Below are 84958 nucleotides of genomic sequence, written 5' to 3' on the forward strand. Positions count from 1 at the left end.
CGACGACACCCCCGCCACCACGCCCAGCGGCCCGAGCACCTCGCGCCGCCACGGCCCGGCGAACGCCATCCCCGCGATGAGCAGGGCGAAGCCGAGGATCGTGCCGACCAGCGCGGGCATCGGATGGGCGACGCTCCACCACGGCACGAGCTGCGCCAGGAACGTCGAGACGGGCACCGCGCCGCTGACGACGCCGACGATCATCATGGCCCGCCCGGCGGCGACGACCTGGCGTCGCATGATCACCGCCGCGACGGCGTAGAAGAGCACCTGGATCATGACCAGCGCGAAGAAGAACGGCTCGCGCACGTCCCTGAGAACCTGACTGGCAAGATCGTCGTCAGCGAGGGCCTGCGGGGTGGCGGGCTCGGTCGTCGAGGTCCAGGCGCGGCCCACGACGCCGTCGGGCACGGGCAGGCCGAGGGCGGTCAGCGCGGTCGCGGTCAGGTCGGTGATGGTGACCAGCCCGACCTGCCGGGTTGACGACGCGGTCAGCAGCCCCTTCCCGAACCCGGGCCCCGTGGCCATGGCGACGTGCAGATGGGCGGTGGTACGCGCGTCGGAGACCCCCCCGACCAGCACCGTGGCCCCCTGAGGAACCTTGGCGAGGATGGCCCCGACGGTGACGTCGGCGGCGGCGACGGCCTGGTCCCTGCCCCGGTCGCTCAGGCCGGCGGCGAGCCAGGCGTCGGAGATCTCCGGGGCCTCGGTGACGATGAGCTGGTGACCGGTGGGGTCGAGGTCGGCGATGGTGGTGGCGTAGGTGGTGACATTTCCGGAAATGTCGGCTGCGGCCAGCAGGGCCCCCGGGCCCACGGCGGCGACCCGGCCCCCGGCGTCCTTGACCGCCTGCCCGAGGGTTCCGATCCGCGCCTGGAACGACGAGTGCTCCTGGAGCGCGACGAGCGAGCGCCAATCGGGCACGGCGGTGCCCGAGGGCCGGGCGGGCGGCTCGCAGTTCAGGTCGGCCGCCCGCTGTCCCGCCGAGACGGTCAGCCAACCGGCGACCGGGCACGTGATGCCCCGGCCTACGAGCGGCACCGCCCGGGTCGACAACGAGGCCGCACCGGCGGTCTCGGCGAGTTTCCACAGGTTGGGGGTGCGCGTGGGGCTGAGGTCGGCCCACTCCAGCCCCGGGACGCCGATGATCACCACCTGGCCCCGGGGGGCCGCGAGCGCGGTACCCGGCAGGCAGAAGGCCCCGGCCAGGGCGGCGGTGAGCAGAACCCAGACGATCCGGTGGAACCTGTTCGGGCGGCGAACCGGGTTCGAGGCCGGATGGCTGCCGGCGACGCCGCCCGAAGAGACCGCCGTGTCCAGAGCGGGTCCCCGTGCGGCCTCGGTCGTGGAGGGGTCGTGCACGAGGTCTCCTTCCCTGCGGGCGGTCGGCGGGCTAAACGGTAGCCTGCCTCGTCGTGGGAAGCGTTGCGCGGAGTCGGACGAGCTGGTGGCCGCTGGCGGGCCTGCTGCTGGTGGTGGCCGCGGCCGCGCCGCTGGTGCACTACTGGCTGACCAACCCCGATGACCAGCGGCTCGTCGATCTCGACGTCTACCGGCTCGGCGGGCAGGCGCTGCTCGACGGGTTGCCCGTCTACGGCGTGGTCACGCCGGCGCCGCAGTTGCTGCCGTTCACCTATCCGCCCATCGCGGCCATGCTCGCGGTGCCGCTCGCTCTGTTGCCGTGGCCGGTGCTCCAGTGGGTGTGGACGGCGGCCATCATCGGAACGCTGGTCGCCGTCGTCTGGGTGGCCTTTCCCGAGCAGCGGAAATGGTTGCCGCTGGTCACGATCGCGTGCCTTTACCTGATGCCGATCCGCGACCAGATCAGGTTCGGTCAGGTCGATCTGTTCCTCGTCGCGTTGTGCCTGTTCGACGTCGTGGTCAAACGGCCGTGGTGGCCGCGCGGCATTCTCATCGGCATCGCGACGGCGGTGAAGCTCACGCCCGGCGTGTTTCTCATCCTCTTGTTGCTGGTGGCGTGGCGGAAGCCGTACCGGAATGAGGAGATGAAAACGTTCCTCACGGCGTCGGGAACGGCGGCGCTGCTCACGGTCATTCCGTTTCTGGTGATTCCGCGGGACGCCGTCGACTTCTGGTTCGGGGCGCTGCTCGATTCGGAAAGGCTCGGGGCCAATACGGCGACCACGAATCAGTCGATGCGCGGGATGTTGCTGCGGCTCTACTGGCCCGATGCGCTGACCACCGTGCTCTGGCTCGCCGCCGTCGCCTTCATCGGCTGGTACGGCTTCCGCGCCGCCCGCCGCCATTACCTCGATGGCCACCTCGTCACCGCGACGGCGTTGACCGGATTGATGGCCGTGTTGTTGTCTCCGGTGGCGTGGATTCACCATCTCGCCTGGATCGTGGTCGTGCTGGCGGCGCTGCCGGAGATCCGGCAGAAGGCGGTCACGTGGGTCTATTACGTGCTGCCCATTCCGTGGTGGGGGGCCTACGTCAAGATGTGGGAGATCCCCGTGTTGTCGCCGACGCTGGGGAAGATCGTGCAGAACGCGTTCGGGCTGGGGGCGATCGCGCTCGTGTTCATCCTTGCCCGAACCCGGGCGAAACCGTGACCGCGCCATTACGCTCGGTCGCGTGCTGGTTACCGCTTTCGTGATCGTCGGGTTGCTCGCCGGGTTCACCGGGGTCGTCATCGGGCTCTATTCGCTGCGCAACGCGCGGGCCGCCGTCCAAGACTGCCTCGACGTATTGGCCCGGCGGGCGGCGGTCGAGGGGGTCGTCGACACCAAGGCGATCCGCGACGTCGCCGTCTTCCGCTACGACGCGCTGGAGGAGATGACCGGGCGGTTGTCGTTCTCGGTGGCGCTGATCAACGGGCTGGGCGACGGGATCGTGCTGACGTCCATCAACGGACGGACCGAAACCCGCACCTACGTCAGGGCCCTAAGGGGCGGCAAGGGGCTCCAGCCGCTCTCTCCGGAGGAGGAGCAGGCGGTGCGGGCCGCGCGGCTCGGGCTGGGGCCCGAGGTCGAGGCGGCCGACGGTGACCTGCTGCGACCCGCCGGAGGGCTCTGGAGCAACTCGGCCCGCTGAACTCGTAAAGTTCCGCATACTCCACAGCCGACTGTGGCTAACCTGGTGTTATGTCAAAGCTCGCCTATCTGGGCCCCGAGGGCACCTTCTGTGAGGCCGCCCTTCGCCAACTGGCGCCCGAGGCCGAGCGCCTGCCGTGCGCCAACGTCAGGGCCGCGCTCGACGCGGTCCGCAACGGCGAGGCCGAGGGGGCCGTCGTGCCCCTCGAGAACTCGCTCGAAGGCGGCATCGCCCAGACGCTCGACGAGCTCGCCTGGGGGCAGCCGCTGCTGATCGTGGCGGAACTGATGCTGCCGGTCGAGTTCTCCCTTCTGGTCCGTCCGGGCACCGAGATGCGGCAGATCAAGCGCATCTTCACCCACCCCGCCGCGCACACCCAGTGCCGTGACTTCATCGACCGGGAGATCCCGGGCGCCGTGGTCGTCCACGCCTCCTCGACCGCCGGCGCGGCCCAGGAGATCGCCAACCCCGAGTCCCCCTACGACGCCGCCATCGGGCCGGCCATCGCGGGCGAGATCTACGAACTGACCGAGCTGGCCTCCGACATCGGCGACCGCAACGACACGGTGACCCGGTTCGTCCGGGTCGCGCCCCCCGGCACGCTGCCCGAGCCGACCGGCGCCGACCGTTCGTCGATGGTGGCTTTCCTGCGCGACGACCACGCGGGCGCGCTGCTGGAAATGCTCTCGGAGTTCTCGGTACGCGGCGTCAACCTGACCCGCATCGAGTCGCGTCCGACCGGTGACGGGATCGGCAGCTACTTCTTCCACTTCGACTGCGAGGGGCACATCGCCGAGGCGCGGGTCGGAGAGGCCATCTCGGGGCTCCACCGCATTTCCGGCGATCTGCGCTTCCTCGGCAGCTATCCGCGGGCCGACAAGGTGCCGACGCAGGTCAAGCGCGGCACCGGCGACCCCGATTTCGCCGAGGCCGCCGGGTGGCTAAGCCGAATGCGGGCAGGCTCCGTGCAACGGTAGCGTTTGCCTTGTGATTGACCTGCGAACCCTACGCGAAGATCCCGACCGGCTGCGCGACTCGCAGCGCGCCCGCGGGGAGGACGACACCGTCGTCGACACGCTGCTCTCCCTCGACGGGCGCCGTCGCAGTGCGCTGGGCTCCTTCGAGTCCCTGCGCGCCGAGCAGAAGAACGTGGGCAAGTCGGTCTCCAAGGCGTCCGGCGACGAGCGGCAGGCGCTGCTCGACCGGGCGAAGGATCTCGCGGCGCAGGTGAAGGCGGCCGAGGCGGAGGCCGAGCAGCTCGGCGCCGAGCTCGAGGCCATGTCGATGTCGGTGCCCAACATCGTCGACCCGGCCGCGCCCCACGGCGGTGAGGACGACTACGTCGTCCTCGACCACGTAGGGGCCCCCAGGGAGTTCGACTTCACCCCGCGCGACCACCTTGAGCTGGGCGAACTGCTCGGCGCGATCGACATGGAGCGGGGCGCGAAGGTCTCGGGCTCGCGCTTCTTCTTCCTGCGCGGCGCCGGGGCCCGGCTCCAGCTCGGGCTGCTCAACATGGCCATGCAGCAGGCCGTCGAGGCCGGCTTCGTGCCGATGATCACGCCGGTGCTGGTCAAGCCCGAGTCGATGCAGGGCACCGGCTTCACGATCGCCCACGACAGCGAGATCTACCGGCTGCCCGAAGACGACCTCTACCTGGTCGGCACCTCCGAGGTGCCGCTGGCGGCCTACCACGCCGACGAGATCCTCGACGGCTCGCAGCTGCCCTACCGCTACGCGGGCTGGTCGTCGTGCTTCCGCCGGGAGGCCGGGTCGTACGGGAAGGACACCCGCGGCATCATCCGGGTGCACCAGTTCGACAAGGTCGAGATGTTCTCCTACTGCAAGCCGGAGGATTCGGCCGAGGAGCACCAGCGGCTGCTCGCGTGGGAGAAGCAGATGCTCGACAAGTGCGAGCTGCCCTACCGCGTCATCGACACCGCCGCCGGCGACCTCGGCATGTCGGCCGCCCGCAAGTTCGACTGCGAAGGCTGGATCCCCAGCCAGGGGCGTTACCGCGAACTCACCTCGACGTCGAACTGCACCGAGTTCCAGGCCCGCCGCCTCAAGGTGCGTTTCCGCGACGAAGACGGCAAGCCCCGCGTGGTGGCCACGCTGAACGGCACACTCGCGACCACCAGATGGATTGTGGCGATTCTCGAGAACCACCAGCAGGCCGACGGTTCGGTCGTGGTTCCCAAGGCGCTGCGGCCCTTTGTGGGGCTCGACGTTCTCGAACCCGTCAAATAACACGACGAAGGCCGGGGTTCTTCTTTCGAAGAGCCCCGGCCTTCGCCGTTGTCAGTGGTCTAGAGGGCGCGGACCTGCGAGGCCTGCGGACCCTTCGGGCCCTCGGTGACCTCGAACTCCACCCGCTGGCCGTCTTCCAGGTTCCGGTAACCGGAGCCGGTGATGGCCGAGAAGTGCACGAACACGTCCGGCGCGCCGCCGTCCGGGGCGATGAAGCCGAAGCCCTTTTCAGCGTTGAACCACTTGACGGTTCCCTGAGCCATTAACGCTCTCCCTAAGGAAGTGAATCTTGGGGCACACACCTCGTGAGCCCCGGTGTGTCGCACAGCTCCCCGGGTGGCTCATAACAGTCAAGCTGGTTTTCGCTACGGGAACAGCTAATACAACGCGTTCACATCTAACACTATGTCGGCCCCCCGGTGTTCCAAGTCCGGGGGAGAATTCTTGTCCTGAGATCCCCCTGACCGGGGCGTCTCGCTGACAGGGCAAACTGGGAGCTGTTATGGCCCCACCGCGCCTCGTCGCCACCGACCTCGACGGCACCGCTCTGCGTTCCGACGGCACCATCTCGGCCCGCACCGCCGCCGCATTCGCCTCCGTCGAGGACTCCGGGGCGACCCTGGTCTTCGTCACCGCCCGCCCGCCCCGCTGGATGACGAGCGTCTCCCACGTCGTCAACCACCGGGGGCTGGCCATCTGCGCCAACGGCGCACTCCTCTACGACCTCCACACCGAGTCGATCGCCGACGCCCACCTGATGCCGTCAGAGGTGGTGACCGAAACCGTCGCCCTGCTGCGCGCCGCCGTGCCTTCGCTGGCCTTTTCTGTCGAGTACGAAGACGGCTACGCCTACGAGAGCGACTTTCCCCTGGGCGGCTGGGATCTGCGCTTCGGCGACGGCCGGCCGCCCGTTTCCTCGGTGCTCGGGCGTTCGTGCGCGAAGCTGCTCGCCTATCACCACACGATGGACGCCGACGATCTCTACGAGCAGGTCGTGGCGTTGGTGGGGGGCCTGGTCACGCCCACACATTCGAGCGGGCGCGCGTTGATCGAGATGAGCGCGCTGGGGGTGACCAAGGCGACCGCGCTGGCCCGGTTCGCCGAACGCAACGGGATCGCGCCCGCCGAGGCGGTCGCGTTCGGCGACATGCCGAACGACCTGCCGATGCTGGGGTGGGCGGGGACGTCGTTCGGGGTGGCCAACGCCCATCCCGACGTGCTGGCGGCGGTCGACCAGGTGACGGCGGCCAACGACGACGACGGGGTGGCACTGGTTCTGGAGCGGCTGTACGGGTGAACGGATCGTGTTCGGGCCGGGTGCCTTGAGGGTCGCCCAGCCCGTACACGAAGAGGCCTAAAGGTAAGGACCCGAGGCGCCGCGGTGGCCGGGGTCGTCCTGGCCGCCCTGGGAGAAGCCGCCCGGGAGGGCGCGGCGCATCTGCTCCAGCTGGGCGCGGGCCGCCATCTGCTGGGCGAACAGGGTGGTCTGGATGCCGTGGAAGAGGCCTTCGAGCCAGCCGACCAGCTGGGCGTGGGCCACACGGAGCTCGGCCTCGCTGGGCGGGGAGCCGTTGGTGTCGGTGAACGGGAGCGAGAGGCGCTCGAGTTCGTCGACGAGCTCGGGGGCCAGGCCGTCTTCGAGCTCCTTGATCGAGCTCTGGTGGATCTCCATGAGACGCTTGCGGCTCGCCTCGTCGAGGGGGGCCGCGCGGACCTCTTCGAGAAGCTGGCGGATCATGCTGCCGATCCGCATCACCTTCGCGGGCTGTTCCACCAGGTCGGCGACCGACCGCTCCTCGCCGTCCGGGGCCTCTTCGCCTGCCGGAAGAACCACGATGTGTGGAGTGCTCTCGTCAGCGTTCATGTCTCTCAACCTACTAGCAGGATCTTGCCGATGTGGTCGCCGGCTTCGAGCATGCGGTGGGCCTCCGCAGCGTGTTCCATCGGTATCTGAGCGTGGACGACCGGCGTGATCGCACCCGCGCTGACCAGCGGCCACACGCTGTCGGCCACGCCCCGGCAGATCGCGCCCTTCTCGTCGGGGGTGCGGCTGCGCAGGGCCGTGGCCATCACGGTCGCGCGCTTCTGCAGCAGGGCGGCGATGTCGAGCTCGCCCCTCGTGCCGCCCTGCATCCCGATGATGGCCAGCCGCCCGCCTTTGGCCAGGACCGCGACGTTGGGCTTCAGGTACTTGGCGCCCATGATGTCGAGGATGACGTCGGGGCGGTCGTCCTTGAGTACTTGGGAGAAATCTTCTTCTCGGTAGTTGATTCCTCTATCCGCGCCGAGCGCCAGGCATCGTTCGAGTTTCGCGTCCGAACCCGCCGTGACGATCACCCGCGACCCGAACGCCTTGCCGAGCTGGATGGCCATCGTCCCGATGCCGCTGGCGCCGCCGTGGACGAGCAGGGTCTCGCCCTTGCGCAGGCGCGCGGCCATGAAGACATTGGACCAGACCGTGCACGCCACCTCGGGCAGTGCGGCCGACTCGGCCAGGGAGGTGGGGGCGGGCATCACCTGCTGCCACGGAACTGCCACCTTTTCGGCATATCCGCCGCCGGCCAGCAGGGCCGTGACTTCGTCACCGACAGTGAGAGTGTCGACACCCTCGCCGACTTCAGTGATCACCCCAGAACATTCCAACCCGGGAATTTCAGACGCGCCGGGCGGAGGCGAGTAGAGTCCTTGCCGCTGCAGGAGGTCGGCCCGATTCACGGCCGACGCCGTGATCTCAATCACCACCTCACCTCGGGCGGGGACGGGATCCGGCACCTCGCGCCACTCCAGGACCTCCGGTCCGCCGGGGCTTGAAATCACGATCGCACGCATGTGACCTAAAGTAACCGAGCAGCCAACTCGACGGTTGGCCGCGTTCGCCTGTATACGGGGCGCTAATCTGCAATGTGTTTGCTGCCCCTTTAGCCCATCCCGAGGGGGAAACACGGTGGCACGACACGATCGTGAGGATCCCCACTCGCTCGAAGACCAGCTGGCCTGGCTCGACGCGATCAAGGAGATGCCCGACGAGGTCGACATCGCGGTGTCCGCGGTGACGGCGTCGTCGCTGGCTGCGTCCCAGCAGCCGGCGCCGCCGACCGACGAGGTGCCTTCGCCATACCCGAAGGACCCATGGCGTTCGGTGCCGGCCGAGCCGGCCCCGTTCCGCGCGGTCGCCGCGGTCGACGAGCCGCCCGCGCCCGACAACGGGGTCGAGACGCTCGACCCGCTGCCGTTCGGGACCGGACGAGGGGCGTTCGGGGACTCTCCGATCGACACCGACTCCTACAACGTCGGAGCATTCGGCGAACGGCCACCGGCCGAGCCCGACCTCTCCGACGAGCCGGTACGCGGCTGGCTGGAGCCGGCCGTGCCGGTGTCCGACGAGCCCCGCCCCGACGCGGAGACGGGCCGGTTCTCGCCCGAGACCGTGTCCGATCTGGCGAGCTACGCGCGCAACGACACCGACCCGGGGACCTTCGGGCTGCGTACCGAGAGCGATTCGGACTCCGGCGGCTTCCGGTTCACCCGCGACACCGATCGGGTCTCGCGCCCCGAGAGTGATCTGGGGGCTTTCGGGCGGACCGATTCCGACTCCGGGCCGTTCCAGCTGCCCTCCGACTCGCGTGCCGACAACGACTCCGGCCGGTTCTCCTGGCCCGGCACCGAGCCCGAGGAGACCCCGGCCCCGGACGACACCGACCCGGGCGACCGCTTCCGCCCCATCCGCGACGCCGAGGAGCCGTTAAGGGGATCCCTGCGGGAGAACCTCAGCAAACCGGCTGAGCCGGCCCCTGGCCCCGGAGAGGCCTTCCGGTCGTCGGCGCGCGAGGCGCTGGACGCGTACACGAGAGAAGTGCAACCACCGATCGCGGAGCCGCGCTCGGAGCCGCGCTCGGAGTCGCGCTCGGAGTCGCGCGAGATCGCGGAGCGCGAGCCCTACCAGGCGCGCCGCCGCCAGCCCGACAACCTGCCCGCACCGGCCTTCTCCACCCCGTCGCGGGCCCTCGTGCCCCGCTCGTCGAAGCCCTCGGCCGACAGCCTCGACCCCGCGACCCTGCTGAAGGGCCGCAAGGACGGCCCGGCCACCGGCTGGCGCCGCGTCGTCTTCAAGGCCACGGCCGGCTTGATAAAGCCCGGCGAGGCGCCCGAAGTGCGCCGTCGGCAGGAGTTGGTCGCCCGAGCGCGCACTCCCGTCTCGGCCGGCCACCACCGCGTCGCGGTGCTCAGCCTCAAGGGCGGCGTCGGCAAGACGACCACGACCGTGGGCCTCGGCGCGACGCTGGCACAGGTCCGCGGCGACCGCGTGATCGCCGTCGACGCCAACCCCGACCGTGGAACGCTCTCCGACAAGGTCGAGCTGGAGACCTCGGCGACCATCCGTGACCTGCTGAACGAGCGCGGGGACATCCGGCGGTACGTCGACATCCGGGCCTTCACCTCGCAGACGCCGTCGCGGCTGGAGATCCTGGGGTCTGACCGGGACCCTTCGGTGTCTGAGGCTTTTTCCGCTTCGGACTATCAGGCGGTTTCGGCGGTTCTGGAGAACTTCTACTCGATCTGCATCACCGACTGCGGGACCGGCTTGCTGCACTCGGCCATGTCCGGCGTGCTTGGCCTGGCTGACCAGCTGGTACTCGTGAGCAGTCCTTCCGTGGACGGGGCCCGGGCGGCTTCGGCGACGTTGGACTGGCTGGAGGCGCACGACTACGGGGATCTCGTTCGGTCGGCGACAGTGGTGTTGTGCAGCGTGCGGCCTCGGTCGAAGTCGACTGTGGACCTCAAGCGGCTGGAGGCGCACTTCGCGGCACGGTGCCGGGCCGTGGTTCGGGTGCCTTACGACCCTCACCTCGAAGAAGGGGCGGAGATCGACCTGGAGAGGTTGCAGGAGCCTACTCGGGCGGCGTTCCTGCGGTTGGCCGCTTCTGTTGGGGACGGGTTCGCTGGGGGGCCGGGGGTCGGGGAGCGGCGGTACTCCGAGATTCCGGATCACATCTAGTGGCGTGGCTCTCCCGTCTTCTGGTGGGGGCGGGAGAGAGTAGGGTTGCGTTCTGTGGTGCCCTCTTCGGTGGGTGCTTTGGAGAGCTCGCCTAGTGGACGATGGCGGCGGTCTTGAAAACCGCTAGGGGCGGTGACGTTCCTCGTGGGTTCGAATCCCACGCTCTCCGCCTAGCTTGGGAAACGTGGTCTGACCTGCCCTGATGATGGCGGGTGGCCTGGGTGATCATTTCTTGGGTGTGCAGCCGTAAGCCGTCGTGGGCGGCTGCATGTCGTTGATCACGGGATATTCACGGGATGATCTTGGTGATGTTTCCCCAGGTGATTAGGTCCGTAGACGCATCTCCCTACGATCGCCTTGCGGTGGACGATGTCCGGCTCAGGGTGGGGGCGATCGGAGGCCCAGGGCTTCGCCCAGGTCCATCGGATGGCGGGCTGAGGGGCAAGGAATGAGGAAGGTCGCGTAACCGGGGGCGGTGGCGGCGCGCCAAGCGAGGCACGCGGCGGCCAGGGGTGCCACAGCTCCAGCAGAGGGATGAGCCGACAGTTGCTGCCGATTCACGATGCGGATAGCTAAGCTGGGATGGTTCGCTTAATATCCTGTGAGTGTCAGACGATCAGCCCGGGATTTCGGCCACCGCTGTTGAGTTGGTCGTGTCGACTGTGCAGCCAGACGACTCGGGCGCAGAAACGGCTGATCGATACGACTGGCAGGCCGCAATGGCAGCTGCCCATGGGCTGCGTCTGCTCTTCGACGCACTAGGCAATGGGCCTCTCAGCGAGGGACCGTTCTGCCGAATCATATGTGAGTTGCACGAAGACTGGGTCGCCTGTGTCGGCGACGACGCAGAGCTAATCTCGGCTAAGCATCGAGAACGTTCCTTTGGTGCTTACACCACTGTGAACATGCTTGTGACCAAGGGAGGTTTTGGGCACCTATTCGGGCGTTGGTGCGCGCTGCTCGAGAAGCCGACCTGTCGTCTGGTGACTACGGCCGGCCTGAAGAACAAAGCTAAAGACCTCATTAGCGCCGCAGTGACCCTCCGAAGCCAGCGCCTGGGCAAGGTGCCAATGAGTCTGGACGGCGATCAAAAGGCCGCTTTGGACGATTTCGTCAAGTGCCTCCTCGAGTATAAGGCGGGCGAGCAGGAGTCGGGGCTACCTGAAACGTGGACAGGCACGAAAGAGCAGCCTGTGACGACGCCAACGCAGTTGCACATTGAGCAAGCTATGCGGTTTCTGGCGATCCTCGAGGTCGATATCGACCCACCCCTGCGCAAAGAAGTCGCCCATGCAGCACCGACCATGTACGTTGTGCCCGTCCTGAGGTTGCTGGGTCATGACGAGGCGAAAGCCGCGCACGTTTGGAATGCAGTTTTAGGTCTGTTCCGCGAGCGCATGAGGGCAGCGGGCCCTATGCCACATGGTGGGCTTCCGCTACTCATGAAATGGCGCCCTGCGGCAAATGGTCAGGCCAATGGTGGCGAACGCGATCTCGTGTCCCGGATCGTAGCCATCCCAGACATTGTCATAGCTATTAAGCTCGCAGCCACGGCGATTACCGCATCCTTCTCGCCACCGCCGGTGCTGCCGCCCACTCGGCTTGGGTTGAAGATGACCGCTGGGGGCTGCTCTGACAACGCAATTGAGCGGGGTGAGCAACTCCGTTTGGACTATCGCGACTTCTGGCGTGCCAAAGAGGAAGTCGATCACTCGGCCAGACTCGAGCACAATGCGACCCGTAGAATCCTACTGCGCATCAGCGATGAGGCGACCGAAGCGGTAAGGCAGTCAGACCAGCAGTGGGGAGGCCGGCTGTGGACAGAGATTCAGTCCCGCATCGGCGATACCCCGGTTACCAAATGGCCCGAGCAGATGGACGAGGAATTGGCGCTCGGCGGCATTTGCGATCTGTCGAGCCGCTGCCAGGTGTGGTTCAGCGACCGGTTCGATGTCGAAGCCGCTATGACCAATGCCCAGCAAGGGCAGGTCGCATGAACGAGACCGCTCCAGAGCCGGACAAATATGCTCTGCTCCAGGAAGACCTTGCCTATCACCAGGCTCGAGTGCTTCTTCTGATCACGGCGGTTTGCACCTCAGATGGGCACAGCAGGAAGCTTGACGGACTTACGAAGCTGGCCAAGCTCGACTTCCTGTTGCGCTATCCAGCACTTGCCCATGCCGTGCTAGATGAGCTTGACCCACGCGATGCTCGACTCGAGCTCACCAGACATGATCTCGCCGAGCCGACAGCGGTAGAAGCGCCCATGATCAGATATAAGTTTGGGCCTTGGGACGACCGATATTACCCGGTGATCGGGGCGTTGGTCGGACGAGGCCTCGTTCGCTACGCCGCAGGTCGGAGAGGGAGCGTCGCACTCGTAGCCACCCCGGCCGGGAAGCGACTGGCGGCGCAGATGTCGTCGAGCAATGAGTGGCGAGCGATAGGCGGTCGCAGTCAGGCGATTGCAGAGGCGAGCGCAGGGCTCACGGGGTCTGCCTTAAAGGATTTGATCTATCAGCGACTGGCGGATCTTATGGACCGCCCGCACCGACAGGTTATCCAGTGACAACGACGTTTAGACTCGACGCGGTCACCCTCGCAACCACCGAGGGTGATGTGAGGTATGCCTTTCCATCAGACCTCTCCGTACTCGCTGGACCCACAGGTGTCGGTAAGACAACGCTGCTGGAATTGGTCAAGTTCGGTTTCGGAGGTGAAGCTGACATCGCGGAAGTTGCCCGCGATTACGTTGTTGAGGTTCGGATAGACGCCACCCTGGGTGATAGCAGGTATAGGTTGGCGCGGACGATTGATCCGGGTAAACGCAAGATAGTGCGGGTCACCGACCTAATCACGCAGGAACGGCTGCCGGATCACCACACGACCAAGACCGAACCCCGTCTTAATAGCCTGCTGATGTCTGCGCTCGGGCTCCCCGACGACATGCGGGCAGCATCACGTACCACCGTGAGCAGCAACTCAGGCACACGCATCTCGTTTATGGACATTTTTGGGTTCCTCTATGTTCCGCAACGGGAGATCAATCGGGAAATTGCCCATAGTGACCAATCGGTTAGAGAGCCGAAACGCAAGGCTGTCTTTGAGCTGCTTTTTGGCCTTACTGATGCCGAGGCGCTAAATCAGCGCTCGCTAATCAATGAGCTTAAAGGCAAGATCGATATAGCTGAGGTGGAGGCCAAGAATGTGGCCTCTTTTCTAGCTGTCAGTAACACCACAACGCGGGAGCATGCACAGGCCGCCGTGGAACAAGCGGTGGTCGCGGAAGGGGAGACGACTGTACGACTCGAAGAACTACGCGACACCCTCGACCCGATCAGTGACCGAGAGACACAGGTAATCCGCGACCTACTTGCTGATGCCGAGCGCTCCGTTGCTGACAGCCGATCGCTGATAATCAGCCTTCAGCGACGGGAAGGCGAATATCACCTGGAGCGTCGTCGTATTCAGGGCGATCTCGACCGTCTGGGCCGGATAGTCGATGCAGGTCACCGTCTTGCCAGCATCGAGTTTGAAGTATGTCCCCGCTGCGTCCAAGCGCTGGGGGCCCGCGACGTGCCGGCTGGTGCGTGCCGGGTCTGCCTTCAGCCCGACCCGACACCCGGGGGCGTCACGGAGTTCGATCAATACGAGGCTAAACAGCTCAGAGACCAGCTTAATGAGATCGGCGACCAACTGCATTCGGTGTCCCGGCAACTGGAACAGGCGACAAGCGCGGAAGCAGCCGGAAGGCTGCGGGTCGACGAGTTGGCAGCTTTACTTGAGCGTCGGACCCGAGAACGCATCACGCCGCGACTGCAGGCGTTTGCAGACTTGAGCCAGCAACTTGCTGAAGCTCGCGCTCTTCAGCAGCAGATGAAAGGTACCTTGCGGCAATGGGATCGGCTGCAAGACATCGAACGGGTGGCCCGTAAACTCCGATCGGAACGCGAGGAGGCTAAAGCAGTACTACGTCGGATGGAAGAGGCGCTTAACGAACGGCGCGAGCAGATCTTTGCCGACCTCAACGAAGAGTACGAGAGTACAGTGTCACTGCTGGGCGTCCCCGGTATCACTGCTGCGTCGATCAGTACGACAACTTATCTGCCGATTATAAATGGTATTCCGTGGTCTGATTTTGGCCCCCGAGGTGGAGGAATCACGACTGCGGCCCAGATGGCATACTGGGCGACGCTGTTGGCCGTTGCGCAGAGACACGACGGGACCAGCTATCCTGCATTCATGTTGATCGATAGTCCTCGGCAGGCAGTCAACGATTCTGAGGCGCTTTCGAAGGCGCTATACCGGCGGCTAGTTGCTCTGGTCGACGCGAACAAGCAAGTCGCCATCGCTGGCATCCGTCGGGCTAAAGTTCAGCTAATTATTGCTGACAACAGCCTGCCAGCCGAGTTCCGAGGAAATTACGCACAAACGGACTTCACTATTTCAAATCCCACGGTTTCCACGATCCCGCACCCTGGTCCCTCCAAGGTCAAGACGCTGGGGTCTTGACGATATGGGCGGGATGCCAGTGGGAGTGCGTCGAGATTCCGTGAAGCTCTAACTGTGACGGGCTGTGACTACTTTGGTAAAGTCCGTAATGAGCATCGACGACATGTTGGCAACTCGCATCGAAGCCTTCGACGTTCGGTCCGGACACATGTGCCAACATCGAACTGTGGTGCTTTGCTATGCGCGAACCGCTGCCCGGCATTCACAGTGTTGGCGAGCGACGGACTGGACGATTCTCCGCTCCCGAAGGAAGTCGACAAGACGGCTCCGTGACCAAATGCTTGGTGAGGCCTACTCGCTGTTGCTAGATCAGTCAGTCGTTCAGGGCCTGCTCGATGCGACGATTGGCGATCTCTGCCCCGCCGTCGATGCACTTCGCATAAACCTTCAGCAGAACGTCGACGCTGTGGCCGGCGCGTTCGGCGACATCAGGCGGGGCTACACCCGAGTTGAGCCACAAACTGACAGCGGCGTGGCGGAGGTCGTAAGGCCGGGCCGCCATTGGGGAGGTCACTTGGTCGGGTGTCAGCGCGAGGTTACGTGCCGCTTTCCACGCCTCGCAGTAGGTCCCAATCGAGATGATCCCGCCCCGCTGGGTCCGGAAGAGGCGGCCGTCGTCGTTGACGCCGAACTCTTCGATGTGTTCACGCAGGATGGCCACGAGTCGTGGGGGGATGGGGACCGGTCGGCCTTCATCTTCCGCGCGGTGTTTCAAGCCTCGGTCGTCGTGACCGTCGCCGGAGTCGGTCCAGCGCTTGTTGGACTGGGGCTTGGACTTTGCGAGGAGTAGGAGGCCCCATCCCGACTCGGGGAGTTGGCAGTCATTTTCGCGGAGGGCGAGGGCCTCGGCCGGGCGCAGGCCGGCGTAGTAGAGGCAGGCGAAGAACGCTTTGAGGTGACGTCCGCGCTTGACGAGGCCAACATAGGTGACCGCGTTCAGCAGTTCACCAGCCTGCCGGGGGTTCACGACGACCCGGCGGTCGACGACCTCACGGACCTTCGGAGGCTTCCACGCCTTGACCTTGTCGATCGGGTTGGACGGCAACTCTTCCAGATCGACGGCGTATTGCAGGGTGTTGTAGAAGACCGAGCGCTTGCGGGCGATTGTGGTCGCTGCGGCGGCGGTGCCGTCGAGACGAAGCGTCAAGGCGTCCAGGCCGAGCCGGACCAAGCGCGGCTTGGCCAACTGCTCGATCGGTAGCGAGCGCTTGTCGAGCCAGGCAAGTGCCTCCTTGATCTCGGGAGGTTGGGGCAAGTCGCGGGTTGCTGGCGACAGGGCGTACTGACGCAGAGCGGAGCGCATCACCCCCGCGTCAGGCCGTTCGGTCGCATCCTGGTCGACGAGCGCGGGGATGACCGTGGACAGAGCGTCAGTCATGCTGTCGCGGGTCTTCGCCGCCGCATGGGGCCACTTCATATCCACGTACGCGAGGGCAAGCGTGTAGAAGTTCGTGGACTTCTTGGCCTGCACCATGGACAGGGGGAGGCCGGTGTCGATGTCGAAGGCTTCGCCCCGCTTGGCGGCCTGGCGGAGGTCGGACAGGAAGCTTTCGGCCAGGGCCTTCGTGCGGAAGGTTCGTGACCTCTCCTTGCGGCCCACCGCCCAGCGCACCACGTAGGACGGCGCCTTGCTCGACTGGTTGCGCTTGATCTCCCACAGCTTGACGTCGTATGAGGGGTTCACGACGCCTCCCGCAGGGTGTCCAGCCAGGCGGCGAGTTCGCTGCGGTACACCCGGATCTCTCCGTTGGGCAGCTTCAGACCGCGCGGCGCGTGGCCGAGTTCGCGCCAGCGGTAGAACGTCCGGCGGGAGACGCCGCCGAGTTCGTCGAGGATCTGCCGGACGGTAAGGAGTTCGTCGTTTCGCCTCATACGGCGGCCTCCGTGCAGGCGAGGCCGAGAACGTAGAGGTGAAGAGAGCCGATGGGGATGAGGAGGCACCCGTCAATGCGGATGGAGACGAGGGCGCCCGAGTCGAGAAGCTGGTCGAGCTTGTCGGACGAGATCGCCAACGCCTCGGCGGCATCTTCGACGGTCAGCAGGAGACTGGTCATCGGGCACCGCTCAGGCTGTCGGCGATGAGGGCGTCACCGAGGGAGAGGCCTCGCCCGACGTACTCCCAGGTGCCGACGATCTCGGGGTCGTCGTCGAGGAGCGGCAGGCGAGCGTGTGCGGTTCGTTCAGTGCGGATGTCGCCAATGCCCACCGAGTAGTGCCGGGAGCGGGTCGAGAAGTGGCCCCGGAAGCCGAGCATGTGCGCCCAGTGGGCGAGGTTGAGATCTGCGGTCGCTTCCTGGTTGTTGAGGCGGAAGCATTCGGCGATGAGGCGTCGGGCGTGGTCGCGGACGGGAAGGGCGGCCAGGTCGTCGGTCAGCCGGATAGGCCGGTCGAGGGTGCCGACGCATTCGGCGGCTTTGGTGGCGTACTTGGCGATGTAGGCGGCTACCGCGGATTCGGTGAGGTCGCCTGACAGGGTGATTGGGCGGATGTCGAGTTGGGCGCCCCAGCGCAGGACGCGGGCCGATTCGTCGTCGAGGGCGGGGACGTCCGCCCGGACGACGCGGGCCGCGTGCGTGACGGCCGCCGTGAGCAGGTCGCAGGTCGCCCAGGTCGGAGGTCGGGAGCTGGGTCCGTCCGGGCCGTCGAGGCGGATGACGGCGTGCAGGTGGACGACGCCGCGTCGCTGGTATTCGGCGACTTTAGCGAAGGAGACGGCCAGGTGTTCGCGCATCTCCTTGAGGGTCAGGCCGCCGGACTTGGCCAGGTGCCGGCGCAGGGCGTCGGTGAACCGCTTCCAGAGCAGCGGGGCCAGCGCGTTGAACAGGACCGACCCGGCGTGGTCGTAACAGCCGGGGCAGAGCGGTTCGCCGAGCACGGGCTCATGGATGCGGTGCCGGGCTTTGCAGGACAGAACGCGGCCATGCCCGCAGGTGGGGGCGGCTCGTCGAGCGTGGCAGGGGTGGGTCTTGCCGTGGTGTTCCCTGCGGGTGTGGACAGGCCCGAAGGACGGTGCGGTGAGCGTGACGAACAGGCAGGGGTGGGAGGCCACTGAGGCGGGGACGCCCTTGCCGCCGATGAGGCCGGCGCGGATGAGGTGGTAGGTGTCGGCGCGGTAGGTCTCGGCGCAGGCCGGGCAGCGGGAGGCGCGGCGGGTCTTGCACGGCAGCCGCAGGACGCCATCGGGTTCGGTGCGGGTGGTGTAGCGGTGGAGCAGGGCGCCGGTCTGTCGGTCCCGGTATTCGGCCCGGCCGCGAAGGTGGATGGGCTGGGCGCAGCCGCCGGCTCGCCGGATCTGGGCGGCCCATCGGTCGTAGTCAGGAGCGTTGAGGCGGGAGATCATGCCGTCGATCGCGTGCGCGTTACGGGTTGTGGGGGGCAAGATGGGGTCCTCCTTTCACTCGTTGGGGTGGAGGGATGGCCCCCGACCCGGCGTGTGTCTTGGCGGATGTGCGGCCAGGCCGGGGGCGCTCACAGGGTCAGCAGAAGCCGAGCCCGTGGCAGTGGTTGCAGGTGTCGCCGTAGGAGTCGACGCCGGTTCCGCCGCAGTGGCAGCACCGCCAGCGCTTGGGCGTGATCTCCTCCGGTTCGAGCTGCTCGTCTTCGGTCATGTCTCAGGCGACCTGCGACGGCGAGACCTGGACGTTGTCCTCATAGGAGCTCTGGGCCGCGTACCTCTCGCGGGCCTCGCGCATGGTGGCGACGGCTCCGTATTGCACCGGCCCGAAGCTGCGGCAGGTGGAGTAGTGGCCGTGGGACAGGTCGTTCGGCTTGATCTCGGTGCCGAGGCCGGCCGCCATGGTGTCGACGACGGCGCGCATCTCCTTGTCATCGGCCCGGGGCGGGTAAACGGTGATCGCGATTTCGGTGCTGGGGACGGGGACGCCGGGATTGGCGTCGAGGAAGTCGGCCAGATCGCGGAGTCCGGCGATGAGGGCCGAGTGGCGGTCGTGCGTCATGGTGGGGCTCCTTTCGTCAGGCGGTTTTCGGCGCGGTGCGGAGGTCGCGCAGGAGGGCTGAGGCGAGTTGGCTGGAGACGCCCAGGCGGGCGCGGAGCGCGTCGCGGGTGATGGGTTTTCCGTGCTGGGTTCGGTGTTCGTCGGCGATGCGGCGGGCGTAGTCGAGGAGGGCGGGGGACGGTCCGTGCGGGTCGGCGGGGACGAGTGCGGATGGTTCCGGTTCCGTTCTGATGACCGGGGACGGTTCGGGACGGGGTTCGCCGACGCGGCGTTCGAGCATGGAGACCGCGATGAGGAAGGCTCCGGCCGGTGTGGCGGCGGTGAGCCATCCCCAGGCGGTGGGTTCGGCTTGGTTGAGGTTGGCGGCCAGGGACAGGGCGATTCCGCCGATGAGGACGAGGGTGGGCCAGGATGTCCAGCCGCGACGGGGACGGCCGGTCTTCTTGTCGCGTTGGCGTTCGCGGGCGGCCATGACGCAGGTCAGGTCGATGCAGATGGCGACTGCCCAGGCCATCCAGCCGTGTTGGCCGTGTTCGGTGGCGGTGTCGCGGATGTGGGTGAAGGAGCCGATTCCGGCGATGAGGGCCAGGACGAGGACGGGTCCGGTGTCCAGGAGTCGTTCTCTCACGGCGTCCTCCCTTCGGTACGGGTCAGACGTAGTCCGGGACCTTGTGGCCTGCGGTGAGGTCGGCCCAGTCGGGGGTGAGGTAGGCGTAGGTGGTGGCCGCGTGTTCGGCGGTCTGTTCGCTGACGTAGAAGGAGCGGGCGCGGTACCACTGGCCGTCCTGTCCGGCGATGATGGCGACACCGGGAGTGTCGGCGGGGATGGCGCGTGCGGAGTCGAGGGCGGCAGGGTCGAGGTCGCCGAGGGTCATGGTCGCGGTTTCGGGGTCGTTGACGCGGTGGCAGACGCGGCCGGAGCACTGGGCGCGGAGTGCGGTGACGCCGGAGCCGAGGTCGGAGCCGATGCGCTGGCCGGAGCAGAACAGGTAGATGCCGAACGCGCGGCCGAGCTGGGCGATGCGCAGGAGCGCGGTCGAGGTGCGGGCGATCTCGTCTTTCTCGCTCTTGTCGGCCATCAGGTACAGCTCTGCCAGCTCGTCGACCAGGACCACGACGGGCACCGGGCGGACGGCGGGTGGGAGCTGCCAGATGTTGCGGGCGCCGGCCGAGCGGCACAGTCCCATTCGGCTGATCATCATGCCGACCAGGTCGGCGAGCAGGGCGCTGCATTCGGTTCGGCTGGTGGCCAGGGCCGACAGGCGGGGGCCGTACGGGGCGAGTTCGACGCCGCCTTTGAGGTCGAAGCCGACCAGCGCGACCGGTTGGCGCGCGAGACCGACGATGAGCGCGTTGGCGAGGTTGGACTTCCCGGACTGGGTCGCGCCGGCGTTCAGGTAGTGCGGGACGGTCTTGAAGTCGATGACCCACGGGCTACCGGTCTCCAGTCGGCCCACGGTGACCTTGAGGAGTTCCATTGAGGGCGGGACCTCGTCGACGTTGACGAGGGGATCGCGCAGGGTGACGTGTATTCGGAGACGGCCGGGTTTGTCGCTGGAGACGCGGACGGCGTGGACGCCCCAGGAGTGCGCGAGCCGTTCGGCCGCTTCGGAGTAGTCGGCGGGAATCTGTCCTTCCAGGAGCCGGAGGGTGACGCGCCAGCCGGTGCGGGTCGGGACGGGGAACCACATCCACGGCTTGGTGTCGACGGCCACCCGGCGGAAGCGCCGCCGGACGCTCACGTTGCCCGTGGAGACGATCGCCGAGGGAGTGATCGTCCACCAGAAGCGCTGGCGTTTCTTGGTCAGGCCACAGCCGAGAGCGACCTTCCGCCAGGTGAAGCGGACGTTCAGCGCGGCGGGGACGTACCCGACCACGTACCAGAACGACCGGTAGTGGAAGTGCCGCCAGGCGCCGAACGTGGCCACCAGGGAGAGGACTAAGCCGAGCAGGATCTCACGCATAGTCGCCGGCCTTCCTGGCTGGCTGGAAGGAGGTGGCGCGGTAGGAGATGCCCCACCGGCCGCCGACCTCCCAGACGTAGCCGACCAGGCCGACCGGGATCACTGCGTCGCCGACCTTGACGGGCGGCTCTCCCGAGACGCCGATCTTGGCGAGTTCGATGCGGTCGAAGTCGTCTTCGACCGACACCGTGACTTCGAAGACGGCCTGTCCGGTCTTGTCGAGCTTGATCTCTCCAGTCTCCTTGTTGAGGATGCGCGGCCGAGGGGCCTTGACGCAGGTGAAGACGAGCTTGGCGGTGTCGACGGGGATGGGGATCGTGCGCATGTTCGGACCTCCTTATGGCTCGTTGCCAACATAGTTAACCTAGTTGGCTTGGCTGTCAATGACACGGTTGGCTTGGTCGGCTATGCGTGGTGAGATAGGGGCGATGGTCAAGAAGACCGGCCGGCCCGGCTACCTCCAGATCGCCGACGAGCTGCGCGAGCAGATCCGCAGCGGCTCCATCGCGCCCGGGGAACCCTTGCCGTCCACGGCCCAACTGGCCGAGACGTTCGGCGCTTCGCTGTCGGTCGTGAAGATGTCCGTGGGGCTCTTGCGGAATGAGGGACTGGTGGTCGGCCAGCAGGGCAAGGGCGTCTTCGTCCGAGAGGACGCCCCGCCCGCCGACGACATCCGCGCCGAGCTCACCGCGTTGCGTGCAGCGGTGGCCGACCTGACCAGGCGACTGGAACAGCTCGAAGAGAGCGCGTCTCAGCGCATCGCGACGAGTTAGGCCGCCTCTCGCGGACGTGGCAGCCGACCACGCGCCGGGCGAACCCCGCCGAAGCGGTGGGCGCCGACTCGGGCAGGTGCCGGCGACGGTCCTCCTGACGCATGCCGATCAGGACGACCACGAAGCAGATCAGGATGACCACGGCCAGGACACCGGCCAGGATCAGCGGCAGCCAGCTCATCGGGGTACCCCCGGCGTGTGGGCCTTGCGGGAGTCCTTCGGCGGTCGGCGGTTGCTGTTGCGCCGGGCCTTGCGCCGTCGTCGTGACCTCTCGTGCTTGGTGAACCGGTCGCGAGCCATGCACTTACGGCATCGAACCTGACCGTGGACCAAGAGTGCGCCGCACTCACAGCCGGGCGTCTCCGGCGTTAACGCAGTCGTGTTTGCCATGCTCATTGCTCCTCTCGTCGCGGTTTCCGTGGCTTGTGACACACAGATTGCGGCGAGAGGCGCGGACGAGATCACTACACGACGGGACGTGTTAAAGACGTCCGGCCTACTATGGCCACGTCCCCGGAAGTCCCTAACGCGGCTGGTGAGATGGCGAACGAGAGACTGCGCGCGGCTCTCCTGGAACGCGGGAAGAGCGTCGCGGACTTGGCTCAGGCCATCGAGGTCGACCCCAAGACGGTCGAGCGGTGGATCACCAAAGGGCGCGCGCCGTACCGAAAGCACAGGTACGCGGTCTCTGCCTATCTCTCCATGGACGAGAGTTACCTGTGGCCGGAGGCCCTGACGCGCGAGCAGGTCGCCTCAGCGTCGGAGAGCGAGATCGTCAATCTCTACCCGCACCGCTGGGCCGTCCCCCGGGACACCTGGGGACGACTCTTCTCATCCGCTGAGGAGGAGATTGGGATCCTCGTCTACAGCGGCATGTTCCTCGCGGAGGATTCCGGCATGGTGCGCATGCTGGGCGAGAAGGCCAAAGCGGGAACGCGGGTGCGAATCCTTCTTGGCGACCCGGACAGTGCCGAAGTCGCCAAGCGCGGAGCTGACGAGGACATCCACGACGGTATGGCCGCGAAGATAAGGAACGCGCTCGTCCTCTACCGGCCCATTCACCGTCTCAAGGGCGTCGAGATCCGGTTGCACAACACCGTCCTGTACAACTCGATCTACCGCGCCGACGATCAGATGCTCGTCAACACCCATGTGTACGGAGCCCCCGCCGCCAACGCGCCCGTCCTGCACCTTCGACGGGTGGCCGGCGGCGACATGGTGAGCACCTACGCGGAGAGCTTCGAACGCGTATGGTCCGAGGCGGTCCCGGTAGAGTCCTGATCATGGCGAAGCGGATCGACTTCTACGACGACCCGGACGCCCCCGCGCCCAACAGCCTCGTCCCGTCCGTGAACGTCGTGGTCACCAACGACGCCGGGGACATCCTCATGATCCGCCGCAGCGACAACGGCAACTGGGCCGTTCCCGGCGGGGCCATAGATCTGGGCGAGTCCATTCCGCAGGCCGCCGTACGGGAGACGCTCGAAGAGACCGGGGTTCTGTGCCGGGTCACCGGGCTTGCCGGCACCTACAGCGACCCGAAGCACGTGATCCTTTACACCTCGAATGGTGAGGCGCGGCAGGAGTTCTCTCTCGTCCTGGTCGCCCAGGCCGTCAGCGGCGAGCCGACCCCGAGCAGCGAGTCGACCGAAGTGCGGTGGGTTCGGCGTGATCAGGTCGCCGCGCTGACGATGGACCGGTCAATGCGCCTGCGGATCAGCCACTACCTAGGCGGGGCAGCCCAGCCGCACATCGGATAGGGCAAGCTTGGCTTCCACCGATTGCACGGCCCGCAAGATGTGGGGTTCGGCCTGGTTGATCGACCACGTCACCGCGTCGTCAGGGCCGTAACGAGAACGGATTTCGGCGAGCCGCTCGACCACCGTGAGCGGGATACCGTCCGGGCTGGTGGTCATGTCGCAGAAGGTGAGCGCTTCGACCAGGTCCCCGCGCTCTTTGGGGAACTCGCCCTGGAGGATGTCGAGCAGGCCACGTTCATCGGCCTCGATCTCGGCGCAGGTGTGGTGGGCGACCAGGCGGCACAGCAGTTCGTCGGCGCCGTGTACGTCGCGGAGGTAGCGCCCGCCGTCGATGGGGTGGAACCCGACGTCGATCAGGTCCGGGGCGTATCCGATGTCGTGGAGCCAGGCGGACGCGGCGAGAATCTCGGCGTCCTTGCCCAGGATCGGCGCGAGCTGTTCCGCCCGCCGGCCGACCCCCTGGGTGTGCTCCCAACGGCGCGGCAGGTGCCGCTCAAGAACCTTGCGTGCCAGGTCACGTGCCCACTTAACTTGTCCCATGCCGTTCACGGTAGGCAGGACGCCCGGGACGCACCAAGAGGAAGAACTTGGACGTCCCAGGACGTCCTACCCGTCCTGGTCAGCGCCACGGACGAAGCGCCCCTTGCCGTGCTTGACCACGATCAGCCCTTCACGCTCCAAGACGACCAACGCCTGTCGAACCGTATTCCGTGAGGCGCCGAACTGCTCGCGAAGGTCGTTCTCACTCGGGATCGCCGTCCCTGGGCGCAGATCTCCTCTGCTGATTCGTTCCCGGAGATCGCGGGCGATGAGCTGATAGTGGTACGGCTCCGCCTGCGCATCGCCACCGGCCACGAGCCGCCCCCGGGACGGGATCGTGACGACCAGGCCCTCTCGTTCCAGTTCGGCGAAGGCTTTGCGCACTGTATTGCGGGCGACCCGGAATTCCCGGCACAGCTCTCCTTCGGAGGGCAGCGTCACACCCGCCGGGTACTGCCCCGAGGCGATTCGCTGGCGGAGCTTGGCGGCGATCTGCGGGAACACCCGCCAACCGACTAGCACCGTACTTTCGTCCATCTCGGGCGGCTCAGGCTCGGTAGGCATCGGCGATGTTCTGCAAGTTCACGGTGAGCTCTCCCTGCTCGCCGGCGCGCCAGCCCACTTCCGCCGCGCGTCTGATGAAGGCAACCGCGTGCGGCAGTTCCAGGCAGGAGACTCGCTCGTCGGGCTGGTCGCCCCAGTAGAACCACCAGAACCCGGTGTGGACGTAGACCCGGCGCATGCGCATGTTGCAGTCCTCCACTTCCAGGGTCGGCCGCGAGTTCTGGTCGACGAGGTAGACGGCCTGCCGGAGAGTCAGTTCACGCCTGAGTCCCGTCAGCGCCGCCTCCTGATAGATCCGTAGCTGCTCCTGTGCCTCGTTCATCGGTGCTCCTTCGGCTCCCGTGAGGCGCGAGTGCCGCGCCCAGGTCGAACGAGCTTCCGTTGTGGGGCAGGAACCTCTACACCGCGACTTAGGGACGTCTTGGGACGTCTCATGTTAGCGTGGGGTCTAAGGCCCGCGTTCCGAGAGGTAAGCGTGAGCGACAACCTGAAGTACGCCCTCGCCCGAGCACAACTCCGGTCCGCCGATCTCGCCGCCGCTCTGGCCGTGGACCCCAAGACCGTTGACCGCTGGATCGCCGGCCGAGTGCCTTATCCGCGCCACCGCTACGCCATCGCTGACTTCCTCCAGGTCGCCGAGAGCGAACTATGGCCGGAGGTCGCGCAGCGGCAACGAGTCATCGCTGACGAGGTGCAGACGGTGTACCCCCACCGATGGGCAGTTCCGCAGGCCGCGTGGAAGCAGCTCTTCAAGAGCGCCACCAAAGAGATCGGCATCCTGACCTACAGCGGGTTGTTCCTCGCCGAGGACGCCGGGCTTCTCCGGCTGATCGCGGAACGTGCGCGAGCAGGTGTCTCCGTGCGCATACTTCTTGGCGATCCAGACAGCCGGGAAGTCGCCGCCCGAGGCGCTGAAGAGGGCATCGGGCCGGAGGTCATGGCCGGGAGAACTCGGAACGCGATCACACTCTACGGGCGACTGCGGGACGTCGAACGGGTCGAGGTCCGGTTGCACGGGACGGTGCTCTACAACTCGATCTACCGAGCCGATCGGGACGTCCTGGTGAACACCCACGCGTACAGCACGCCAGCGGCTGACGCGCCCGTCATCCACCTACGGAGCAACAGCGACGTGGGAACGGCAGCGGTCTACCTGACGAGCTTCGAGCGCATCTGGAACCAGTCGCAACCGTTGGTGGATGCCTGATCAGTTCTGGCAGCCAACCTCAGCCGTGATCAAAAAGAAGAATATCTGTACGTCTTCAAGGCGGCGCGCCTTCGGCTCGCCGCGCTGGGCAGTCGCCGGCCGCGCTGCGGCTCTTCGGCCGGTCGCGGCCCGCACCGCCCAGGCGCTTGAGGCGCCAACTCAGGTAAGTTGCGAGGAGTCATCGGCACTGAGGGACTGAACCAGGCGTTCAATATGCATAAGGATGTCATCGCGCTGCTTGCGTTGACGAGCAAGCGCCGCTGATGTGCCATCGCCTCGCCAGCTGGTGCTGGGTTGGCCGAGCGGAACGGCAAGAGCGAACTGTTCACTAACTGGCTTATCTAGGTATCCGATACCTTTAAGCACTTCGTACACCTGGGCGTAGTCAGCATATTTGTGATTTATCTTAGGGTCGCTCAGGTAAGCCTGGACGCGCTCGTTTGCGCCATGCTCTTCTCGAAGTAGGTGAATCATGGCCTGCCGACGGTATCGGACGGCACCCGGGGTTCTTCCAATCCGATGGCCAATCTCTAGGTAAGTCTGGTCTGGAGTTGCCGTGATTACCGTGACTGTCTCGACAAGGGTCCACTTCTTGCGGTATCGGTCAGCTACTTCTACTTCTACTTTAACTTCTTCGGCCATGCGCTCCCAAAAAGCGCGTTCTCCGGCGGGAATTATTTCCAGTTCATGTGGATTGAACTGTAGCTTGCGTTCATGGTGCTGAGATTCATTCGCGGAGAAGCCGTTAGCCGGGGCGGTCATGAGGGCTCCTTCTTCATAGTAGGCAGCGAGGTGATTTCGGTGTTGATGAAGTTCTCCAATTGACTCGCTGCCTCATAGAGTCGATGTGTAGCGTCACGTTTATCGGCTAGCTGGATTTCGGCTATTTCGCGCACTCCCTTCGCCTGAAGCTCCTGAATTGCTTTCTCTAGCTGTTCAATGCGCTTGAACAGATCCTTTACTGCCGCCCTGTCTGGTACGAGGCCCGGATTCGCGGGCTGAGTCTGCTTGGCTGCCTTATCTACCTGAGACTTTGCCTGCGCCTCGTTTCGTCGAGCCTTGACGACGTTGCGAATTCCCTTCTCCAATTCGCGAGCGTCGTTCACGGCTCGCTTGTTGTCTTGCCTAGCGATCGATTCTGCTGCACGGACTTGTTCATCAGGCTTCAAGCGCCATGATCGTTTGTCGGAGGATGCATATTCAGCGAGAACCCGGAGGGTTGGTTCATCGAATTTTTCAGGGTGCGCCTGTATGACCCTTAGGGCGCGCTCGTCGATCTCCAGGAGGCGCAGAGAGTTGCGTACACTTTCTTCTGTTTCTCCTTCAAAGCAAGCGGCGACGCCGGCGTTATCCAAGCCGAAATCCTCCTTCACTGCTTTGAACATATAAGCACGCTCAAGATCGATGAGTGGCTCGGCCATGTTCGCAGCATAAAGATGCTGCTGAATGAGCAATTCGCGCTCTACGTCGTGACCCGAAGGAACTCGATAGATGTTTGCTCTCAGGGCGGGAATGCCGCCTTTTAGTGCTGCAGTATAGCGTCGATGGCCATTTATCAGCTCGTATGTGCCATCCTCATTCTCCAGTAGAGAAACGGCATGAATCTGCCCGTGCCTACGGATGCTGTTTAGGAGATCCGTAATTCCCAGATCTCCTGTTTGCTGCCGGACTTTCTGGCGGGATGTCTTTATCTCCTTCAGGGAGATTTCGATACCTGTTTGAATAACTTCAAGTCCCATTTATTTTCCTTATGTTGAAGAAATGTCATGCATATGGGCATACGCTATTCCGTGCTGATACCAAGTGCGTCTATCAGGGGAATGAGCGTTTTCATTGCAATGCATAGCCTTACCAGGCCCTTGCCTTGCCGCCCTCCCACATAGCTTCCTAGCCCCCGCTCGCCTCGACGGACGAGAATTTCAGCAGCCTCGGCCGCCGAATCGAAGTCTGTCCGCATGTTGTACTCACTTCGGAAGCTCGTGGCCCCCGCTACTCCCATGAGCAGCGAGAGAGTAGCTTGCAGTTCGCGCGAACTGGTGCCATCAGCATGTGCGCCAAGCGCAAGCTCGACGCGTACGTTTGCGTCCGGATGCTTGACCACAGCATCCAGATGTGCGGCAGTAAGGCTACCGAGCGCATCATGGCCGATTCGGTCGCGCAGTTCGGGTCCGAACACACGTGCGAGGCGGGCTGCCTTCTTCGCCTGATCGGGTGTTACCCCAAGGGCTTGGGCGGCGTGTGCGTAGGTCTGCCCGGAGCTGTGCCGCGCGAGGATAGCGTCACCGAGGTGGAGCACGTCCTGTGCTGTCTGCCTAACCACTATTGCAGGGTCGCATAAGACGTGCTTATCCGCTGGATGTTGGCGTAGTCCAAGTATTCCCTGCTCAGCAGGGATTTCTAGGCGCAAGCGCGATCTTCGACGGGGCTATCGGCTTTGTCGCACCCTGTCGCACCCGTCGACCAAGAGGCGCTGTGTACTACTAGCTGCCTCTGCCGCCGAGCCTCATCCCGTCAGAGCGCTGAGCACTCAACCTCGGTGAAGCAGCAGAGGTCGTGATCCTGTCCGGACCCTTCGACCTCCCTCAAGGAGGTCGAATCTATGGCAACGGTAGGCAGGTTAAGGGGCGATGGCTCGCATCCGGCACGTGCTGGTCGCGGCATGCCCTCCGCCAGCGCACTTCGCCGCCCATGCTCGCTTATCGCGACTATCCACTGCTCCCAGACGGTTCCCAAGTGAGTTGCCAGCTTACTCGGGTCAGTGAGACTCCCCGGGTGCCGGATCGGAGCAGGGCGACCAACGGGCCGGCCCGGGAGGTTATCCCGGATAAGAACCTCAGGCTCGGGGCCTCATGAGAGCGGACTGGTCATGGTCTGTTCCAGCCGTTCTCAGCGCGCAAACAGACCACAAGACCGAGGCCGCTTGTCAGCTACTGCACCTGTTCCTTGCTCGGCGGAGGTTGGGACTCTTCCATCTTTGCCATCACCGGGTGCTGGGACGCGTGTTGCACCTCGCGGCACTCTCTCGGTAGCCGAATTTGGCCGGACTTGCAGAGCATTGACCCTGTTAGAGTGTCACTGCCGAAACGAGCATCTTGTCGAACTCGTGGCATTGCTGATGTATATCCTGACCCGTATCATCATCTGATTTCGGAAGAATAAGCGATGACGCAAAGGCCGTTGCCTGAACCTGGTTCTCCTGAACTTAAAGTGCTATCTACCCGTGCGCATCATATTTTGTATGCCTACCTATTTATGCGGCGCGATGACCCTCCTACCATGCGAGAGATCCGTGCGCACCTTCAGGAGACCCTGGGAGAAGCCCCCTCGCAGACCGACCGACGCGTTCGCGACCTGCGGGATCACTTCACTATCCCCGCCAAAAGGATAAGCGGTGAATATCGCTATGTTCTTGAGGGCTGGACGACAAGCCGCACCAACGGTTCCAGGAAGTCCATCAGTGGTGCTGTCCGGGCGCAAGTTCTCTCTCCGCAGCGCTGTGCGATGTGCGGACGCACACCTTTAGATCACCAGGTCACGATGGTTGTTGACCACAAGCTGCCCCGGCATTGGGGCGGAAGCGACGAGATCGGGAATCTGCAGCCCCTTTGCGAAGAGTGTAATTCTGGAAAGAAAGCCTATTTTGCTAATTATGAACAATTTGACGAGGCGATTCGCCAGGCGGCCGGGCATCCTGAGCCACACGGGCGCATCGGGGAGTTGATGAAGGCATTCGCAGGTGACTGGGTACCCGCAGAATTGATTGAAATTGTCGCTTCAATTAGGCAATATCAGGAAGATTGGAGGAAGCGGACGCGAGAGTTACGGCTCCTCGGCTGGGTCCTTGAGACAGAAAAAAGAAAGGAGGCCGAGACCGGGCGCATTCGAGTGCGGTACCGAGTGACAAGCTGGGAGCCCTGGCCGCAAGGTTCTATCGCAGCAGAAGTTCGCCGTCGAGACCCATCCAACAACCGAGCGCCCGCACCAGAACGCTAATGCCTGCTAATTCTTGCCGGCCGGGCTCCCCGAGGCCTGGGGTGGCGGGTGGGTTGCGCGATATTCACGCGATGATCTTTGCTCGATGGCCGGTCCCACGAGCGTATACCAAGGTCATGGGCGGAAGTTCTCACAACTCTGGTGGTCTTGAAAACCGCTAGGGGCGGTGACGTTCCTCGTGGGTTCGAATCCCACGCTCTCCGCCTAGCTTGCGACACGTGATCTGAGCAGCGCTGATCGTTTTTGATGTGCAGCTCCACGTGGGTGGTCGCGCATATCTACGAGTAGGGCTCGGGCCGCCTTCAGGTTTCGTGTCAGGGTGCCGATCGAGACGCGCCCGCTGGCGAGTGTCCGTGATTGGTGGTGGCCTGTCGGCGTCTTAATTGCCACCAAGAAGCCGATTCCTGTGTTCGGAGGCTGAGGCCGGCGGCCGGGCGGGCTTTTCCGCCGCCCGGCCTGGCGGATCAGTTGAACGGGTTGTCGTAGGTGCCGCTGCTCTTGGTGCGGCTCATGTACTGGCCGTTCGTCCTGCTGAACCAGCCGGCGGTGACGTCGAAGCGCAGGTTGTAGACGGCGCTGCCGAAGTTGACCTCAGAGCTGTACAGCGCCACCTGCTGGCATCCCGTGGCCGAGCTGGAGCCCGACCAGATGGGGTAGCTGCCAGAGGATCCGTTCACCACGATGACGGCGGACGGCTGGGGGTAGGCGCCGCTCTGCCAGCAGATGCTCAGCGAGTAGCGGTATTTCGTGTTGGAGTCGTCGAACGCGATGGTTCCCTGCAACTGGGCCAGCGGCATGCCGCTGCCGTCGTTGGCGGTCACCTGTACCCAGACCGACTGGTCGGGGCCGTAGGCGGCGTGGGCGGGGGTGGCGGGCAGGATGAGGGCGGCCAGCGCCATGAAGGCGAAGGCGATCGACGTCGTCAGGCGGCGTCCCCTCGGGCGTTTGCTCAATTCACACCTCGTCGATTGTAGGAGTGATGGAACGCCCGGAGGCTATATATGCGATCTTGGGTCGTCCAGTAGGCGCTATTTGGGACCGGTCTCACGAATACCAGCCGAATCATCGGTTTATGCGTCTGGTGTGTGACCAGGGTCTGTGTGGAATTACGGTCTGGACCGTAGGAGCTGAAATTTTCACCCTGAATAGCACGGGCTGACCTGCGAAGATTCGATCTTCGAGGGAAGTGGCTCGCCCGCGCCGAATATGGCCGTTCATTCAATCGGCCCCGGATATTTCCGATACTCCTGTGTGGTGCTCGATTGGCTGCGCGTGAATCAGCGGGTGGCCGGTCGAGGCGGTCGTGCTGGTCCTTGCGTTCGGGTTCGGCATGGCTGACATGCTGACGATCATTCACACTTCATAGCGATCGACGGCGAGTTGGATCCGCACCCTTTTGTGGCGGTGAGTGAGTTAGGCGGCGTTCGGCCAGCAAGGTAGTCAGCTTCATGGTTTGGTTGGCTGATTCGCGCCAGATGAGGTCGGTGGGTCTTGTACCGGCCGATGTTCACCACGTCGGCAGGCACAGGGAACTGCGGTGGGGCTTGTCGAGTGCGTCCGGCTCATAGCCGATGTAGACGAGGATGTCGGCTTCCCCGCCCTCTCTGGACTCATGGGCGAGGCCGAGGGAAGCGGTGAGTGCGGGCGCCTGTTCGAGAATTCGCCGCCGTTCACAGTCAGACTTTCGGCGCCGACGTCGAGGGCGTCCCCCGTTCGGTCACTTCGATGGTGTGACCACTCTCGGGATTCCAGGTTGTTCTGGGACACGCAGCCTCGGCAGGTCAGGGGGCATTCTTGCGCCCAGACGTCCAGACGCGAACCGTAGCCGAGCGCGGTCATGGGGAGTGCAGGCGATTCAGGCTCGGGATGTTAGAGGAGTCCACTGGGGTCCTCTACGGAGGTGTTAGAGACTGAGCAGCAGGTTGGGGAGGTCCAGCCTGGGGCGATGAGCAGGGCGGAGGTCGTGTCCTTGCCGCAGCGGTCTTCGATCAACACCAGGGCGACTTTGGGCCGCCCGGTCGTGACACCTCAATCAGGTCGTCTATCGGGTCTGCTGCGGGCAGATGGGTGAGCTCAATCAGAGGTCGATACCAGGCAGAACTCGTTGCCCTCTGGGTCGCGCATGACCTGAAACGCGCCCTGGGCGTCGATCTGCAGTGGCCCGTTCTGCTCCGCGCCCCAAGCGAGGGCCGTGGCGGCGGCAGCGGCGACGTCGCCTACTCCGATGTCCAGGTGGGCCCGGTTCTTGCCGGTCTTCGGCTCGGGCACCCGCTGGAACGCGATCCGCAACGACCCGTCCACATACGACCAAGACGGGTCGCGGTGAACCGGCGGCGCGCCGAGCACCTTGCCCCAGAACGTGGCGAGCAGAGCCGGGTCGGCGCAGTCGAAGATGAGCTGGGTTGGCGTTCCGAGCATGCCGCTTAGCCTAGGACGATGAGAGCGGCCGCCTGTCTTTGATCGTCCGGTTGCGCGGCCCCCCGGAAGACTCCTGCGGCTTCGATCGTGCCCCTGCCGGCCACGTCGTCAGGTTGCGAGCTCCCTGACGAGAAGGCCGATGATCTTCGGGCTGTCGATGCCCGCACGGCGTGGCGGAACGTCTGGATGGACGCAGACCGTGGGTCCATGTCACTGCTCGCGGCGGGCCCCGACGGGGCGTTGTGGTCGACGTACTTCAGTGAGATGGAAGAGGGCGGCGCTCTGGTGATCAGGGTGACGGACCTTTCGGATCCCGCGCGCCCGGCCACAACTCGCGCAGTCCAATGTCGCGGCGGCCTCCGTTGAGAAGGCGTGGGTGTTCGGTGTGTCCAACGGCGCCTCGCCCGAGGACGTCGCCGGGTTCGTCGCCACCTTCACGGGCGATGGCTGGCGCTCGGAAGCGCTGGCCGAACCGGCCGCGCGATCGGTCGGCTGGTCCATAACCGCCGCGCGTGTGGTCGATGGCCAGGTGTGGGCCGTCAACGGGACGGCAGTGGTGGCAGCACCCCTCCCCGTAGCAGCCGCGGCCCTGTCGTCAGGTGACGGCGAGATCGGAGCTCGCAACCCGCCTGCGGCGATGCGCTGGAAGTCCGCGACCTGGCGGCAGATCACGACACCGGCCGTCGTGGTGGCCGGCGCCGATGACGTCTGGGTCGTGGGCGGGGTCTCGTGGCTCGTCGGGGGCGAGTACGACGAGGAGAACGAGCCCCTGGAGAAGGGCCACCCCCTCGCGTCGCACTGGGATGGAACCGCCTGGACGTGCCACTGGGGGCCGGTCACCTCCACCGTCGGCCGCATGGTCCGGTTCAGCCAGGCCGAACCTGACGGCGACGGCGCCCGCTGGGCCCGCCATCGTTTACCCGGAACCGCGCCGCGGGTCGACTCGCTGGCCTGGCGGCCGGGAAGCCGGGAGGTCTACGCGGTCGGATCGGTCAGCTCCGAGGGGCCCCAAGGGCCCAGGATGCGGGCCATGAGCAGGGCGATGTCGTCTTCGGCGGGGGCGTCGCCCACCATGGAGTCGATCACGGTCGCGCACATGTGCTCCAGCGTCGCCGATTCCTGTGTCGCGCGGGCGAGCACGTCGCCGAGTCTCGTCATGCCCGCGTCGAGGTCGGCCTGCCGGGTTTCGATCAGGCCGTCGGTGTAGAGGGCGAGCAGGGTCCCTGCCGGCAGGTGCAGGTCGTAGCTCTGGAAGGTGCCCAGGCCCACGCCGATCGGGGTGCCGGGGGGCAGCGGGGGGAACGTCACGTCGCCGGTCGGGGTGATGATCGCGGGGGGCGGATGGCCCGCAGTGGACATGGTGCAGTGGCCGGTCTGCGGGTCGTAGACGGCGTACAGGCAGGTCGCGCCCATGGCGTCGGGGGTGAGGGTGTCCTCTGTCATGAGGTGGTCGAGGTGGGTGAGCAGTTCGTCCGGGGGGAGGTCGAGGTAGGCCAGGGCGCGGACGGCGGTGCGCAATCGGCCCATGGCGGCCGCCGCGTTGATGCCGTGGCCGGTGACGTCGCCGACGACCAGGGCGAGGCGCGCGTCGGGGAGGCGGATGACGTCGTACCAGTCGCCGCCGACGCCCTCGTGGGTGTCGGAGGGCAGGTAACGGGAGGCGACCTCGACGGCGTCGCCGCCGCACAGGTGGTGGGGGAGCAGGTCGCGCTGGAGGGCCAGGGCGGTCAGTCGTTCGCGGGTGTACTGGCGGGCGTTGTCCAGGCTCAGGGCGGCGCGCGTCACGAGTTCTTCGGCTATCAGCAGGTCGTCTTTGCTGAACGGCGCCGGGTTGGACGTGCGGGCGAAGGCGGCCACGCCGAGCACGTCGCCGCGGGCCTCCAGGGGGACGACGATCAGGGAGTGCATGCCGGTGGCGTGGATCATCCGGGCGCGGCCCGGGTCGCATTCCAGCCAGGTGCCGGGGGAGGTGTCGAGCACGGGCTCGAAGTGGGGGCGGCGGGAGTGCAGGACGTCCATGAACGGGGATCTCGGGGGCACGTACACGGCCTCGCCCCGGTCCCACAATGACTCGGGGGCTCCTTCGTGGATCGAGGCCACGCCCGCCCGCCGGAACGCGGGAGTGCCGGCTTCCGTGGTGGCCAGGCGGCGTAGTGGCTCGGTGCCGGGCAACATCGCCTCCGGCAGGTCGACGGTGACGAAGTCGGCCAGGACCGGGATGGCCAGTTCCGCCAGTTCCTGGGCGGTGCTCATGACGTCCAGGGTGCTGCCGAGCCGGACGCCGGCCTGGCGCAGGAGATCCAGATGATCGCGGGCCTTGCTGTTGCTGAAGTCCAGCGCGACCGAGCAGACGCCCAGCGGGCTGCCGTCCGCGCCGGTCAGCGGCAGCAGGGAGATGGACAACACCCGCTCCTCGGTCCCGTAGGCCCAGTGGGCCTCGCGGTCGATCATGGGGCGGCCGTCGGCGAGGACCTCGCGCACGGCGTCCCGCACGCCTTCGTTGTCGATGCCCGGTATGACCTCGGTCAGGGAGCGGCCGATGCGGTAGTAGGGGTAGCCGTCGCGCAGTTGTTCGGCCGCCTCGTTGAACCAGACGCAGCGCAGGTTCCGGTCCCAGATGGCCATGGCGATGGGGAAACTGCCGATGAGCGATTCCAGGAGGGCGCCGGTGTCGGTGGACAGGTCGATGGTGACCGGGATCGCCGACAACAACCACGACTCCTGGCGGCCGTCGTCGCCCAGCGTGAGCGGCGCGGCGTCGGCGCGCACGATGACCACCTGGCCGTCGCGCCGCCGCACCTCCATCATCCCCTTGCGGGGGAAGAAGGCGCCGGCGCGGCCGTCGGCCGGGAGCAGCGTGCCGATCGAGCGGCCGAAGATGTCGGCCGCGTGGTAACCCGTGAGCTCTTCCGCGGCCTGAGTCCAGCCGATCACCGCGCCCGAGCCGTCGACGACGGCGACCGCTGGGGTCGCTCCTCCGAGCACACTGTCAGCCGATTTCATGCCATCACCCGCTTTGCGGTGGGGGACGAGTTCGCTGCCAGAAATGTCAGAATAACTGGGTCTACCTGGGCATATTCGAACTTTGACCAAGCTTTGCGGCACCTGTACGGTCACCGACGAACATCGCTCAGGCCCGAGTAGAGCGTTTCGGTGTTGGCGTGGAGTTGTTCCGCCAGGGGCGGGGCCGTGTACGTGTCGGTCACCACCTCGATGTAGCAGCCGCCCCTCGCCGACTGGGCCGCGTCCATGGCCTGGTCGAGTTCCCGCAGGGTCGTCACCCTGGCCGTCTGCCAGCCTTCGCAGCCGAGAACCGAGGGCAGTTCCGAGTAGCGCCACTGCCCGAGGTCGTTGTAGGCGCTGTCGGGGTCGCGGCAGAGCAGGCGTTCGATCAGGTAGCCCTGGTTGTTGAGGACGAAGACGACGGGACGCAGGCCGTACCGGCCGAAAACGCTCAGTTCCTGGACGGTGAGCTGGTGCGAGCCCTCGCCGGTGATCAGCACCACCCGCCGGTCGGGGGCGGCGAAGGCCGCGCCGACCGCGGCGGGGGTGGCCCAGCCGATCGAGCCCCACATGGTCTGGTTCTCGAAGGTGACATGTTTGGGCAGCCGGGCGAAGGCCATGCCCAGCGACGGCGTGCCGGTCTCGGCCACCAGGATGTCGCCCTGCTTCAGGAACGACTCCCAGCGCGGGTAGAGGGTCTCGGCGGTAATCGGGTCCTGGCCGCTGCCGCGGACCGGGTCCATGCGGGTGAGGTCGGTGCCGGGCATGGGCCAGTTCCGGTCGGGCAGGTCGCTGACCAGGGCGGGCAGCAGATCCTTCATCTCGACGCTCTGGTAGGTCAGGCCGTCGACCCGGGTGTGGTGGTGGCGGATGTCGATGACCTTGGCCGGGTCGAGGTCGGCGGTGAAGGCGCCGCTGTTGAAGTCGTGCATGAGCGCGCCGATCATGACGACGGCGTCGGCGTCCTCGACGAAACGGCGCACGCTCTCGTTCATGAGCTTGCCGTCGTACATGCCGGCGAAGGCGGGGTCGTCCTCGTCGAGGATGCCCTTGTCGGCCACCATCGTGGCGAAGGGCAGGCCGGTGGCGTCCAGGAAAGAACGCAGTTCGTAGCCGAGCCCGGCGCGGACGGTCAACAGTCCGGGCAGGACGCACGCCGTCTCGGCCTTGCCGAGCATCCGGGTGATCGCCTGGACGACCGCCGCGACCTGCGCGGGATCGCTGGCCGGGGGCGGCAGCGGCGCGGCCTGGCTGACGATCGGCATCGACGCCAGGTCGGCGGGAAAGGCCAGGTAGACCGGGCGGCGGTGGTAGAGCGCGGCGCCGATCAGCCGCTCGATCTCGGCGGCGGCGTTCTGCGGGGTGAAGATCGCGCTGGCGCAGACGACCGGTTCGCACATCCGCCGGAACACGTCGAACTCGCCGTTGCCGAGCGTGTGGTGGACCAGCGAGTGATGCGCCTGTACGGGCATCCTCGGCATCCCGACCAGGTGGAACACCGGCAGATGATCGGCGTACGCCCCGGCGATGCCGTTGATCGCGCTGAGTTCGCCGACGCCGTAGGTCGTGCAGACGGCCCCGGCGCCGTTGACGCGGGCATAGCCGTCGGCGCTGTAGGCGGCGTTGAGCTCGTTGCAGCTGCCGATCCATTCGACGTCGGGGTGGGCCACGATCGCGTCGTCGACGGGGAACGCGTAGTCCCCGGGGACGCCGAAGACGTGGCGTACGCCGATGTCCCGGAGGCGGTTGAGGACGTGCTCGATCACGGTGGTGGCCATCGGACTCCCCCTTGTCGTCTGCCAACACGGGAAGCCTGCCCAGTTAAACGTGACTAGTCACCATAAAACGGGCAGATCATCGAGAGGGTGATCAACCTCCGCTGCGGTCGTCATGATCTGGAAGTCCTGGCGGCGTGTTTTCGGTCATGGATCGACTCAAATGTCATTTGGTTAATCTCGTTTACTCATGTGGTGCTGGTCGGCGACTATGCTGGGGCCGAGGTGGCACGTAAATGGATGTGCCCGGAAATTGCATGCTATGAGTTCTCGAACCGCCGGGTTGACCTGATGAGATTGCCGGGATAACTTGTGGGCAATTTTGGCGATCTCATGGGAGGCCCCGTGCGGCTCGAGATGCTCTTTAAAGACCAGAACTCCGGCGGCAACGGTTGTCCGGCCGTCTACTTGGCCGATAATGGCCAGATTGTGGTTCAGGGGCCTGCGGTCGACGAGGACACTTCGTCCAACCTCGTCAACGTTCTGCCAGGTGAGATCGCTCTGCAGATCGCCCCTGAAGTTCTGCTCGGAGCAGTCGAGAGACTTCGCGAGAAGGGGGAGGCCTGCTAAGTGGGACGGATGTTTCGGTCCCTCGACGACGCGGAGTTCAACCGCTTCTTCACCGATTTCCGCTTCACCGCCTACCGTCTGGAGTCGTTGCAGCGCTACGACGTCTCATACGAGAAGGCGGAGTTCGATCTCTTCCTGGGCGGGCAGCAGCGTGGTGAGTTCCCGGGCATCGCCCGGTGGATAGAGGAGACCGTCAAGCCGGCGCGGGCCGCCGGAAAGCTTGTCCACCGCGTCCACGTGGTAGAGGAGCCCTTGTCGGACTATGTCCGGTTCGAATGCGCCTGGTCCTATACGCACACTGTGCAGGCGGGTGAAGACGTCCGGCTGATTCCGGTCTCATCCGGAGAGTGGCCGACGGGGATGCCGCATTATGACTACTGGCTCTTCGACTCATCCATTCTGATAACAATGCACTACGAAGAGGGCGGCACCTTCGAGGCAGCCGAGATCGTGGACGATCCCGAGAGGATCGTCCAGGCCAATTTCTGGCGCGACATGGCAGTGGGGCGGTCCATCCCGTTCCCCGCGTTCGCCGAGAAATATGACAGTGTGTTCTAATCTACGGCGAGTCGGCGCAAATGCAGAGCTTCAGTAACGACTTCACGGGTGATGCCGACTCTGTCGTACAGATTGGTGCGATGCACGGCTCCATCAATCTGACATCTCGCGCCCGGGCCCTGCCGTTGCCTCGACAGTTGCCCCTGCCGGTCGCCGGCTTCGTCAACAGGGTGGAGACCATCGCGGCCTTGGACCGCCTCCTCGCCACCGAGGGCGGCACCGGTGGAGTCTCCACCATCGCCGGTCCTCCGGGCGTCGGAAAGACCGCATTGGTCATGCACTGGGCACATCGCGTTCGCGACCGTTTTCCCGACGGAGACCTCTATATCGACCTGGGGGGCTACGGGCCGAGCGCCCCGTTGAGTGCCGACCAGGCGCTCGACAGTTTTCTACGGGCGTTGGATATTCCGAAGGAGGGCATTCCCGCGACGCTTGCGGAACGTGCCTCGCTGTTCCGTTCACTGGTGACCGGTCGGCGGATGCTCGTTGTCCTCGACAACGCCGCGGACACTGCGACGGTGCGCCCGCTTCTGCCGGCGTCGCGCGGTTGCTTTGCCTTGATCACGAGCAGAAGTAGCCTGGCTGGATTGGTAACACGGGAAGGAGCCGCGCGTGTGACCCTGGACGTGCTGAGTCCATCGGACGCCGTCGAGTTACTCGTGCAGGTGATTGGCAACGCCCGCGTCACCGCAGAACCCGACGCGGCCTTTCGAGTCGCCGAACTCTGCGGCCATCTGCCGTTGGCGTTGAGAGTGGTGGCCGAACGCGCGGTCGACCGACCGAGACTCGTACTTTCGGACCTCGTTGCCGAGCTCGAAGAGGAACAGCACAGGCTCGACTCACTCGCATCCGGGGAAGATGAGCTCAGCGATGTCCGCGCAGCCTTCTCGTGGTCGTATCGTGCACTTGCGCCCGAATTGCAACACGCTTTTCGGCTGCTGGGCCTTCATCCCGGCCGGGAATTCGGTGTCGAGGCGGCTATGGCGCTGCTCGAGTCCGGCGAGCCACGTATCACTCAGCGGCTGTTGGAAACGCTCTGCGCGACCCATCTCCTGCAAGAGGTGGCCCGAGGTCGCTATCGCCTTCACGATCTGCTTCGGGCGTATGCGAAGGAGCTTCTGCACGAAGAGGTCAGCGCGAAAGACCAGGCGCTCGCCGTCCGCCGGATTCTCAGTTGGTATCTCCTGACCACCGACTCCGGCCGGAAGGCGATACTTCCTCACTCACATGAGGTACCGCTCGTGCCGGCCGGGCGGCTCCAGATACCGGCATTCGACGATGCCGGGGAGGCCATGGTCTGGTTCGAGGCCGAACGCCTGAACATCCTGGCCGCTCTGGATCAGGCTCTGGACGCCGGCCAGTACGACATCGCGTGGAAACTGCCGGTCGTCGCCGACGGTTTCTTCGAACTCCACTCGTACTGGACGGAGTGGGAGGCCATCCACCGTGCCGGAGCGGAGGCCGCACGCATCCTCGGCGACCGCCTGGGTGAGGCGTCGAACGTTTTCGCCCTGGGAGACGCCGACTGGCGCGGCGGGAGACCGGAGAGAGGGATGGCGAACTACGAGAGCGTCATCGCCTACGGTCAGGAGGCCGGCGACGCGTGGCTCACCGGTTTCTCCTTCCGAGGTCTCGGACTCATCCACAAGGAGACAGGTCGCCTTGACGAGGCTCACACCTGTTTTCGGTCCGCCCTGGAGGTCTTCCGCTCGGGGGGACTGCGGCGAGGAGAAGGCATGGCGCTGCTCAGCCTCGGCGAACACGCCGCACTGCTGGGCGACTTCGAAAAGGCCGCTTCGCTCGGGGCCGAGGCGGTGGAGGTCTTCGTCGAAGCCCGAGACGAATGGAGCGCGGCCTGGGGGACTCGCCCACTCGCCAGAGCACTGATGGAGCTCGGGCGCAGCGGCGAGGCTCACGTGCTGCTAGAACGGGCGAGGGCGACGTTCGAGCGCTTCAAAGACCGGCGGAGCCTCGCGATGACGCTGGCGATGATGGGTGACGTACACCAAGGTCAGGGCGACATCTCGGCAGCGCGACATCGCTGGAACGAGGCGGCGGAGCTCTATGAGGCCTTCGGCGAAAACGCCCTGGGCGGAGAGTTACGGGCGAAGGCCGCTGAACCTGATGAGTGAGTTCGTTCTGGAACTGAGAGGCGGGACGCCACCCGAAGACTGGTTCACTTCCATCTGCGCCATTCACGATGACGTGTTCCTCGGAGAACCTTTCGCCTGGACGCCGGACACGTCACAGGAGAATGCGGAGGAACTCCGCCGGCTGTCCGAAGACCCGAGCTTCAGCGTGGCGATGGCGTGGCAGGGTGGTGAACCGGTCGGGTATGCGTACGGTCACCGTCTGCCTCCTGGCCACGGATGGTGGAGGGCCATTCCCGAGCCGCTCCCGGCCGCGTTCACCGCCGAATGGGATGGCCGCACCTTCGCTCTCGTCAGCCTCGCTGTCGTTACTGACTGGCGAGGGCACGGTATCGGCAGAACACTTCTCGACAACCTGCTCGGCTCCCGAACCGAGGAGCGTGCCGTCCTGTCCGTACAGCCGACGGCGCTGGGCACCCAGGAGTTCTACCGGCGTCTCGGCTGGCGCTTGATCGGCAGAAATGGCCCCTTCGCCGGGATCACGCCGCCTCGCTGGGACGTCTACGTATTGGAGCACCTGTCCCGCCCGAGTCCGGCCCTTTGATCATTGGAGTCTTCTCATGGATCCCATCACGCTCGCGATCGCAGGCGCCCTCGCTACTGGTGTCGCCACCGGAGCGGGAGAGTCGGCGGGAACAGCTCTGTCGACGATGTTCGGTCGTATCCGCGACCGCTTCCGCGATCGGCCGGAGGCACTCGAGTCACAGGAGACCGCGGCGGCCGCACTCGAGACGGAGTTCTCGCGCGATCCGGCATTCCGTCAGGAGTGCCATGCCCTGTGGAACCAGGCGCAGAGTGGCGGTGTGGCCAATTCCTTCACCGGTCAGGCCAACAAAGTGATCCAGGCCCGGGACATCCACGGGAACATCACCTTCTGAGCGGCCCGACCGTTCGGGCGACGTAGGCGGGGCTCCAGATCCGCTAGCCTGGCCGCTCCACCACTTGAATAGAGGAAAGGTGCGGTCGTGATCGGCTGGTTCGAAGCGGTCATTCTCGGGCTGATCCAAGGGCTCACCGAGTTCCTGCCGATCTCTTCCAGCGCCCACATCCGCGTGGTGTCGGCCTTCGCTGGCTGGCCCGACCCGGGAGCGGCGTTCACGGCGGTGATCCAGCTCGGCACCGAGGCCGCCGTGCTGATCTACTTCCGCAAAGAGCTCTGGGAGATCATCTCCACCTGGACGCGCTCGCTGTTCAACAAGGAGCTGCGCGACAACTGGGCCGCCCGCATGGGGTGGTACATCATCGCCGGCACCCTGCCCATCGCGGTCCTCGGCCTGGTGCTGAAAGACCAGATCGAGACGGTCTTCCGCGACCTGCGGATCGTCGGCGTCACCCTGATCGTCTTCGCGCTCATCCTCTGGTGGGCCGACCACACCGCGCGCAACACCCTGTCGCTGCAGACCCACCTCAACTTCAAGCACGCCCTCGGCTACGGCTTCGCCCAGTCGCTGGCGCTGATCCCCGGCGTCTCCCGCTCGGGCGGCACGGTGACCGCGGGTCTGCTGCTCGGCTACCGGCGTGAAGACGCGGCGAAGTACTCGTTCCTGCTGGCCATCCCGGCCGTGCTGGCGTCGGGCGGGCTGGAGCTGTTCGAGATCGGCGAGGGTCAGGCGCCCGCGTGGGGGCCGACGATCCTGGCCACGGTGATCTCGTTCTTCGTGGGCTACGCGGCGGTGGCGTGGTTCCTGCGCTACATCAGCACCCACAAGTTCACCCCGTTCGTGATCTACCGGATCGTGCTCGGGGTGTTCGTCATCCTGTCGGTCGCCATGGGGTGGATTCCCGCGCAGGGCTGATCAGGTCTCCATCCCCATCACGATGACGAGCCCGACCAGGTGGATGAGCACCACGAACACCATGAAGGCGACGAAGAGCCACTTCGCCGGGCCGTGTTCGAAGGTCTTGTCGTCCTTCAGTGGCGGGCGCTTCGCCTGGCGGTCGGCGATCCGCTCTTCAATGGGCTTTCGCATCAAGGCCATCCTCGGTCGGGTAGTGCACTAACATTTAGTGTACTAACTATTAGGGGGCGACGTCATCATGGATCCGCTGTCTCTGGAGAACCAGGTCTGCTTCGCCCTGGCCGTCGCCTCCCGTTCGGTGATCGCGCTCTACCGGCCGGTGCTGGAGCCGATGGGCCTCACGCATCCGCAATACCTGGTCATGCTGGCGCTCTGGGAGCGGGCGCCGCTGTCGGTCAAAGACCTCGCCGGCCTGCTGCAACTCGAACCGGCCACGCTGTCGCCGCTGCTCAAGCGGCTGGAGGCGGCCGGGCTCGTCGAGCGCCGGCGGGGCGCCGCCGACGAGCGGGCCCTGGCCGTGACCCTCACCGACAGCGGCCGCGCGCTCCGCGCCGAGGCCGAGAAGATCCCCGCCACGATCGTCGAACGCCTCGGCATGGACGTCGCCGAGCTGCAGGACCTCCACCAGGCGCTGACCCGGGTGATCGCCGCCGCGACCCGGTGACACACTCGTCTGTGTGAAACGCCTCCTCCTCATCGGGATCGGCGCCGGCGACCCGGACCATCTCACCCTCCAGGCCGTCAAGGCCATCGCGGCCACCGACGTCTTCTTCATCGTCGACAAGGGTGCGGAGAAGCGCGACCTGACCGATCTGCGCCACCAGATGATCAGAGATCACGCGCGCGAGCCCCACCGGATCGTCACCGCGACCGACCCCGAACGCGACCGGACCGCCGCCGCCTACGCCGAAGCGGTCGAAGACTGGCGCGAGCGCCGTGGCGTGCTCTACCACCAGATGATCGACGAGGCCCTCGGCGAGGGCCAGACCGGGGCGTTCCTGATCTGGGGAGATCCGGGCGTGTACGACAGCACGCTCGCCGCCCTCGAAGGACTGCCGGCCGGCATCGAGATCGAGGTGATCCCCGGCATCAGCGCGGTCGCCGCCCTCACCGCCCGCCACCGGATCGGCCTGACGCGGGTCGCCCGCCCCGTCCACCTGACCACCGGCCGCCGCCTGGCCGACGAGGGCCCGAGCGCCGACGACATGGTCGTCATGCTCGACGCCCGCCTCGCCTTCGAGGGCCTCGACGACTTCGACGTCTACTGGGGCGCCTACCTCGGCACCCCCGACGAGATCCTGGTCGCCGGCCCCGTCGCCGAAGTGTCTCCCAAGATCAGGGAACTGCGCGCCCAGGCCAGGGAACGCAAGGGCTGGATCATGGACACCTACCTGCTGCGCAGGCGCTGAGCCCGTTCCCTCAGCTCCTCCGGCACGAGTTCGAGCAGCTGGTCGGGCCGCAGCGGCAGATCGAGCAGGCTCAGCTTGACCCGCGTGCGCTGGGCGTGCGCCGCCGCGTCGAACCGCACCAGGTTCACCGCGTCCTTGTGCAGCCGCACCCCCAGCCCGTCGGCGACGCCGAGATCCCGGGTGTGTACGCCGTCCAGCAGCACCCGGGCCGGCTCCTGCGACCGGTTGGTCAGCCGCATCTCGTCGTCGGCCCCGAAGACGACCGTCCGGTCGATGCCCGTCATGGGCGCGACCGGCGTCAACGCCAGCGCCGGCACCGACGGAGACAACACCGGCCCGCCCGCCGCGTAGTTGTAGGCCGTCGACCCGGTCGGCGTGCACGCCACCACGGCGTCACACCGGTAGTAGCCGTGCTGGATCCCATGGACGGAGAGGTCGACGTTGACCGTCGCCCACTGCCGCGCCCCCGTCACGACCAGGTCGTTGAACGCGACCACGCCGTCGACCATCAGGCAACTGTGCGGCTCCAGCATGAACTCGCCCCTGGTCAGCCGATCGAGCGCGGCCGGCAGTTCGGCGGGCGAGACCTCGACGAGAAACCCGAGATTGCCGTGGTTGACCCCAAGGACCGGCGTGCCCCGCCCCACCACCAGGCGCATCGCCCCGAGCATCGTCCCGTCGCCCCCGAGACTCACCACGGCGGTGGCCCGCTCGGCGAACTCCGCAGCCCCGACGGGCACGACATCGGCCCCGAGCCGGGCGGCATCGCCCTCCAGCGCGATCAGCATCGCGCCCCGAGCCGCCGCGAACTTCCTGATCAGCGCGACGGAACCGGCGACGGGATTACGCGGATGCGCCACGAGGCCGATGACGTGCGGGACTCCCATGGAGGTCTCCTACCCAGGCCCTGGTGGGAGGGTTGATTGCATGGTCATGCATGGGTGTGTATAGTTCTGCTTGTGTCCAAGGTGCTGAATTCCCTCCCTGTCGGTGAACGAGTCGGGATCGCCTTCTCCGGTGGCCTCGACACCTCCGTCGCAGTCGCGTGGATGCGCGAGCGAGGGGCCATCCCGTGCACGTACACGGCGGAACTCGGGCAGTACGACGAGCCCGACATCGCCTCGGTGCCCGGGCGGGCCCAGGAATACGGCGCGGAGATCGCGCGGCTGGTCGACTGCCGGGCGACCCTGGTCGAAGAGGGGCTCGCGGCGCTGGCCTGCGGGGCCTTCCACATCCGGTCCGGTGGCCGCACCTATTTCAACACCACGCCGCTCGGCCGGGCGGTGACCGGCACCCTTCTCGTCCGGGCGATGCTCGACGACGGCGTCCAGATCTGGGGCGACGGGTCGACCTACAAGGGCAACGACATCGAGCGGTTCTACCGCTACGGCCTGCTGGCCAACCCGTCGCTGCGCATCTACAAGCCGTGGCTCGACGCCGACTTCGTCCACGAGCTCGGTGGGCGCAAGGAGATGTCCGAGTGGCTGCTCACGCGTGACCTGCCCTACCGGCACAGCACCGAGAAGGCCTATTCGACCGACGCCAACATCTGGGGCGCGACCCACGAGGCCAAGTCGCTGGAGCACCTCGACACCGGCATCGAGATCGTCGAGCCCATCATGGGCGTGCGGTTCTGGGATCCGTCGGTCGAGATCGCGGCAGAAGACGTGACCATCGGCTTCGAGCAGGGCCGGCCGATCACGATCAACGGCAAGGAGTTCGCCTCGCCGGTCGACCTGGTGCTCGAGGCCAACGCCATCGGCGGCCGCCACGGCATGGGCATGTCCGACCAGATCGAGAACCGCGTCATCGAGGCCAAGTCGCGCGGCATCTACGAGGCTCCCGGCATGGCGCTGCTGCACGCCGCCTACGAGCGCCTCGTCAACGCGATCCACAACGAGGACACGCTGGTCAGCTACCACAACGAGGGCCGCCGTCTCGGCCGGCTCATGTACGAGGGCCGCTGGCTCGACCCGCAGGCGCTCATGCTCCGCGAGGCGCTCCAGCGCTGGGTCGGCACCGCCGTCACCGGCCAGGTCACCCTGCGGCTGCGCCGGGGCGAGGACTACTCGATCATCGACACGACCGGCCCGTCGTTCAGCTACCACCCCGACAAGTTGTCGATGGAGCGCACCGAGGACTCCGCGTTCGGCCCGCTCGACCGCATCGGCCAGCTGACCATGCGCAACCTCGACATCGCCGACTCCCGCGCCAAGCTGGAGCAGTACGCCGGTCTCGGCATGGTCGGCAGCGCCCACGGCGACCTGATCGCTCTGCAGGCCGCGCCGACCGAGCTGATCGGCGCGATGCCCGAGGGCGGCGCCGAGGCCATCGCCTCGCGCGGCGAGGTGTCCGAAGACGACGCCCTGCTCGACGCGGCGGCGATGGAAGCGGGCACCGACTAGCACCTGTTCGTCCGAATCCCTGGTCGGCGGCCTCGCCGGCCAGGGATTCGTCGTGTGCGGGATACGGGTGACCTCCGGCCGGTGCGGGTATCCGAGAACGGCACCGGTCATCGAACGGGGGAGACGCCGTGAGGCTCGCACGACTCATGCTTCCTTTCGCGCTGCTGCTCGGCGCGTGCGCGACGGCCGAACAGACGGCCCCTGCCGTGAACTCGTCAGCCGCTTACACCGGAATCCCCATTCCCGACACCCCTGTCGGGAAGAAGCTGAGCTGGTATCTGGGGGCGTTGTCGGCGCTGCCCATCCCGGCCGAGCAGATCAACGAGCACTTCGCGCCGTCATTCGTGAAACAGGTGCCCGCCGACCAGATCAACGAGGTCAGCAAGCAGCTCAAGGGCCTGCGGGTGGTCGAGGTCCAGCGCGCCACCGAGACCGATCTGGTGGCGCTGGTCGAATCGGGCGGCAACCAGGCGAAGCTGAGCATGTCGGTCGATCCCGCCGGGCAGATCGCCGGCCTGTTGATCTCCCCGGCCGACGCGCCCACCCCCGCGAGCTGGGGCGACGTCGACGAACGCCTCGCGACCCTGGCCCCGTCGGGCTTCCTCGCCGCGGGTCAGGACTGCAAGCCCGTCCACGGAATCGAGCCTGATCGGGCCCGTCCACTGGGTTCGATGTTCAAGTTGTACGTCCTGGGCGCCGTCGCCCAGGAGGTCAAGGCCGGCCGCCTGTCGTGGGGCGACCAGCTGACCGTCACCGACGCGCTGAAGAGCCTGCCCAGCGGGGAACTGCAGGATCGTCCCGACGGCACGAAGGTCGCGGTCAAGGAGGCCGCCAAGCTGATGATCTCCATCAGCGACAACACCGCCACCGACCTGCTGATCGACCGCGTCGGCAAACCGGCCGTGGAGGCCCTGATCCGCAGCTGGTCGTCGAACGCCGACAAGAACCTCCCGCTGCTGACCACCCGCGAACTGTTCATCCTGAAGGGCGCCGACTACCCCGAGTACGCCGAGGGATTCCTCAAGGCCCCCGACCGGCGCGCCTACCTCGACGACACCGTCGACAAGGTCCCGAACAGCGAGGTCGAGGTGTGGACGAACCCCCGCGAGATCACCACGATCGAGTGGTTCGGCAGCCCCACCGACATGTGCCGCGCCCTGGTCAACCTCCACGGACTCGGCGGGCCCGAACTCGACGAGATCATGGGCGCCAACGACGCCGGGCTCGGCCTCGACCGGAAGACCTGGCCCACGGTGTGGTTCAAGGGCGGCTCCGAGCCCGGGGTGCTGACGCTCGGCTTCCTGGCCCGCTCCGACCAGAACAAGATCGGGGTCGTGGTGGTCCAGGCCGCCGACGAGAAGAAGGTCATCCCCGAGGTGGCCGCGGCGACCGAGATGCTGGCGATCGTCCGGGGATCATTCGGCCTGCTGCACAGGTGAGGCCGGGTTTTGTCGGTGCCGCTCGATAACGTGTTCGTATGAGTTACGGCATCAGCTTCCTGCGCCGCGAGCCCGGCCAGACCTGGCACGACGCCTTCGAGGCCATGGAGGAGAAGGCCCCCGAGACGGTCGACTACGCGATCTGGTCGGCCGTCGCGGTCGCGGCGCGCGACGTGCTCGGCGTGGTGTCCGAAGACCTGCTCAACTGCGAGGTCACCCAGCTCTCCACCGGCCTGATGGTCACCTGTCACATGGGCCAGTGGAGCGTGACCCTGCCCGGCCCGCCGTCCGGGGAGACGGCGGCCTCGCTGCGTGGGGTCTGCGAGATCGTCCAAGAGGCGACCGGGCTGACGGCGTACGACCCGCGGCTCGGCGTCACGCTGTCCGAGCCCGCCGACTTCGCCCGCTCGATCGCGGCCTTCGATGTGGTCGGGGCCCAGCCGGGCGGCTGAGTAAGGCTTCCCGGAAGATCGCCGAGCTGGGGCAGCCGGATGGGTGGTGCGCGTGCGATGATGACGGGGCTATGTCTGCGGCGCTGCCCTTTCGTCTCGCGCGTGCCACGGTGTTCGCCGTGGTCGCTTCGGGGCTTGCCGCCGTCGCCCACACCTTCGCCGGCGGGTCGGTCACCGCTCCGGGGGTGTCCGCCGCCTTCGCCCTCACCCTGGTCGCCGCCTTCCCGCTGACGGCGCGCGAACGCACGGCCGTCGAGATCATGCCGCTGCTGGGGGCCATGCAGGTGCTGCTGCACCTGCTCTTCTCCGTTCTCCACGTCTCCTCGCCCGAACGGCTCGCCGGGCACCTGCACCTGCCGAGCCTGAGCATGATCGTCCTGCACGTCTGGGCGGTCGTCGTCACCGGCTGGTGGCTCGGCCGGGGCGAGGAGCTGTTCTGGACCCTTCTGCGCCGGCTCGCCGGCCGGATTGTCTCGATCATGTCGCTCCCGCGACCTCTTTCGGTGACAGGTGTCGTCGTGCCGGTCGAGCCGGTTGTCGTGACGAGCACCCATCGTCATCCTGTCGAAGGACGCGGCCCGCCTCGTTGAGGCCGCACGCTCCTTCCACCCATGACGATGAGGAACCATCTGTAATGTCCGATTCCGAGTTTCCGCTTGTGCAGTTTCTGCGCGACCGGATGGATCCCATAGCCGAGTTGTCCCAGATCCGGGCCGAACGCGCCGTCCATCCGCTGACCATTCCCGGCGGCTCGACGGTCTGGCTGGTGACCCGGTACGACGACGTACGGGCCGTGCTGGGTGACACCGCGCGGTTCAGCAACGACTTCGGCAACATCACCGGCATGGGGTCGAATCAGGACGACCCGGGCGGCCTGGGTTTCCGCGACCCGCCCGAGCACACGCGGCTGCGCCGCATGCTCACGCCCGAGTTCACGATGCACCGGCTGCGGCGGCTCGAACCCCGCATCACCGCCATCGTCAACGAGCAGCTCGACCTGGTCCAGAAGGAAGGCCCGAGGGCCGACCTCGTGTCGTCGTTCGCGCTGCCGATCCCGTCGCTCGTCGTCTGCGAACTCCTCGGCGTGCCCTACGAAGACCGCGCCGACTTCCTGCGCTTCTCCACCGACCGGTTCGACTTCTCGGCCGGGCCGGAGGCCTCGCTCCAGGCCATCAACGACTCGATGGCCTACCTGACCGAACTGGTCGCGCGGGAACGCCGCGCCCCCGGCGAGGGTCTGCTCGGGGCGCTGCTGCGGGAACACGGAGACGACGTCACCGACCGTGAGCTGGCCAGTCTCGCCGACGGCCTGCTGACCGGCGGCCACGACACGACCACGAGCATGCTGGCCCTGGGCACTCTCTGGTTGCTGGAGAACCCCGAGTTCCTCGCTCTCGTACGCGACACCGACGACCACATCGACCAGGTCGTCGAAGAGCTGTTGCGCTACATGACCGTCGTCCAGGTCGCGTTCCCGAGGTTCGCGCGGGAAGACCTCGAACTCGCCGGGCAGCCGATCGCGAAGGGCGAGATGGTGCTCTGCTCGTTGTCGGCGGCCAACCGCGACGCGATCCTCGGCGAGGACATGGACACCGCCGACCCGAACCGCCGGGAGCTCAAATCCCACCTGGCCTTCGGTCACGGCGTACATCGATGCATCGGCGCCCCGTTGGCGCGGATGGAAATGCGTGTCGCCTACCCCGCCCTGCTGCGGCGTTTCCCCGGTCTGAGACTCGCTGGCGAACCCGCGTACCGCCAGGTCGCGATCGTCTACGGCCTCGATTCGCTGCCGGTCGAATGGTGACCTGACTCCATCGGACGGAGTTTTCTCATGCTTTTCCGCAAGACGGCGGCGCTCATCCTGGTGGCGGCCGCCACGCTATGGCCGGCTTCGGCGGCGCAGGCGCACGACGTACTGAAATCGAGCAATCCCAAGGAGAACGCCAAGGTCGAGAGCCTGACCGAGGTGGTGCTGGAGTTCAGCAACGCGGTCCGGTTCCCGAAGGTGGTCGTCAATGGCCCCGACGAGAAGAACTACGCGTCGGGCGAGGCCGAGCGCGACGGCCACAAGGTGATCCAGGCCGTGTCGGGCCCGCTGCCGGCCGGGAAATACGTCATCGCCTACCGGATCGTCTCCTCCGACGGGCACCCCAGAACGGGTGAGGTGCCGTTCACGGTGACCGCCCCCGAGACGCCGACCGAGTCCCCGACCGAGTCCCCGACCCCCTCGGAAGCCGCGGCCGCACCCTCCGCGGAGCCGACCCCCGTCGTGGCGTCCACGCCGCCGGCGACGGTCGACGCCGCCCCGCAGAGCAGCGCCGACGACGCCGACTCCGGGGGCGGCGGCGGGTTCCTGATCCTGGCGATCGGCGTGGGCGTGGTCGCGGTGGCGGCCGTGGTCATGGCGACGAGACGGAAACCGAACAAGGGCGACTAGACCCCCGTCGATCTGACAGCGCTTCCGAATCGGCAGTGCTCTCACCGGCTTTACCCCCGGAAGGCTGGATATGAGGTTCCCCCCACGTGCCCAGGTGGCCGTCACCGTCGTCGTGGCGGTCACGGTCCTGTTCGCGGTCCTCTGGTACGGCGGCGGGCGTCCCGCCGCGCTCGTCGAAGGGCTGCCCTCGCCCGGCCTTCTGACCGAGTGGGGGCTCCCGCTCGTCAGGTTGCTGCACGACGTCTGCGCCGTCGCGACGGTCGGCCTGCTGCTGACGTCGGTCGCCTTCACCCGCGACGAGGCGATCCGCACCGCGGCGCGGCGGCAGGTCGTGTGGTGGTCCTCGGCGTGGGCGCTGACCGCACTGGCCACGATCGCGCTGACCCTGTCGGACTTCCTGGGCCTGCCGATCCCCGAGGCCCTCGGCGCCGGGGTGTTCCAGACGTTCGTCCTCTACATCCCGCAGGGCCAGGCGTTCCTGCTCGTGGCCATGATCGCTCTCGTGATCGCGGTCTGCGCGATGCTCCGGGGCGCCGAACCGGTCCTCCTGGGCGCGGCCGTCTTCGCCGCCCTGCCCCCCGCGTACGTCGGCCATTCGGCCTCGGCGGCCGACCACAACCTGGCCGTGTCGAGCCTGATGCTGCACATCGCGGCCGCCGCGATCTGGGTCGGGGGGTTGTACGGCGTGCTGACGCTGGTCCGCCGCGACCGCGACCTTGTGTGGGGGGTGCGCCGGTTCAGCGCGGTGGCGTTGTGCGCTTATGCGGCGGTGGGCGCGTCGGGGCTGATCAACGCCTGGGTCAGGCTGGGCGGGCTGGCACCGTTGTTCGAGTCCCGGTACGGGCTGCTGGTGCTCGCCAAGATCGCTGCGTTGGCGGTGCTGGGGTGGTTCGGCTGGCGACACCGGAAGGTGACGATCGCCCGTCTGGAGGCCGGGGCGGCGGGCTCCGGGGCGGTCGCTGCGCGGTCGGCCCACAGCGAGTCGGTGCAGGGGCAGACGGCCCAGGCGTCGTCGAATGAGACGGTCGATGAGCAGGCGTCGTCGGGCGAGACGGCAGAAGATCAGGCGTCGGGCGAAGGGGCCGGAGAGCAGCAGCGGGCGGTCGTTGAGCAGGCGGCCCACGTTGCGCCGGTGGGTCAGCCGGCCACGTCGGCCGATGGCGAGCCGGAGGCCGGCTCATCCGCCGAGCTCGCCGCTGATCGGCGGCCGTTCCTGCGGTTGGCGGCCGTTGAGGTGGCGATCATGACCGCGACCATGGCGCTCGCCGTCGGGTTGTCGCGGACCGCGCCGCCCCCGAGCGTCGACGTGCCCAACGTCAACGCGGCTCTTGGCTACGTGCTGCCGTCGATCTCGTTCGATCGGCTGTTGTCCGAGTCACGGCTCGACCCGATCATCCTGCTCGGCATCGCCGGGCTTGTGATCGCCTATCTGGTCGGGCTGCGCCGCCAGGTCTGGCCCGTCGGGCGCACCGTCGCCTGGTTCGCGGGCATTCTGGTTCTTCTCTATGCCTCCACCGGGGGTCTGGCCGCTTACGGTCCGGCGGTCTTCTCGGTCGTCTCGGTCGAATACGCCCTTCTCGGCACGCTGGCCCCGGCTCTGCTGGCCTACGGTGCGCCGATCGGGCTCGCCGGGGGGCGGGAACTGCTGCCGAGGTTCCTGGCCAATCCGGCGGTCGCGCTGGCGTGTTACGTCGCCTCGCCGGTCTTCCTCTACCTGCTCGGGTTCTTCGAGCTCGCCCAGTCGAGCCACGCGCTGCACCTGGCCATGGTCGTCGTGCAGGTCGCGGCGGGGCTGGTGTTCTTCGTCGTGGTCTTGGGCGTCGATCCGCTGCCGCGGGCCGTGCACACGTACACGCGGATTCAGCTTGTCGGGATCGCCATCGCGGTGCAGGTCGCGGTCGGGGCGCTGCTGCTGCTCGGGCCTCTGCAGGCCGAGGACTGGTATGCCCTGGTCGCCGTCGACTGGGTGCCCGACCGGGCCGCTGACCAGCAGCTGGGCGCGTTGCTCGGCGCGGGCGTCACGCTGGTGGTGCTGCTGGGGGTGCTGGCGAGTCTGCTGGTACGGGTCGTCGCGGCCCGCCGGCGGGTTTCGATTCCCAACGTACAAAAGGTGGACGATCGTCGGCAGAAGAAGTAACGTCACCCCATGGCCGTCAAGGTAAGCCGCCGGCCGGTTCCCCCGCCGGCCTCCGCCCCCCGCAAGCCGTACCTCATCGTGGTTCTGCTCGTCGTCGTGCTGGCCGCGGGTGTGGGCATCGGTTATCTGGTCGGACGTCCCGACTCGGTCGAGAAGATGCAGATCTCCGACCTCAAGCGGGACGCCGAGCAGATCAAGACCCTGACCGACCAGGCGCGCCTGACGGTCGAGGAACTCGACAAGATCCTGCCCGCGATGGGGGAGCCCGGCCCGCCGGACGTCCCGGCGTGGCAGGAGGCCATTCGCAAAGCGGTCGAACGCCACTCTGAGACTCCGAGCGGGATGACCGAGACGAACGTCGCCCGAGGCGGCTTCCGGAGCGCGGTGAACGCTCTGTCGATCTCCGTCGACCTGCTGGCCGCGGCGCAGAAGCTGCCCGAGGCCGACCGGGCGCCCTACGTGGAACTGGCCACCCGCCAGCGCACGCTCGCCGTCACGACATGGTCGGTCGCCGCCACCCAGCTCGACCAGCTGAACGTCGAGGCGGGCTACGGTCACCAGCACGCCTACCTGTCGGGCGCTCCCGGCGAGGGCGGCATGCACGCGGACGAAATTCCGGAAGGCACGGAGTGACCTTGGTCCTCCATCGGGCTCCGGCGGGTGTGGTCGCGTCCACCCGCCGGTCCGGATATTGACGCATCGGCGGCCCAGGGGAACGCGGGCCGCCGCATTGGGACGTTCCTATTCGGGGCTGCACCACTCCGCGACGGCGGCGACGAAACCCTCCGCCGTCGGCGCGGCCACCGCGAGCTGCTCGGCGGCGAACGCGGAGAACTGCATGGGGTCTTCGGGTGAGGCGAGGATCTTCTCGCAGACCTGGGAGCCGACCGTGAGGGCCTTCTCCTGGTTGGTCGCGAGGGCCGGGTCGACAGAGGCCAAAGTGGTGAAGAAAGCCTTCTTCTGGCCTTCGGAAGGTTCGGGGGCGGCGGGGACCGTGATCTCCGTCGGGCTGGCCTGTACTGCGGCCGTCGGTGCCTCTGACGTCGCCGGAGCCGCCGTTTCCGCGTCTCCCGCGCAACCTGCGACGGCGATGACGGCAACAGCGAGAGTGGTAGCGAGTCGAATCATGAAAAATCACCCTAGCGCCCACCCCTCCCGTGGGAGGGGCGGGCGTGGATTGCCGTGCTATGGACAGCCCGCTCCCGCATGTCGTGGAATGGCGACGAGTGCGGTTCGCAGGTGAGAAGCCATACGTTAACCGTCCCATCCGGACGGATCGGGAAGGATGACTTACCAGTCCATAACGATCAGCCATCGGGCCCGTCACAACCAGCCGGTAGCCGTCGCCCTCAGGGTCAACTTCTGTCGGCGCCCCAGGTCAACGTGACGGGCACGATAGGGAGAAGATCAGCGATGCAACAGTGGCACCGTTCGACAGCACTACCGCAGGTGTGGCCGACTGACCGGTATGAGGTGAAGAGCACCAGACCGGCGCCTGATTTCACATCTGTTGACCGATATCACTTCGCCGAATTGGCACTTGAGTCGGCGGAGAACCTGATGTCGTCAGGGTGGGTCACCCATGTGACGGTCGTCAGGATCGACGACGGAACCGTGCTTTTCGACACCAAGGCGGTGGTTCCGTTGGAGTCTTGGTAACCGATCATTGACCCCATGACAGCCAAGGACGGGGACGGCTGGACCCACTGCGGACGCGGCCACCAGCACTGGGGCGTGTTCGGCGCCTCGGGCCTGCTCGCGGTGCACCACACGGCGCGTGCCTCCTACGTCCTGATGCAGAAAAGAGCCCTGTGGAGTCACCACGGCGGAACGTGGGGGCTCCCCGGGGGCGCGATCGACAGCCACGAGGACGCGATCACCGGCGCGTTGCGTGAGGCACATGAGGAAACCGCCCTTTCGCGCGACGCCCTGCGGGTGCGGGGCGTTTATCTAGACGACCACGGCGGCTGGGCCTACCAGACCGTGATCGCGACGGCTGTGGAGAAACTCCCCGTCCACCTGGACATGGAGAGCACCGCTCTCCGCTGGGTGACGTTGGCCGAACTGCCCCGGCGGCGTTTGCACCCGGGATTCGCGGAGACGTGGCCAGTGGTGAGGGAGATGCTGAAACCGCTGGTCGTGGTGGTCGACGCGGCCAACGTGATCGGCGCACGAGCGGACCACGGCTGGTGGCGCGACCGCGCCGGCGCGACGTCGCGCCTGCTGGCCGAACTCGTCGACCTGGCCGTCGACGGGGTGATCGCCCCGATCGAGGGCCTGCCGCTGCTGACCCGGCGCTTTCCCCAGATGGTCGTGGTGGTGGAGGGGGCTGCCCGGGGGGCGAAGGTGCCCGAGGGGCCGATCGACGTCCGGGCGGCCGAGGGGAGCGGAGACGACGCGATCGTGGCGGTCGTCAGGGAGGCTCCCGTCTGGGAGACGGTGCTGGTGGTGACGGCCGACCGGGGGCTGCGCGAACGGGTGCGGGCCGAGGGCGCTTTGGTGACCGGGCCGAAGTGGCTGCTGGGGCAACTGCCGTGAGGCCCCGGGCGTAGCGCTCGATCTTTTGTCGGCTGAGGGCCTTGGCGACCGGGCCGAGGCGGCTGCTGGGACGGTTTTCGCGACATGGCGGATGTGACGGTTGGCCTTCCGCTGGCCAAGGGTGTCTTGGCGACCGGGCTGAGGTGGTCGCTGGGCGGTGTGAATGACGTGCCAGGGCCGTTGCTCGGACTCCTGCCGGAGGCGCTTTGGTAACCGGGCCCTCGGCTTCCGTGATGAGCGGGCGTAGCGCTGGGTGTCTTGCTGGCCGAGGTGCCAGGCGATCGGGCCGAAGTGGCTGTCGTGAGGTCCGAGCGTAGGTTTTTGGTGACACCTTTCCGAAGACGCCAGCGAGGTCTGCGGGCGCTCAAGAAGCCTGTCGTTCGAGGGCTTTCCACAGCGTGCTGTTTGTTCTGGGGTTTTCCACAGGGTCCGCGTTGTCGTCCGCGAAGCTTCGGCTCGTCTGCGAGCATCGGGTTCGTGGTTGAGCGTCTTGAGGTTCCTTCCGCCGAAGTGCCGCCCGCCGATTCGGGGCTGAAAGGGCAACCGTCGTTCGGCCATTGGGTGTTCGTCGCCGTGCTCGGCCTGTTGTTGCTCGGGCAGTTCGTCTACGCGCCCTACCTGACCTCTCCCGCGCTCCAGACCTGGTCGACGGTCTTCGTCGCCATCTGCGTGCAGGCGTTGCCGTTCCTCGTCTTCGGGGTGTTGCTCTCGGCGGCGATCACGGCGTTCGTCCCGGCCTCCTTCTGGACCCGGGCGTTGCCCAAGCGGCCCGCACTGGCCGTGCCGGTGGCGGGTGTGGCGGGGGCGGTGCTGCCGGGGTGCGAGTGCGCTTCGGTGCCGGTGGCCTCCGGGTTGATGTCCCGGGGGGTGACCCCTGCGGCGGCGCTGGCGTTCCTGTTGTCGTCGCCGGCGATCAATCCGGTGGTCGTCGTGGCGACCGTGGTCGCGTTTCCCGGTCAGCCGATGATGGCGGTGGCGCGGTTCGTCGCCTCGCTGGTGGTGGCGGTGCTGGTCGGGTGGGTCTGGTTGCGGTTCGGCAAGGGGGAGTGGCTGCGGGCGCGGCGGCACCACGAGCACGCGGGGTTCGCCGAGGCGATGCGGCACGACCTGCTGCACGCCGGGGGGTTCCTGGTCGTCGGCGGCATGGCGGCGGCCACCATGAACGTGGTCGTGCCGCGTGAGTGGCTCAACGTGCTGGCCGGAAATCTCTGGGTGTCGGTGCTCGCGCTGGCGCTGCTGGCGGTGGTCCTGTCGATCTGCTCGGAGGCCGACGCCTTCGTGGCCGCCTCGCTGACGGCCTTCTCGCCGACCGCACGACTGGCGTTCCTGGTCGTCGGGCCGATGGTCGACCTGAAGCTGATCGCCCTGCAGGCCGGCACGTTCGGCCGCCGGTTCGCCGTGCGGTTCGTGCCGCTCACGTTCTCACTGGCCGTGCTGGTCAGCGTCGTCACCGGGATGGTGCTGCTGTGAACCGGCTGACGCAGAGTCTGGTGCTCGTCCTGCTCGGCGGGGCGGTGTTGCGGATCACGACGGTGTCGAACGAATACCTCAACTACGTCAAGCCGGGGTTCCGCTGGTTCCTGATCGCCGCCGGTGCGGCCGTGCTGGTCGTGGGCGCGGTCGGGTTGGTCAAGAAGGAGGACGGGCATCGGGGGCCGTGGGTGGCCTGGTTGCTCACCCTGCCCGTGTTCGCGATCTTCCTGATCGCTCCGCCGCCTTTGGGCAGCTATGCCGCCCGTTCGGAAGAGGCGCCCGCGCGGCCGGTGGGGGCGTTGACGGCGTACACGCCGCTGACGAGGCCGGTCTCCGAGATGACCATCGGCGAGTTCCTCGGCCGGGCCTGGGGTGACACGACGAAATCCCTGGCGGGCAAGCAGGTGCGGCTGACCGGGTTCGCGGTGCCGTCGAAGCAGAAGGGCCAGTGGTACGTCGCCCGCATGCAGATCGCCTGCTGCGCGGCCGACGCCGTCCCGTTGAAGGTGGCGGTTCTCGGGTGGCCGGCCCCGGCGGAGAACCAGTGGATCGAGGTCACCGGCACGTGGGTGCCCCCGAAGGCCGGCGGGCCCGAACCCGGCACGGTCGCCCCGGAACTCGACGCGACCGACGTCACGGAGATCCCGCGGCCGATCGAACCCTACGAGTGAAAGACGAACGGGGCGGACGCCGGGCAGGGGAATCCCGGCGTTCGCCCCGATCGAGGGTGGGTCAGCGTTTGCCGCACGCGACCCAGTGAGAGATGAGCTTCTTGAGCGCGCCGCTCTTCTTGGCGGCGGCCAGGCCGAGCGCGACGGGCAGCAGCAGGGTGCCGGCGGCCAGCGGCTCGGGAGTGCCGGCGAGCAGGCCGTTGACGTCGTGGCTGTCGACCTTCTGCGCGGTCATCGACTGCGTGGTCTCGGCGGGCTGCTTGACGGTCACCGTCTCGGGGGTGCCGGTCAGCATGCCGTTCACGTCGGCCGACTTGACCTGCTTGGTGGTGGCCGACAGCGCCGTCTCGGCGGCGGCCTTCTTGGCGGCCAGGTTGACCGAGACGGTCTTCTCCTTGGCCTGGAACTTCTCGCGGACCTTCTCCGGGTAGCCGTAGCCGACGATGGTGCTGTCGGTGCGGACCTTGGAGACGACCGCGTTGCTGATGTTGCCCTCGATCGTCTCGATGGTGTGGTCGTTGACGACCTTCTTCACCAGTCCGACGTGGTCGATGGCGCTGATGTTCTTCGAGTGTCCCCAGTCGAAGAAGACGACCGCACCCGGGACGGGCGTGGTTCCCCACGCACCCTGGTTCTCGAACCACTGGGCGTGCTCGGGGGTGTAGCTGAACTGGCCGACGTCCTGCGCCTGGCCGGTCTGGTGGGCGGCCCAGGACACGAACATGTCGCACCAGGCGGCGTCCTTGTACCCGGGCTTCTTGACGACGTTCTGGCCGAACCACTCGCCGAACTTGGATGAACCGTTGACCTCGGCGTAGCCCATCTGGGAGTTGGCCACGTTGATCAGCGCGTCAGCATAGTTCGTCATGAGATTCCTGAACGTTTCCGACCCTGTCTGTCGACCGCGCCGCAGGGCGGTAGACCGGAATCGCTCTCTGTAGACAGTGGGGCAGTTCTCGCTTTACCGGCGTGGGCACCGGAGTGGGGCGATCCTTGCGGCAACTTTGGTCACGGATTACCGCGACAGGTCCCAATCTATCCACGCTCAAGCCGGGGTCAAACGCTTCGCGGGGTTCTTTACCCTTCAACCGGTTTATCGAGTTCGGCAAAGCGATTTTACTTTTCTCGAATTCCCTTACGGGCCAGGGGTTCGCGCGCTCTCCGGGAGATCGCCGACCCTGGTAGCGTCAACGGATGCTTTACCCAAAGAAGCTCAAACAGGGTGATCGGATCGCCGTCGTGGCGCCCTCCGGGGGCCTTCCCGAGGTCTTCCCAATCCCGTTCGATCATGGTCTGAGCCGCCTCAGGGACGAGTTCGGGCTGGTCACAGTAGAGATGCCGACCACTCGGAGGATGACGGCGACTCCCGAGGAGAGGGCCGCCGACATCACCGCGGCGTTCGCCGATCTGTCGATAAAGGCGCTCGTGGCGGCCATCGGGGGAGACGACCAGATCACCGTCATCCCGCATCTCGACGACGAAGTGATCAGGCGGAATCCCAAGCCCTTTTTCGGCTACAGCGACAACACCAACCTGCTCGCGCACCTCTGGCGGCTGGGCATCGTGGGTTATCACGGGGGTTCGGTGATGGTGCAATTCGGCCGGGGCGGCGCGATGCATCCGATCACCAAGGCGTCTTTACATGCCGCGTTCTTTACCTCCGGGCCGTTCGAGCTGACCGAGTCGCACGAATACGGCGACGTCGAACAGGACTGGGAAGATCCGGAATTCGTCAATGCCGCGCCACTCATGACCGGATGCGGCGGCTGGATATGGCGCAACGCCGACCGGGTGGTCGAGGGCGTCACGTGGGGAGGCAATCTGGAGATCCTCCACTGGATGCTGGCCGCCGATCGCGACGTCGCGGCGCCGGAGACGTACACGGGCATGGTGCTCTTCGTCGAGACCAGCGAGGAGCTGCCGTCGGCGGCCGAGGTGTTCCGCATGCTGCGCAACCTCGGGGAGCGCGGCATCCTCGGGCGGTTCGCGGGCGTGGTGTGCGGGCGGGCGAAGGCGTGGTCGTTCGAGCACCGGAACGGGCCCGAGGAGAAGGCGCGCTACGCGCGGGAGCAGCGGGAGGCGGTCCTCCGGGCGCTGGCCGTCTACGCGCCCGAGGCGCTGGCGGTCTTCGACGTCGATCTCGGGCACACCGACCCGCAGGTGGTCATCCCCTATGGCGGGCGGATGCGGCTCGACGGGCCGGCCCGGCGGATCACCGTGGTCTACTGAATCTCAGCGGCCGCTCTTGCTGAAGTGCTGGTAGTCCTTGGTGCCGGTCCAGTCGCCGCCCCAGCCCCAGCCGATGCTCGCGAACGCCTCGACCACCCGGTCGCCGGCGTTGATCACGCCGGGCTTCTTCAGCGGCCGGTCGACGAAGTCGTCGGCGTTGCTGTGGGCGTGCGAGCCGTCGGCCTCCACGTAGGGGTTCTCCCTCGGGTTGAGGTCGACCGCCAGGCCGTAGGCGTGCTGCGACCAGTTCGTCGAGCCCGTCGCGGCGCGGCAGTTGAAGGCGGAGGTGTTGTCGGCGTCGATCGAGGCGTAGTCGTCGCCCTGGTACTTGTCGACCGGCTCCATGCGCTTGATGGGGTAGCGGAAGTCGTACAACTTCTTGAAGACCGAGGCGACGTCCTCGGCCACCGAGGCGTTCACGACCAGCTGGCCCGTGTGGGGCTTGTCGTCGAATCCCCAGTACGTCATGGTGATCATCCGCAGGTCGTCGTAGCCGACCGGGCACCCCGGGCGCCATGAATATTTCACCTGATCCCGGGTCACCTTCGTGATCTTCGACGTGAACTCGGGCGGGGCCGTCGGTGTCGGCGAGGGGCTCGCGGAGACCGAGGCCGCGGGCGTCGTCTCCGTCACGATCGGTGCGGGCGAGACGGCGCCGGTGGTGGTCGTGGCGCCGCACGCCACCGCCCCCAGACTTGCCGTCAGCCCTACTGCCAGCGCTGACCTGCGGATTGACATGCTTCGAGCGTACCCACGCCGATGTCGGACTTTCCGGTCCACGCCAGGGTTTTACGGTGAAACGCTCGCGCACATGTTCGGATCCGCGCTACAGTCGATCGCGTCGGATCGAACAGATGTTCCCTGTGAAAGCCCTGGTAGGTGGTGTGCGATGGCGGTCGGGCTGGTGGCGCGGCCTCACGGTGCGACACGCCGTAGGTCTTTCTACGGAAATCTACGACGGCCGCTATATCCGGTCATAAAGTCCGACACCGTGGACCCTGTGCGCAACCCCTATGCCCCCGGTGCGGGGCAGCGCCCTCCCGAGCTGGCCGGGCGCGATCGTGAGCTGCAGCAGTTCGAGGTCGTGCTCGAGCGGGTGGCCCGTGGGCGGCCCGAGCGGAGCATGGTGATCACGGGGCTGCGGGGCGTCGGCAAGACCGTGCTGCTCAACACGTTCAAGTCGATGGCCATCCAGCGGTTGTGGGGGACGGGCAAGATCGAGGCCCGGCCTGAGCAGTCGATCAGGCGGCCCGTCGCGGCGGCGCTGCACATGGCGGTGCGCGAGCTGGCGCCCCGGCATCGGGCACCCGAGCGCATCGACGAGTTCCTGGGCGTGCTGAAGGCGTTCGCGATGCGCGATCCGTCGGCCGCCAAGGGCACCACCCACTGGTCGCCCGGCATCGACGTGCCGGCGGCGCGGGGGCGGGCCGACTCCGGCGACCTCGAGATCGACCTGACCGAGCTGCTCAGCGACGCCGCCGGCGTGGCGACCGACCTCGGGGTCGGGATCGCGTTGTTCATCGACGAGATGCAGGACGTGCCGGCCGCCGACATCTCGGCACTCTGCGCGGCCTGTCACGAGTTGTCGCAGATAGGCGGGCCGCTGATCGTGGTGGGCGCGGGGCTGCCGCACCTGCCGTCGGTGCTCTCGGCGTCCAAGAGCTATTCAGAACGGCTTTTCCGGTACGCCAGAATCGACCGCCTCGACCGGGAGGCCGCCGACATGGCGTTGATCGTCCCGGCCGAGGAGGAGGGCGTGGCGTTCACCAGCGAGGCCCTCGACGCCCTCTACGAGGCCGCCGACGGTTACCCCTACTTCGTCCAGGCCTACGGCAAGGTCGCCTGGGATCTGGCGCCGCGCAGCCCGATCACGGCCGAAGACATCAAGGTGTCGGCCCCCGAGGCCGAGGAGGAGCTCGCCGTCGGGTTCTTCGGCAGCCGCTACGAACGGGCGACCCCGGCCGAACGCGACTACATGCACGCCATGGCGCAACTCGGCGACGACCCGGTGGCGACCGCCGAGGTCGCCGAGGCGCTGGGCCGCAAACCGTCCAGCCTGTCACCCGCCCGCGACAGCCTCATCAAGAAAGGCCTGATCTACAGCGCCGAGCGCGGCCTGATCGCGTTCACCGTCCCCCACTTCGGCCGGTTCCTGCGTGCGCAGCCCGTCTGAACCCTTGTCCTCTCTACGGCTTTCTAGAGGGGAAGCTAGAGAGTCGTAGAGAGCTAAATCACCCCTGTCTAAGGGTTTCTAGAGTGAGGCCGAGACAGGGATAGATTCCTGGATGGGCGTGTGCCCGCCGACCACCGCGACGCGGACCGGCGGGCGCCGCCCGCTCAGGTAGACCGCGAAGACCACCTCCGCGCCGTTGAGCGCGTCGAAGACGAAGAAGCGCCAGCAGAGCTCCCGCCACGAGTCGCTCGGCAACTCGCTGCCGAGCAGGTGGGCGTGGTTGCGCCAGACCGCGCTCGACCGCAGCCGGGCCGCCGCCCGCTCGGGGGCGAAGGGGCGCAGCTCGCAGGGCGCGCGATACTTCAGGCGGGCGTAGGTCTCCTCGATCTCCGGCGACAGCGCCAGCAGGACCACGGTGAAACCGGCCAGCCAGGCCAGGAACCGCCAGTCGAGGGTGGGCAGGCCCGGGGAGCCGTGCAGGGCGACGGTCACGGCCATGGCGGTCAGGACCAGCGTGCGGCTGATCGCGCGCAGGCCCACCGGGGTCGCGCTCACGTCGCCGAAACAGCCGCAGCCGGCGTCGGGGCGGCGGCGGCGCAGGTCGTACAGGACATAGGTGGCGACCGTGAAGAAGGCCACGGTCATCCAGCGGGGGGCCGGGTGGTCGACCAGCAGCAGGCCCGCGACCAGGCCGAACTCGCCGATCGCGCAGCCGATGAGGGCGTTCTTGCGCCAGCTCTCGGGGGCCAGCACGGCCGGGCCGAGCCGGCCCAGGGCGCCGGGCTCCGAGTCGCGCCCGGCCGTGACCAGCTTGGCGACGCCGCCGATCACCAGCATGAACAACAGAATGGGTTGCGCCGCCGCGGCGACCATTCCGCTCACCCCAATCCCACACGCACGTTGAAGCAGCCGTTGGTCAGATCGCCGCCGAGTTCCACGTAAGACGTGGCCGACAGCTCCACCACCCGCCCCCGGGGGGATGTGCCACATTCCACGCATCGGTCGCAGAACCGGCCAGCCATGCAGCCACAGGCCACCACGGGAAGCACGGTCGCGCGATCGGCGCAGACATTCCGTACATGAACGCTCGAACCGAGCGCGAGATAAGGGAGAGCGGCGCACGAGACGCCCGTATCGGCGCAACCGGTGTCCGACTGCTCCAGCATCGGGTAGGCCACACCCGCTTCGATGTGGTCTGACCAGACGGCCGTTCCGGAGATCTTCGACTGTACGCCGCCATAAGCCCCCGGAGGATCGGGGACATGGGCCGCCCGGTAGGCGGGTTGCGAGGTGGCCGGGATCTGCGCCAGCGCGGTCGTGCCCTCGACGGTGCCGATCGCGTCGAACAGGAAACCGGGTTCGAGCCGCGGATAACGCACCCGCACGCGGCCCGACGACCGATAGGGGATCACCACCGACCGGCGGCCCCGGTGGGGCCCGCAGTCGAGCACGACGGAGATGTCATCACGACCGGAGACGGACAGGATGATCCCGGTCATCCGGGTCACGTCGGCCCAGATGCGGTCGACGACCTTGCCCTGCCGGAGCGCCCGGATGATCACCCGGGCGCCCACGGGCAGGTCCGCCGGGGCCACGAAGCCCCCCCGCCAGGCCTTCGCCCAGTGGGCGATGACCAGGCGCTCCTCGCGGCCCTCGTCGTCTTCGATGATGATCAGGTGGGGGCTGACGTCGAGGATGGTGCCACTGACGGCGTCGAGCAGCACTCCGGTCTCGGCGTGCGCACGCGGCGGTTCGAGTTCGCGGCCGAGCACGGCCGCCGCCAAGGCTCTCCGGCGTTTCGCTGGTATCCCCACGCTCTGTAGCCTCACATGTCGTCTGCCCTAATAGAGGCATAATTCAGGCGTTGACTCCCGAGCGGGATCAGAATCCTCGTACTGGATGGAATCCCATGTCCCCCGTGTCAGGGCATATCACCACCTCGACGGCTTGTCCCTTTTAAGTGGCGGGTTCGATTTCCTCGGCCCCGGCGGTCGCGCAGGGCCGGACGACGTCCCGGATGAGGCGGAGGGTCTCCAGGAAACGATCGAGTTCGGCCGGCTGCAGCAACCCGGTGAACCAGTGCTCGATGTCTTCGAGGTGGCGCGGCAGCACCTCGAGCAGCCGGGCCCGCCCGGCGTCGGTGATCTGGGGATAGAAGGCACGCCGGTCGGTCGCGCAGGCTTCGCGGGAGACCAGCCCCTCGCGCTCCAGCCGGTCGATGACGCGAGTGATGCCGCTCGTGGATAGGTTGGTCTGAGCGGCGAGGTCACTCATGCGGAGCCCCTGGCCGGGGGATCGGGCCAGCCGGATCAGCGTCTCGAAGTCGACCTCAGACAGGCCGGCCTCCGCGAAGGCGCGCCGATTTTTGTCGGCGATGCCCGTGTAGACCTCGGCGAACAGCCCCATCGCGGTCAGCCGAGGGTCGTCGAATGGATCCATGCGCCGAGTCTACGCCACGATGGTTGACGGCAGGAATATCTGTCGGGTAGACATTTGTTGGAGCAAACATCCGCAGGACAACTACCGCCTCTCCTGGAGTTATCGATCATGAGCGTACGCGAGTGGAACGGCCAGACCATCCCCACGGCCGGCACCTTCACCCTTGACGTCGCACACACCCGCGTCGGCTTCGTGGCCAAGCACATGATGGTCAGCAAGGTCCGGGGCAACTTCGAGAAGTTCGACGGCACCATCACCGTCGCCGAAGAGCCGCTCCAGTCGAGCGTCGACGTCACCCTCGAGGCCGCGTCGATCACCACCCACGTCGGCGACCGCGACAACCACCTCCGCAGCGACGACTTCCTCGCCGCCGACAAGTACCCCCAGATCACCTTCAAGAGCCTCCGCGTCGAGAGCGTCGACGGCAACGAGTTCACCCTCGTCGGCGAGCTCACCATCCGCGACGTGACCAAGGAAGTCCCGCTCCGCGTGGAGTTCGGCGGCGCCGCCACCAACCCGTGGGGCCAGGAGATCTTCGGCTACTCGGCCGAGACCGAGATCGACCGCGAGGCCTTCGGCCTGACCTGGAACCAGGCGCTGGAGACCGGCGGTGTGCTGGTCAGCAAGAAGATCAAGATCGAGATCGAGGGCGAGGCCGTGCGTCAGGCCTGACGCCGCTCTTCCTTGTCGCGCGGACCTTGTCCACAGGCTGTGGATAAGGTCTGTGCGACGCGACGGGGATCCACTTTGCCGCGTCGGCAGATCGCCGGTACTCTGTCGGGAGCCGATATGGCTACCAGGAGGTTTCGCCTAGTCCGGTCTATGGCGCCGCACTGCTAATGCGGTTTGGGTCTTAAGCCCATCCGGGGTTCAAATCCCCGAACCTCCGCAGTTCAGAGGCCCTCTTCCCTGAAATGGGACGAGGGCCTTTTTGCTGCCCGGAACGGCTCGCGCGGGTCTCCTCAGGGATGACCGGGGCGCACGACGCCGCGCGTCGACGGTGCCGATTCCGCGCCTGGGAACCGAGCCGAATGCGCTGGTGGCTTGTGGCGGTGGCCGGCTTGGGGACCGGAGCCGAATGCCGGTGGGTTGTAGCGGTGGCCTTCCGGGTGAACGGAGCCGAATGCCGCTGGCTGGTGGCGGTGGCCGGCTTGGGAAACGGAGCCGGGCGGCGTTGGCGAGAACCGAGTTCGGCGATCGAGTCGAACGCCCTCAGCGGCGGCTTGGCTGAGAGCGGAGTCGAACCCGTCGGCAACGCGCTAGGTCGGCGCATTCATCGCCTCGTGGAGAGGTACAGGAAACTCTCATCATTGTAGGCCGGAGGGCATCTCGCCCATTAAGGACACCCGCGTGAAATGAGAAATGGCTACATGTCGGCCGATTGACCGACAGCGGCGACAATTTCCTTTCGTGCCTCTGGAGTCGTCGTTTACCTGAACGTCCAAGTTCATAACCTCTACTCTTGTGCGATCTGGTCACCAAGTGGTGGAAAGGGCGAACATTGAGCAGTCGGTCAGCCGCCGAATTCGACGCCTCGTTGATACTGCTGACCGGCCACCTGGCCCAGCGCGCGCAAGACCTACGCAAATACGCCCTGACCTGCTCCAACTGCACCCGCTGTAAAAGCGTGCAGGAGTGGGTGTGGCTCGCCTTCGACGCCGCGTTCGTCGGTGACCAGACCTCAGCCGGCCGGATGCTGGCCTCGGCCGAGGAGGCTTCCGTCCATGAGCACGGCGCTTCCACACAGGTGAAACCGCAGGTGAAGAAGCAGGTCAAGCCGCACACCAGCGTCGTCCCCGGCTTCGGGAAACACAGATCCCTGGTCGCCGCTTCGGATGCCGCGTACAAAGGCAGATTCGGCGGGTTGGGGTTCGTCGTGAGTGACGGCCATTACGGCATGAAGCACTGGCCACCCGACACCGGCCTGCGATTACTGGACCCCAGTGGCCAATCGAAAGTCCTGGTCGCCGAGTTGCGCGCCGCCGCCATGGCCGTCAACGCTCTCGGCGACCGCGCGGGCAAGGCCGCGCTTCTCCTCGACAACATCGGCGCCATCGCCTATTTGCACGCCTGGCAGAAAGGCGACGTCGAGCGCATGCCGGCCGGATACAGCCTCCGGCCTCGGATGAGCGGTGCCCGCCCCACTCTGGTCAGTCTCGCGGCAAAGGTCGCGACGTTGCCGACGCTCCGCATCGAGCACGTCAAGGGCCACACGGGGCATCCGTTGAACGAAGCGGCGGACGCGCTCGCGGATATCGCCATGCGGAATCCGGCGGACCGGCGCCAAAGGGCGGAAGGCGTCGTCGACGCTTTTCTCCGGGCCTGGCACGGAAGGTCCTGCTGATCCCGGAGATCGCTACGCTGTGGCCCAGCCTCTGGAAGGACCGTTTTGTCGAGACCGGCATTGCTCACCTGGTTGATGGCCGCGGTCGTCGCCGCCTATCCGACCTGGGAGGAATGGGGCTACCGCCTCGACCCCGCTGCCCTGGAGGGCTACTCCTGCATGGGCTCGGGATGGTTGGACACCTCCCCGCTCGACCCCCTGCGGGGCGATCTCGACGCGCTCCTGATGGACGTCGAAGCCTTCGCCATCCCCTCGCTGCTGATCATCATGGGAGCGTTCTTCGCCCGCCGTGATTCCCGGCGCGCGGGCCGGCGGACGGCGGGGGTGCTCGTTCTGATCGCGGTCGTCAAACCGGCCACTCCTCTCTACAGCTCGCCCGAGGAGTGCGGCGGCACGATCCCCATCCTCAGCGCCGAGTGGTTCGCCACGGTGCTGGACAGCTGGGGCAGCACCCAGGTCTGCCTCATCGCCGCGGCCGCGCTCGTCCTCCTCGTCACCTGGAGGGAAAGCGCCTCGTCGTCGACCGGGACGACCTGGCGTCGGGCGGTGGCGCTCCTGGTCGACTACGTGATCCTCATCGTGGTCCTGTCGCTGATCGGCCAGATGTGGTTCAGCCTGGACTACGGGCTGCTGAACAGGGCCACGGTCCATTGGGACGTCATCGATTTCGACCGGTGGTTCGTCGTGCTCGTCGTGTTCCTGTACTTCTGGGCCCAGCACACCCTCTGGGGACAGACGCCGGGCAAGCGCCTCATGGGCATCCGCGTCGTCCCCAACCGCCCCGCCGGGCGGATGGCCCTTCGCGCGCTCGTTCCGTTGCTCGTCTTCGTCGCGGTCGCCGGGCCCGTCGTCTTCATCGTCGACGCAATGTGGGCGCTCCTCGACCCGGAGGGCCGGGCGCTGCACGACCGGTTGCTGAAGACCGAGGTCGCCCGGAGAGCGTGACTTTTGTCAGCCTGACCACCCGACAAGCTTCACTACCCCGATAATTCCGGCGTTTCTACCGTTGTCCCCATGGATGCGATCAACGTCGAAGGCGTGGCCAAGAGCTACGGTTCCGTCCAGGCCGTCGTACAGGAGAGCCTGCGGGTGCCCACCGGGCAGGTCGTCGCGGTCCTCGGGCCCAACGGGGCCGGCAAGAGCACCTTGATCGGCATGGTGCTCGGGCTCGTCGCACCGGACGCCGGCCACGTCGAGCTGCTGGGCCGGAGCCCGGCCGAGGCCGCCGCGCGGGGGCTGGTCGGCGCGATGATCCAGCAGGGTGAGCTGGTGCCGAACCTGACCGTCCGGGAGGTCGTGGGGTTCGTGCGCGGGCTCTATCCCGCGCCGATGCCTCTGGACGACGTCCTGGAGCTGGCCGGTCTGGGCGAGCTGGCCAGACGCCGAACCGGGCGGTTGTCCGGCGGGCAGGCGCAGCGGGTGCGGTTCGCGATGGCCGTCGCGGGGGCGCCGGAGGTGCTCGTCCTCGACGAGCCGACGGCGGCGCTCGACGTGGAGGCCCGGCGGGCCTTCTGGGTGGCCATCCGGCGATACGCCGAGGGCGGGCGCACCGTTCTGTTCGCCACCCACCATCTGGAGGAGGCCGACGAGAACGCCGACCGCGTGGTCGTGGTGTCGCGTGGACGCATCGTCGCCGACGGCACGCCTGCCGAGATCAAGCGGCGGGCCGGTGGCAGGACCGTCCGGTTCCGGCTCGGCGACCAGCCCGCGGCGGGGCTCGAGAAGCTTCCGGAGGTGACGGCCGTGGAGGTCGGGGGCGGGTTCGTCACCCTGCACACGGGCGACCCCGACACGGTGGTCGCCTCGCTCTACTCGACCGGGCTGACGATCCGCGACCTGGAGATCACCACTCCCGCGCTCGAAGACGCCTTTCTCTCTCTGACCGCCGGAGGGCCGGCATGCTGAACTATCTCCGTCTCGAACTGCTCCAGGTCCTTCGCGACCGCTACTACCTGTTCTTCGCGCTCGCTCTCCCCGTCGCCTTCTACTTGTTGTGGTCGAGCATCTTCGCCGGGGACCGGCTCGATCCCGTGACCGGGCTGACGTCTTCGGTCGACATCATGATCTCCATGGCCTCCTACGGCGCACTCGGCGCGACGTTGATGAGCACCGGGGTGCGGCTGGCCGCCGAGCGGCGCAGCGGGTGGTTGCGGCAGTTGCGGGTGACCCCGTTGACGCCGGCGACGGTGATCGTGGTGAAGACGCTGGCCGCCATGTCGCTGGGGTTGCCGGCCGTGGTCCTCGTCGGGCTGGCGTCGGTGCTCTGGCAGGGCGTGCGGCTCGATCCGCCGCAGTGGGTCGCGATCACGGCGCTGCTCTGGGTCGGCACGTTGCCCTTCGCCGCGCTCGGCACCCTGATCGGGTCGCTGGCCGGGCCGGACGCCGCCCAGCCGATCACCCTCGGGGCCTACTTCGGGTTGGCGGTCGCCGGGGGCATGTGGGTGCCGCTGTCGGTGTTGCCGCAGGTGATCAGGGACGTCGCCGCCGCGCTGCCCTCCACCCGGTTCGCCGAGCTGGGGCGGGCCGTGGCCGCCGGGCACGCGCCGCCGGTGTCGGCCGGGATCGTGCTGGCCGCCTGGACCGCCGCGCTGGGCGTGCTCGCCGTCGTCGCCTATCGGCGGGCCTGGTGAGACGGTTCCTCGTCGGCGACGTCCAGGGGCCTGAGCTGCTGCAACGGGTGTTCTGGACGTCGTTCGGGCTGCTGTTCCTGATCCCGGTCGTGGTGGACGTGGCCCATTACGAAGGGGTCCGGCGCTGGCTCGGGTGGCTGGGCCTGGCGGTGTTCGTCCTCACCTACTACGCGGGCGCGTTCGTGGGGCGGAGCTGGGACGACCCGATGACCAAGCGGGAGATCCTGGTGCTGGCGGTGTTCACCCTGCTGGCGGTCGGGCTGCCGCTGGCCTTCGGCCTCGACTGGCTGGGGGTGATGTTGTACCTGGCGTTCGTGTACTCGATGGCGCTGCCGCTGCGGTGGACCCCGGCCGCCGTGGTGGCCTCGGCGGTGGTGACGGCCGGGACCGGCCTGCTCATCGGGGCGCCGCCCGCCGTCTACGGGGCTGTCGCCGGGGGAGTGCTGGCGCTGGGCATCCTGATGGCCGCGCTGCGGCACGCGCGCACGCTGGTGCTGCAACTCCAGGAGGCGCGGGACGAGGTGGCCCGGCTCGCCGCCGCCGACGAACGGCTGCGCATCGCCCGTGACCTGCACGACGTGCTCGGCCACACCCTGTCGCTGATCGTGCTGAAGAGCGAGCTCGCCCGGCGGCTGGCCGGCCGTGATCTCGACCGGGCCGTCGGCGAGATCGGCGACATCGAGTCGGCGGCGCGGTCGGCGCTGGCCAACGTCCGCGAGGTGGTCAGCGGTTACCGCAGGCGGGCGCTGAGCGAGGAGCTCGACGGCGCGCGGGCGACGCTGGCGGCGGCCGGGGTCGACGCGACGGTCCGCATGGCGGGTGGTCCGCTGCCCGAGGCGGCCGACGGCGTGTTCGGCTGGGCGGTCCGCGAGTCGGTCACCAACGTGGTCCGGCACGCCCGCGCGTCCCGCTGCGTCATCGAGATCGCCCACGGCGAGGGCTCGGCGACGCTGGAGATCCGCGACGACGGCCCGGCCGGCGAGCAGCACGTGCCGGGCAACGGCCTCACCGGGTTGTCCGAACGGGTCGCCGCGGAGGGCGGCACGCTGGAGTCGGGGCCGCTGCCGGGCGGCGGCTTCCGCGTGGTCGTCCGGGTGCCCGTAGGGTCGGCCTCATGATCAGGGTCATGCTGGCGGAAGACCAGAACTTGGTGCGCGGCGCCCTGGCGGCGCTGCTCGGCCTGGAAGAAGACCTGGAGATCGTCGCCGAGGCGGCCGACGGCGCCGAGGCGGTGGCCGTGGCCCGGCGGGTGCGGCCCGACGTGGCCCTGCTCGACATCGAGATGCCCGGCAAGGACGGCCTGACCGCGGCGGCCGAGATCCGCGCGGCGGTCCCCGAGTGCCATGTGATGATCCTGACCACGTTCGGCCGGCCCGGCTACCTGCGCCGGGCGATGGAGGCCGGCGCGTCGGCCTTCCTCATCAAGGACGGCCCGGCGGAGCAGCTGGCGGCCGCGATCCGGCGGGTGGTGGCCGGCGAACGTGTCATCGACCCAGCCCTCGCGGCGGCGGCGCTCAGCGCCGGTCCCAACCCGCTGTCGCAGCGGGAACGCGACGTCCTGACGGCCGGGGCGGGCGGCGCGACGATCGCCGACATCGCCTCCCGGTTGCACCTGTCGGAGGGCACCGTCCGCAACTACCTGTCGTCGGCCATCACCAAGGTGGGGGTGCGCAACCGCATCGAGGCCGCTCAGGCCGCCGAACGGAACGGCTGGCTCTGATCAGCGGGCCAGCGCGAACCGCGCGTCGGGCCGTGCTCCGGTCAGGGCGAGGTCGGCCAACACCCGCCCGACCGCCGGCACGAACTTGAAGCCGTGCCCCGAGAAACCCGCCGCCACGACGACCGGCCCGATCCGGTCGAGGACGAAGTCCGACGTCGGCGTGGTGGTGTAGGTGCAGCTGATCGGGGTGAAGACGCCCGGGTCGACCCCCGGCAACCAGAGGCGGGCGTACTCCCGCAGGAGGCGCATCTGGAGGGGGTCGGCCGTGAAGTCGCGGGTGTCGGGGTCGACCATCGGGCCGGTGCCGTGGAAGCCGACCTTGACGCCCTCGCCGGGGGTGGCCAGCCCGTACACGCCGCTGAGGAAACCGGTGGCCGCCAGGGTGCGCACGTCGAAGTGGTGGACGAAACTGGGCCACTCGGCGGCGTCGCGAAGCGCGGCGAAATGGGCGGGTTGTTCCTGCGTGACGCGCAGCGGCGGCAACCGCACGAGGCGGCCGAGCAGCTTCTCCGTCCACGCGCCGGCCGCCACCACGACCCGCTTGGCGCGGTAGACGTCGTCTTCGGTGATGACGTCGACGGCGTTCTCACCGCGGACGGCGACCTGTAAGACCGGGGTGCGGTGCCGGACGTCGGCCCCCAGCGCGGCGGCCCGCTGCTTGAGCGCGGCGACGGCGTGGTCGGCGTGCAGCCGCCCGCTCGCCGGGTGGAAGAAGACCTTGCCGTCGTAACGCAGACCGGGCCAGCGCTCGGCGGCCTCCTCGGCGACCAGCCACTCGCCCGGCACGCCCGCCGCGTCGAGGGCGTCGGCGAGCACGTCGAGGTCGGGGGTCCGGCCGTGGTCGACACCGCCGGTGGTGGTGAGCAGGGTGGCGCCCGACTCGGCCTCCAGCTCCCGCCACAGGTCGTGGGCCTCCTGGGCCAGCCCGATGTAGACGGGATCGCCGTAGGCGACCCGGAAGATGCGGGACGCGCCGTGGGAGGCGCCGCGCACGTGACCGGCTTCGAAACGTTCCAGCAGCACGACGTCGGATCCGCCGCCGGCCAGCCGCCACGCCGCCGCCGACCCCATCGCGCCGCCGCCCACGACGACGACGTCGACCACATACCTGGCCACGCCACCCTCCCTCCAGAGCTCGTGATCTTCGCCCTTCGGAGGGTACGTCGTCCTTTGTGCCTCTACCTCCAGGCCGGATCACAAAATAAAGTTCGGAGACATGCGGATCTTCTCGAACGTCTCCGAGCTCAAAGCCGCTCAAGGTACGCATCTCGGCTTCACGGAGTGGCGTACCGTCACCCAGGAACAGGTCAACCTGTTCGCCGACGCCACCGGCGACCACCAGTGGATCCACGTCGACACCGAACGCGCCGCCCAAGGGCCGTTCGGCGCGACGATCGCCCACGGGTTCCTGTCGTTGTCGATGCTCCCCACCATGACGAGCGAGCTCATCCGGGTCGACGGGCTGGCCATGGGGATCAACTACGGGCTCAACAAGGTGCGGTTCCCCACCCCCGTCCCGGTCGGGTCGCGCGTCCGCGCCGGAGGGGAGATCCTCGACCTCACCGACACGGCTCAGGGGGTGCTCGGCACCCTCAAACTGGTCATCGAGGTCGAGGGCGTGCCGAAACCGGCCTGCGTCGCCGAACAGCTCATCCTCTACATCCCGGCGTAGTAGGCGGCCGCCTGGGCCCGGCTCTGCAGGCCGAGCTTGGCCAAGACCCGGCTGACGTGCGTCTTCACGGTCGGTTCTGCGATGTCGAGGGCGCGGGCGATCTCGGCGTTCGACAGGCCGCGCCCGAGGCACGACAGCACGTCCCGCTCGCGGGCGGTGAGGTTGCCGGGCATCGCCGCCGGTCGGGTGCGCGCGAACGCCGAGATGAGCTTCCGGGTCACCTGCGGCGAGATCAGCCCGTCGCCGCCGGCCACCAGCCTGACCGCCTCGACGAGCGTGGCGGCGTCGGTGTTCTTCAGCAGGAACCCGGCGGCGCCCGCCCGCAGCGCGCCGAAGACGTATTCGTCCAGGTCGAACGTGGTCAGCACGAGGATCTCGGTCAGCCCCGCGAGCTGCCGGGCAGCCTCGATGCCGTCGAGGCGCGGCATCCGGATGTCCATGATCACCACATCGGGCCGGTGCTCCCGGGCCAGCTCGACCGCCGCCCGGCCGTCGGCGGCCTCCGCGACGACCCGGATGTCGCTGGCGCCCTCGAGAACCAGCCGGATGCCCGTCCGCACCGCCGCGTGGTCGTCGGCGATCAATACAGTGATCATGTGGACAGGGTGGCGGTCACCCGCCAGCCGCGCTCACACGGCCCCGCCTCGAACGTGCCGCCGAGCAGGGTGGCGCGCTCCTCCATGCCGATCAGCCCCGCCCGCGCGCCCGGCAGGTCACGCGGCCGGTCGGTGACCGGGTTGTCGATGGTCAGCACCAGTTCGTCCGGACGGTAGTCGATCGCCACCGACACCGGCGCGGAGCCGTGTTTGAGCGCGTTCGTCAGCGACTCCTGCACGATGCGATATCCGGCCAGGTCGACCGCCGGAGGAAGATCTCTGGGGATGCCCTGGACGTCGACGACGGCCGTCACCCCCGTGCGTTTGACCAGGTCGTCGACCTCGGTGAGGCTCGGCCGGAGCGCCTCGGCCGCCCCCTCGGCCCGGAGCAGCCCGATCATGCTGCGCATCTCGGCCATGCCCTGGACGCTGTTCTCCCGGATCGACTCCATGATCGTCTGCACGGATCCGGCGTCCAGATCGTTTCTCGACAACACCGCGCTCGACTGGATGGCGATCGCGCTGAAGTGGTTGGCGACCATGTCGTGCAGCTCCCTGGCCATCCGATTGCGCTCGGCGGTGATCGCGGCCCTGCGGTCGTACTCGGCCATCAGCGCCGCCTGCCGGGCGTTGTCGCGCAGGTTCCGCACGATCGCCGCCGACGCGACCGGCATGACGGTGATCAGCCCGACCTGGAACCCCATCACCGTCCCCCACGCCCACGACTGCGCCTGCAGCCCCGTCGACACGCCGGCCGCCAGCACCCACAACGGGCTGATCCGCAGCAGCACGGTCATCAACCGGCGGGGCCCGTAGAGGGTGGCGGCGTAGATGTTGTCGGTGAACACGACGGCCGTACCGAGCGAGGGCCCCATCGTCGCGTCGGCCGCCAGCGCGACCACCCCGATGACGAACGCCGTCACCGGCCTTCTCCGCCGGATCACCACGCCGACGCAGGTGACCGCGAGCGGCACCAGGAACAGCTGGATCGGCACGCCCTTCGAATGGTCGTAGGCCCCCGCCGCCAGCAGCGCGACCCCGACCGCGAAGGCCGCGACGGCCATCAACGCGTCCTGCCGGTGGGGGGTCATGCCTGCAATCTCACCACGGCCCGCCTGAAATGGGCATACATCTTTGGATGTATGAGACTTCGTCCGATCCGGCGAGGTAGCGCGCCCGTTCCGGCGCGAGCATGGATTCCATGCTGTGGTTGATCATCGCGGCCGAGGCCGGCTTCTGGATCCTCCTCGCCACGGGCCTATCGGTCCGGTACGGCCTGCGCCTGCGCCGCACCAGCTGGGCGATCCTGGCCCTGACACCGGTGCTCGATCTCGTCCTGCTGGTCGCCGCCGTGATCGACATGCGCTCGGGCGCCGTCGCGACCTGGCAACACGGCCTGGCCGGGGCGTACATCGCCTACTCGATCGTCTTCGGCCACCGGACCATCAAATGGGCCGACGAGTGGGTGGCCCGGGGTTTCAAGAAGCCGCCGAAGACGCTCGGCGAGTGGGCGGTCTGGTTCAGGATCGCGGGGGCGTACACGATCATGTGCCTGTTGCTCTTCGGCGCCATCGTCATGGTGGACGACCCCTCCCGCACCTCCGCCCTGGTCGGTTTCATGCTCAACGGCCTGAAAGTGCCGGTCATCGCCCTGATCTGGCCCGTCACCGACTCACTGGGGCGTCAGTTCCGTAGGAAGCCGCACGGTGACCCGCCACCCGCCCATATGGGGCCCGGCATGCACGCTCCCCCCGAGCGGAGTGGCACGAGCCCGCATCAGCCGGACCCCCGACCGTCGCGACGGCCGGATGCCGATCGGGCTGTCGATGGTCAACGTGATCGATGACGGATGGTAGGAGATCATGACCGTCGCCGACGTGGTGCCATGCTCGAGCGCACTGGTCAGCGCCTCCTGGACGATCCGATAGCCGGCCAGATCGACCTCCCGAGGCAGCTCCCGGGTCGGCCCCTGGATGTGCAGCCGAGTCGTCAGCCCGGCCTGCTTGCTGCGCTGGAGCAGGTCCATCGGGTCGGAGAGGCTGCGATGGTCGGCCCCCAGGACCCCGTTGATGCGCTCGACCAGCAGGCGCTCGGCCTCCTCGGTGCGGCGTCTTTTCCGGCGGTGGACGATCGTTGACGTGGCTAGCAGGATGACGATGGCGAGGATGCCCAGGTTCAGCACGTTAGGCCCCTGATCTGTGCGGTTATGTCGGTTCTTAACCGGCGGTGATCGGGGGTATGCCCGGGGGGTTGGGGACTTTGCCGGGAGTTGGACGAGGGTGTCTTCGGGTAACTGGTTCGGAGTAGGGGCGGGGACCCGCTATGCTTACTTCTGCAAGCGGCCGTAGCTCAATGGATAGAGCATCTGACTACGGATCAGAAGGTTAGGGGTTCGAGTCCTCTCGGCCGCGCAGCGGAAAGCCCAGGTCAGCGATCGTCTGACCTGGGCTTTCGTGTTGTCCGGGGGCGGCGAAGATTCAGGTGACCAGCTCGCCGAGGTAGTGACCGAGACGCCGTTCCGCTTTCTCCGCCATGAGGTCGCCCATGGCCGGGCCAGGTGATGGCCTCGGCGAACTCGGTCGAGGAGGCCGGCAGGGTCGCTTTGTCGACCTGGGCGGAGTCGGCGTGGTTGAGGAAGTGGCCCAGGTTTGCGCTGTCGAAGATGACGACCCGATAGCGCCGGGCCCACCACTACGGCGCACTGCTGCTGAACAGCATGCACGGAATCGTGGGCATGGAGGCGAGCGGCCAGCTCGACGACTCCGCCGGCTTCTCGACCGGTCAGTCGGCAGGGCCCGGGGTGGCACACTCAAGATCGCAGGGCGGGTGGCGAATCCCTGTCGGTGATTGTCCGAGCGGGGGCACGCGGGGCAGCGCTTTCGCGAATCGCCTTCTCATTGGCCATGCATTCGGGGGACTCTGTCCTGGAAGGATGGCCGTGAATTCAAGTCCGCAGGGCTGACGTTGGCCGAACGCCTTACGGTTGAGAAGGCCCATCGACTGGCTGTCGTGCGGGCCTGGCCGTCTGCGGCATGGCTCTTCAGCCTTCGTCCGCACGCCGCTGCCCTTCCCGACCACGCGGCGGTGCGGCGGCAAGGGCTACGAGTGGTTCGGCGTCGACGACGCGTCGGAGGAGCCCGCGCCCCGGCTGGTCGCCACCGCCGCCGTCCTCGACCGGCGCGACGTCCAGGTGGCCGTGGCACTGGCGCCTTCGCCAGGTTCGCCGCGCCGGCCGTCCACCTGACCCGTCGACGGATCAGATCTTGGTGATCCGCCGGCCTGTCACCCGTTGCGGCGCGATGCGGACGTAGTGGTCGCGATCATCGCCCGCCCAGGTGTCGACGTCGTCGCCGATCGCGGAAAGGTCGTCGTCGGAGGCGTGGTGGGCGGGTCCTTGAACGAGGACGCTCCAGCCGTCGCGGTTCTTCTCGTCGATATGGTCGATCTGGAAGGCGATTTTGACTTCCAGATCGTCGATTCCCGATTGTAGGGCGGAATCCATGGTTCCGCCCTTACGGATTCGGAACACGATCTGGTCGCCGATCAACCGGTAATTGACCGGAAAAACAGTCGGTCCTTCCGGGCCGCCGAAGGCCACGCGGCCGATTCCGCCTGGTCGGACCAGCTGTAGGCACTCCTGCTCGGTGAGTTCCCGCAGCGGTCCCGAACCTGAGCCGTTCGTCGCGCTCAACGTGTTCTCCTTTCCGTTTTCTGCTAGGAAGGGAGGAAAGAAACTCCTCGACATTCTACCGGCAGCCCTATTCGCGAAATCGGGCGGCGGTGATGGAGGGTGATCGCGGTGTCGATCGAAGTGAGACAGGTGATGGCGCGGAGCGCGGTCGCGGTCCGCCGGGGCACGCGCCGCCCGGAGCTCGTGTCGGCACTGGACGCGTACGGCGTCCGGGCCCTGACGGTCCTCGACGAGGAGAATCGGCCCGTGGGCGTCGTGTCGGAGGCCGACGTGCGGTCGAAGGAAGGCCAGACCGCCGGGGAACTGATGAGTTCGCCGGCGTTCACCGTGACACCCGACGTCTCGGCCAGGGAAGCCGCTCGCCTCATGTACTGCCACGAGGTTCGGCAACTGCCCGTCGTCGACCCGGCAGACGGGCGATTCGCCGGCGTCGTCGCGCAGTCGGACGTGCTGCCCGTTCTCGGCACGCTGGGCGAGGAGGTGCGGAGAGAGGTCGTCGAGGTCATCCGGGAGACGACCGACCTCGACCCCGACAGTCTGTCGATCACGGTCGACCAGGGTGTCGTGACCGTTCGCGGGGAGGCCGACACACGAATCTCCCGCCTGGTCGAAGCGGCGCGGGGGGTCGACGGCGTGCTAGCGGTCGACTGCGATCTGAACGACCTGGAGGCCGTCGTGGAGGCGGCGATGTGGGCGCCGTCGATCCACAACTCCCAGCCCTGGTCGTTCTCCATCGCCGACGGGGAGATCTGTCTCCGCTCCGACCCCGACCGGCGGCTCCCCGTCAGCGACCCGCACGGACGTCAACTGCTGATCAGCTGCGGCGCGGCGCTGTTCAACATGCGCACGGTGATCAGGGCCATGGGCCGTCGCCCGGAGGTGGGGACGTTGCCCGACCCCGACCGTCCGGGCCTCGTCGCGACGGTGAAGGTGGGGCCCGAGGAGCCCGTGCCGGAGGAGATCTCGACACTCCGCGGGGAGATCCCGCGACGACGCACGTGCCGGGGCGGGTTCGCCGACCGGCCCGTGCCTGACGATCTTCTCGACTCGCTGGTGCGGCTCGCCGCCGTGGAGAACGTCCGGCTCATCCCGGTCAGGTCGGGCGCCGACGTGCGGATCCTGGTCGCGCTGACCACCGCGGCGCAGGAGTCGCAGGCGCGTGACCGCGGCTTCGAGACGGAGATGATCCGCTGGGGGTTGCGCCCCGGCAGCGACCGCAGAGACGGCGTGCCCGCCGACGCCTATCCGCGCCGGACCTCCGGGAGCCGACTGGAATTCGCCCAGCGCGACTACAGCCGGGGGCAGGGATGGGGCGTCGAAGACGGCGGGCCGACGGAGACCGGGGTGGTCGTGCTGTTCACCACGACCGGTGACGAGGCGATGGACTGGGTGAAGACCGGGCAGGCTCTGGAGTCGGTGCTTCTGTACGCCTCCTCCCGGGGCGTCGGCGCGGCCTTCCACACCCAGCTGCTGGAATATCCGCACCTGCGCGAGTTCGTCCGGGCCGAGGTCTGTTCCGGCGCGTATCCGCAGCTCATCCTGCGGCTGGGCTACCCGATGGCGACGGATCGCACGTTCCGGCGCCCGCTGGTGGAGGTGCTGGCCTAGCGCCGGTTCCAGGATCGTCTCTCCTGTCACACTGACGTCCATGATCCGGTCCCCGATCGTCGTTGCCGACCTGCGGAGATACCGGCGGGAATGGGTGCGCGGCGACCTGCTCGCCGGGCTCACCGTCGCCGGGTATCTGGTGCCGCAGGTGATGGCGTACGCCACCGTGGCCGGGCTGCCTCCGGTCGCTGGGTTGTGGGCGGCGCTGCCGGCGCTGGCCCTCTACCCGTTCCTCGGTTCCTCCCGGCGGCTCTCCATCGGCCCCGAGTCGTCGACCGCGCTGATGACCGCCGTCGCGATCGGCCCGCTGGCCGCCGGCGACGCCATCCGGTACGCCCAGCTCTCCGCCGCCCTGGCGATCATGGTGGGCGTCTTCGCGCTCGTCTGCCGGCTGCTGCGGATGGGGTTCGTGGCCGACCTGCTGTCGGGGCCGGTCCTGGTCGGTTATCTCACCGGCCTGGGGCTCACCATGATCGTCGGCCAGCTGGAGCGGATCACCGAGGTGTCCTCCTCCGGCGACACCTTCTTCGAGGAACTGGCCTCCTTCTTCGGCGGTCTGGCGGGCGTCGACGGGTGGACGCTGCTGTTCGCGGCGACGGTGCTGGTCTTCCTGTTCCTGCTCGACCGGCTGCTGCCCACGCTGCCCGGCCCGCTGCTGGCCGTGCTGCTGGCCACGGTCGCCGTCGCGGTGTTCGACCTGGAGAAGGCCGGAATCGCGGTGATCGGCCCGATTCCCACCGGCCTGCCGACGCCGGCGGTGCCCATGCCGTCCGGGTGGGCGGAACTGGTGCTGCCCGCGCTGGGGGTCCTGCTGGTGGGCTTCAGCGACAACGTGCTCACCGGACGGTCCTTCGCCGCCCGCGACAACCAGCGGATCGACGCCAACCGGGAGCTGCTCGCGCTCGGCGGTGTCAACGTCGCCGCCGGGTTCTTCTCGGGGTTCCCGGTGAGCAGCAGCGGCAGCAGGACCGCTCTCGGCGTGGCCGCGGGCGCCCGGACCCAGGTCTACACGCTGGTCACCCTGCTGGCGGTGATCGCGGTGCTGATCGTGGCCGGCCCTCTGCTGGCGGGGTTTCCGGGGGCGGCGCTCGGCGCCATCGTCGTCTTCGCCGCGACCCGGCTCATCGACGTCGGCCAGTTCCGCCGGCTGCTCGCCTTCCGCCGCAACGAGTTCCTGCTCGCCTCGGCCACCTGTGTCAGCGTGCTGGCCTTCGACATCCTGTACGGGGTGCTGCTCGCCGTCGCCCTGTCGGTCGCCGAGATGCTGGCCCGGGTGGCCAGGCCGCACGACGCCATCCTGGGGGTGGTCCCGGGACTGGCGGGCATGCACGACGTCGACGACTTCCCGCAGGCCCGCACCATCCCCGGCCTCGTCGTCTACCGCTACGACTCGCCGCTGTTCTTCGCCAACGCCGAGAACTTCCGCCAGCGGGCCCTGGCCTCGGTCGACGACCACGACGGCCCGGTCAGCTGGTTCGTGCTCAACGTCGAGGCGAACGTGGAGGTCGACATCACCGCGCTGGACGCCGTCGAGTCGCTGCGGGCCGAACTGACCGGACGCGGCATCCTCTTCGGCCTCGCCCGGGTCAAGCGGGATCTGCGCGACTCCCTGGACGCCTACGGCCTGACCGCGTCCATCGGCGAGGACCGCATGTTCCCCACCCTGCCCACCGCGGTCGCCGCCTACGAGGAGTGGCGGTCGCGCGAGACGTAGATCCGGTGCGACTCAGACGCGGGTCCACTTCTGGTTGGCGCCGCCGTGGCAGGCCCAGATGTGCACCCGGGAGCCGTTCGCGGTGCCGTAGTTGGACACGTCGAGGCACTTGTTCGCGCCGACCGCGGTGATGCTGCCGTCGGAGTTCAGCCGCCATTTCTGGTTGTTCTGGCCGTTGCAGTCCCAGATGAGCACGGCCGCGCCGTCGGTGGTGCTCCCGCCGCTCACGTCGAGGCACTTGCCGCCGTAGACGCGCAGCTCACCGGCCGCGGTTGACGTCCATCGCTGGTTGGCCTGGCCGTTGCAGTCCCAGATCTGGAGTGTCGCGCCGTTGGTCTGGGAGGCGCCGCTGACGTCCAGGCAGCGGCCCGACGCGGTGCCCTTCAGTGCGCTGGTCGTGCCCGTCGAGGGGGAGGGCGAGGGCGAGGGTGAGGGTGAGGGCGAGGTGCCGCCGTCGAGGCCGAGGAAGCTGATCGCGTAGGCGAGCTGGCCGCTCATGGGCAGCTGGTGACCGACCCCGCTGATGCTGATGCCCTCGATCGTGGCCTGGGTCGTCGTGGTGCCGTATCTGGTCCGGGTCCAGTTCGACTGCGGCTGGTCGGTGAAGGCCGGGGTCTGGCTGAGACCGTGCAGGTTCGTCCACTGCTTGATCTCTTCGCCGAAGTTGTTGTAGTGGAGCGTCGTGTCGGTGGTGCCGTGCCACAACTGCATGCGCGGGCGGCGGCCGGTGTAGCCGGGGTACATCGCGCGGGCCTGGTCGCCCCACTGCTGCGCGGTCTTGATCAGCTGGCCGCCCGAGCACTGGCTGTTCCACAACGAGCCGTTCGTGGTGGCGAAGCAGCCGGCCGGGACGCCGGAGAACGCCGAACCGGCGGCGAACACGTCGGGGTACTGGGCGGCCAGCACGTTGGTCATCATCGCGCCCGAGGAGAACCCGCTGACCACGATGCGGGCCGGGTCGACGTTGTGGCGCTGCCGCGCCCAGGCGACCATCGACATGACGCCGGTGGAGTCGCCGCCGCCGTCGCGGCGCAGCGCCGCCGGGGTCGACACGTCGAAGCACTTCTCGGTACGGGTGACCTCCGGGATCACGATGACGTAGCCGTACCTGTCGGCGGCGGTCACGTAGTCGCGGCCGTTGCCGTTGAAGATGGCGCCGGCCGATCCGCCGCAGTAGTGGGTGAGCACCAGGAGGGCGGGCTGGGCGGCGACCCGGTCGGGCACGTAGACGTACATGTTGAGGTTGGTGGGATTGTTGCCGAAGTTCGTCACCCGGGTCAGGGCCGCGGCGGAGGCCGAGGGTAACCCGATCAGGGCCGCGGCGGAGGCCAGGCACAGAACGAGGGCCGTCAGCACCGTTTCGCGCATGCGTTTCATGTGTCTCCCCATCGTCTCCGGCCGGATCCGCCGATTCGATCTCGTGCGGACCTCAGGGTAAGAACCGCTTTCCCGCTGTCAAGAAGGACGCCGGGCGGCGACGGGGCTCGCCAGGCAGGCGGGTGTGCGAGCCTGGGGTGGCGTGAAAGCTTCATACTCATCCGTGGGCTGCATGGTGCGATTGTGGGCCTGAGCAGAGCTGGACGTCCAGACCGAAGATCGAAAATAGCTTCGGATAAGCCTGCTTATCGAGTGTCCTATCCTCGGGACGGATAATCGGCACAGAGAACGGCTGTCGGGTGGACCCTGATTTCTTCGATCTGCTGAGGAGTTGTCACCTCAGCCTCGTCGGCGCCCCGCTCGGCGGGCCCGACGCCACGGCGCAGTGGCTCTACGAAGACGCGCCCTTCTGCGTGCTGGCCCACGACGCCTCCGACGACCCGCGCTTCACCTATGTGAACCGCACCGCCCAGCGCTGCTTCGAGTACGACTGGGCCGAGCTCGTCGGCACGCCCTCCCGCCTCTCGGCCGAGCCCGACCGGCGGGAGGACCGCCAGCTGCTCATCGACGCCGTGCACCGCGACGGGTTCGCCACGGGCTACCGGGGTCTGCGCATCGCCAAGTCGGGCCGCCGGTTCTGGATCGAGGACGTGACCATGTGGAACCTGGTCGACGACGGCGTGCTCGTGGGCCAGGCGGCGACCTACCGGCGCTGGCGCGACGCCTGATCCCAGCCGATCACGGCCGCCACCGGCAGATGGTCGCTGCCGGTCGCGGGCAGCACCCACGACCTTCTCGACTCCACGCCGCGCACCAGCACCTGGTCGATCCGCACCACCGGGAACGCCGCCGGATAGCTGAAGCCGAAGCCCTCCCCGGCCGTCTCCTGGGCCGAGCGCAGCTGTGCGGTCAGGCCGGTGAACGCGCGGTCGTCGGTCGTCCCGTTGAGGTCTCCGAGCAGGACCAGCCGCTCGCTCGCGTCGGCCGCGACGGCCCTGGCCAGGGCGCGGGCGCCTCGGTCGCGGCTGTCGGTCCAGAAGCCGTTGCGGGGGAAGACCCGCACGGAGCCGAGGTGGGCGACGTACACCACCAAAGGGCCTTTCGCGGTGGTCACGGTGGTGCGCAGGGCCCGGCTGGTGGCCGCGGGGGCGGTGGCGGCCAGCGGGCCGGCGTTCTGCTCCAGGTCGACCGGGGTCGTGCCGGTCAGCGGCAGTCTGCTCCAGAGGCCGACCGCGCCCTGGACGGTGTGGTGCGGGTAGTTCGCGGCGAGTTCCTGCTCGTAGACGGGTCTCGCCTGCGGGGTGAGCTCCTCCAGGGCCAGTACGTGGGCGTCCGAGGCGGCCAGGGCGCGGGCGGTGCCGGTCGGGTCGGGGTTGTCCGCGCCGACGTTGTGGGTGAGCACGACGAGGTCGCCGCCCGGCTGCGACTTGTCGAGCAGCAGGCCGCCGAACAGGGCCAGCCACGCGCCGGCCGGGAGCAGCAGGGCGAGCGCGGCGGTGGCGGAGCGGCGTCGTAGCGCGCCGGCCAGCAGCAGCGGGATGAGCGCGCCGGACCATGGCAGCGCGGTGTCCACCAGGTTGCCGAGGCCGCCGCGGTCGGTGATCTGCGCTCGCAGCAGCAGGAGCAGGCCGAGCAGCAGCGCGAGCGCCGTGGGCACCGGTCCGCGTCTCCACGTGGTCACCGCATCCTCGGGTCTTCGGTCGGGTCGGCGTACATGGGCGGGCAGCCGTGGTCGACGGCGGCGGGGCGGAGTTCGTAGTGCCAGGGTTCGTTCCGGTAGATCTGGCACAGGCCGTAGGCGGCGCCGTGCTCCGACAACCAGGAGGCCGGGGCGAGGTCGACGGCGTCGCCCGTCACGTGGCGTGAGGTCGTCGCGGTGGCGACCCAGCGGGCGGCCTCCTCCTTCGAGCCGTACCGCCTGACCGCGTCCCGGAAGAGTCGTTCCTGGTGTTCGGGGGAGCGCCGGCCGCTGTTGACGCGGAAGGCGATCCCGGCGGCGGTCGCCGCCTCGCGGAGGGCGTGCAGGAGATCGGGGTCGAGGTGACGCACTCCGGGGTGCGCGTCGTCGAAGACCGTCACGCCGCCGGTCCCGGCGGCGGGCACGAGCGCGGTGAGGGCCGCGACGAGGAGATGGAGGAATCGAGGCATGCCGCCAGTGAAGGGAGGGCGGTGTTGCCGCTGCGTATGCGGTTTTCGATACGTGGACGATATGCGCCGGTTCGTAGCATCGAGACCGTGCGCGTGCTGATCGTCGAGGACGAACCCTTTCTGGCCGAAGCCGTTCGCGACGGGCTCCGGCTGGCCGCCATCGCGGCCGACATCGCGGGTGACGGCGACACCGCGCTGGAGTTGCTGGGCGTCAACGACTACGACGTCGCCGTCCTCGACCGCGACATCCCGGGTCCTTCAGGGGACGAGATCGCCCGGCACATCGTGGCCTCCGGCAGCGGCCTGCCGATCCTGATGCTCACCGCGGCCGAGCGGCTCGACGACAAGGCGTCGGGGTTCGAGCTCGGCGCCGACGACTACCTCACCAAGCCGTTCGAGCTGCGGGAGCTCGTCATGCGGCTGCGCGCGCTCGACCGCAGGCGGGCCCGCACCCGGCCGCCGGTGCGGGAGGTCGCGGGCCTCCGGGTCGACCCGTTCCGCAGGGAGGTCTACCGCGACGGCCGCTACGTCGCGCTGACCAGGAAGCAGTTCGCCGTGCTGGAGGTCCTCGTCGCGGCCGAAGGCGGCGTCGTCAGCGCCGAGGAGCTGCTGGAACGGGCCTGGGACGAGAACGCCGACCCGTTCACCAACGCCGTGCGCATCACCGTCTCGGCGCTGCGCAAGCGGCTCGGCGAACCGCAGATCATCGCGACCGTGCCCGGCGCCGGATACCGGATCGAGGCGGGCGACCGTGGATAGGGCGCCCGGGACGAGCGTCCGGCTCAGGCTGGCCCTCAGCTACGCCGGGTTCCTGATGCTGGCCGGCGTCCTGCTGATCGGCACCGTGTGGGTCTTCACCCTGCGTCACCTGCCCGAATACACGAGCGTCGACGGGGGTGTGCTGGTCAGGCCGACGCTGCTGAGCGACTTCGCCTCGGCCACCGGGGCGGTGCTGGTCTTCCTGCTGGTCTTCGGTCTGGTCGGCGGGTGGGTTCTGGCTGGGCGCATGCTCGCGCCGCTGACCCGCATCACCGACGCCACCCGGCTCGCCACGACCGGCTCGCTCTCCCACCGGATCCGGCTGCCCGGCCCCCACGACGAGTTCCGCGAACTCGCCGACGCCTTCGACGGCATGCTCGAACGCCTCGAAGCCCACGTCGCCGAACAGCGCAGGTTCGCCGCCAACGCCTCGCACGAACTGCGCACCCCGCTCGCTGTCTCCAAGGCCCTCTTGGACGTCGCCCGCACCGACCCCGGCCACGACACCGGCGAACTCGTCGAACGCCTGCACGCCGTCAACACCCGGGCGATCGAGCTCACCGAGGCGCTGCTCCTGCTCAGCCGGGCCGACCAGCGGTCGTTCACCCGGGAGCGGGTCGACCTGTCGCTCCTGGCGGAGGAGGCCGCCGAGACGCTGCTCCCGCTGGCGGAGAAACGCGGCGTCACCGTCGAGACCTCCGGCGACATCGCCCCGGCGGTCGGCTCGCCGCCCCTTCTCCTTCAACTGACCACGAACCTGGTGCAGAACGCGATCGTCCACAACCTCGACCAGGGCGCCGTGTGGGTCAGCACCAGCGTGCGGCCCCGGAGCGTGGTGCTCGCCGTCGAGAACACCGGCCGGCCGATCACCCCGCAGCGGGCCGCCACGCTGACGGAGCCGTTCCAGCGCGGCACCGAACGCGTCCACACCGACCACGCGGGCGTCGGCCTCGGCCTGGCGATCGTCAAGACCATCACCCACGCCCACGACGGAACCCTCACGCTCAGCCCGCGCGCGGCCGGGGGCATCCGCGTCACCGTGGAGCTGCCGACTC

The 84958-nt window shown here is 67.6% G+C and carries 91 protein-coding genes and 4 tRNA genes (1 of these 95 running past the window's edge); 56 read left to right on the forward strand and 39 right to left on the reverse strand.

Annotated elements, in window-relative coordinates; translation table 11 throughout:
* Nucleotides 1-1362, reverse strand: the 5' portion of a protein-coding gene (locus tag AW271_RS34220; protein ID WP_062341799.1) for a hypothetical protein. Its footprint begins 804 nt before the window's first position; 1362 of the gene's 2166 nt are visible here — the first part of the coding sequence; it begins with the start codon at nt 1360-1362; the stop codon falls past the left edge of the window.
* Between the two features lie 113 nt (nt 1363-1475).
* Here AW271_RS34220 and AW271_RS34225 point away from each other — a divergent pair, with 113 nt between their 5' ends.
* From AW271_RS34225 to serS, 4 genes are read left to right on the forward strand one after another with little or no spacing between them, the layout of a single operon-like run.
* Complete coding sequence (locus AW271_RS34225) at nt 1476-2573, forward strand: glycosyltransferase 87 family protein (RefSeq protein ID WP_245653336.1); 1098 nt, start codon at nt 1476-1478, stop codon at nt 2571-2573.
* Nucleotides 2574-2595: 22 nt separating this feature from the next.
* Entirely contained in the window at nt 2596-3054 is a 459-nt protein-coding gene (locus AW271_RS34230; RefSeq protein ID WP_062341803.1) for a DUF4446 family protein, read from the forward strand.
* Nucleotides 3055-3104: 50 nt separating this feature from the next.
* Nucleotides 3105-4031, forward strand: a complete 927-nt coding sequence (gene pheA, locus AW271_RS34235) for a prephenate dehydratase (RefSeq protein ID WP_062341804.1) — start codon at nt 3105-3107, stop codon at nt 4029-4031.
* 10 nt (nt 4032-4041) lie between these two features.
* Nucleotides 4042-5304: a serine--tRNA ligase gene (gene serS, locus AW271_RS34240; RefSeq protein ID WP_062341806.1), complete on the forward strand. Its 1263-nt coding sequence runs from the start codon at nt 4042-4044 to the stop codon at nt 5302-5304.
* Nucleotides 5305-5363: 59 nt separating this feature from the next.
* Here the strand turns inward: serS and AW271_RS34245 are convergent, their stop codons facing one another.
* Nucleotides 5364-5567 (reverse strand): cold-shock protein, encoded by a 204-nt coding sequence (locus AW271_RS34245; protein WP_030455233.1) that lies wholly within the window; start codon nt 5565-5567, stop codon nt 5364-5366.
* 239 nt (nt 5568-5806) lie between these two features.
* On the opposite strand from AW271_RS34245, the gene AW271_RS34250 reads away from it, so the two are divergent.
* Nucleotides 5807-6601: an HAD family hydrolase gene (locus AW271_RS34250; protein WP_062341808.1), complete on the forward strand. Its 795-nt coding sequence runs from the start codon at nt 5807-5809 to the stop codon at nt 6599-6601.
* A gap of 57 nt (nt 6602-6658) precedes the next feature.
* Here the strand turns inward: AW271_RS34250 and AW271_RS34255 are convergent, their stop codons facing one another.
* Both AW271_RS34255 and AW271_RS34260 read right to left on the reverse strand, forming a co-directional pair.
* Nucleotides 6659-7168, reverse strand: coding sequence for a bacterial proteasome activator family protein (locus AW271_RS34255; protein WP_062341810.1), 510 nt, complete (start codon nt 7166-7168; stop codon nt 6659-6661).
* Nucleotides 7169-7173: 5 nt separating this feature from the next.
* Complete coding sequence (locus tag AW271_RS34260; RefSeq protein ID WP_062341812.1) at nt 7174-8133, reverse strand: NAD(P)H-quinone oxidoreductase; 960 nt, start codon at nt 8131-8133, stop codon at nt 7174-7176.
* A gap of 115 nt (nt 8134-8248) precedes the next feature.
* Here AW271_RS34260 and AW271_RS34265 point away from each other — a divergent pair, with 115 nt between their 5' ends.
* From AW271_RS34265 to AW271_RS39125, 5 genes are all read left to right on the forward strand, one after another.
* Complete coding sequence (locus tag AW271_RS34265; RefSeq protein WP_245653337.1) at nt 8249-10300, forward strand: nucleotide-binding protein; 2052 nt, start codon at nt 8249-8251, stop codon at nt 10298-10300.
* Between the two features lie 80 nt (nt 10301-10380).
* Nucleotides 10381-10469, forward strand: a tRNA-Ser gene (locus tag AW271_RS34270).
* 436 nt (nt 10470-10905) lie between these two features.
* Nucleotides 10906-12297 (forward strand): hypothetical protein, encoded by a 1392-nt coding sequence (locus AW271_RS34275; protein WP_157554925.1) that lies wholly within the window; start codon nt 10906-10908, stop codon nt 12295-12297.
* Complete coding sequence (locus tag AW271_RS41745) at nt 12294-12869, forward strand: hypothetical protein (protein ID WP_083977634.1); 576 nt, start codon at nt 12294-12296, stop codon at nt 12867-12869. The genes AW271_RS34275 and AW271_RS41745 overlap by 4 nt, the downstream gene beginning before the upstream one ends.
* Complete coding sequence (locus AW271_RS39125; protein ID WP_083977636.1) at nt 12866-14812, forward strand: AAA family ATPase; 1947 nt, start codon at nt 12866-12868, stop codon at nt 14810-14812. The genes AW271_RS41745 and AW271_RS39125 overlap by 4 nt, the downstream gene beginning before the upstream one ends.
* Nucleotides 14813-15125: 313 nt before the next feature.
* Here the strand turns inward: AW271_RS39125 and AW271_RS34285 are convergent, their stop codons facing one another.
* The 9 genes from AW271_RS34285 to AW271_RS34320 form a co-directional block, all read right to left on the reverse strand.
* Complete coding sequence (locus AW271_RS34285; protein WP_062341818.1) at nt 15126-16496, reverse strand: tyrosine-type recombinase/integrase; 1371 nt, start codon at nt 16494-16496, stop codon at nt 15126-15128.
* On the reverse strand, nt 16493-16684 hold the full coding sequence (locus AW271_RS34290; protein WP_062341820.1) for a helix-turn-helix transcriptional regulator: 192 nt from the start codon (nt 16682-16684) through the stop codon (nt 16493-16495). Before AW271_RS34290 ends, AW271_RS34285 begins: the two co-directional genes overlap by 4 nt.
* Entirely contained in the window at nt 16681-16866 is a 186-nt protein-coding gene (locus tag AW271_RS34295) for a helix-turn-helix domain-containing protein (protein WP_062341822.1), read from the reverse strand. The genes AW271_RS34290 and AW271_RS34295 overlap by 4 nt, the downstream gene beginning before the upstream one ends.
* The gene (locus AW271_RS34300; RefSeq protein ID WP_369408510.1) at nt 16863-18191 is read right to left on the reverse strand and encodes a replication initiator; all 1329 of its coding nucleotides are present in this window, start codon (nt 18189-18191) and stop codon (nt 16863-16865) included. Before AW271_RS34300 ends, AW271_RS34295 begins: the two co-directional genes overlap by 4 nt.
* A gap of 97 nt (nt 18192-18288) precedes the next feature.
* Nucleotides 18289-18420, reverse strand: coding sequence for a hypothetical protein (locus AW271_RS43010; protein ID WP_275935791.1), 132 nt, complete (start codon nt 18418-18420; stop codon nt 18289-18291).
* A gap of 3 nt (nt 18421-18423) precedes the next feature.
* Nucleotides 18424-18768: a hypothetical protein gene (locus AW271_RS34305; RefSeq protein ID WP_062341826.1), complete on the reverse strand. Its 345-nt coding sequence runs from the start codon at nt 18766-18768 to the stop codon at nt 18424-18426.
* A gap of 16 nt (nt 18769-18784) precedes the next feature.
* Nucleotides 18785-19396 carry a DUF2637 domain-containing protein gene (locus tag AW271_RS34310; RefSeq protein ID WP_062341828.1) on the reverse strand — a complete coding sequence of 204 codons (612 nt, stop codon included), beginning with the start codon at nt 19394-19396 and terminating at the stop codon, nt 18785-18787.
* A 22-nt stretch (nt 19397-19418) separates the two neighbouring features.
* Nucleotides 19419-20732: an FtsK/SpoIIIE domain-containing protein gene (locus AW271_RS34315; RefSeq protein ID WP_062341830.1), complete on the reverse strand. Its 1314-nt coding sequence runs from the start codon at nt 20730-20732 to the stop codon at nt 19419-19421.
* Nucleotides 20725-21057, reverse strand: coding sequence for an SCO3933 family regulatory protein (locus tag AW271_RS34320; RefSeq protein WP_062341832.1), 333 nt, complete (start codon nt 21055-21057; stop codon nt 20725-20727). The genes AW271_RS34315 and AW271_RS34320 overlap by 8 nt, the downstream gene beginning before the upstream one ends.
* A 103-nt stretch (nt 21058-21160) precedes the next feature.
* Between AW271_RS34320 and AW271_RS34325 the strand changes: the two genes are divergently transcribed.
* The 3 genes from AW271_RS34325 to AW271_RS34335 all read left to right on the forward strand — a co-directional run bounded on the left by AW271_RS34325 (nt 21161) and on the right by AW271_RS34335 (nt 23265).
* Nucleotides 21161-21505 (forward strand): GntR family transcriptional regulator, encoded by a 345-nt coding sequence (locus AW271_RS34325; protein ID WP_062341834.1) that lies wholly within the window; start codon nt 21161-21163, stop codon nt 21503-21505.
* Between the two features lie 540 nt (nt 21506-22045).
* Nucleotides 22046-22786 carry a DUF5919 domain-containing protein gene (locus tag AW271_RS34330; RefSeq protein WP_062341836.1) on the forward strand — a complete coding sequence of 247 codons (741 nt, stop codon included), beginning with the start codon at nt 22046-22048 and terminating at the stop codon, nt 22784-22786.
* Between the two features lie 2 nt (nt 22787-22788).
* Nucleotides 22789-23265: an NUDIX hydrolase gene (locus AW271_RS34335; protein WP_062341838.1), complete on the forward strand. Its 477-nt coding sequence runs from the start codon at nt 22789-22791 to the stop codon at nt 23263-23265.
* Here AW271_RS34335 and AW271_RS34340 read toward each other — a convergent pair.
* The 3 genes from AW271_RS34340 to AW271_RS34350 all read right to left on the reverse strand — a co-directional run bounded on the left by AW271_RS34340 (nt 23233) and on the right by AW271_RS34350 (nt 24691).
* A complete protein-coding gene (locus AW271_RS34340) occupies nt 23233-23805 on the reverse strand; it encodes an HD domain-containing protein (protein ID WP_062341839.1) in 573 nt (190 codons plus the stop codon). The two genes, AW271_RS34335 and AW271_RS34340, sit on opposite strands and share 33 nt — an antisense overlap.
* A 66-nt stretch (nt 23806-23871) precedes the next feature.
* On the reverse strand, nt 23872-24369 hold the full coding sequence (locus tag AW271_RS34345; RefSeq protein ID WP_245653338.1) for a GntR family transcriptional regulator: 498 nt from the start codon (nt 24367-24369) through the stop codon (nt 23872-23874).
* Nucleotides 24353-24691, reverse strand: coding sequence for a hypothetical protein (locus AW271_RS34350; RefSeq protein WP_062341841.1), 339 nt, complete (start codon nt 24689-24691; stop codon nt 24353-24355). The genes AW271_RS34345 and AW271_RS34350 overlap by 17 nt, the downstream gene beginning before the upstream one ends.
* 153 nt (nt 24692-24844) lie before the next feature.
* On the opposite strand from AW271_RS34350, the gene AW271_RS34355 reads away from it, so the two are divergent.
* Nucleotides 24845-25576, forward strand: coding sequence for a hypothetical protein (locus AW271_RS34355; protein WP_062341973.1), 732 nt, complete (start codon nt 24845-24847; stop codon nt 25574-25576).
* A 159-nt stretch (nt 25577-25735) separates the two neighbouring features.
* On the opposite strand, the gene AW271_RS40350 is transcribed toward AW271_RS34355, so the two are convergent.
* From AW271_RS40350 to AW271_RS40355, 3 genes are read right to left on the reverse strand one after another with little or no spacing between them, the layout of a single operon-like run.
* Complete coding sequence (locus tag AW271_RS40350) at nt 25736-26338, reverse strand: hypothetical protein (RefSeq protein ID WP_157554927.1); 603 nt, start codon at nt 26336-26338, stop codon at nt 25736-25738.
* Entirely contained in the window at nt 26335-27315 is a 981-nt protein-coding gene (locus AW271_RS39135; RefSeq protein ID WP_083977640.1) for a ParB/RepB/Spo0J family partition protein, read from the reverse strand. The genes AW271_RS40350 and AW271_RS39135 overlap by 4 nt, the downstream gene beginning before the upstream one ends.
* A gap of 44 nt (nt 27316-27359) precedes the next feature.
* The gene (locus tag AW271_RS40355; protein ID WP_157554929.1) at nt 27360-27872 is read right to left on the reverse strand and encodes a hypothetical protein; all 513 of its coding nucleotides are present in this window, start codon (nt 27870-27872) and stop codon (nt 27360-27362) included.
* 980 nt (nt 27873-28852) lie between these two features.
* Between AW271_RS40355 and AW271_RS39140 the strand changes: the two genes are divergently transcribed.
* Together AW271_RS39140 and AW271_RS40360 are read left to right on the forward strand one after the other, a co-directional pair.
* Nucleotides 28853-29569, forward strand: coding sequence for an HNH endonuclease (locus AW271_RS39140; RefSeq protein WP_218008250.1), 717 nt, complete (start codon nt 28853-28855; stop codon nt 29567-29569).
* A gap of 122 nt (nt 29570-29691) precedes the next feature.
* Nucleotides 29692-29772, forward strand: a tRNA-OTHER gene (locus AW271_RS40360).
* A gap of 261 nt (nt 29773-30033) precedes the next feature.
* On the opposite strand, the gene AW271_RS34365 is transcribed toward AW271_RS40360, so the two are convergent.
* The 5 genes from AW271_RS34365 to AW271_RS34380 form a co-directional block, all read right to left on the reverse strand.
* On the reverse strand, nt 30034-30522 hold the full coding sequence (locus tag AW271_RS34365; protein ID WP_062341846.1) for a hypothetical protein: 489 nt from the start codon (nt 30520-30522) through the stop codon (nt 30034-30036).
* A gap of 493 nt (nt 30523-31015) precedes the next feature.
* Nucleotides 31016-31408 (reverse strand): 4Fe-4S cluster-binding domain-containing protein, encoded by a 393-nt coding sequence (locus AW271_RS43235; RefSeq protein ID WP_369408511.1) that lies wholly within the window; start codon nt 31406-31408, stop codon nt 31016-31018.
* Between the two features lie 234 nt (nt 31409-31642).
* The gene (locus AW271_RS34370) at nt 31643-31987 is read right to left on the reverse strand and encodes a VOC family protein (RefSeq protein WP_062341848.1); all 345 of its coding nucleotides are present in this window, start codon (nt 31985-31987) and stop codon (nt 31643-31645) included.
* A gap of 975 nt (nt 31988-32962) precedes the next feature.
* Entirely contained in the window at nt 32963-34990 is a 2028-nt protein-coding gene (locus AW271_RS34375) for a SpoIIE family protein phosphatase (protein ID WP_218008251.1), read from the reverse strand.
* A gap of 110 nt (nt 34991-35100) precedes the next feature.
* Entirely contained in the window at nt 35101-36768 is a 1668-nt protein-coding gene (locus AW271_RS34380) for an alpha-keto acid decarboxylase family protein (RefSeq protein WP_062341851.1), read from the reverse strand.
* 87 nt (nt 36769-36855) lie between these two features.
* Between AW271_RS34380 and AW271_RS40365 the strand changes: the two genes are divergently transcribed.
* The 7 genes from AW271_RS40365 to AW271_RS34410 all read left to right on the forward strand — a co-directional run bounded on the left by AW271_RS40365 (nt 36856) and on the right by AW271_RS34410 (nt 41839).
* The gene (locus AW271_RS40365; protein ID WP_157554930.1) at nt 36856-37074 is read left to right on the forward strand and encodes a hypothetical protein; all 219 of its coding nucleotides are present in this window, start codon (nt 36856-36858) and stop codon (nt 37072-37074) included.
* Nucleotides 37075-37110: 36 nt separating this feature from the next.
* Entirely contained in the window at nt 37111-37335 is a 225-nt protein-coding gene (locus tag AW271_RS34385; RefSeq protein WP_062341977.1) for a hypothetical protein, read from the forward strand.
* Between the two features lie 9 nt (nt 37336-37344).
* On the forward strand, nt 37345-37893 hold the full coding sequence (locus tag AW271_RS34390) for a DUF6879 family protein (protein ID WP_218008252.1): 549 nt from the start codon (nt 37345-37347) through the stop codon (nt 37891-37893).
* Between the two features lie 80 nt (nt 37894-37973).
* Nucleotides 37974-40025, forward strand: a complete 2052-nt coding sequence (locus AW271_RS34395) for an ATP-binding protein (protein WP_169806443.1) — start codon at nt 37974-37976, stop codon at nt 40023-40025.
* Nucleotides 40018-40587 (forward strand): GNAT family N-acetyltransferase, encoded by a 570-nt coding sequence (locus AW271_RS34400; RefSeq protein ID WP_062341854.1) that lies wholly within the window; start codon nt 40018-40020, stop codon nt 40585-40587. Before AW271_RS34395 ends, AW271_RS34400 begins: the two co-directional genes overlap by 8 nt.
* 16 nt (nt 40588-40603) lie before the next feature.
* Nucleotides 40604-40921, forward strand: a complete 318-nt coding sequence (locus tag AW271_RS34405) for a hypothetical protein (protein ID WP_062341857.1) — start codon at nt 40604-40606, stop codon at nt 40919-40921.
* An 87-nt stretch (nt 40922-41008) separates the two neighbouring features.
* Nucleotides 41009-41839, forward strand: a complete 831-nt coding sequence (locus tag AW271_RS34410) for an undecaprenyl-diphosphate phosphatase (protein ID WP_062341859.1) — start codon at nt 41009-41011, stop codon at nt 41837-41839.
* On the opposite strand, the gene AW271_RS41000 is transcribed toward AW271_RS34410, so the two are convergent.
* Nucleotides 41840-42013 (reverse strand): hypothetical protein, encoded by a 174-nt coding sequence (locus AW271_RS41000; protein ID WP_169806444.1) that lies wholly within the window; start codon nt 42011-42013, stop codon nt 41840-41842.
* Between the two features lie 67 nt (nt 42014-42080).
* Between AW271_RS41000 and AW271_RS34415 the strand changes: the two genes are divergently transcribed.
* Nucleotides 42081-42506 carry a MarR family winged helix-turn-helix transcriptional regulator gene (locus AW271_RS34415; RefSeq protein WP_062341860.1) on the forward strand — a complete coding sequence of 142 codons (426 nt, stop codon included), beginning with the start codon at nt 42081-42083 and terminating at the stop codon, nt 42504-42506.
* A gap of 13 nt (nt 42507-42519) precedes the next feature.
* Nucleotides 42520-43251, forward strand: coding sequence for a precorrin-6A synthase (deacetylating) (gene cobF, locus AW271_RS34420; protein WP_062341864.1), 732 nt, complete (start codon nt 42520-42522; stop codon nt 43249-43251).
* Here cobF and AW271_RS34425 read toward each other — a convergent pair.
* On the reverse strand, nt 43230-44138 hold the full coding sequence (locus AW271_RS34425) for an NAD(+)/NADH kinase (protein WP_062341866.1): 909 nt from the start codon (nt 44136-44138) through the stop codon (nt 43230-43232). The two genes, cobF and AW271_RS34425, sit on opposite strands and share 22 nt — an antisense overlap.
* Nucleotides 44139-44210: 72 nt before the next feature.
* Between AW271_RS34425 and argG the strand changes: the two genes are divergently transcribed.
* From argG to AW271_RS34465, 8 genes are all read left to right on the forward strand, one after another.
* Nucleotides 44211-45656, forward strand: a complete 1446-nt coding sequence (gene argG / locus AW271_RS34430; RefSeq protein ID WP_062341868.1) for an argininosuccinate synthase — start codon at nt 44211-44213, stop codon at nt 45654-45656.
* A gap of 128 nt (nt 45657-45784) precedes the next feature.
* The gene (locus tag AW271_RS34435) at nt 45785-47095 is read left to right on the forward strand and encodes a serine hydrolase (RefSeq protein WP_157554932.1); all 1311 of its coding nucleotides are present in this window, start codon (nt 45785-45787) and stop codon (nt 47093-47095) included.
* A gap of 38 nt (nt 47096-47133) precedes the next feature.
* Entirely contained in the window at nt 47134-47547 is a 414-nt protein-coding gene (locus tag AW271_RS34440) for a hypothetical protein (RefSeq protein ID WP_062341872.1), read from the forward strand.
* 119 nt (nt 47548-47666) lie between these two features.
* Nucleotides 47667-48137 carry an MFS transporter gene (locus AW271_RS34445; RefSeq protein ID WP_157554934.1) on the forward strand — a complete coding sequence of 157 codons (471 nt, stop codon included), beginning with the start codon at nt 47667-47669 and terminating at the stop codon, nt 48135-48137.
* Between the two features lie 68 nt (nt 48138-48205).
* Nucleotides 48206-49351 (forward strand): cytochrome P450, encoded by a 1146-nt coding sequence (locus tag AW271_RS34450; protein ID WP_245653339.1) that lies wholly within the window; start codon nt 48206-48208, stop codon nt 49349-49351.
* Between the two features lie 27 nt (nt 49352-49378).
* Nucleotides 49379-49984: a copper resistance CopC family protein gene (locus tag AW271_RS34455; RefSeq protein WP_062341879.1), complete on the forward strand. Its 606-nt coding sequence runs from the start codon at nt 49379-49381 to the stop codon at nt 49982-49984.
* Nucleotides 49985-50054: 70 nt separating this feature from the next.
* Complete coding sequence (locus AW271_RS34460) at nt 50055-52121, forward strand: bifunctional copper resistance protein CopD/cytochrome c oxidase assembly protein (protein ID WP_083977646.1); 2067 nt, start codon at nt 50055-50057, stop codon at nt 52119-52121.
* Between the two features lie 9 nt (nt 52122-52130).
* Nucleotides 52131-52754 (forward strand): hypothetical protein, encoded by a 624-nt coding sequence (locus AW271_RS34465; protein WP_062341883.1) that lies wholly within the window; start codon nt 52131-52133, stop codon nt 52752-52754.
* 108 nt (nt 52755-52862) lie between these two features.
* Here AW271_RS34465 and AW271_RS34470 read toward each other — a convergent pair whose 3' ends face one another.
* On the reverse strand, nt 52863-53060 hold the full coding sequence (locus AW271_RS34470) for a hypothetical protein (protein WP_062341885.1): 198 nt from the start codon (nt 53058-53060) through the stop codon (nt 52863-52865).
* Between the two features lie 735 nt (nt 53061-53795).
* Here AW271_RS34470 and AW271_RS34475 point away from each other — a divergent pair.
* The 3 genes from AW271_RS34475 (at nt 53796) to AW271_RS34485 (ending at nt 56803) form a co-directional block, all read left to right on the forward strand.
* A complete protein-coding gene (locus AW271_RS34475) occupies nt 53796-54659 on the forward strand; it encodes an NUDIX hydrolase (RefSeq protein ID WP_062341886.1) in 864 nt (287 codons plus the stop codon).
* A gap of 477 nt (nt 54660-55136) precedes the next feature.
* Nucleotides 55137-56129, forward strand: a complete 993-nt coding sequence (locus AW271_RS34480; protein WP_174553136.1) for a permease — start codon at nt 55137-55139, stop codon at nt 56127-56129.
* Nucleotides 56126-56803, forward strand: coding sequence for a TIGR03943 family putative permease subunit (locus AW271_RS34485; RefSeq protein ID WP_062341890.1), 678 nt, complete (start codon nt 56126-56128; stop codon nt 56801-56803). The genes AW271_RS34480 and AW271_RS34485 overlap by 4 nt, the downstream gene beginning before the upstream one ends.
* A gap of 61 nt (nt 56804-56864) precedes the next feature.
* On the opposite strand, the gene AW271_RS34490 is transcribed toward AW271_RS34485, so the two are convergent.
* Nucleotides 56865-57671 (reverse strand): CHAP domain-containing protein, encoded by an 807-nt coding sequence (locus AW271_RS34490; RefSeq protein ID WP_062341892.1) that lies wholly within the window; start codon nt 57669-57671, stop codon nt 56865-56867.
* Nucleotides 57672-57997: 326 nt separating this feature from the next.
* On the opposite strand from AW271_RS34490, the gene AW271_RS34495 reads away from it, so the two are divergent.
* Complete coding sequence (locus tag AW271_RS34495) at nt 57998-59032, forward strand: S66 family peptidase (protein WP_062341895.1); 1035 nt, start codon at nt 57998-58000, stop codon at nt 59030-59032.
* Nucleotides 59033-59035: 3 nt separating this feature from the next.
* Here AW271_RS34495 and AW271_RS34500 read toward each other — a convergent pair whose 3' ends face one another.
* Nucleotides 59036-59770, reverse strand: coding sequence for a M15 family metallopeptidase (locus AW271_RS34500; protein ID WP_062341896.1), 735 nt, complete (start codon nt 59768-59770; stop codon nt 59036-59038).
* Between the two features lie 262 nt (nt 59771-60032).
* Between AW271_RS34500 and AW271_RS34505 the strand changes: the two genes are divergently transcribed.
* Nucleotides 60033-61205 carry a DUF8462 domain-containing protein gene (locus tag AW271_RS34505; RefSeq protein WP_439649020.1) on the forward strand — a complete coding sequence of 391 codons (1173 nt, stop codon included), beginning with the start codon at nt 60033-60035 and terminating at the stop codon, nt 61203-61205.
* A 78-nt stretch (nt 61206-61283) separates the two neighbouring features.
* Here AW271_RS34505 and AW271_RS34510 read toward each other — a convergent pair whose 3' ends face one another.
* From AW271_RS34510 to AW271_RS34520, 3 genes are all read right to left on the reverse strand, one after another.
* Nucleotides 61284-62078 (reverse strand): MauE/DoxX family redox-associated membrane protein, encoded by a 795-nt coding sequence (locus AW271_RS34510; RefSeq protein ID WP_062341900.1) that lies wholly within the window; start codon nt 62076-62078, stop codon nt 61284-61286.
* A 5-nt stretch (nt 62079-62083) separates the two neighbouring features.
* Nucleotides 62084-63019, reverse strand: coding sequence for a hypothetical protein (locus tag AW271_RS34515; RefSeq protein WP_062341901.1), 936 nt, complete (start codon nt 63017-63019; stop codon nt 62084-62086).
* Nucleotides 63020-63161: 142 nt separating this feature from the next.
* Nucleotides 63162-63644 (reverse strand): MarR family winged helix-turn-helix transcriptional regulator, encoded by a 483-nt coding sequence (locus AW271_RS34520; protein ID WP_062341903.1) that lies wholly within the window; start codon nt 63642-63644, stop codon nt 63162-63164.
* Nucleotides 63645-63752: 108 nt separating this feature from the next.
* On the opposite strand from AW271_RS34520, the gene AW271_RS34525 reads away from it, so the two are divergent.
* From AW271_RS34525 to AW271_RS34560, 8 genes are all read left to right on the forward strand, one after another.
* Nucleotides 63753-64316, forward strand: coding sequence for a YceI family protein (locus AW271_RS34525; protein ID WP_062341905.1), 564 nt, complete (start codon nt 63753-63755; stop codon nt 64314-64316).
* A 127-nt stretch (nt 64317-64443) separates the two neighbouring features.
* Nucleotides 64444-64533, forward strand: a tRNA-Ser gene (locus AW271_RS34530).
* Nucleotides 64534-65106: 573 nt separating this feature from the next.
* The gene (locus tag AW271_RS34535) at nt 65107-65988 is read left to right on the forward strand and encodes a ribonuclease HI (protein WP_157554936.1); all 882 of its coding nucleotides are present in this window, start codon (nt 65107-65109) and stop codon (nt 65986-65988) included.
* A 45-nt stretch (nt 65989-66033) separates the two neighbouring features.
* The gene (locus AW271_RS34540) at nt 66034-66933 is read left to right on the forward strand and encodes an RDD family protein (protein ID WP_157554938.1); all 900 of its coding nucleotides are present in this window, start codon (nt 66034-66036) and stop codon (nt 66931-66933) included.
* Between the two features lie 69 nt (nt 66934-67002).
* Entirely contained in the window at nt 67003-67893 is an 891-nt protein-coding gene (locus AW271_RS34545; protein ID WP_062341911.1) for an ABC transporter ATP-binding protein, read from the forward strand.
* A complete protein-coding gene (locus AW271_RS34550) occupies nt 67887-68618 on the forward strand; it encodes an ABC transporter permease (protein WP_062341913.1) in 732 nt (243 codons plus the stop codon). Before AW271_RS34545 ends, AW271_RS34550 begins: the two co-directional genes overlap by 7 nt.
* The gene (locus tag AW271_RS34555) at nt 68615-69736 is read left to right on the forward strand and encodes a sensor histidine kinase (RefSeq protein WP_062341915.1); all 1122 of its coding nucleotides are present in this window, start codon (nt 68615-68617) and stop codon (nt 69734-69736) included. The genes AW271_RS34550 and AW271_RS34555 overlap by 4 nt, the downstream gene beginning before the upstream one ends.
* The gene (locus AW271_RS34560) at nt 69733-70338 is read left to right on the forward strand and encodes a response regulator transcription factor (protein WP_062341917.1); all 606 of its coding nucleotides are present in this window, start codon (nt 69733-69735) and stop codon (nt 70336-70338) included. The genes AW271_RS34555 and AW271_RS34560 overlap by 4 nt, the downstream gene beginning before the upstream one ends.
* On the opposite strand, the gene AW271_RS34565 is transcribed toward AW271_RS34560, so the two are convergent.
* Nucleotides 70339-71454, reverse strand: a complete 1116-nt coding sequence (locus AW271_RS34565; protein WP_083977650.1) for an FAD-dependent oxidoreductase — start codon at nt 71452-71454, stop codon at nt 70339-70341.
* 100 nt (nt 71455-71554) lie between these two features.
* Here AW271_RS34565 and AW271_RS34570 point away from each other — a divergent pair, with 100 nt between their 5' ends.
* Complete coding sequence (locus AW271_RS34570) at nt 71555-72010, forward strand: MaoC family dehydratase (RefSeq protein WP_062341919.1); 456 nt, start codon at nt 71555-71557, stop codon at nt 72008-72010.
* On the opposite strand, the gene AW271_RS34575 is transcribed toward AW271_RS34570, so the two are convergent.
* Both AW271_RS34575 and AW271_RS34580 read right to left on the reverse strand, forming a co-directional pair.
* Nucleotides 71995-72606, reverse strand: a complete 612-nt coding sequence (locus tag AW271_RS34575; RefSeq protein ID WP_062341921.1) for a response regulator — start codon at nt 72604-72606, stop codon at nt 71995-71997. The genes AW271_RS34570 and AW271_RS34575 overlap by 16 nt on opposite strands.
* A complete protein-coding gene (locus tag AW271_RS34580; protein ID WP_063818205.1) occupies nt 72603-73697 on the reverse strand; it encodes a sensor histidine kinase in 1095 nt (364 codons plus the stop codon). Before AW271_RS34580 ends, AW271_RS34575 begins: the two co-directional genes overlap by 4 nt.
* Nucleotides 73698-73816: 119 nt before the next feature.
* On the opposite strand from AW271_RS34580, the gene AW271_RS40370 reads away from it, so the two are divergent.
* The 4 genes from AW271_RS40370 (at nt 73817) to AW271_RS34605 (ending at nt 75850) form a co-directional block, all read left to right on the forward strand.
* A complete protein-coding gene (locus tag AW271_RS40370; protein WP_157554940.1) occupies nt 73817-74452 on the forward strand; it encodes a hypothetical protein in 636 nt (211 codons plus the stop codon).
* Nucleotides 74453-74491: 39 nt separating this feature from the next.
* Nucleotides 74492-74743, forward strand: coding sequence for a hypothetical protein (locus AW271_RS40375; protein ID WP_157554942.1), 252 nt, complete (start codon nt 74492-74494; stop codon nt 74741-74743).
* Between the two features lie 201 nt (nt 74744-74944).
* Nucleotides 74945-75017: transfer RNA gene (locus tag AW271_RS34600), tRNA-Arg, on the forward strand.
* Nucleotides 75018-75589: 572 nt separating this feature from the next.
* Entirely contained in the window at nt 75590-75850 is a 261-nt protein-coding gene (locus AW271_RS34605) for a hypothetical protein (RefSeq protein WP_062341931.1), read from the forward strand.
* 12 nt (nt 75851-75862) lie between these two features.
* On the opposite strand, the gene AW271_RS34610 is transcribed toward AW271_RS34605, so the two are convergent.
* Nucleotides 75863-76297 carry a pyridoxamine 5'-phosphate oxidase family protein gene (locus AW271_RS34610; protein ID WP_063818206.1) on the reverse strand — a complete coding sequence of 145 codons (435 nt, stop codon included), beginning with the start codon at nt 76295-76297 and terminating at the stop codon, nt 75863-75865.
* 108 nt (nt 76298-76405) lie between these two features.
* On the opposite strand from AW271_RS34610, the gene AW271_RS39145 reads away from it, so the two are divergent.
* Complete coding sequence (locus AW271_RS39145) at nt 76406-77905, forward strand: Acg family FMN-binding oxidoreductase (protein ID WP_157554944.1); 1500 nt, start codon at nt 76406-76408, stop codon at nt 77903-77905.
* Nucleotides 77906-77945: 40 nt separating this feature from the next.
* Nucleotides 77946-79619 (forward strand): SulP family inorganic anion transporter, encoded by a 1674-nt coding sequence (locus AW271_RS34620; protein ID WP_062341935.1) that lies wholly within the window; start codon nt 77946-77948, stop codon nt 79617-79619.
* A 12-nt stretch (nt 79620-79631) separates the two neighbouring features.
* Here the strand turns inward: AW271_RS34620 and AW271_RS34625 are convergent, their stop codons facing one another.
* Entirely contained in the window at nt 79632-80996 is a 1365-nt protein-coding gene (locus tag AW271_RS34625) for an extracellular catalytic domain type 1 short-chain-length polyhydroxyalkanoate depolymerase (RefSeq protein WP_062341936.1), read from the reverse strand.
* 299 nt (nt 80997-81295) lie between these two features.
* Between AW271_RS34625 and AW271_RS34630 the strand changes: the two genes are divergently transcribed.
* On the forward strand, nt 81296-81724 hold the full coding sequence (locus AW271_RS34630) for an MEKHLA domain-containing protein (RefSeq protein ID WP_062341938.1): 429 nt from the start codon (nt 81296-81298) through the stop codon (nt 81722-81724).
* On the opposite strand, the gene AW271_RS34635 is transcribed toward AW271_RS34630, so the two are convergent.
* Both AW271_RS34635 and AW271_RS34640 read right to left on the reverse strand, forming a co-directional pair.
* Nucleotides 81700-82722, reverse strand: coding sequence for an endonuclease/exonuclease/phosphatase family protein (locus AW271_RS34635; protein ID WP_218008253.1), 1023 nt, complete (start codon nt 82720-82722; stop codon nt 81700-81702). The two genes, AW271_RS34630 and AW271_RS34635, sit on opposite strands and share 25 nt — an antisense overlap.
* Nucleotides 82674-83144 (reverse strand): M15 family metallopeptidase, encoded by a 471-nt coding sequence (locus AW271_RS34640; RefSeq protein ID WP_083977659.1) that lies wholly within the window; start codon nt 83142-83144, stop codon nt 82674-82676. Before AW271_RS34640 ends, AW271_RS34635 begins: the two co-directional genes overlap by 49 nt.
* Nucleotides 83145-83231: 87 nt before the next feature.
* Between AW271_RS34640 and AW271_RS34645 the strand changes: the two genes are divergently transcribed.
* Nucleotides 83232-83903, forward strand: coding sequence for a response regulator transcription factor (locus tag AW271_RS34645; protein ID WP_062341942.1), 672 nt, complete (start codon nt 83232-83234; stop codon nt 83901-83903).
* A partial coding sequence (locus AW271_RS34650; protein ID WP_062341943.1) for a sensor histidine kinase occupies nt 83896-84958 on the forward strand: 1063 nt, incomplete at its 3' end. The genes AW271_RS34645 and AW271_RS34650, both read left to right, overlap by 8 nt.

It is taken from the genome of Herbidospora sakaeratensis, assembly GCF_001570525.1.
In the GTDB taxonomy this organism is placed as follows: domain Bacteria; phylum Actinomycetota; class Actinomycetes; order Streptosporangiales; family Streptosporangiaceae; genus Herbidospora; species Herbidospora sakaeratensis.

Excerpts from the sequence above, each read along its gene's own strand:
- pheA (WP_062341804.1), top strand. The coding sequence starts at position 3,105 with ATGTCAAAGCTCGCCTATCTGGGCCCCGAGGGCACCTTCTGTGAGGCC.
- AW271_RS34245 (WP_030455233.1), bottom strand. The coding sequence starts at position 5,567 with ATGGCTCAGGGAACCGTCAAGTGGTTCAACGCTGAAAAGGGCTTCGGC.
- AW271_RS34250 (WP_062341808.1), top strand. The coding sequence starts at position 5,807 with ATGGCCCCACCGCGCCTCGTCGCCACCGACCTCGACGGCACCGCTCTG.
- AW271_RS34255 (WP_062341810.1), bottom strand. The coding sequence starts at position 7,168 with ATGAACGCTGACGAGAGCACTCCACACATCGTGGTTCTTCCGGCAGGC.
- AW271_RS34260 (WP_062341812.1), bottom strand. The coding sequence starts at position 8,133 with ATGCGTGCGATCGTGATTTCAAGCCCCGGCGGACCGGAGGTCCTGGAG.
- AW271_RS41745 (WP_083977634.1), top strand. The coding sequence starts at position 12,294 with ATGAACGAGACCGCTCCAGAGCCGGACAAATATGCTCTGCTCCAGGAA.
- AW271_RS34290 (WP_062341820.1), bottom strand. The coding sequence starts at position 16,684 with ATGAGGCGAAACGACGAACTCCTTACCGTCCGGCAGATCCTCGACGAA.
- AW271_RS34295 (WP_062341822.1), bottom strand. The coding sequence starts at position 16,866 with ATGACCAGTCTCCTGCTGACCGTCGAAGATGCCGCCGAGGCGTTGGCG.
- AW271_RS43010 (WP_275935791.1), bottom strand. The coding sequence starts at position 18,420 with ATGACCGAAGACGAGCAGCTCGAACCGGAGGAGATCACGCCCAAGCGC.
- AW271_RS34305 (WP_062341826.1), bottom strand. The coding sequence starts at position 18,768 with ATGACGCACGACCGCCACTCGGCCCTCATCGCCGGACTCCGCGATCTG.
- AW271_RS34315 (WP_062341830.1), bottom strand. The coding sequence starts at position 20,732 with ATGCGTGAGATCCTGCTCGGCTTAGTCCTCTCCCTGGTGGCCACGTTC.
- AW271_RS34320 (WP_062341832.1), bottom strand. The coding sequence starts at position 21,057 with ATGCGCACGATCCCCATCCCCGTCGACACCGCCAAGCTCGTCTTCACC.
- AW271_RS34325 (WP_062341834.1), top strand. The coding sequence starts at position 21,161 with ATGGTCAAGAAGACCGGCCGGCCCGGCTACCTCCAGATCGCCGACGAG.
- AW271_RS34330 (WP_062341836.1), top strand. The coding sequence starts at position 22,046 with ATGGCGAACGAGAGACTGCGCGCGGCTCTCCTGGAACGCGGGAAGAGC.
- AW271_RS34335 (WP_062341838.1), top strand. The coding sequence starts at position 22,789 with ATGGCGAAGCGGATCGACTTCTACGACGACCCGGACGCCCCCGCGCCC.
- AW271_RS34340 (WP_062341839.1), bottom strand. The coding sequence starts at position 23,805 with ATGGGACAAGTTAAGTGGGCACGTGACCTGGCACGCAAGGTTCTTGAG.
- AW271_RS34345 (WP_245653338.1), bottom strand. The coding sequence starts at position 24,369 with ATGCCTACCGAGCCTGAGCCGCCCGAGATGGACGAAAGTACGGTGCTA.
- AW271_RS34350 (WP_062341841.1), bottom strand. The coding sequence starts at position 24,691 with ATGAACGAGGCACAGGAGCAGCTACGGATCTATCAGGAGGCGGCGCTG.
- AW271_RS40350 (WP_157554927.1), bottom strand. The coding sequence starts at position 26,338 with ATGACCGCCCCGGCTAACGGCTTCTCCGCGAATGAATCTCAGCACCAT.
- AW271_RS39135 (WP_083977640.1), bottom strand. The coding sequence starts at position 27,315 with ATGGGACTTGAAGTTATTCAAACAGGTATCGAAATCTCCCTGAAGGAG.
- AW271_RS39140 (WP_218008250.1), top strand. The coding sequence starts at position 28,853 with ATGCGAGAGATCCGTGCGCACCTTCAGGAGACCCTGGGAGAAGCCCCC.
- AW271_RS43235 (WP_369408511.1), bottom strand. The coding sequence starts at position 31,408 with ATGACCGCGCTCGGCTACGGTTCGCGTCTGGACGTCTGGGCGCAAGAA.
- AW271_RS34370 (WP_062341848.1), bottom strand. The coding sequence starts at position 31,987 with ATGCTCGGAACGCCAACCCAGCTCATCTTCGACTGCGCCGACCCGGCT.
- AW271_RS34375 (WP_218008251.1), bottom strand. The coding sequence starts at position 34,990 with ATGAAATCGGCTGACAGTGTGCTCGGAGGAGCGACCCCAGCGGTCGCC.
- AW271_RS34380 (WP_062341851.1), bottom strand. The coding sequence starts at position 36,768 with ATGGCCACCACCGTGATCGAGCACGTCCTCAACCGCCTCCGGGACATC.
- AW271_RS34390 (WP_218008252.1), top strand. The coding sequence starts at position 37,345 with ATGTTTCGGTCCCTCGACGACGCGGAGTTCAACCGCTTCTTCACCGAT.
- AW271_RS34395 (WP_169806443.1), top strand. The coding sequence starts at position 37,974 with ATGCACGGCTCCATCAATCTGACATCTCGCGCCCGGGCCCTGCCGTTG.
- AW271_RS34400 (WP_062341854.1), top strand. The coding sequence starts at position 40,018 with ATGAGTGAGTTCGTTCTGGAACTGAGAGGCGGGACGCCACCCGAAGAC.
- AW271_RS34405 (WP_062341857.1), top strand. The coding sequence starts at position 40,604 with ATGGATCCCATCACGCTCGCGATCGCAGGCGCCCTCGCTACTGGTGTC.
- AW271_RS41000 (WP_169806444.1), bottom strand. The coding sequence starts at position 42,013 with ATGCGAAAGCCCATTGAAGAGCGGATCGCCGACCGCCAGGCGAAGCGC.
- AW271_RS34415 (WP_062341860.1), top strand. The coding sequence starts at position 42,081 with ATGGATCCGCTGTCTCTGGAGAACCAGGTCTGCTTCGCCCTGGCCGTC.
- AW271_RS34425 (WP_062341866.1), bottom strand. The coding sequence starts at position 44,138 with ATGGGAGTCCCGCACGTCATCGGCCTCGTGGCGCATCCGCGTAATCCC.
- AW271_RS34440 (WP_062341872.1), top strand. The coding sequence starts at position 47,134 with ATGAGTTACGGCATCAGCTTCCTGCGCCGCGAGCCCGGCCAGACCTGG.
- AW271_RS34455 (WP_062341879.1), top strand. The coding sequence starts at position 49,379 with ATGCTTTTCCGCAAGACGGCGGCGCTCATCCTGGTGGCGGCCGCCACG.
- AW271_RS34460 (WP_083977646.1), top strand. The coding sequence starts at position 50,055 with ATGAGGTTCCCCCCACGTGCCCAGGTGGCCGTCACCGTCGTCGTGGCG.
- AW271_RS34465 (WP_062341883.1), top strand. The coding sequence starts at position 52,131 with ATGGCCGTCAAGGTAAGCCGCCGGCCGGTTCCCCCGCCGGCCTCCGCC.
- AW271_RS34475 (WP_062341886.1), top strand. The coding sequence starts at position 53,796 with ATGACAGCCAAGGACGGGGACGGCTGGACCCACTGCGGACGCGGCCAC.
- AW271_RS34490 (WP_062341892.1), bottom strand. The coding sequence starts at position 57,671 with ATGACGAACTATGCTGACGCGCTGATCAACGTGGCCAACTCCCAGATG.
- AW271_RS34495 (WP_062341895.1), top strand. The coding sequence starts at position 57,998 with ATGCTTTACCCAAAGAAGCTCAAACAGGGTGATCGGATCGCCGTCGTG.
- AW271_RS34500 (WP_062341896.1), bottom strand. The coding sequence starts at position 59,770 with ATGTCAATCCGCAGGTCAGCGCTGGCAGTAGGGCTGACGGCAAGTCTG.
- AW271_RS34510 (WP_062341900.1), bottom strand. The coding sequence starts at position 62,078 with ATGGTCGCCGCGGCGGCGCAACCCATTCTGTTGTTCATGCTGGTGATC.
- AW271_RS34520 (WP_062341903.1), bottom strand. The coding sequence starts at position 63,644 with ATGGATCCATTCGACGACCCTCGGCTGACCGCGATGGGGCTGTTCGCC.
- AW271_RS34525 (WP_062341905.1), top strand. The coding sequence starts at position 63,753 with ATGAGCGTACGCGAGTGGAACGGCCAGACCATCCCCACGGCCGGCACC.
- AW271_RS34545 (WP_062341911.1), top strand. The coding sequence starts at position 67,003 with ATGGATGCGATCAACGTCGAAGGCGTGGCCAAGAGCTACGGTTCCGTC.
- AW271_RS34550 (WP_062341913.1), top strand. The coding sequence starts at position 67,887 with ATGCTGAACTATCTCCGTCTCGAACTGCTCCAGGTCCTTCGCGACCGC.
- AW271_RS34560 (WP_062341917.1), top strand. The coding sequence starts at position 69,733 with ATGATCAGGGTCATGCTGGCGGAAGACCAGAACTTGGTGCGCGGCGCC.
- AW271_RS34570 (WP_062341919.1), top strand. The coding sequence starts at position 71,555 with ATGCGGATCTTCTCGAACGTCTCCGAGCTCAAAGCCGCTCAAGGTACG.
- AW271_RS34575 (WP_062341921.1), bottom strand. The coding sequence starts at position 72,606 with ATGATCACTGTATTGATCGCCGACGACCACGCGGCGGTGCGGACGGGC.
- AW271_RS34580 (WP_063818205.1), bottom strand. The coding sequence starts at position 73,697 with ATGACCCCCCACCGGCAGGACGCGTTGATGGCCGTCGCGGCCTTCGCG.
- AW271_RS40375 (WP_157554942.1), top strand. The coding sequence starts at position 74,492 with ATGCTCGAGCGCACTGGTCAGCGCCTCCTGGACGATCCGATAGCCGGC.
- AW271_RS34620 (WP_062341935.1), top strand. The coding sequence starts at position 77,946 with ATGATCCGGTCCCCGATCGTCGTTGCCGACCTGCGGAGATACCGGCGG.
- AW271_RS34625 (WP_062341936.1), bottom strand. The coding sequence starts at position 80,996 with ATGAAACGCATGCGCGAAACGGTGCTGACGGCCCTCGTTCTGTGCCTG.
- AW271_RS34640 (WP_083977659.1), bottom strand. The coding sequence starts at position 83,144 with ATGCCTCGATTCCTCCATCTCCTCGTCGCGGCCCTCACCGCGCTCGTG.